Genomic DNA, 115343 nt, shown 5'->3' on the forward strand with positions numbered 1-115343 from the left:
TTCATTTTTTTTCTCTTTTGAGATTGCCATGATGTTTCTCCTTTTTATTTGGCTTCATCCGAGTGACAGGTTGGCATGCCTGCAACCAAGAAGAAGTTATTTGTCTTTACGACAGTTCTTATTCTACCAAGAAGCAGGGACTTTGTCAACTGATTTACTGTTTAAAACCGTGAATTACTCTACTGATTTCAGGGCTTCGAGCATATCTACTTTTCTCAAGTGGTGATTGACAAAGACGCCCAGTAAAGCCAAAATCACAGTCACTGCGACGATTGGAAGAGCATAGACTTCCCAGCTGACCTGAGGATAAAAGAGTATGGTGGCTGGTGAAATCATTTGAATCAAAAATTGATGCAAATAGTGGCCAGCTACCAAACCGAGAGCAATCCCCACAAGGGACAGCACCATAGTCTCACGGTAGATATAGAGGGTCACTTCTTTATTGTGGAAACCGAGAACCTTGATAGTGGAAAGTTCACGGATACGTTCTGCCACATTGATATTGGTGAGATTGTAGAGAATGACAATGGCTAGTAAAACGGAAACAAGGACAAGGATTGCCATGGTTTTATTGAGCGAGCTAGCCACAGATTCAAAGAGATGGATGGCTGTCGCATTTTGGACGACCCCAGAAACAGCAGCTTTTCCCATGAAAGTAGCTGCTTCTTTCTCCGTATTGGAAGGTGTTGGATCTTTTAATTTTACTAGGTAGGTATTGTCTTGTGGACTGGTGCCGTAGACTTGTTCGTAAGTTTCTCGGTTGAGATAAACAAAGTGTCCAACATAGTTTTCAGAAATAGCCGCGACCCTGATTTCCTTCCCATCAAGCTCCAACTTATCCCCAACCGTAACACCTGCTAGTTGAGCTAGTTTTTGACTCACAACCGCTCCATCAGTGATCTGCACCTCTCGCCCATTTTCCTCTAATGTGATAAAGGGCTTGAAGTCTTCTCTACTTGTGACTATTATGGTGATAGTCTGAAGTCCTACTTTTCCTTTAAAATCTTTTTCAATGGATTTTGAGTAAATCTTTTGGTAAGTATGGATAGATTCAGCTTGCAAGGCACTTTCTAGATCTGCTTTTTCTTGCTCCGTCACACTTCTCTTTTCCGCTACAATCATCTGGTATTGCTGGATTTGTTCAAATTGACGCTCCACAACTCCTCCCACAGAAGACTGAATGCCAAGTCCTGCAAATAGGAGAGCAACCGAACCCGCAACTCCAAAAATGGTCATCAACATTCGTTGCTTATAACGGAAAATATTTCGCGCCGTAACCTTATGAGTAAAACTCAGACGTCTCCAAATAAAGCTCAAACGCTCCATCAAAATCTTTGATCCTTTAACGGGAGGTTTGGGAAGCAAAAGTTGAGCTGTTTCATCGTGTAATTCCCTCCGCGCCACCAGATAAGCGGGCAAGACACTGGATACCCAACTTAAGGCTAGGGCAAGGAGGCTATAAGACCAATAGAAATACTCGTGACTTTTCCCAACGACCATCCCAGCTGTTATAACATCCGAAATCACGCCTGCAAGGAGATAATGTCCAAGAAGCGTTCCTAAAATGGTTCCCACAGTTCCTGCAAGAAAACCATAGAGGACAAACTTGGCAACAATATCTTGATTTCGGTAACCTAGAGCCTTAAAAATACCGGCATTGGTACGCTCTTCATCCACAAAGCGAGTCATAGTTGTAAAGGTCACCATTGCAGCGACCATATAAAGTACCACGGGGAAGATATTCCCGACAGAACGAATGCTTGCTGAAGCGTTACTGTACATGAGATAGCCTTGACCACCTGGCATGGTTTGACGGTTGTAAACATGGTAAGTCGGCTCTGCCAGTTCATCAAGCTCTTTCTGACGCTGTTTTAGCTTCTCTTTTTCCTTAGTTAGATCACTCTCTGTCTGAGCCAGTTTTTCTTTTTTAGCCGTCAGTTCTTCCTTAGCTTTTGTCAATTGCTCCTTGGCTTGACTCTTTTGAGGCTCTGGCAAAGCGGTAGCTTGTTCTTCTTGCATTTTCAAGCGAATTTCAGCCTGCTCTAACTGACTCTTGCCATTTTGAAGGTTACCTTCTGCTGTTTGGAGCTGCTCTTTCCCATCTTCCAAGCTCTTTTGTCCATTTGATTTGATGCTGGTCAATCGTTTTTGACCATTATCAGCTAGCAAGTCTTGCAAGTCTTCCTGATGTTGATCTCGTTTGCTCCTATAGTCTGATGAAAAAGCATCCAGATTTTTTAGATCATCATAGCGCACACGCGCAATACTATAAACATCTGAATCAAACTGGCTGGGTAAAATCACTCCATAGCCAGCCAAGCTTCCATTTCCACTGCTAGCACTCCCTAAGTCTTTTTGAGAAAGCATCTCACCCGACTGAACAAATCCAGTAATGGTGAAAGATTGGGATTTTAGGACGGACTTTTCTTCTTTCTTGCTAAAGGTGATAGTCTGCCCAATCTGATAGCGGTCTTTCCAGAAATCAGCCAAGGCAATTTCCTCATCAGCTTCTGGCAGTCGACCTTCTGTCACTTGGAAGGTTGAAATACCCTCTGGCTTGGAATAAAGTCGAACCGCATCTTCGCTATGTTCAACTGTTAGGTCTGCCATATAGCCAAACTCAACATTTGCTCCTTGAAGGGTCTTTAGTTCTTCCTGGTCTTCTTTATCCAAACCATAATCAGCTATCACTGCCAGATCCAAGGTATTGGCTTTACGGAGATACTCTTCTGCCGTACGTTCCATGTTTGGACTGGCCACTTTGAGGCCAACTAGAGCTAAAGAACCCAGCATCATCAAGGTCAAGATAGAAACAAAGCGTCCTTTTGAAGTCGTCACTGACTGGAGCAAGTCTTTTCGGTATGTTTTTTTCATGCTAATACTCCAATGTATCGATATCCTGCGGATGCTCATTGATCGTCATACTCTTAACCGTGGCATCGCGCATGTGAATCACCCGATCTGCAATAGGGGCTAGCGCGCCATTGTGGGTCACGATAATCACCGTCGCTCCTTTTTGACGAGACATGTCTTGGAGAATCTTCAAGACTTGCTTCCCCGTCTGATAATCCAAGGCACCTGTCGGTTCATCACAAAGGAGAATTTTAGGATTCTTGGCTACTGCGCGTGCGATGGAAACTCGTTGTTGCTCCCCTCCAGAAAGCTGGGCTGGAAAGTTATTGAGCCGATGAGCCAGACCTACGTCTTTGAGCACTTGCTCTGGATCCAAGGCATCTGTCACGATTTCTGAGGCCAACTCCACGTTTTCCTTGGCTGTCAGATTGGAGACTAGATTGTAAAACTGAAAAACAAAGCCCACATCTTCACGACGATAGTTTGTTCGTTGGTGCGAACTATAGTTGGCAATATTGGCACCATCAATCCAAATCTCCCCCTCATCATTGGTATCCATACCTCCTAAAAGATTGAGAACGGTTGATTTTCCAGCACCTGAAGCACCAAGTATGATAACCAGCTCCCCCTTTTCAATTTCAAAATTCACATCACGATTAGCCACAATCTCCGTATCCCCAACCTGGTAACGCTTGTAGCTGTGTTTCATTTCAATATAAGCCATCGTCCTTCTCTCTTTCTTACAATTAAGTCACTCTTTACTATCATTATAACGCTTTTTCAACTAGTTGGAAACTGGAAGCAAAAACAAAAAAGCCTAGTAATCTAGGCTTTCTGTTTATAGATTATTTTCCAAGGTAATATTCTTTTACGACATTCAATTTTTCGTCAAATTCGAATACCAATGGTGGGAAGTTAGGGATTTCCACATCCATGATTTCGTCGTCTGACAAGCGTTTGATGTGTTTTACAAGGGCACGGATTGAGTTACCGTGAGCTCCTACGAATACGTTTTTACCATCTTTAAGTGCTGGAGCGATTTTGTCTTCCCAGAATGGAAGGGCACGTTCCAAAGTCACTTTCAAGTTTTCAGCATCTGGGATAACTGAGTCGTCAAGTGAAGCGTAACGACGGTCAGTGTGAGCTGAGTGCTCATCATCACGATCCATGTTTGGAGGCAATACATCGTATGAACGACGCCAGATGTGAACTTGCTCATCACCAAATTGTTCAGCAGCTTCAGCCTTGTTTTTACCAGTCAAACCACCGTAGTGACGTTCGTTCAAGCGCCATGATTTTTCAACTGGAACCCACAATTGGTCAGCAGCTTCAAGAGCCAAGTTTGTTGTTTTGATCGCACGTTTCAATACTGAAGTGTAAGCTTGGTCAAATTCGATACCAGCTTCTTTGATCAATTTACCAGCGTCAATCGCTTGTTGTGTTCCTTTTTCAGACAAATCAACATCAGCCCAACCAGTGAAAAGGTTAGCTTTGTTCCATTCAGACTCACCGTGGCGAGCAAAAACCAATTTTACCATTAGATGGATTCTCCTTTTATTTTTCGAGGTTGTCCTCGTTTATCTATTCCATTTTACACAATTTTTCACAAAAAAGCTAGTGAAAATCAACGAAAAAGAGAAGAGCTTCTCAGCCTTCTCTTTATTATATTATCATAATTGTTCTCAACAGAAAATGAAGCAGTCTCTCCTAAATAATTAAAAAACTACTACTCTTCAATTACAAATTTTTTCAATGTTCCAAAGTAGAGTGAACCACCAATAATGGTTAGAATTCCACCTACCCATCCCAAAAGTGGAATCAAACCGACCGCACCACCTACAATGAGCAAAACAGAAGGTGCATTCGTAACACGTTCATCATCTTTATAATAAACTATAGCCACAATTCCCAATACTAAAACAGCAATTTTAACCAATGACAAAATAATTGAGAGCCCTGTCAATGTTCCAAGTGTTACATCTGCGTCTTCAGTCGCTGCAGCAGCTCCAACAGCCATCATAAACATGATGACTGGCGCTAAAAGTAATACAATTCCTGAAATAAGACCCAAAATAGCATTGACACGAGCAAGTGTATTTGTTTTCATAATAATCTCCTTAAAATTTTTATAGGTATTATTCAATCATAATTTATCTAAAAATTAAACAATCTTATAAAATTTTATAATAAATATTGATTCTCAAAAAATAATTTTAAGTTCTATAGTCTCTTTATAATTAGTAGAAATATAAAATTATGAGAAAACTGAATAGTTGATTAGGTTAATTATCTACACGGACAGGCTAGAAAGAACTTCATTTGAGGAAATGGACTAGTAAATTTTCCCATGATAAAACGCATAATATCAAAGCACTTGAACTCTTGATATTATGCGTTTTTATGATTTTAGCGACCTTTCTCAGTCTCTTTCTGATTATTTCGTTTCAAATCCTTCTGCGACTGCATCTGCAAAGTTTTCTTCTACGATGCTTGCACAGTGGTCACAGATAACTGCATGGTAACTGCGTTCAGCAGTAGTTGGATCGATACGACGGCAACGGTCACATACTTCACCTGCAGCGCGTTCAACAGTGAAGGCTACATCTTCGAAGCTAACAGCGTCTTCTGGGGCTGCACCTTCTGCGATGGTCAATTCTGACACGATCAAAAGCTGAGCTACATTGCTATCCACTGCTCCAAGCAGAGTTTTCACCACTTCATTTGGATAAACTGTCAAGTGAGCTTCGAGTGATTTACCGATTACTTTTGCATTACGAGCTTCTTCCAAGGCTTTTTGAGCTTGTCCACGGAAGTCCATGAAGGCTGCCCATGTATCCAAGATTTCTTCTTGGTTGGCACAGGTTTGAGCTTCTGGTAGTTCTGATAATTGAACGAAGTCTTCAGCTTCAAATTCAAGATATGACCAGATTTCTTCCGCAGTGTGAGGAAGGATTGGTGTCAAGAGTTTTGTGATTTTCACAAGAATGTCATAAAAGACAGTTTGCATTTGACGGCGTTCGAGTGATTTTGCACCTTCAATGTAGACAACATCTTTGGCAAAGTCAAGGTAGAAGGCTGACAAGTCGACGTTGATAAAGTTCACCAAGGCCTTGTAGATTGTCAAGAATGCAAAGTCAGCGTAAGCATCACGAATGGTCTTAACAAGCTGGTTAAAGCGAATGGTCATGTACTTGTCAACAGAACGAAGCTCATCGTAAGCCACTGCGTCTTGAGCTGGGTTAAAGTCAGATGTATTGGCAATCAAGAAGCGAAGAGTGTTACGGATCTTACGGTAAGTTTCAGAGACTTGGCTCAAGATATCCATAGAGATACGCACGTCGTTGCTTGAGTCAACACTTGTTACCCAGAGACGCAAGATTTCCGCACCAAATTGTTTTTCAACATCACTTGGAGCAATGGTATTTCCAAGAGATTTAGACATCTTCTCACCTTTACCATCAAGCGCAAATCCTTGTGACAAGATTTGTTTGTAAGGAGCAACGCCATGGTTAGCAACAGATGTGATAAGTGATGAGTTGAACCAACCACGGTACTGGTCAGAACCTTCAAGGTAAAGGTCTGCTGGATATTTGAGTTCTGGACGGTTGACCACTACTCCATTCCATGATGAACCTGAGTCAAACCATACGTCCATGATATCTGTTTCTTTCTTGAACTCGCCATTTGGTGAACCTGGATGAGTAAATCCTTCTGGTAAGAGGTCCTTAGCATCACGTTCCCACCAGATGATAGAACCGTGTTCCTCAAAGAGTTGAGCTACATGTTCAATAGTCTCAGCAGTCATGATTGGCGTTCCGTCTTCAGCATAGAAGATAGGAAGGGGAACTCCCCAAGCACGTTGACGAGAGATAACCCAGTCGCCACGGTCACGAATCATATTGTAAAGACGAACTTTACCCCATTCTGAGTGGAACTTCACTTTTTCAATTTCATCCAAGATTTCTTGGCGGAATTTAGATACAGAAGCAAACCACTGTGGCACCGCACGCCAGATGATTGGTTTTTTCGTACGCCAGTCAAATGGGTATGAGTGGGAGATTTCTTCTTGAGCAAGGAGCAAATCACCCAGTTTTTCGATAACAGTTGGTACCACCTTGTCATAGAATTGACCTTCAAAGTCAGAGCCAGCATTGGCCATCATAATACCGCGTTCGTTAACTGTTACAGCAACTTCAAGACCGTTGGCAACACCGACATTGTAGTCGTCCTCACCAAAACCAGGGGCTGTATGGACGATACCAGTACCAGAGTCAGTGGTAACGTGGTCACCAAGGATCACCAACTCATCTACAGCCGTATCCCATGGGTGAGCTGTCACGATTTGGTTCAATTCTTGACCACGGTAGGTCGCCAAGACTTGAACATCAGCCCAGCCAAATTTCTCAGACAGACTAGTCAACAATTCTGAAGCAACCACAAACTTACGATCTTCACCAGCTGGTTGAACGACCACGTAATCAATATCAGCTCCAACAGTCAAACCACGAGAAGCAGTGATGGTGAATGGAGTTGTTGTCCAAACAACAATATACGTATCTGTATCTAACACACCTTTTCCATCTTTGACGCGGTTAGCATAGTAAAGGGAAGTTGAAACCAAGTCATGGTATTCAATTTCAGCTTCTGCAAGGGCTGACTCAGATGACCATGACCAGTAAACTGGCTTGGCACCACGGTAGATATAACCTTTGTTTGCCATTTCACCAAAGACACGGATTTGAGCCGCTTCATAGTCTGGAGTCAAAGTCACATAAGGATTTTCCCAGTCACCAGAAACACCTAAACGTTTAAAGTCTTCGCGTTGTTTATCTACTTGAGAAAGAGCATAATCACGGCAAAGTTTCAAGTACTCAACCAAGTCCATTTCTTTGCGTTTGACACCTTGTTTTGCCAAAACTTGCTCGATTGGCAGACCATGTGTATCCCAACCTGGAATATAAGGCGCATAAAAGCCTGACATGGATTTTGAACGAACAATAATATCTTTAGAAATCTTGTTCATGGCGTGCCCAACGTGGATATTTCCGTTGGCATAGGGAGGTCCATCATGCAAGGTGAAATGAGGTTTTCCTTGGTTCAATTCTTGACGACGTTGGTAAAGTTTCGCTTCGTCCCACTCTTTTTGCCATAGTGGTTCTTTAGTAGGAAGTCCAGCACGCATTGGAAATTCAGTTTTTCCAAGATTTAGGGTATCTTTGAGTTTCATTATATCTCCTTTATTATATAGACAAATTAAAAACCACGAATCGCTAAAAAGGACGAAAATCGTGGTACCACCTTTGTTCGGAAAAAGACTTTGTCTTTTCCCCTCTTGTCCCGTAACGTGGGAAACGTCCAGCCTTACTGCTTTCAGACTGGATTGCTTGAGAGGATAATCTGACCACTAGGGATTGCAGGACTCACACCGTCTCCTACTCGCTGGAAATATAGTTGGTCAAATCTTGTTCTCACATTTATTTCTTATAATATTGTAACGGATTCTTGTTGTGCTTCATGTCTAGTAGTTGAAGAAGCACTTCCAGTTGCTGATGGCGATACTGAGAAATACTCTGTCACGATTTCTGAATCCTCATGTTGTGGCTCAACTGAATGAGACTGTATCTCTTCTACAAGCATATCGATGTCTAACACATGATTTTCCGCTTGACTGTTAGCCTGCTGAGCTTCAAACTCAGCTAATTCTTTGTTACCTGCTTCGATGCGGGCTTGTAACTCAGCCATTTCTTCAGGTGAAAATTGGCGAGTCACATCGATCGGCTCTTCTTCTGGTTGCGAAGGAACAGCTTCTCCCAAGACCTCTCCTACAACTTCCTTAAAGGCTTCATCACTTGTTTGGAGATAAGTCGCAGTCGGACGAAGAATGTCTTCCCAATCTGAAGATTCGACAATTGCCAACTGGCTCTCAATCGTAGATTTGAGACGTTGATGAAATACACGGCTTTTGTTTTTCAATTCCTCTGTCTCAACAGCTACTTTCTTAGCATTATCTGTTGCCTGACGTAGGATTTCATTAGCCTTGTATTTTGCCTCTTCAAGGAGGCGCTGGGCATCTTGCTCAGCCTGTTGAATAATATTGTTTGAGCGCTCTTGAGCAGCTTGCTTTACACGTTCAGCCGTATCTTGAGCAATCAAAACAGACTGGCTCAACGAATCCTTCATCTCATCAAAGTAAGACAAGCGCTCTTCTAAACTTCTAATGTGTCTTTCCATTTCGTGATTATTGCGAACTAAGTCCTCGTAATCACGAACAACAATATCAAGAAATTCATCTACTTCTTCTGGATCAAACCCTCTGAATTTCGTAGAAAAGGTTTTATCTTTAATTTCTAATGATGTAATTGGCATACTTTTCCTCACTTACTTAATAATAATTGGATAGTCAGTTTTATCTTATCCCTTTTAGTTTGCCCATTTTCTTTGACAATCTTCAGACGACCAAACTTTCTCACACTAATCAAATCCCCTACAGCTACTAGATAATCTAATTTTTCAATGGGGTGGTAGTTTACCTGAACAGATTTTTTCTCTATAAGTTGACTAGCCTGCTTTCTGGATAATTTCAAGGCACTTGATAAGAGGGCATCCAAACGAAAACTGGAAATCAAAATCTCTTGTTCTTGATAATTGATCTCAGATATGATTTTATCGGTAAAAGGACATTCCTCCAACGACACAGGTAGTCTGGCAATCTTTTGTATCCCGTCCTGAAACAGAGAGATAAAATCACGATTGACAAAAATCTGTGCTCTCTTTTCATCTACCAAGATATCACCAAAGAGCTTACGATCAATTCCTAGTTGATTGATGATTGTCCCCAAAATCTTTGCATGTGTTAGCTGTTCAAATCTACTTGGATAACGGATCTCTAGCAATGCCATTTCAAAATCTGACAGTGTTGGACTGAAATAGTCCGGATACAGAAGGACACGGACAAATTCCGTATGGATATATTCTCCGCTACTCACACAGCCCAGTCCATAGGTCCCAGCCAAAACCCTCAATATATGTTCCTGATGCGGGTTTACAAAAGCAGTGAGGACAGGAGTATAAGTATCTTCCACCCGCTTGATCCACTCTAATCCCTTATCAATAAAGGGAGCATCAGCAAGAGAAAAGTGCTGGTAAATCGCTTTATTTGTCATCATATTATCAACAAGAAACGAATCAAGCTGTCACCCAAAAAACGGACGATTAAGATTGCCAGCCAAATGGATAAATCCAAACCTCCAAATTGTAAAGGTAAACGGCGAAGTGGATCAACAATCGGTCTAATCAGTTTTTCCAGTAAACGTTCTAGTGAACTACCGTAAGAATTTGGAAACCAAGAGAGGAGTGCATAGATTAACAAAAGCAGGGAATAGATATTCACTGCATTTTGGATCAGACGAATTAGAAAAATCATTATTTCGCTCTACTTCGTTTAATATCAAAACCAAATTCTGCACTTTGAGAATCATCAGGCAACTTGATATCTTCAATATTCACAACCACATTGACTGGTGTCAACAAATACATTGTACTCGCAACTTTTTTCAGATTACCTGCCAAAACATGACGGGCACCGTCCAGATAATCTAGACAACGACGAGCCTGAACCTCTGTCATGTACTGGAAGTCAATCAAGATACTTTCATTTCCAGCCAATAAATCCACAATCTCTGTTGCATCCTCATATTTTCTAGGATAACGAACATCAATCGTTACTTTTTCATCTGTACGATGACTTTGCATAGCCAATTCTTGTTGACGAGCATGTAAGCGAGTAATGTTGGCATCTTTTGAAGTGGTTGATTGAAACTGTGCTGGCAGTTCTTTAGAAGCTGAACTACTCGATGAAGCAATCATCTGTTCATCCTGAGGTTGATAAGTCGCAGTTGTTTCTTCCCCATCTTCTGTAAAATAATCTATAAATTTATCAAATCTATCTTTTAAAGACATAGATCTCTCCTATTTAAAAAATGCTGTGCCAATTCGAACAAAAGTCGAACCAAATTGAATCGCTTCCTTATAGTCACGACTCATGCCCATACTTAACTCTGTCATCGGCATATTAGGAATTTGTTTTTCCCTAATTTCTGCTTGCAGTTCCTGAGTTTTCTTGAAAATTTGTTTCAATTCATCAGAATCTGCCTCAAAAGGAGCCATGGTCATCAAACCAACATACTCAATCTGATCTAGCTGAGCCAAGTTCGGCAAAAGTTCTAGTAATTCTTCTTTTGAAAAACCGTGTTTGCTTTCTTCTCCTGAAATATTGACCTGTAGGAAACACTTGATAACATGATCTGTTCTCTTTTGAATCTCCTGTGCTAATTTTAAGGAATCTAAAGCATGAAAGTAATCCACAAAAGGGATTACTTCTTTGACCTTCCGTCTTTGTAGCGTTCCAATCAAATGCCAAGTGACAGGGAATTCTTTTAACGTCTGATATTTTTCTAAAAATTTATCAACACGATTTTCACCAATATGATGAACACCCATGGGAAGCAAGGCTTCTGCTGTTTTTACGTCCACATATTTCGTCACTGCAATAATTGAAACAGAAGCTGGATCACGATTGGCTTCTCGGCTAGCTTCAGCGACCTGCTGAAAAACGAATTCTGTATTTTTTTTCAAATCCATTGATTAACGATTCTTGAAGAATGGAGGTGTGTCCAACTCATCTTCGTCCTGATAAGTCGGTGCTTCGAAACGTTCTACAGGTGATACGACTGAATCAGTTTGACGAACGATTGATTCACGACGCAAGTCCCAATCACCAAAAGCAGAAGATTGACTTGTTTCAAAACGTCGTTGGCTTTGTTTTGGTAATTCTGCTGTATCTTCTAGGTCAAAATGACGATCAAAATTTTGAGGATGCGGTTGTCTTGAAGCTTCACGACGAGCCGCTTGTTTTACTGGAGAACCAACAACTTTTTCTACACGTTCTTGACGAACACCCGTAGCTACAACTGTTACACGGATTTCATCTTTCATGCTTTCGTCGATTGATGTTCCAAGCCAGATATTCACTCCTTGACCAGCTGCTTGGTTGACGATTTCTGAAGCTTCTTCCGCTTCAATCAAGGTCAAATCAAGACCACCAGTAACGTTGACAATGACATCTTCAGCACCGTCAATGGTTGTTTCAAGAAGTGGTGAGTAAATCGCTTTACGAGCTGCTTCAACGACACGCTCCTCTCCACTGCCAATACCGATACCCATGAGGGCATTCCCTTTGTTTGCCATAACCGTTTTCACGTCAGCAAAGTCAAGGTTGATCAAACCTGGGTTGGTAATCAAGTCTGTAATCCCTTGAACACCTTGGCGAAGGACGTTATCTGCCTCGCTAAGAGCTTCAAGAAGCGGTGTCTTCTTATCAACAATTTCAAGCAAGTTGTTGTTTGAAATAATCAATAGTGTATCTACATGTTCACGAAGTTCGTTGATTCCTTCTACAGCGTACTGACCACGTTTGCTTCCTTCAAAGCCAAAAGGACGTGTCACAACACCAACTGTAAGGGCACCAAGATCTTTAGCAATACGCGCTATCACTGGGGCAGCACCTGTACCAGATCCTCCCCCCATACCAGCAGTAATGAAGACCATATCTGCACCGCTGATTGCTTCAGTCAGAGCTTCTTCGCTTTCTTCTGCAGCCTTACGTCCAACTTCTGGACGACCCCCAGCACCCAAACCACGAGTCAATTTTGGACCAAGTTGGATAACTGTTTCAGCTTTTGTACTGCTTAAGGCTTGTAAGTCTGTGTTCGCTGCGATGAATTCTACGCCTGAAACACCTTCGTCGATCATGCGGTTAATAGCATTACCTCCGCCTCCACCAACACCAATTACTTTAATAACTGCACCTTGAGCAGCTGCTGTATCAAATGAAAATATCATAATTTCTTTTCCTCTTTTATTCATCAAACATGCTTCCGATCAAGCTGCGGAAACGGTCTGTTAATTTCGGTTTATCTTGAGAACTTGCTTGGAATTCGTCTCTTGGAGCAAGGCCACTGTCAGGTGTGATGTCAGTTGCTGCAGTAGCTGGTTGCACTGGAGTTGATTGTATAATCGGTGTCACACTTTGATTTGAAACACCAAAATTAATTGGTTTTTGACGAAGGAATTCATCTCCTCTGACTGCCTTTTGAGCCAGAAGATTCACTTCTGTCAATTTACCTGCAAACTCAGACAAGCTGATCACATGTGCAAAAGCAGGGTTGCGAATTCCCACTTGATTTGGCACATAGAGTTTCACTCGAACACCGAACACTTCTTGCGCCAATTCGACAACTCCTGGTAAAATCGCATTTCCGCCGATCAGAACGATACCACCTGGTAGATCCAACAAGTGTCTTCTGTCTAACTCCTGTTTAATTTGATCAAAAATATGTTTGATACGTGCTGAAATAATTTCTGCCAAGTAGCTTTCTGTCACTTCAACAGGCTCTACTTCACCAATGACTTCTACTTGGAAAGTCTCGTTACTTGCTAGTGGAACATAAGCTTCACCATAGTTTAGTTTCAAACTTTCTGCGATTTTTTGGGAAGTTTTTAAGACTTTGGAAATGTCTTTAGTGACATATTCTCCACCCTCTTGGTAAATGTTTGTAAATTGCAATTCTTGATTGCGAATAGTTGCAACTGTAGTCTGTCCACCACCCATATCAATCACTGTCGCGCCAAACTCACGTTCTCCCTCATTAAGAACTGAATTGACAATCGCTAGTGGTGAGATGATGACGTTGTCAACATGGATTCCCACACGCTCCACGGTTTTACGAAGGTTATGAAGAATGGTACGAGGTCCTGTGTAAAGTAAACCACGCATTTCCAAACGCACCCCCATCATGCCACGAGGGTCACGAATGCCTTGGAAGCCATCTACGATAAATTCTTCTGGAATGAACGTAATCACTTCACGATCAGGCGTCATGCTCTTTGTCAAAGCCGATTTGACAACATTCTCTACGTCTTGATCTGTAATTTCTTTTGTATCTGATGTTACAGGAATCATTCCTTGAGTTGGTTCAACCTGCAAGAGGTTTGCTGGTAAACCAACATTGACAGACTTGATTGAAATTCCTGCCTTCTCTTCTGCCTGGGAAATTGCGGATTTAATTGCTGAAGCAGCAGCCTCAATATCAACGATAATCCCGTCTTTGACACCTTTACTCTTGGCATTGCTAACGCCAATTACATTTACTTCACCATCTCTATGTTCGGCAACCAGCACTTTGATGGAGCTAGTTCCGATATCTAAGCCTGTAAAAAAACCATCTCTAGTCATTACATTGCATCCTCTCTGTCTTCCAAGTTTCTCACTTCTATTTTCAATAACTGTGACGAGACACAGCTATTCACAAAATATTATAACACAAAAAATCCAATCGTGCTTAGTTTTTCATAAATTTCCTCTAGGTTTTTTGTAAAAATCTTTTGAACGATTTTTCTCAGGAGCAATCATTATTTTTATATCCTTACAGCTATATTTTGCATATTTAATCAAAAAAAGAGAAGGCCTTCTTAGGCTTTCTCTTGAATCATTTTTTCTGCTCTTTGTTGCAAAAAGACCTCTACTACTTTTGCAGTCAAGCTGATTGCTGCTACCAACACACTGGACACGATGAGGTAGTTCGCCAATAGTCCATGATTTCCCACTAGTGGTGGTTTATTTAAAAATCCATAATCTCCACCTACAACCAAGTTGACAACTCCTATCAAGGCATTTAGAGAAAATGTAATCACTGTCACATTTTTCAAATTGAGCAGGGAAGCTTCATAATTCTTAAACAAGTATAGGAGCGCATTCCCCAAAAGTGCCACGTGCCCGATGATAAAGGACAGGATGGTCACGTGCGGAAACGGATAAGGGTCAAAGAGTGGATAAGCCAGAGCTGCAGTTGCTCCAAAGGTTCCTAGAAGGGCAAAGTATTGCTTGTACTTGGAAGTCCCTGGAATCAAGAGCATAACAAACATGGCGATACGACAATGATAGAAGGGCAAACTTTCTGATAAGGGCATTTGATTCCCCCAATACCAGCTATACAGAACAATCAATTGAACAGACTGAAGGATCTGAATAAAGCGCTGGTAAGGCACCTTGTCGCGAAAGCGATAAGAAGCATAGAAAGTAAGAGCCAATAAACATAACAAACCAATATACCAGTGGAGTTCAAACTGGGGCGGTTCTGATATCTGTGTGGTAAATAATTGTTCCCACAAATTCATATTCTATTCCTCGTTCATCTAGCCGGAGCAGTAGAAAAGTCACTGCTCGACTTTTTTAATTTTTTTGAAAAAGCTTGATTCTATACTATGCATAGAATACTTGCGACTTAAATTCGCAACCTATTATATCATTTGTGTCGCAGAAATGCACCTTGCAGACATCCTTTTTTGATTTGCAGACTTCTCTAGCATAACCTAATCAATATATTGCTCTCTTTGTCCCTGATAAACCTGCCAAAGAATCTCCATCTGCTCCTTGGTAATGCGTTTTCAGATAAGACTGGCAGTTGGTTGATGGCAAAAAATTGAAGGTCGGCAATTTCTTGATTCTCTTGAAATTGTCCGTCAAAAAGTTGGCATTCAAACACAAACTTTGCATATTGTTTGCTCTGTAGTTGGAAACGATTGGTATCAAAAACTGCAAGTAACCTTTCAGTTTTTGCTGTAAAACCGGTTTCTTCTTCAATTTCCTTGAAAATATCTTCAGTTGGAGAATAGCCAACCTCACCAAAGCCACCTGGCAAAGCCCAACTATCCTCTCCTTTTCCTCTAACTAAACAGACTTTTCATCCTCAACAATCCAAGCACGGACGTCCATCAGAGGAGTCGCGTAAGCGGAAGTTGGTTTCAAGACTTCTGCCACTTCTTCTGCATCGAGGTCTGATACCTGACTCAACATTTCGCTAAACAGACTTCGCAAGTCCTCGTAGCGCTCACGGTCAAAAGGATCTTTTGTAAAGGTTAATCCAGTATCCGTAATGTCTAGCATTCTTTGCAGATACTGGGTAAAATCACTTGCATTCGTTTTCTAAACGTTCTACCAACTTGGCTAGATTCATAGAGTTCGAACCTTTGAGTAGGATTTGGTCATTGGCACCGAGGCTTTCCTTAACCCGCTTGACCATGGCTTCAAACTGGTCTTCGTCGCCTATTTTCTTGAAGTAGTATACATGACCGATTGGGAACATTTGACTGGCCAGCTGGCTTAATTCGGCAATGTCTTCTCCATAGAAAATAACCATATCAAGCACATCTGGCGATAGACTCAGAATCATCTGGTTATGGAGTTGGATAGATTGGTCACCGAGTTCCTTCATATCCGCCAAAACTGCTATTTTCTTGCCCCCTTCATTGGCTGGAATAGCAGAGAAAGTCTCTAAAATTAGCTTCATGGCTGTTGGATTGGCATTGTAAACATCTGACAGAATATCTGCTCCGTTGGCAGCTTTCTTCCACTCGGTACGGTTACGAGTCAATTCAAGATTTTGGAAAGCCTGACGAATCTGCTCCTCTGAAACTCCTTCTTGTAGAGCCACATAAGTAGCAATCATAGCATTGGTGGCATTGTACTTACCAGTTACCGGCAAGTCAAGAGCTTGCTCCAAGAAATTAGCCTTAAAGGTCAGACTATCTTTGCGCTCAACCAAGTCTGTTATTTCTAGCTCTGCTCCTTGACCAAAACGAACCACCTTATTATCAGTAGGCAAGTAGTCCTCGACAATAGGATCAGCTGGTGCTAAGAGAACGGAACCCGGAGCCATACCGTCTGCAATTTGCATTTTTCCTTTGGCAATTTCCGAACGGTCTTTAAAAAAGGCCAAATGGGCTTCTCCAACCAAGGTCACGATGGCTGTTTTTGGATGAGCCAATTCAGACAAAAGATGAATATCTCCCAAGTGATCCTGCCCCATCTCCAAGACCAACTTTTCTGTCCCTTCAGGCATGTGGAGAACTGTGTAAGGAAGGCCAATCTCGTTATTGTAATTGCCTTGAGTTTTGTAGGTCTTGTAGGTTGTTGACAGTAAATGCGCCAGCATATCCTTGGTCGTTGTCTTGCCATTTGAACCTGTAACAGCAAAGACATCAACACCCATTTTTTCAAGATAGTAGGCAGCTAGCCTTTGAAAAGCAGTCAACACATCATCTACTAGAATGTAGGGATGATTTGCAATCTCTTTCTCAGACAAGGTTACTGCTGCACCATTTTCAAAAGCTGTTTCGATAAAGTCATGACCGTCACGCGCTCCCTTGAGCGGAACAAACAAATCTCCATCAGTAATCAAACGACTATCAAACTCAGCTTTTTCTAACTGGGTGTCCTCAAAAATGCTGACATCATTTTTAGCTCCAACAGCTTGCGCAACTTCGTGGATTGTTAATTTCATTTCTACTCCTTTAAAAAGGGTTGAAGTCCACGAACTCTACTCACCTAGCAGTGACAGTTCTGGCTCCTACCCCTCTCTTTCATTTTTATAGCAAATGCGCTTCGCGCTTGTCAAAGCTTTCCCTGGCAAGGTCAACCAAACGCTCAATTAGTTCTGGGTAGCTGATTCCCATATTGTCCCATAGCAGTGGATACATAGACCACTGGGTAAAACCTGGCATGGTATTAAGCTCGTTTAGGAAAATCTCGCCCTTATCTGTATAGAAGAAATCACAACGAGATAGACCTAGTCCACCAATCGCACGGAAGGCAGTTTCTGCATTTTGACGCATGACAGCTACCACATCATCACTAATCTTGGCTGGGATGTCCATGGTAATCTTGTTATCGATATATTTGGCATCATAGTCATAAAAGGCAACATCCTTGACCACTTCACCTGGCAAAGTGCTCTTGACATCGTAGTTACCCAAGAGACCAATCTCGATTTCACGGGCATTTACTCCTTGCTCAACCAAGACACGGCTGTCATATTGGAAGGCAAGTTTCAATGCTTGACGGAGTTCCTCTTGATTTTCAGACTTAGAAATACCGACACTGGAACCCATGTTTGACGGCTTTGTGAAGACTGGATAAGTCAATTTTTCTTCAACTTCAGCGATTTTAGCAGTCATATCATCCCCTTCGACGATGGCTACATAAGGAACTTGAGCAATCCCAGCAGACTCCAAGACACGCTTGGTCGTGATTTTGTCCATAGCAAGGCTGGATGACAAGATGTTGCAACCAACGTAAGGCATTTTCAAGACTTCCAAGAATCCTTGAACTGAACCATCTTCTCCCATTGGACCGTGAAGAACTGGAAAGACCACAGCACCTTCTTCGTAGATGGCACTTGGCGCGATTTTCTTGTCCCAGTCAATGGTCGCATTGGTCATGAGACGATCTTCTTGCCCCGGAGTCTGGCTAAATTCTTGCGTTTTGATAAAGTCACCTGACTGACTGATAAAGAAAGTCTTGACTGTGAAACGGTCGTAGTTGACCGCACGCATGACACTCTCAGCTGATAGTACAGAGACCTCACGCTCTGCACTACGTCCACCGTATAAAAGAATAATCGTTTGTTTCATATTGCTTGTCCTAATTCTAATAGAATACTCGTTCTTTAGTATATCATATTTGCTTCTTTTTTGAAACTTGAACATGGTACTGGTAGTAAAGAAATATAAAAAGAGACCGATAACGACAAACTCGGTCTCCCCGTTCTTGTATAAATGAATTGAGTTCGTAAATTTGTTTACTCCTACAACTCTGTCCGATTTTCAATAGCTCGTAAGAGTGTGACTTCATCCGCGTACTCGATATCTGCTCCCACGGCTAGACCTCGTGCTAGACGAGTGACCTTTATACCAGCTGGTTTGAGCAAACGAGAGAGATACATAGATGTTGCTTCCCCATCAGCCGTCGCATTGGTTGCCACGATCACCTCTGAAACCTCACTATCCATGAGACGAGTCATAAGGCTCTTGAGATTGATATCGTCTGGGCTGATACCATTCATAGGAGAAATGAGGCCGTGCAAAACATGATAGAGCCCGTGGTATTCTTGGATATTTTCCATAGCTGCCACATCGCGACTATCCTCTAGCACCAAGATGGTTGTCTGGTCTCGAGTTGGATCTGTACAGATAGAGCAGGGATCATCGTCGGTCAAGCGACCACAGATGGAACAATAGGTCAATTCCCGCTTAGCAGACAGTAGGTTTTTGGCAAATTCATTGACATCGTCATCAGACATTCCAATGGTATAGAAGGCTAGGCGGGTAGCCGTTTTAATCCCGATACCTGGTAACTTTGAATAGCTATCAATCAGCTTGGCAATAGGTGTTGGATACAGCATAAGTTCCTTTCTAATTCATTGGATGGTGTTGGTTATAGAGGTTGATAATATCACGCGCAATTGAAGGTCCGACACCATTTGTTAGGTTGGTGTTATGAGGAAAGACGACTGCGACCGCGATTTGGGGATTTTCGGTCGGTGCATAGGCGACCGCGTTGGTATTATTGGCTTTTTGACCACCATTAACGTAACTTTCGGCAGTACCCGTTTTCCCGCTGATGGATACGGCTGCACCATTTGAAAAGGCACGACCAGTTGTCAGTGCACTCGTTCCATGCGAAACTTGATAGAAACCTTGCTGCAAGATAGCCATATCTGATTCTGAGATATTGACCTTGTTCAGTTCCTTGGTGGATGTTTCTTGAACCAGACTACCTAAGCCACCTTGGTCATTGTTTCCATAAACCCCTTCAACGATGTGAGGAGCCAAACGTACGCCATTGTTTGCAATGGTTGCGACATACTGGGCTAACTGCATCGGAGTATAGTTATCAAACTGACCAAAAGCATTATTTAGATAGTTGGCTAAATCAAATTCTTTTGGTATAAATCCTGTGGATTCATCTGGGAGGTCAATCCCTGTTGAAGCTCCGAGTCCATATTCCCCAAAGGTTGACCGCAATTTGCCCATAGCTGTATCTAATCGACTCGTTGCTACCATCATATTGGGTTTATAGGTCTGTCCCATTATTCCCAGAGCTGTTTGCACCATGTAGGTATTGGATGAGTATTCCAAGGCTTCAACCGCTGTGATAGGAAAAGAACCGTAGGACAAGGTATACCATGAATTGATAGGAGCTGAACCTTGGAAAACAATCGGCTGGTCTGTCAAGGTTTGATTGCCTGACAAAACTCCATTTTCCCAGCCAGAGCTGATGGTTGCCGCCTTGACAACAGAACCTGGCACAAAGACGTTAGTGACTGTGCCTAGAGAGTCTGAGCTCAGTTTACCTGATTCAACATCATGCTTGATACCAGACATGGCTAGAACTGCACCTGTTTTAGGATTGAGAGCGACTGCGTAGACTCCTTCCGAATATTTGGCGCCACCATTACTCAACTCGGAGTTGAAGTAGCTCTTAAGCAGGTCATCCACTCCATTTTGGAAAACTAGGTCAATCGTTAGTTTGATATTGTTTCCTTTGCTTCCTTCCTCGACATTTTCCACACTTTCCATATTTCCATGTTTGTCGAGATGCACTTCTTTGACGGAGCGTTTGCCTTGGAGGACATCTTCATATTGCTTTTCAAGATAAGAAGTTCCCACTCGGTCATTGAGAGAGTAGCCTTTCTTGAGATAAGCGTCAACTTCCTCAGCTGGAAGACCTGACTTTTCACTTGAAACACTACCGACGATAGACGATAGAGAAGTGTCTAGTACTTTTCGGTCCCATGAAGTTGAAATGCTGATCCCTGGTAATTCCTTGGATGCTGATGCGACGAGAGCGACCTGAGTATCATCCAAGGCATCCGTAGAAATGATTCCTGTCGCAAAATTTTCAACAGCATTGAGCTGGCTAAAGAGATAGATTTCCTTTTTCTGGTCATCCGTATAGTTAAGCTGACTCACATCGATACTTTCAACTGCATTATTGTAGAGAGTCGCTTCTGATAAGCGATTCCCATCTGAATCTAGGCGTTTGTCACTTGGAAGAGCCTCGACTGTTTTTTTGTAAATGTCCTGATCAGCCAAATAATAGTCTGCAATCTGACGATCTGTCAGATCAGGGGAGGTTACATTTACATATGTGAGAAGTTTCTTGGCTGTTTCCTTCAATTCAGCTGCCGTCATCTTATTGTTTCGCGTGAAAGAAACAACCTGCTTAACAGTATTTTCTACCAAGGGTTTTCCTGCTGCATCATAGATTTGCCCTCGAGCCGAACTGGTTGTCACCCTAGTCTGGCTGGCTGATGCCAATTTTGTTTCATAGAAATCTTTATTCAGTACCTGCATATATAACAATCGACCAATAATGGCCATAAACAGCAGGATAACAATCGCAAATAGTAAATTAAGCCGAATCGGAATCGAATGGCTATTGAATTTTCTCATACAACTAAGACTCTTTTCTAGAAAAATTTCCGATTTTCACCTTCATTTTTAGCTAAAATAATAGAGCAAACGGGTGAAGCTCAGTACTTTTCATTGTATCATATTTTACGGAGAAACTCTTGGAAAAGTCGAAGCATTTTTTAACTTTTAACTGAAAATGCCTTTTTATTTAGTTATCCTGTCTTCTATGATATAATGATGTTAATAAGCAGGCAATCGTCAACTTTTAAGAGTTTGACTCATGAAAAGGAGCTCCATGAAAAAGCAGGATATCGCAACTATTATTGATCTTCATTTTGAAGAATTAACAGAGTTAGAGCAGGAAATAGCTCGTTATTTCTTGCAGGTAGATACGATTGTGGATGATCTATCATCGCAACAGGTTACTCAAAAACTGCATGTTTCCCAAGCTGCCCTTACCCGTTTTGCAAAAAAATGTGGCTTTACTGGCTATCGAGAATTCGTCTTTCAATACCAGCACCAGGCTAGTAAACCGGAAACTCATTCCTACAAACATAGTCCTTTGACCAAACGTGTTTTGCGAAGTTACAGTATCATGCGTGAACAAACACAGGATTTAATTGACGAAGAACAACTGGAACGAGTTGCCCAATTAATCGACGATGCAGAACGAGTTTACTTTTTTGGGACGGGAAGTTCTGGTCTGATTGCCCGTGAGATGAAACTGCGTTTTATGCGACTAGGTGTTGTCTGTGAAGCTTTGACCGATCAGGATGGCTTTGCATGGACGACTAGCATCATGGATGAAAACTGTTTGGTACTTGGTTTTTCCCTATCAGGCACTACCCAATCCGTCCTCGATAGTTTGTTGGATGCCATGGAAATGGGCGCCAAGACCATCCTCTTTACCAGCGCACCAAACAAAAATAGTCAGGCCTACACCGAAACAGTTCTTGTGGCAAGCCATAGTCAATCTTCTTACATCCAGCGTATTTCCGCTCAACTCCCTATGCTCATTTTAATAGATTTGATTTATGCCTACTTTTTGGAAATCAATCGCGAGAGCAAGGAAAAAATCTTTAATAGTTATTGGGAAAATAAAAAACTCAACGGCTATCGTAGACAAAAACGCGTTAGAAAATCCTAGTTTGGTTCAACCAAACTAGGATTGTTTTGTTTTAATACTCTTCAAAAATCTCTTCAAACCACGTCAGCTTCACCTTGCCGTACGTATAGGTAACTGACTTCGTCAGTCTTATCTACAACCTCAAAGCTGTGCTTTGAGCAACCTATGGCTCGCTCCCTACTTTGCTCTTTGGTTTTCATTGAGTATAAAATGATAATAGGCACCCAACATCCCTGCGGTATTTTGGGTATGGGAAATTCTAATCGTAAAATAAAATGAGCTATTCTTCAGAAGTACGTTCTAAAATATCATAGTTTAATGCAGAGTGTAGCGATGTAGTCATTTCCATAACGTGATAATCGATGTCTTTTGTCACACGATTCATAAAAATCAATCATAGCGAGACCATTTTTAAGTTGTCCTCTGATCTGAGTTTCTAAGGTATGGCTAAATTCATATCCATATTCTGGATTGATGGTGATTTTGCCTTCCTCTTCAAGCTCTTTTGAATTAAAAGGTATTGAAAACTTTAAAAGTAATTCCTCATTGGGTTTGTCCCATACAGTATCAGCATCATACATGTATATCCAAGGGTTCATAAATCCGACCATTAACAAACCGCCCTTTTTCAATACTCGAGAGGCTTCTTTATACATGTTTTCTAAATCTTCTATGTATACATTTGAAACCGGATTAAAAACAATATCAAAAGTTTCATCTTCAAACGGAAATGGTTTGGTCATATCGCCTTGAACTGTATTGATTTTTAAGCCTTCTCTTTTAGCAACCATCTCATCTCTTTGTAATTGTGATGTGGAAAAATCCATGATGGTGACATCATAACCTTTTAGAGCAAAAACTGGACCCTGTTGTCCACCACCACAAGCTAACCCTAATATCTTTTTTCCCTTGGCTTTTTCAAACCATTCTGTCGGAACTTGTTTCCCAACAGTTAAGGCAACAGAAATTGGATACTTTCTAACTTCTTCTAATTCTTCATGTGTCAATGGCTCAGTATAGTCATTTTTTACATTATTCCACCTATCTTCATTTAATTTTATATAATTATTCATCTTACCATCTCCTCGTAATTTTATAGTATTTTGATTTAAGGTGAATAGGTTGCCATTGCATTTTTCTCACCTTTACAAATTCTAATTTGTCAATTTCTCGTCCATCTCATTATATCATTTTTCCACATTTTCTCATTTACTCAAGCTAAATATCAATTAAATTGATGATAGAATTGCTCTCGCTTTGTAGTTCATCATCTCGGCTTAACTTCTCATGCAAGGCGGTTATTTTCTCCTAGTTTCTCACGATTACCTCCTTTCGCTCAAATTTTTCAATAAAAAAAGAATTAAGCAAAACATTTTTCACTCAAGTAGTGATTAAAAGTTCTTCTTAATTCTATAGTTCCAAACTAGGATTGTTTTGTTTTGAAATGATAATAGGCTCCCAACATCCCTGCTGTATTTTGGTGATGGGCAAATTCTAATCGTGTTTTTTCAGCTAGACTTGGTACCAAGGCCGCCTTCAAGGCTGTACGGATCTTCGGTTTGAGGATAGCCTCTTGCCCCATGATACCACCACCGAGAATGACCACTTCTGGATTGGCAACGTAGCAAATATTTGCCAGACCTTTCCCAAGGTAATCTACCATGCGGTCAATGCCAGCCATACAGATCTTGTTTCCTTCGGTAGCTTCCTTAAAAATGCGCCGGCCATTCCACTGGTCGACTGAGTCACCATGAGCTGCTGCCACATATTCTACCAAGGCTGTCGTAGAAGCCAAATCTTGGAAAGCTCCATCCTGCATATGCATATAACCGACTTCGCAAGCTGAGTTGCTAAATCCATGGAAGACTTTCCCATCTATAATCAAGCAACCACCGATACCTGTTCCAATGGTCAAGCAAAGAGTGACACTCGCTCCCTTACCTGAGCCAGAAACCGCCTCAGCAAGACCTGCACAGTTGACATCATTTTCAATTTCACAAGGAATATTAAAGCTAGTCTCGATTTCCTTTTTGAACTGGGTTCCTGCGTAGTTAGGAATTTGCGGGCCGGCATAGAAAATCTCACCCTTATCAGGATCCACCATTCCCGCTGAAGAAATGGCAACACCTGCTAATGGGCCTTTTTCTAAATAGCTAGAAACGATATCTTTTGTCTTTTGTAAGATATGGGGTCCACCCTTTTGCGCCTCAGTTGGCATTTCATGCGATTCAACAAGTTGGCCTTCTTGGTTAATCAAACCATATTTGATGTTGGTTCCACCAATATCAATTGCAACGTAGTGTGTCATAAATACCTCCTTATGGATTAGAGGAAGCGCTCCTTGGTTTCACGAATCAATTGAGCAGCTACTTCTACAACTGGGCGATCTTCTTCGGTTACTGGCGTCAATGGTGAACGAACTGAACCAATGTTCAAACCTTCATTGATTTTCAAGACTTCTTTGATCACACCGTACATATTTCCATGTGCAGCAGTGAGTTTGCCAATGATTGCATTGATAGCGTATTGCAATTCACGCGCTGTTTCCAAGTCTTTCTCAGCAATCAACTGATTGAGTTTCAAGAAGAGTTCTGGCATAGCACCATATGTACCACCGATACCAGCTTTAGCACCCATGAGGCGTCCGCCTAGGAACTGCTCATCTGGACCGTTAAAGACGATATGGTCTTCTCCCCCAAGGCTCACAAAGGTTTGGATATCTTGAACTGGCATAGAAGAGTTCTTAACACCGATAACACGTGGATTCTTCAACATTTCAGTGTAGAGACTTGGAGTCAAAGCAACACCTGCTAATTGAGGAATGTTGTAGATAACATAGTCTGTGTTTGGTGCTGCAGAACTAATGTCATTCCAATATTTGGCAACTGAGTACTCAGGCAAGCGGAAGTAAATCGGCGGAATCGTTGCAATGGCATCTACACCCAAACTTTCTGCGTGGCGAGCAAGTTCCATACTGTCTTTGGTATTGTTACAAGCTACGTGAGCGATAATGGTCAATTTTCCTTTGGCAACTTCCATGACTTCTTCCAAAATCAATTTACGGTCTGCCACACTTTGGTAGATACATTCACCAGAAGAACCATTGACATAGAGACCTTGAACTCCCTTATCAATGAAGTATTGAACCAAGGCACGCGTACGCTCTGGACTGACTTCTCCTTGATCATCATAACATGCGTAGAAGGCTGGAATGACACCTTCATATTTTTTCAAATCTGACATAGATTTTCTCCTAAGATTTCTTTTTTTCTGCTGAGAGCAGTTCTATTTTTTACAAGTTTAGTATACACCTTGTGAAAATCGCTTTCAATATCTTGTATACACTTAGATTTTAGTTTCTACTTGTATTTTAGAAACTGTAACGATTGAAAGTAGTTTCAGAAACAAACCATCCTACTGGTATTTGGCGAAGATTTTCTCCATCAAACCTGCTTGGAGAAAGACTAGCAAACCAAAACCAAAGAAGATAAAAGCTGACCCACCCAAAAGAAGAGTGAAGGCGGATAGATAAAGAACCATCACAATAAGAAAGAGAATAGCTAACATGAGGAAGAACCAAGGAAAGTTAAAACTTGCCAAGATAAGTCCTTTTTGCAGCACTTCTTTCCAAGTTAAATCATAGCGTGCAGCGATGGGATAGCTAGCCAACATCACGATAGTGAGGAAGATAAGAACGCCTAGACAGATAGCTTTAACCATTTGGAAAGGCATAGCTGTCTGACCCCAGAAGAGATAGAGATCTAGAAAGCTTAATGAAACAATGCCCAACTCAAGCAGACCTAACTGAAGACCTAGCTTCAGATTTTGCTTGAAAGCTCTTAGATAGATTCTAAAGACAGGCACACGTCTGCTCTTCTTAATCTCAAACATAGTCTCGTAGAGGCTAATTTTAGCCACTCCAATCGTCACAATGGGCAAACAAGAGACGACAAAAAGAAGATTGGCTGTCACGATATCCAAGACCTTCTCACTAAAACGCATGAGAAAGTTGTCTATATCAAATGCTGCCTTGATAAGGCTTACTCCTTTTTGTGACATGTTTGCTCCTCCTGATTTTTTAATCAATCAAAATTTTAAAGAGATATTTGCGAACCTTCTGTTCCATACCTGCATAGCCATTTGGCTGGTGTGGTTCTCCTGGAAAGAAAATCGCAAAATTGTGATAACCCAACAAGAGTGGGTATTTTTCATGACAATGCACAAAGCCAATGTCACTCGCTTCGTCGAATGCTACTGCCTCGTCTTTGATACGTGAACCGTAGCTCGAATATTCATGTCCTTCTACCAGCAAATGCAAATCTGCATAGTTCTTATGATGCTCAAATTGATCATTTTCAGCTTGATTGAGGACATTTTCCTGAACAACTAGAAAGACCTTGTCCCCGTCAATCTCATACTTACCGAGTTCGAAAGAATCCTTACGGTGCTGATAGAGATAGTCGATAGCCTTGTCTAGATTGGGATGAATCCCTTTGTAAAAGGTGATATTTTTTAAATCGTCAAAAATCATACTGTTTCCTTCGTTTCTGATAGTTAACTTGAATCATAGATTAAGTTTATAAGTGTCTGACAAAATCTCTATGGCAGACAAATACCTAACATTTTGTAGACACTTATAACTCTATATTTCCATAGCATGTCAAGACTACTTCCGCAGCCTTGATATACTAGTTTACTTTTCTTATCCCTTAACAGCTCCCATAGTAATCCCTTGAGTGAAGGATTTTTGGAAGACTAGGAAGACGGTTACGATTGGCACTGCTGCAAGAGCTGCACCCGCCATGATCAAACCATAGTTAGTTGCCATTTCGGCCTGCATGGTCGCAACCCCGAGTGAGATAGTCAAGTTTTGACGTGAAGTCAACATAACCAACTGCATGAAGTAGTCGTTCCAAGTATTGATGAAGGTAAAGATTGCAAGGGCTGCAAATCCTGGTTTCACAATAGGAAAGGCTACGCTCCAGAAGGTACGAATCTCACCACATCCGTCGATTTTCGCTGATTCAAGCAATTCTGTAGGGATGTTTTCGCTGAATTGTTTCATGAGGAAGACCCCAAATGGCCATCCAATCAAAGGCAGGATAACTGCCCAAAGGGTATCATGGATTCCCATGAAGTTGACGATACGTACCAATGGTACAAGGACAACTTGTTTTGGAAGAGCCATGGCAGCGATAAAGACTGCAAAGAGGATGCGTTGACCATAGAAACGTTTTTTAGCCAATACATAACCTGCTAGAGAAGAGGTTGCACAAACTAAGAACATAGTTACTAGCGAGATAAATACAGAGTTCCACATCCACTGCATAGCAGGGTTTTGCACCATGAGTTGTTGGAAGTTCTCCATTGTTGGAGCTTTAGGGAACCATTGTGGTGGAATCATAATGGTATCCGGTTGTGATTTGAAGGCCCCTGTCAAAATCCAGTAGAATGGAAAGATGAACAGCACGGTCAACAAGAGCAAGATAATCGTTGAAATAACAGTGAAAGCTGTTAAGGGTTTCTTTTGTGTAGATTGCATAGCTGTCTCCTTTCTTTAGTATTCTACGTCGTTTCCAAGTACTTTAAATTGAACGAAACTTACGATCGCAATCATAATTGCCAAGAATACACCGATAGTGTTTGCATAGCCGTATTCTGTCAATTGGAAGGCTTTTTCGTAAAGGTAGTACATGAGTGTACTTGTTGAGTAGTTTGGACCACCAGATGTCAACAATTGAATCAAGGCGAAACATTGGAAAGAGTTGATAGTCGTAATGATCGCGATGTAAAGAGTTGTTGGAAGAAGGCTAGGCCATTTGATCTTCCAGAACACTTGGAACTCAGTCGCACCATCAACCCGCGCTGCTTCAACTAGTGAGTTATCAATATTCCCCATAGCAGCGATATAAAGGATAATCGGTTGACCAACAGATGTTGTCAAAAGGATAATCATAATCGCTAGCAAAGCCCAGTTTTTGTCACCCAGCCAAGAAATGTTTTGGCTAATGATATGACTTGACTTGAGGACAAAGTTCAGAATCCCTGATAGGGGATCGTAAATCCATTTCCATACAACCGTTACGGCAACGCTACCTGTAACTACAGGAAGGAAGAAGACGAAACGATAGAAAGATCGAGCAATCGCATTTTGATGATAGGTTTGAGATGCTACAAAGAGCGAGAAGAGAACCACAATCGGAACTGATCCAATAACCAGAATAACGGTATTGATCAAAGACTTGGTAAAGACAGGATCTTTAAACATGCGAACGTAGTTGTCTAAGCCCACAAACTCAAAGCTGGTCATGGAGTAGTTAAAGAAGCTTGTAATGAATCCCATAATCATAGGAGCCAAGACAAAGATCACAAAGAAGAATAATACTGGTGCTAAGAAAGCATAGGAAATCACTGTTTCCCGCATGCGAATTTTATTGACTTTCACAGTCGGCACCTCTCTTTCGAATAGAATATTTTTTGATTTTCTTGAACTGTTTTAAAATCAAAATGAAATTTTTTAAGATTCGCTTATGTAAGAACTTCATTTTAATTTCGTGACAGTTCCTTACATTTCAAACAAAAGTCCCCCTTTTCTTACACCTTAGTGCACAGGGAAAAGGGGGAATCAATCTGACTTAGTGCTTATTGTTTTGTAGCTTTTTTGATTGTTTCGTTAGCTTTTTCAGTGAAGGCTTTCAAAGCATCCGCTGGTTTTTCGTCACCATTTGATACAGATTGTAACATTGGGAACCAAAGTGTTCTCATTTCAGCAAATCCGTTGATTGTGTTGTAGTATGGTGAGTAGTATTTAGTCCAGCTGCTGATTGTTTCCATACGTTTGTCATCATAAAGTTTGCCAAATGAAGTACGAACTGGGAAGGCACCTGTACGAACTACGTCTTTAGGACCCCATTCTTTGTCATCTGCGATGAATTGAACGAATTTCTTAGCAGCTGCGATTTTCTTATCGTCTTTGTTGTTAAATACTGCAAATCCGTTTACAAGATATTCAAGAGATGGTTTACCAGAGTCTGATGGGAATGGTACTTCTACCACTTCTACCTTACTTGCTTCCAAGAGTTTCGCTTGGATACCGTTTTGAGCTGGAGCCCAAAGGATTGTGTATGAAGTTTGACCGTTAGCAAAGTTTTGGATGTCTGCTCCACCGTCAAATTGTGAACCGTTGTTCAATAGACCATCCTTGATCCAGCTAGCAGCTTTTTCAAGACCTTTGACGAATTTAGGATCGTCAGTTGTATATTTCGTTACGTCTTTGTCTGTTACAGAACCGCCATAAAGGTTTGCAATGAAGGCACGTGTTCCTTGGTCTCCCCCTTGACCAGAACTGAACAATGAACCTGGAGTGTAGCCTTTATCTTTAAGCGCTTTCAAAACTTTTTCAAAGTCATCAGTTGTCCAACCTTCTTTAACGAGGTTTGCAACTCCAGCATCTTCCAACATTTTCTTGTTCATTGCCATGTAGAATGGTGCTGAACTGATTGGATACATGTAAGCTTTGTCGCCAGCCTTACTTGCTTGTACGATGTTTTCGTTGTTAACATCTTTGACGAATTCGTCTGTGAAGAGGTCATTCAACTCAGCCAATTTACCATTTTTACCATATTGGATGATACGTCCTGGTGCGTCAAAGAGTACGTCTGGCGCTGTTCCTGCTTCTATAGCTGTTGTGATCTTTTCAGGACCTGACTTGAAGTCAATGGTTTCCAATTTCACTTTTACATCTGGATTTGCTTTTTCAAAAGCTTCGATGATTGATTTTTCATAAGTTCCAACACCGTCACCAGTTTTTTCTTGTGTGAAGACTGGGAATGCCCACCAAGTGATTTCTGTTTTTCCGCTATCGCTTCCTGATTTTCCAGCATCTTTACTTCCACCAGAATTCCCACAAGCAGCAAGGCCAAGAATCGCAGCACCTGCAAGTACTGTACAAGCTAGTTTTCTAAATTTCATTTGTATTCTCCTAATTGATAAGCGTGTCCATATTGGATAGTGAGTAAGCTTCTATTTGTATACGTTTTCATTTTATCCGACGCATCGACCACTCTCCTCTGTTTTGAGATTATGTTATTTAAGACCAGCAACAAAGCGTTCCGTGATCTCTTTTGGTCTAGTAATAGCTCCACCGACAACAATGCCTCGTACCCCATATTCAAGGATTTGTTTGGCTTGTTCTGGTGTATGAATTTTTCCTTCAGCTATGACATCCACACCGGCATCGCAGAGTTTTTTGATTAGTTCAAAGTCTGGACCATCTACTTTCGGACTATAAGAAGTATAACCTGATAGGGTTGTTCCAACAAAATCAATCCCTGCTTCGACCGCTGCTATTCCTTCTTCAAAAGTACTAGTATCAGCCATTAAGAGTTGATGTGGATACTTTTCTTTGACTTTTCGGATGAAGTCCTGAATTTCCAAACCGTCGTAACGTTCACGTTTGGTACAATCCAGAGCAATGACCTCAATATCTAGTTCAGCCAACTCATCAACTTCTTTCATAGTAGCTGTAATGAATGGCTCCTGTGGCGGATAGTCACGTTTGATAATCCCGATAATCGGGAGTTTCGTAACCTCCTTAATCTCCTTGATATCGCGAACACTGTTTGCTCGGATACCGACTGCTCCACCTTGCTCAGCCGCTTTGACTAGCAAGGGGATAACCCCTCCCGCTTCTGTATAAAGCGGTTCGTGAGGAAGTGCCTGGCAAGAGACAATGATTCCATCTTTGATTTGTTCAATCAAGGCTTCTTTGCTAATCTGTGGCATCCTCTTTCCTCCCTTTCTTTCTTCTATGGGCTTATTATATATTATTTGTTAAGCGCTTTCAATAGTTTATGGTAGAATAGATTTCAGTTTCAAAACTATTTTATAGAACAGACTATCCTGAAAGTAGTTTCAGACATCTTAGAATTTCTTATTAGCACACCTTGAGCCGAAAGAAAAAGATAGCAGGCTGAAAAACCTACTATCTCCTTCTATTTTTACAAAGCCAAATGATTAAAATTATTCTCTTATTCTTCTTTCTTTTTCCCCATTGCAAACAAGCCAAGGAAGAAAGCTGTGAGTCCTAGTGAGGCAAGGATTCCACTCTCCTTGTTCCCTGTATTAGGAAGTGTCTGCTGAGCAAGAGGAGCTTTGTAAGTATAATCTTCTGTAGCAAGAGGCACAAGCGAATTAGCTCCCTTATATTCTGCGAGTTCATGTACAGTTGCATCGGCTGCATTCACGCCACCTTTGTACTCAGGGGCTTCATGGACTGCTGCTTCAACAGCATTCACACCGCCTGTAAACTCTGGCTTCTCAACTGTTGAAGTTACCTCTTCACCCGCTGTACCTAATGAGTCTGTATACTCTGGTACTTCATGAACTGCGGCCTCAACAGCATTAACTCCGCCTGTAAATTCTGGCTTCTCGACTGTTGGAGCTGCCTCTTCGCCCGCTGTACCTAGTGGGCCTGTGTACTCTGGAAGTTCATGGACTGCTGCTTCAACAGCATTCACACCGCCTGTAAATTCTGGCTTCTCGACTGTTGGAGCTGCCTCTTCGCCCGCTGTGCCTAATGAACCTGTATATTCTGGAAGTTTATGGACTGCGGCCTCAACAGCATTAACTCCACCTGTAAATTCTGACTTCTCGACTGTTGGAGCTAGCTCTCCACCCGCTGTCCCTAGTGGGTCTGTATATTCTGGCTTCTCGACTGTTGGGGCTGGCTCTTCGCCAGCTGTCCCTAATGGACCTGTATATTCTGGCTTCTCGACTGTTGGAGCTGGCTCTTCGCCGGATGTCCCTAATGGGCCTGTGTACTCCGGCTTCTCTACTGTCGGTGCTGGCTCTTCACCCGCTGTCCCTAGTGGGCCTGTGTATTCAGGCTTCTCGACTGTCGGTGCTGGCTCTTCACCCGCTGTCCCTAATGGGCCTGTGTACTCTGGCTTATCTACTGTCGGTGCTGGCTCTTCGCCGGATGGCCCTAATGAGCCTGTGTACTCCGGCTTATCTACTGTCGGAGCTGCCTCTTCGCCAGCTGTCCCTAGTGGGCCTGTATATTCTGGCTTCTCTACTGTCGGGGCTGGCTCTTCACCGGATGTCCCTAATGGGCCTGTGTACTCCGGCACTTCATGAACAGCAGCTTCACTTCCGTTCATTCCATTCGAAAGCTTAGCTCCTGCCACAGAGACTGATAAATTATGCATACTTTCAATTGCACCTTCTGCCAGACCTGTAACTTTTTGACCCATATCCTCTGAATCCACTGTAAATAGGAGGGTTTTCGTATCATACTGGGTCATGAAGCGTGCTGTTTTACCATTTGCCAATTGAAGGGTTGGAGCCTTGTTGACCAATACTTCCGAATCAAATTCCATCGCAAGAATACCTGGCCATTTTTCAATCGCGTATTTCACTTTTGCTTCTTTAGGAGAAATCCAATCCTTGGTCAAGAAATCCCAGTTGAATTTCTTGAAGGATAGTGTATATGGAACACCTCCAGGCGCATGGTGTTCATATAAAAGTCCAAATTCATCTGGCCCAATTTGTTGAAGTGAGTTATAAGCATACTCGCCTTCTTGAATCAAATGGTGGTGTAACCAAGTCAACTGTCCATCTTCTTCTACACGAGCCACTCGAATATAGCCATTTTTACGACCTGGACCATTCGCATTTGCCAAGAGAATATACTCTTTACCATTTTGAACCGTATGAGTCGCAGCCATTTGAACATAAACATCTGGTACATCGTAGCGATCAACGTGATTGTCCCAAGTTAGACCACCGTCATGACTGGTTGCAACCTGTAGATCTCCTGTCAATCCACGCATAAAGAGTTTGAGATCCCCATTGTTTAACTGAACAACTGAAGCCTCGGTATTTTGAGCATAATAATTGTTCATGGTGCTTGAATCAACCACGGTACCATCATAAAGTTTACGATTATCATTGACACCACCACCCATATGCCATGTTTTACCATGGTCGTCAGAGTAGATGATTCGAGATGATTGGGAACCATTGAGGTGGTTGGTACGATTAGTCGTATAGACAGGAACGACAATCCGACCTTTATGTGGTCCAGTACGAAGGGTAATCCCCACTCCAGGACCTACACCCAAGAATTTCATCCAATCGGCTTTGACCATCGGAGTGATATCTTGAGGCGCTGACCATGTCTTCCCGTCGTCATCACTGTAGGACATCCATAGGTAACTATCCTTCGCAATTCTAAATGGAGAAGTTTTATTTGTGGTGAAGTAGATATTGCCTAGTAGTTGGTCACCCTTGTATAGATCACCCTTGTCGCTGTAGGCTGGTTTAACAGGATCTACAACAACACGGTAGTCCGTCGCCTTGCCATCTGGTGTATAGACCGTACCATTTTCTCTAATGGTATAGGCTCCCTTTTCTCCTTCACGGTAGAGGATTTGATAGGTTTTACCATCGATTTCTTTGTAGGCTTCTTCTTTTTGCGAAGACATTCCAAAGATTCCCTTCCCTTCTGGGAACATGTCATAAATGGCAAAGATGCGTTTGGTTTCAGGGTCTTGAGTCAAGGTCATATCGATATTCACTGGTGAACCGATCGATGGGTCAGAAGCCTTTGGATTGTCACGTAAGTTGGTAATGGTTACTCGGTCTCCCCAAGTTTTACCATTGTCTTCACTACGTCTGATGACCATACCGATATCTCCCCAGTCACTTGAATGGAGACGGCGTTCATCCGCACCTGCGATCAAAGTTCCTTTATCTGTCTTGAGAAGAGCTGGAATACGATAACTCTTGATTCCATCTTTATTTGGTTTGTTGTTCATTCCCCCTTCAAAGACGTCTTCTTTCTCTGAGATTTTCGCACCTTCTGGAAGTTTCTTCTCCAAATCACCTCTTTCAAATAGTTGACTTCTAGTCTGAACTTCTTCTGGACTTAAGGCACGATCATAGACGGTTAGGTTTCGAACTTGTAGATTGCTTCCCCAAACTGTATTGCTGGCACGCTTGGTTGCTCCGATTTGAGCATGCGTTACATCTGGCATATCTTTGATGAAGTTACCAGATTTTAGACTTGTTCGAGATAATACTCCGTTCACATAGAGACGCACTCGACCATGAGGTAACTCTGCTGTCGGTTTTTCAACTGTAAAGGTCACTGAGTTCCACTGGCCAGGACGTACTTGCAAAGGGGCATCCGTATACTTATCATAGAACTGTTCCCCTTTAGCACCGCGTCCTTCAACCAAGGCTACTTGATTGTAGACCGCCATAGTAAAGTACTCATCTTTTTTGGTAGCACTCGACACAGAAAAGAGATTATAGAATGCTGGAGCTTTGGCATCGGGCTTAAACTCCATGTGAACTGTTGCGTTTTCAAGTTTCTTTAGCTTTTCTAATTCGCTTGAAAGATCAACTAATTGACCATTTGCCGCATTGGTTTCAACATCTTCTTTTTCTAGGACAGGATTGGCATTTTGTAGATCCCTTGAATAATAATCACGAGGAATAGCATTCTCATCTGCTGATTCTTCCTCTTCTTTTAAAGTTGTTTCCGTTGCATTTCCTGTCTTTTCTTCTACCTGCTTCTTGAACTTATCTTGATCAAGTTCAGTCCCAGCTATATTCTTATCAGCATCAGATGCATTTGCTACTACAGCTTCTTTGGGCACCTCTTCTGATGATTGGTCTTTGCCTTTTTCCACATTTTCAGTACTTGGCGCTACTACATTTCCCTGTTCTTGGGCTAAAACTGGCGAAACTCCAAATACAACTGTACCAATTAGTACAGAAGCTGTTCCAACTGCAAATTTTCTAATGCCATATCGTCGTTTTCGATCAAAATCCCTATACTTCATATTTTACCTTTCATATTCTCTATAAATAAAGCGCTTTCTTTTTTTCTTAAAATTTTTAGTGCCTCCAGCTAAACAAGTAAAAAGAAAGTAACCGACTGAATGAGACCTCCCATTCTTCAAACGTCCACTGCTCTTACTCTCTGACCAAACAGCGGAAAGTTTCCTCCTTTCGCACAATGTCTTTCCCTTATTATACAATAAACTTTGAACTTTATAGCTAAATTGATATAGAATAGATTTTACTTTTAAGAATATTTTAATATTTTAAATTTTCTAAAAGTACTTTCAGGGATTTCGATATAAAAAAGAGAGCTAGTGCCCTCTCAAAGTTATTATTTTACATAGGAAAAAGGAATCTCACTGCCGCAGAGCCAATTGTAGACTTGGTCATTGACAAAGACATTCATGGCTTCGTGAGCATACTCAGGCATGATGCGATAGGACTTGTCACAGGTCAGACGGTTGTAAATCGCGAACTGAGTAATAGGATAGCAAACATCGTCATCCAAGCCCGTAATCATCTTGACCTCTCCTTTGATACGATGGGCAAGATTCTTCACATCAATATAGGCAAGTGTCGCCATGATTTCCTCCTCTGTTTCATGGAAGGGATCGTGGAACTTGAAATAACGGAAGAGTTCGTCATAGGCTTCACTGGTATTGCCAATCTCAAGCACTCGTCTAAAGTCAGACAAGAATGGATAGATGGCAACTGTTCGCTGAATCCGAGGATTGAGCGCTGCTGCAACTAGGGCTAAAGCACCTCCTTGTGAGGCACCATAGCTAGAAAGTCTTTCCTCATCTACCTTTGGCAGACTAGCTACAATTTCGACTAACTGGTAAATATCCAGATAGACATCCTTATAAAAGAGCTGGTCTCGACCTTCAACAGCACCACGGATGATATGTCCCTTGACCGTATTTCCTAGTGGAGAATGCAAGCCATCTTGCGAATAGCCCGACTGGCCTCGAACGTCCATAGAAACAACACCGTACCCAGCCACAGTATAGGCCAGCATGTCAGTCCAATCCCAACCACGTCCCATATAGCCGTGAAAATGGAAAATTAGGGGAACTTTCTCCTCACTTTTTGGAAGGACGACCCGTGCATAGACCTTACCTGCATTCGTTCCTTCAAAAGTGAGCTCATAGCACTTGACTTGGGGAATATGGAAATCTCTTTCCTCCAGCTGGTAGGCAGGAAGAGATGAAACTTTTTTGAGTTCCTCATCCCAGAAAGCATCAAAGTCTTCTGGAACCTCATCCCGTCCTAGATAGGTCTTGATTTCTTCTAATAAAGCTGGATTTTTCATAGCATGCTCCTTTTGTTTTGTAATCGCTATCATAACTCTAGCATATCTAGGAAAGCAATGCAAGAAAGAACGGTAAACAGAAAGTGAATTTAGATTCTCTTTCCTCAAACCTATCGTCTGAAAGTAGTTTTAAAAATAAAGAGAGCGTTTCCACTCTCTGTATATCAATAGGTGCTAGCTCCTTTCTCTAGTTTGATGGTTTGGAATTTCTTTTGGTAGGTCACTTTAATAGTCATAGGAGAGTCCTCGTTTCTTTTTGATGACTCTAGTATAAGACCCAAACCTAAAAGCTAGCTTATAAATTTCTTAGAAAAGGCTTAATCCAGATGTTCTCTTTTTTCTAGGTGGAGAGCGATCATACGCCATTCTGGATCCTCTTTCCAACCTTCCATAGAACTAATATAGCTGGCAACCTTCCTCGCTTCTTCTAAAATCGGAAAATCTTCGATAATATCCGCCACTTGAAACTCTGGAAGGCCTGACTGTCTGGTTCCAAAAATCTCACCAGAGCCGCGCATTTTCAAATCTTCCTCCGCAAGGACAAAACCATTAGTCGTTTCTGTCATGATGCGCATACGGTCTTTCCCTGACTCAGTCTTGGGATTAGCCACAAGAACAGCATAGGACTGCTTGTCTCCCCGACCGACACGACCTCTGAGCTGGTGAAGCTGGCTGAGACCGAACCGATCGGCATCCATGATAATCATGACGGTCGCATTGGGAACATTGACCCCAACCTCGATAACAGTTGTAGATACTAGAATATCCGTTTTTCTCTCTTTGAAATCCTGCATGATCTGGTCTTTTTCGTCACTCTTCATCTTGCCATGTAGAAGAGCTACTTCAGCCTTGCCGGCAAAATGAGCTGTCAACTCCTCAGATAAGGCAATGGCATTTTTCAGATCCAGAGCTTCTGATTCTTCAATCAAGGGAGAGATGACGTAGGCTTGAGAACCTTTTTGAATTTCTCCTTCTAACCAAGTCAGCACCTGAGGCAGTTGCTCATGCTTAATCCAACGCGTCACAATAGGCTTCCGCCCTGCTGGCATCTGGTCGATAATGGAAACATCCATATCACCAAAGGCTGTGATAGCTAGCGTTCTTGGTATCGGCGTCGCCGTCATCATGAGAACGTCAGGATTATCCCCTTTTTCCCGTAGAACACGCCTTTGCCCTACGCCAAAACGGTGCTGCTCATCGATGATAATCAAACCAAGACGAGCATAATCCACCCCATCTTGTATCAGAGCATGGGTTCCGATGATCAAATCAGCCTCACCCTTTGCTATGGTCTCCAAGACTTCTCTTTTTTCTGCAGCTTTCAAGGATCCTGTCAAGAGAGTGAGTTTCAAGTCTGGAAAAAGGTTCTGTAGACTTTCATAGTGTTGCTCAGCAAGGATTTCGGTCGGTACCATGAGGGCCGCTTGGTAGCCAGCCGTCACTGCAGCAAACATAGCCAAGCCAGCGACCACCGTTTTTCCGCTCCCCACATCTCCTTGCAGGAGACGATTCATGTGGTGGTCGGACTTCATGTCGGCCAAAATTTCCTGCAAACTCTTTTCCTGAGCTGAGGTCAGAGCGAAAGGTAGACATTCCTTAACAGCCGTTACTTTTTCCTGAGACCAGTTCAGAACCAGACCACTTCCCTGAACTCTATTTTCAGACTTGAGCGTCTGCAACTGCATTTGGAAGTAAAAGAGTTCCTCAAACTTGATACGACGAAGGGCCTGCTTGTATTCTGCCAAATCCTTAGGGAAATGCATAGCGCGAACAGCCTGGCAACGGGACATGAGTTTGTATTTGTCCAGCAAAGACTGGGGAAGATTTTCCTCTATCAAGAGGTCCAACCCCTGATCAAAGGCTGTCTTAATGACCTTGACCAGCCCTGACTGACTGATTCCCTGAGCCAGACGATAGACTGGCTGGAGGTCATCTTCCACCTGAGCTAGAACCTTCATCCCAGTCAGACTAGCCTTGGCGCGGTCCCATTTTCCAAAGACAGCAAGGGTTGCTCCTAACTCTATCTTATCAGCTAGATAGGGTTGGTTAAAGAAATTCACCGCAAAAACGACTTCTCCCTGCTTGAGGCTAAAGCGCAGACGATTGCGCTTAAAACCATAATACTGGACACTGGCAGGAGTCACGACTTGACCAGACAGGACAGCCTTTTCGTCATCTTCCAGCTCTAGGACCTGCTTGGTCTTGAAATCTTCATAACGGAAAGGAAAGTAGAGCAAGAGGTCTTGCAAATTTTCAATTCCTAGTTTGGCGTATTTCTCTGCTGACTTTGGCCCCACACCAGGCAAGACATGCAAGGGTTGTTGTAGATTCATGCTCCCCCTCCTTTCTTAGTTTTAATAATACTCTCTCGGAATACGATCACTGAGGAGGCAAACCACCTCATAGTTAATAGTCCCACGGTAGGTCGCTACCTGAGTAGCTGTGATTTCCTTGTCACCGTTTGTGCCGATCAGGGTTACTTTTGTTCCTAGCGGGTAAACCTTAGGCAGACGAATGGTAATTTGGTCCATAGATACTCGTCCGACGATTGGGCAAGCTTGACCATCTACCAAGACAGAGAAATTCTGCATATCACGTGTCCAACCATCCGCATAGCCGATTGGCACCGTCGCTATGACTTGCTCACCATCCGCCTGATAGGTCGCTCCATAGCCCATGCAAGCTCCAGCTGGAACTGTCTTGACATGAACTAGAGCAGATTCCAAGGTCAAGGCTGGAGTCAAGGCATAAGGCAAGTCCAAAACCTCTCCACTTGGATTGAGACCATACATGGAATCTCCCATACGAACCGCATTGAAAATAGTCTCTGCATGCCAGAGGGTCGTTGCCGAGTTGCTGGCATGAACCAGCTCTGGAACTTCCTTCATACTTGCCAAAATAGCTTTAAAGCATTCTAACTGCTGATTAAAGTAGGTATCTGATTCCTCATCTGCAGTCGCAAAGTGGGTAAAAATTCCTTCAACGCGAGCACCGTGTTGCTTGAGCAAGTCTTGAGCCAGATCAGCTTCACTGGCCTCTCTAAAACCAATCCGTCCCATTCCTGAGTCAATCTTGAGGTGGACAGTCAAGCCAGTTAAATCTGCTTCCTTGTCTAACAGCGCTTGAATCCACTCCAATCCTGCCACTGTCAAGGTGATATCGTATTCTTTAGCAAGAGAAACAGCTTCGATTTCAGAAACTCCTAAAATGAGAATTCGCTTGCTGAGTCCAGCCTGACGAAGTTCGATGGCTTCATCAATATTAGAAACGCAAAAGCCGTCTACATCATCTTGAATCACCTTGGCAACAGCTACCGCCCCATGTCCATAGGCATTGGCCTTGACCACTGCCCACTTGAGCGTTCCTTCAGGAATATGAGCCCCCATTTGCTGAATATTTTGTCGAATAGCTCCCAGATGAATCAGAGCCTTGGTCGGTCTATGTGGACTAGCTTTCATGATTTTCCTCCAAAATGACACTGGCTGTCACAAACTGATCTGTATGGCTGATTGACAGCCAAATTTTTCCTAAAAATGGTGCCTGACTAAAATAAGGCGCGCCTCGTTCATTGTTCAAGACTTCCAAATCCTGAAAGGTCAGTTTGCCAATACCAGTTCCCATAGCCTTGGAAAAGGCCTCCTTAGCGGACCAGCGACCTGCCAAGTATTCGATCTGTCTGCGCCCTTTGAGACTGGTAAAACGCTCCATTTCTTTAGGGGTCAGCACCCGCTTGGCAAAGCCCTCACGTCGTGTAACTGCTTTTTCTATCGAAGCCAATTCTTCGATGTCAATTCCGTGTCCAACTATCATACTCATAAAAGGAGCTGAGATTCCCCCAACTCCATCCTTTTCACTTATTTTGTTAAGGTAGTATAAATTTCTTCTACCAAGGCTACTGTATTTTCCCAACCTAGACAAGGATCGGTTATGGAGCAACCAAAGACCTCTGGTTGATTTTGGCGACCATCTGCTAGGTAAGATTCGATCATAAAGCCTCGAACCGTCTTTTTAATCTTTTCATTCCAATCACGATTCAGCAAGGCTTGGCGAACAATGCGAATTTGTTCCATATACTGCTTGCCTGAATTGTCATGATTGGTATCAATGATAATGAAGGGATTTTCAAGTCCCATGGTCTCATAACGATTGATGGCATTTAAGAGGGTTTCATAGTAGAAATTGGGTTCATTTTTACCATATTCGTTCATGGCACCACGAAGGATAACGTGGGCCAAGGGATTTCCTGAAGTTTCCACTTCTTGACCGTGGTAGAGGAAGGTTTGCTTGTTTTGAGCCGCATAGATAGCATTAAACATAACTCCAAGGTTCCCAGATGTCGGATTTTTCATCCCAACTGGAGCATCAATCCCAGACGCTACAAAGCGGTGTTCTTGGTCTTCCACTGAACGAGCCCCTACAGCATGGTAGCTGACCAGATCATCGACCAAAACGAGGTTTGACGGATAGAGCATCTCATCAGCTGTTGTCAAGCCCGTTTCGGTAATCACACGGTAGTGGAGCTGACGAACAGCCTGCAAACCATTTATGAGACTAGGCGCTTCGCTGGTATTTGGTTGATGAATCATACCCTTATAGCCATCTCCATTGGTACGAGGTTTAGCCGTATAAACACGCATCACGATAAAGATTTTATCCGCAACTTTTTTCTGCAAGTCTGCTAAGCGATGAGCATATTCAAGCACAGCTTCTTCATTGTCTGAAGAGCACGGCCCCATCACCAAAAGGATTCGGTCATCCTCACCCGAGATGATGGCTGCCAACTCTCTGTCACGGGCTTCTTTTTTTCGCAAGGCTTCAGGTGACAACTGGGTCGCAGCCTTGATTGCTTCAATATCAATTTCTTGACCTTTTTCGATAAATGTCATCTTACTCTCCTAGCGTTTGGTAAATTTCGCGAACAAGTGCTTCTGTGTTGTCCCATCCGAGACACGGATCTGTAATGGACTTGCCAAAAACTTCTGGCTCATTTTGACGTCCATCTTCTAGATAGGACTCAATCATAAAACCACGAACATATTTCTTGATTTTCTCATTCCAGTCACGGTTGATCAAGGTCTGGCGTACGATACGGATTTGATCCATATATTGCTTGCCTGAATTGTCATGATTGGTATCGATTATGATAAAAGGATTTTCCAAGCCCATCTTTTCATACTGGGCAATGGTATCCATCAAATTGTCATAGTAGTAGTTAGGAATATTTTTCCCATATTCATTCAAGGCACCGCGAAGAATGGCGTGGGACAATGGATTCCCCGTTGTTTCCACCTCTTTACCGAGGAAAAGGAAACTCTGTTTATTTTGCGCTGCATAAATCCCGTTAAACATAACATTGAGATTTCCAGATGTTGGATTTTTAAAACCTGTCGAAAACCCTGCTCCACTCGCTACAAAACGGTGTTGCTGATCCTCTACAGAACGTGCTCCAACAGCCATATAAGAAATCAAATCATCCACTAGCGGAAGATTTTCAGGATAAAGCATCTCATCAGCTGTTGTCATGCCTGTCTCCGTAATCACACGGTAGTGTAGCTGGCGAACAGCCTTAATCCCATTGATCAAGCTAGGAGCTTCTGTCGCATTTGGTTGATGAATCAAGCCCTTATAGCCATCTCCATTGGTACGAGGTTTAGCCGTATAGACACGCATGACCATAAAAATACGGTCTTTGACCTCTTCTTGCAAAGCAGACAGACGCTTGGCATACTCGAGAACCGCCTCTTCATTATCAGATGAACACGGTCCAATCACCAAGAGAATACGCTGGTCTTCCCCACGGATGATGGCTTCCAATTCCTGATCACGTTGATTTTTTCTCGCAAGAGCCGCTCCCTCTAATTTAGACAAGGCGCGAACTTCTTCAATGTTAATTTTAGGACTTTTAGCTGTAAATACCATGATTCATCTCCTTATAAAGCAAACGGACACCAAGTAAAAATGTATTTTCACCAGGTATCCGCCTGTATCTTATCTCATATTATTGTCTCTTACCATGACAGTTCTTGAATTTCTTACCTGATCCACATGGACATTGGTCGTTTCGTCCGATTTGGCTCAAGTCCACATCTTTTGGAAGCTGAGTCTGCTGCGCTGCGATATTACGAGTCGCAGTTGTACTGATATTGTGTTCAGTTTGAGGACGTTCCTGTTCGTGGATTTGTGCTTTCATCATCAAGCGGGTCACATCGAACTCAATCGATCCGATCATGTCGTTAAACATGCGGAAACCTTCTGCTTGATATTCTACAACCGGGTTGTTTTGGGCATATCCACGAAGACCAACAGCATTTCGCAACTGATCAAGAGCATCAATATGGTCTGTCCACTTGTTGTCTACAACACGTAGAATCAAGACTTTTTGGAATTCTTTCACTGCATCTTCATCACGAAGTTTAGCAACTTGGCTATCATAAACCTTCAATGCACGTTGATACAGCTCATCTTTGATGGCTTGATCTGACAGACCTGCAAGATCTGAGCGGCTGATTGAATCTTCTGGAAGTAGGTTGTACTTAGCAAAGTTCAAGATTGCTTCCAATTTTTCATCTTCTTTTGAACGAGCATGTGCATCTACGATTCGTCCAATGGTACGGCGGATCATAGCATGAATCTCAGGTGCCAAGTCACGGTCGGCAGTAATGACATCATAACGTTGTGCATAGATAATCTCACGTTGTTCACGCATAACGTCGTCGTATTGAAGAACCTGTTTACGTGTATCATAGTTGTTTCCTTCGACACGTTTTTGAGCTGCTTCAACCTGACGCGTTAACATACGAGATTCGATGGCTTCATCAGACATATTGAGACGTTCAAAGATACCTTTCAAACGTTCTGAACCGAAACGTTTCATCAAATCATCTTCAAGAGACAAGTAGAATTGTGACTCACCTGGGTCTCCTTGACGTCCTGAACGTCCACGAAGCTGATTATCAATACGGCGACTTTCGTGGCGTTCTGTACCAATGACGCAAAGTCCACCAAGTTCACGAACCCCTTCACCAAGCTTGATGTCAGTACCACGACCGGCCATATTGGTAGCGATGGTAACTGCACCACGTTGACCAGCATTCATGATGATTTGCGCTTCTCTGTAGTGGTTTTTCGCATTCAAGACTTCGTGAGGAACACCTGCTTCGACCAATTTCTTAGAAAGAAAATCACTGGTTTCAACGGCAACCGTACCTACCAAGACTGGCTGACCTTTTTGATAACGTGCCTTCACATCTTCAACTACAGCCTTGAATTTTGCATCAAGACTTGCATAGAGAAGGTCTGAGTGGTCAATACGTTGGATTGGACGGTTGGTTGGGATTGGGATGACACGAATGTTGTAGATTTCGCGGAATTCTTCTTCTTCTGTTTTACCAGTACCCGTCATACCTGCCAATTTCTTATACATACGGAAGAGGTTTTGGTAGGTAATAGAAGCTGAAGTCTTGGTTTCATCTTGGATTGGCACACCTTCCTTGGCTTCAATCGCTTGGTGCAAGCCGTCAGAGTAACGACGACCTTCCATGGTACGACCTGTAAATTGATCGACAATCAGGATTTCCTGCTCTTCGCTAACCACATAGTCAATATCGAGAATCATAATGTAGTTGGCACGGAGGGCATTGTCGATAAAGTGAGTAAGAGCCACATTTTCAATATCGTAGAGATTTTCCAGTTTGAAGTAGGCTTCAGCCTTGTCAATCCCTGAATCAGACAAACCAATAGTCTTAGACTGGATGTCAATGATATAGTCATCTTTGTCCAAAGATTTGACAAAGTGATCCGCCATATGATACAGCTGACTAGTTTCCACAGCATTGGCCCCTGAAACGATTAAAGGAGTACGAGCCTCATCAATCAAGATCGAGTCAACCTCATCGACCAAGGCATAGTTGAGCGGACGCTGTACCATGTTCTCTGCCCGAACAACCATGTTGTCACGAAGGTAGTCGAAACCAATTTCTGAGTTAGTCGAATAGGTAATATCACAGAGATAGGCTTCTTTCTTCTCCATTGGTGACTTCGCAGCCAAGTTAATCCCTACTGATAAACCAAGCCATGAGTACAATTCACCCATCTCAGTCGCATCACGTTCGGTTAGATACTCGTTGACCGTTACTACGTGAACCCCTTCACCTGCAAGGGCATTGAGGTATACAGGCATGGTCGCAGTCAAGGTTTTCCCTTCACCAGTACGCATTTCTGGCACATCTCCATGGTGGAGGACAATCCCACCCATGACCTGCACTTTATATGGGAAAAGTCCAAGAACACGCTTGGCAGCTTCACGTACTACCGCAAAAGCCTCATAGAGCAATGAATCCAGCGATTCACCCTTGTTGTAACGTTCCTTAAATTCATCTGTTTTTGCTTTTAGCTGGTCATCCGTCAAGGCTGCCATCTGATCTTCATATTTGAGAACCTTGTCTGCCATCTTTTCCAGACGACGAAGTTCTCCTTTATCATTTTCGATAATCGTTTTTAAAATATTAGCCATTATTTTCCTTACTTTAGATTCTGAATATTTTAGAATGTTCTTTTAATTCTAGCACATTTGCTCTTAATTTTCAAGAAAGAATCCGCGTTTCAACAGGGAAAAGAGGCTAACTTCTAGGTCAGTCTCTTAGCTTTTTATGGACTACATTTCACACAAATATTTAATTGCCAAGCAGAGCTGGCAAAATTCCAAAAATCAGGAAAAGATTGATCCAGAAGGCCATACAAAAGATCACTCCAAAGAGGAAGAGACTCATCCTTTTAGTCAGCGCCGAGAAAAGGATTGCCAATACACCAAGGAAAACAAAGAGCTTTTTCATGATGAAGAAATAAACCGAAACTCCTCCTATTTGCAAATCCCATGGAAGACACAAGACCAGCAGCCACAACAAGCAAATCGTAAGAATGTAGGTTTTATAGTATTGATGAATGAACTGCTTTATTTTGAACATTGGAACCTCCTCTAAACTTTATCTATTGATGGATGTCCTCGTTTTGTTCTCTTGTTTCAGCTTGAACATTCTCTTTAGACAGGCATATATTTTCCAGTCATTCACAAGAGACAAAAAAACTAAAAGGAACCATATCCCCCAAATTGTTAAATCAGCAGGATTTTTCAAGACAATATTGAAAATTAAGAATGAAAAAATTGTAAAAGCGATACTGAACAAAGCCCACAAAGGGAGATAAATCCAGTAAAAGTAATAGAAAAACACGAAATATTTACTATTTTTGTCCGCCTTCTCAATCCAATGAAAAAAATAAAAGTAGGGTGATAAAAGCAATAATATAAAAAATTTCTCCATCACACACCTCTTTTTGATAACGTTTTCTTTGACTTCATTCTATCAAAAAGATCTGGAAATGTCTTCCCAGATCTTGCTTGTTTATTTCCGCTTTCTCGCGATCAAGTGAATCGGTGTTCCCTCAAAAACAAAGGCCTTGCGGATTTGATTTTCCAAGAAACGCAGGTAAGAGAAGTGCATGAGTTCTTCTTCATTGACAAAGATGACAAAGGTTGGTGGTTTGGTTGCCACTTGGGTTGCGTAGAAAATCTTGAGGCGTTTCCCTTTGTCTGTCGGTGTTGGATTGATGGCAATGGCATCCATAATCACATCGTTCAAGACTGCTGATGGAATCCGAGTGTTTTGACTCTCGCTAATTTGCTTGATCATCTCAGGCAGTTTATGGAGACGTTGCTTGGTCAAAGCTGATACAAAGACAATCGGTGCGTAAGGCAGATATTGGAACTGCTCACGGATATCCTCTTCCCATTTTTTCATGGTGTGGTTGTCTTTCTCAAGAGTATCCCACTTATTGACCACGATGATCATCCCTTTACCGGCTTCATGGGCAAAACCTGCGATACGTTTGTCGTACTCACGGATACCTTCTTCGGCATTGAGGACCATCAAGACCACGTCAGAACGGTCAATGGCACGCATGGCACGCATGACAGAATATTTCTCCGTATTTTCATAAACTTTACCAGACTTACGCATACCAGCTGTATCAATCATGGTAAACTCTTGACCATCCGTATCTGTAAAATGGGTATCAATGGCATCACGCGTTGTTCCAGCTACTGGACTAGCAATCACGCGGTCTTCTCCCAAAATAGCGTTGATCAAACTTGATTTTCCAACGTTAGGACGGCCAATCAAGCTAAATTTAATGACATCTGGATTTTCTTCTTCGACTTCATGTGGTAGATTATCCACGATGGCATCCAGCACATCACCCGTACCAATACCGTGAACAGACGAAATTGGCAACGGTTCACCCAAACCTAGCGCATAGAAATCAAAAATATCATTTCGCATTTCTGGGTTGTCAACCTTGTTAACGGCAAGGATAACAGGTTTATGGGTTTTATAGAGTTTACGGGCTACGTATTCATCCGCATCTGTAATCCCTTCTTTCCCAGAAACTACAAAGACGATGACATCAGCTTCTTCCATAGCGATTTCTGCCTGGTGCTTGATTTGTTCCATGAAGGGAGCATCGACATCGTCAATCCCTCCCGTATCAATCATACTAAAGGAACGATTGAGCCACTCACCCGTTGCATAGATACGGTCACGTGTCACACCCTCGACATCTTCTACGATTGAGATCCGCTCACCAGCGATCCGATTAAATAGGGTTGATTTCCCAACATTGGGACGTCCCACAATGGCAATAGTTGGTAAGGCCATGTTTTCTCACTTTCTACAATAACTTTTTCTGTTCTAGATTCTTCCGAGTTGAACTAGGTTCGGCTTGACCAAACTGCTCTGCCAAACGTTGACTCCAAGAGGTCGTCGCACGCGCACCAGCATAGTCTGCCTGTACTTTGTCATAGTCCAAAATCGCCGCTACTGGCTGTTCTTGGTATTCTTCTTCAAATACCACTTGGTTCAAAGGCAGTCTTGGTTTGACCTCATGTTGTTGATTTGGCACACCGAGGGCAATCCCAAAAACGGGGTAGGTATAGTCAGGCAAATTAAAAAGCTCTGCCACTTCTTCCGACTTGTAACGGACCAAACCGATAATCACACCACCATATCCCAGACTCTCAGCCGCAAGCAAGGTATTTTGCCCAGCAAGCGCAGCGTCCACAGACGTGATGAGGAGACCTTCCACTCCTTGAGGTTGGAAACTGTCCGTATGAAGGCTTGCTCCCTTTTCCGCTCGGTTTAAGTCACCAACAAAGAGCAAAAAGGCTGCAGACTGGCGAATGGCTTCCTGAGGAACCAATTCATATAAGGCATCTTTCTTCTCTTGGCTGCGTACAAGAATCACAGAGTAGGATTGGAAATTTTTCCAAGATGACGCCATTTGTCCAGCAGTCAAAATCTCTTCCAAGTCTGCCTGAGGAATCTCTTGCTCCTTAAAGCGACGAACTGAAGTATGAGCTTTCATCAGTTTAATGGTTTCTGTCATCGGCGATTTTCTCCTTCTAGTCTCGTTTCCTCAGCCAAATAACGAATTCGTTCCATGACCCGTCTAGCTTCCCAAGTCTCGTCATTTCCATTCTTTCCTTTGGCAAAATGTTTTTCCAAATCTTGGAAATTAAAGTTGGAAGTAAAGAAGGTCGGCAAATCTTCCTGCATGCGATACTGGAGAATAACTTGGAGAATCTCATCACGCACCCAAGGGGTAGACTGTTCTGCACCAATATCATCCAAGACCAAGACCTCTGCTAACTTGATGTCATCCACCAAGGTCTTCACAGATCCTTCACCGATGGCATTTTTCACATCAATGACAAAACTTGGATAGTGGAGAATGGTTGTAGAAGCACCACGTTTTTCAGATAGGTCATGTGCAAGGGCCGCCATCATGAAACTCTTACCAACACCAAAATCTCCATAAAGATAGAGACCTTTTCGGATACTAGGGTAAAGATCAACAAAGGCATAGAGTCTCTCAAAAATCGGCAAACGACCTAGATCATCCAGGTCAATCTGAGCCAATTTCGCTTTCTTGAGACTTGCTGGTAGATTGATCAACTTGAGACGATTCTTGATTGCCGCCTCTTTTTCAGCCGCGATTAGTTCTGGTGTTTCCTCATAAGATACATCTGCATAGCCGTGATTCATGACCAAGATAGGCTTGTAGCCACGCGCTATATAGTCAGCATCCCCACGAAGAAACTTATCCCGTTCTGTGATATATTGGTTGAACTTGGAGATGCTACGATTTAACTCCTCTTGGCTGAGGGATTCTTTCTGGATAAAAGTCGCTACATCGGGGTCCTTCATGATCTGCTGGACTAGGTCCTGATACTGAAAACGACTTGTCTGACGTTTGATAACGTCACCCACACTTTCCATCTAGTCTCCTCCTTCTTCTAATCGGGCTAACATTTCTTGTTTTTTGCGTTCTAGTTCCAGACGAGTTTCCTCACTGGTTTGATTTTTATATTCTGGATTACTCCACTTGGGAACATTTGTCTTAGTCGAGTTCGTTTTCGATTTTTGGTCTTCTTGCCCTTTTTGCTGGTGTTCTCGAATCCGAAGCACGGCTTCCTCTGCTGTCCGAATCTTGCGATAGGCATAGTCGTTTGCGACTTTCATAGCATATTTTTCATTGACATTGGCCGAATCAACCTTGTTAAAGGTTAGAAGCAAGACGATATTGATGACTTCATCCAACAAACCTAAAGACGCCATCTGGTGAAGGAGTTCTCGCTCACTCTGGGTGATGTTTCCCTTACGTGTTTGCTTGATTTCCGCTAAAAATTGTAGAGGAGTTTTATTTTTGGCTTCCCTGATAATGGTCATTTCTTTGGGGCTAAAGTCAGAAGGAACCTGCTTTTGCGCAAGCTTTTCACGCATGCGTTTGACTGAAATAACCTGAGCCACCGCTGTCGCCTTGGCTAATTGATAGGTTTCAAACCAGGTCCATTTTTTTTCATCTGCGATGGCAAATAATTCTAAAACATCCGCCTGCTCGTCTTCAAAACGCAAGCCATCTCGAGCCATCAGGTGCTGGAAATGTTCCAAATCAAAATCATTTTTTAACTTGCTTTTAGACTCGCTTGGGGTCACTTCTTCAGTCAGGGTTGGAAAGACTTGACTCAAGGAAACCGAGAGTGCTTCTCCCTCACTTGGAGCTTGCTTCATAGCAGAAACAGCTACATCCCCAATCTTTTTCTCTAATAATCTGCTGTAGACTGAATGACTTAGAAAATCCTGACTGGAGAGGGGAGACTGAAGCTGCAATTCATAAGTTTCCCCCTTCTGATAAAGGGTCAACAAATCCAAAGCAGATAAGATTTTGAGGGATTGGAGCAAGGTCGGCATGCCAAAGTTTAAGTGGTTGAGGATATGGGAAAAGAGGTGCTCCTTTTGTCCACCATCCCAGAAAGTAATAGCATATAGATAGAGGCTCAGTGCCTCCTGACCGATAATCGGGAGGTAGCACTGTACCAGAGAAGAGGTATCTTGCGACACCCGATTATTCTTTAGAAAAGAAAAACGGTCATTTGGTTTCATCTATTTTTCCTTTTTCTTTTTTGAGGACTGGGTGATCTGCTGGAGCAGACTCTCCAACTCACTCACATCCTTAAAGCTACGGTATACACTGGCAAAACGAACATAGGTAATCTCATCAAGCTCTGCCAATTCTTCCATGACTAAAGACCCAATATATTCACTTTGGATCTCATTCTCACTGCGACTACGGAGTTTTTGCTCGATGCGATTGACCACCATGCCGATTTCATCACTCGAAACAGGACGTTTCTGTGCTGAGCGAATAATCCCATTAAAGATTTTATCTCTCGAGAACTGTTCTCGCGTACCGTCTTTTTTGACGACAACCAGCGTTCTTTCTTCTACTCGTTCATAGGTTGTAAAACGATGCTGACACTCGTCGCACTCACGTCTTCGACGGATGGTATTTCCTTCTTCGGCTTGTCGACTATCAACAACACTAGACTTGGTAGCCCCACATTTTGGACAACGCATGCATTTCCCTCCTTGTCGTTTTCTTTTCATTATACCATTTTTTGAGCAATTCCCAAAACAATTCTTATTTTTACTTGACAAGTTTTTTGTTTTATTGTATTATTTGATTAGAACAACGAAGACAAAGAAAGGAGACTATGATGTCCTGGTCATTTGATAATACAAAACCGATTTATTTACAGATTATGGAAAAAATCAAATTACAGATTGTTTCCCATGAACTGGAACCTAACCAACAGCTCCCAACCGTGAGAGATTTGGCGAGTGAGGCTGGGGTTAATCCCAATACCATTCAGCGCGCCTTGTCTGACCTCGAGCGTGAAGGATTTGTATACAGCAAGCGGACAACTGGTCGTTTTGTCACCGAGGATTTGGACCTCATCCGTCAGTCCCGAAAACAACTTTCCGAGGAGCAACTGCAACAATTCGTCTCTTGCATGCTTCAATTTGGCTACAAAAAAGAAGAACTGCCAAATGTATTAAGCGACTATATTAAAGGAGTTTAAGACTATGACACTACTAGCACTTGAAAATGTAACAAAATCATATGGAGCAACCGCGGCACTTGACAATATCTCACTAGAGATCTCAGCCGGAAAGATTGTCGGGCTCCTTGGACCAAACGGATCCGGAAAAACAACCTTGATCAAACTGATCAATGGTCTCCTTCAACCAAATAAAGGACGTGTCCTCATTAACGGACAGGATCCAAGTCCTGCTACCAAGGCGATCGTCTCCTACCTACCAGATACAACCTACCTCAATGAAGAGATGAAGGTTAAGGATGCTATAACCTATTTTAAAACCTTCTACCAGGATTTCAATCTCGAAAAAGCCCAACACCTTTTAGCCGATCTCGGTATTGATGAAAACAGTCGCCTCAAGAAACTATCAAAAGGGAACAAGGAAAAGGTCCAACTCATCCTAGTTATGAGCCGTGAAGCCCGCCTCTACGTTCTGGACGAACCAATCGGAGGTGTGGATCCGGCGGCCCGTGATTATATCCTCAATACCATCATCAATAACTACTCACCAACCTCTACGGTACTGATTTCAACCCACTTGATTTCAGATATTGAGCCAATCTTGGATGAGATCATCTTCCTCAAAGACGGAAAAGTCGTCCGCCAAGGAAATGTTGATGATATTCGTTACGAGTCAGGTGAATCAATTGACCAACTCTTCCGCCAGGAATTTAAAGCCTAAGCAAAGGAGATTATTATGTTTTGGAATCTAGTTCGTTATGAATTTAAAAATGTCAATAAATGGTATCTGGCACTCTACGGTGCTGTGCTTGCAATTTCAGTTTTGATTGGAGCTTTTATTAGCAGTCTTAGCCAGAGTTACAATCCTAACAATGCTGCTTATTTCATCTTCTTTTTAGTACTAGTCTTTGGAGGACTTAGCGTCACTCTTTGGATTGCAACAATCTTTTTAATCATCCGAAGATTCAAGGGGAGTGTTTATGACCGCCAAGGTTACTTGACCTTGACCTTGCCTGTCTCTGAGCACCAAATCATCATCGCAAAACTTTTAGGTGGTCTTGTCTGGTCCATCTTAAGCTATATCGTCTTTATCTTAAGTATATTGATTATCATCTTCTTAACACCAATTGAAAAAGACTTCACTGCCCTCTATAACTTCATTTCCCCTTATCTCAGCTACGGCTGGCTGTATGCCCTATCACTATTTGTCGGGTCAATCACATGGATTTTATCCATTTACCTCTCCATCTCTATCGGACAACTCTTTAACGAATATCGAACAGCTATGGGAATTTTAGCCTATATCGTCATTGCCATCGTTATTGGTTATATCACCTTCTTCTTACGAATCGAAAACGACTTTCATACGATGATTGGAGTAGAAATCCTTCGTGATCTCGTTCTAGCGACGATCTATTACCTCGGAACCTACTACATCTTGAAAAACAAGGTTAACTTGCAATAAGTTAAAGGTCTAGCGACTCTGAATCGCTAGATCTTTTCTTTTAGATATTTTGTATGAAAATGTGGATAAAAAGGAGTATAATAACTTTAAGACTGATTACTGTATATTGATTAGGAGGTCTACTCTTTATGCTAAGAACCTATGTCACAAAGAAACACTTAACACTTTACTTCTTTTCGATTGCAATCACATGGCTGGAAGCGATTATTACGCCAGCGCTCATTCAGAGTATCGTTGCTAGTTTTACCAATCAAGAACTGGAACTTCTTTGGAAAGTTTTGATTTTGGGGATTCTTGGAAACCTCATCCTCTTACTGGGGCTAGCTGGAAAACGCTATTACTACGCTCGTTTGATTACTGATTTCAAATATGGAATTAAAAGCGCTATTTTCAAGCGATTCCTCAGCAGTTATGATATTGCTGAAAAGGATATTTTGTCTGATTTAGAAAACGACGTCAGCCAGTTAGAAAAAAGCTATATTGAGCCGACCGTTATCATTATTTCTTCTCTTGGTTTCACAACCGTCTCCATCCTCTATGCCCTGTGGACTAATTTTTACCTAGGCTTGATTTTTATTCTCTTCTACTCCTTTCCCGTCCTTTGCAGTGCTATCGGTTCAAAACGCTTAGACTCACTTTCTGAAGAGCGGTCAAAAATCAATCAAAGCTACCTAACTAGCCTCACAAACTTTATCAAGGGAAACCAGCAGATTCGTCATTATCAGGGACAGGACTTCTTTTTTGCTCGCTACCAAAATCAGTTACAGGCTAGTCTGGATGCGGAAATAAGATATGAGAAACAACGTACCCTAAACAGTCTCTTTATCAATAGCATCGATGCCTTTTGCTCCGTTGCCCCTATCGTCATCGGCGGTTTTATGACCTATTATGGTTATTTAAACGCAGCTAGTTTTGTAGCCATTTATCTCGTTTCCCACAATATTGGCTATCAATTCCAAGAATTAGCCTACTTTACTAACACCCGAAAAGCAACTCAATACCTCTGTGAAAAGTACCAAGTACTTTTGACCAATTCTCGCCCCATTTCTGCTAGAACCTTCCAAAACATTTATCCCATCCAACTAGAGAATATCTCTCTAGAAAAAGAGGGACAGGTTCTTTTATCCCCTCTTTCCATGCACATCAAGCAAGGAGAAAAAATAGCCATTATCGGAGAAAGTGGCTCTGGAAAAACGACCTTACTCAATATCATTCATGGAGAGGTGGCTCCGACCAGTGGACGGATTGCATTTGCTGGCAAAAGCCTTTCACGTCAAGAAATCACGAGCGTTAGCTCCTATATCCTCCAAGATAGCCATTACTTTGATACACTGTCTCTGGAAGACAATATCCTTCTAGGAATGACTAAAAAACGAGAAAGGCTGAATCATATCCTCAAGACAACTGGTTTAGAACATTTGAAAAATCGAACTCTCAGCAATGAAAGTCTATCCGGTGGCGAAAAACAACATTTAGAAATTGCTCGCGCGCTCTATCACGACAGTCAACTCATCTTGGCTGATGAGATTAAGGCCAACCTTGACTTAGAGAATAGCAGAAAGATTAGCGACCTCCTCTTCTCCCTACCTCAGACGGTGATTGAAGTCATTCACCACTACACAGAAGAAGACTTAAAACGCTACGACCAAGTCATTCATTTAAGCAAAGAAAAATAAATCTCTACAAAGTAAAATTGGAAAAAGCAAGGAAGTCTGCTTCCTTGCTTTTTATACTCAATGAAAATCAAAGAGCAAACTAGGAAACTAGCCGCAGGCTGTACTTGAGTACGGCAAGGCGACGTTGACGCGGTTTGAATTTGATTTTCGAAGAGTATTAACTCAATATTAAACTGGCTACAATAGGACTAACAAAGACATAAAGAATACCGGTGACACCGATAGCCAAGCCACCCATGGCTCCTGCTACAGAGCCGTATCGAAAGGCCGTCCCCGTTCCGACAGCGTGTCCCGTTCCTCCAAGGGAAAGGCCTACAGCCACTGGATCATCAATCTTCAACCACTTCAAAAGAGTTGGTCCAATCACACTGGTCAAAATCCCAGTTGCTACTACGACGACCAAGGTTACAGTTGTTAATCCTTGCAATTTTTCTGTGATCCCCACTGCCATGGCGGTTGTCACTGACTTGGGAAAGAGAGAAATAGCTAGGAAAAAATCCATACCAAATATTATCGCTACTATGGCAGTAAAGCAAGTATTGACAACTACTGCTAACAGACTACCAAAGAGAATACTCCGAGCATGGTGCTTCATCAAGTGAAAACTCTTATAAAGCGGAATCCCTAGAGCCACGGTCGATGGAACAATCAAGTTGTTCAGATAAACCCCACCTTGGTAATAATCTTGATAAGAAATACCCGTCACCTTGAGAAAAATAATGATAAAAACAGCTGACAAAAGCAAGGGCGTTGTCAAAGGATGGGGAAAACGTCTGTAAATCAACATCCCTACTAGATAAGCTAGGATAGATAATGCAATCCCAAATAGAGGATTGGATACAAATTCGCTCATTTGGCATCTCCTTTCTCATAATCTCCCTCAAATCGTCTCTTGATAAACTGAACCACTAGTGCGATGAGGATAATGTTGATGACAGCCGCAAAAAAGACAATCAAGACGATAGGCAAAAGATAAGGAGCAATCACATCAAACTTTTCCATGATACCCACTGCTGGCGGCAAAAAGAGAATGGTCATATTGGCCAACAAGAAATTCCCGACCATGTTGACATGTCTGGTCCTTAGCCACCTGAACTGTAAGGCTAGAAAGAGAATAATCAAACCGATAATACTGCCTGGGATGGGCAGATGAAAGAAACTGGAAATCCCCTCTCCGATTAGAGAAATCACAAAGAGAATCATTAATTGAACATATAATTTCATCCTAAACTCCACGAAATAGACTTCTTGCATACCAGTTTACTCTTTTTTCAGAAAATTTCAAGGAAATATCGCAATTCTTATCTCTTGCAAGGATTAGTTAAAAGTAGTATAATCATTGCATGCGCAATCATCTTGTGTTGTAGAGACAGTCAGTAATGACTTTGTGATTTTACTTTGAAAAGAAAGGAGAAAGCAATGACCTATTTGGAAAAGTGGTTTGACTACAACCGCCGTCAAAAGGAAATGGAAGCCTTGTTGGAAGAAACTATTGCCCAGCAGAGTGAACAAAGGTTGACCTTGAAAGAGTTTTACCTACTCTACTATCTGGATCTAGCTGATGAAAAATCCTTACGACAGATTGATTTACCCGATAAACTCCATCTCAGCCCGAGCGCTGTTTCTCGAATGGTGGCTCGCCTAGAAGAGAAAAACTGTGGTCTGCTTAGTCGCCGGTGTTGCGATCAGGATAGACGGGCTAGCTTTATCTGCCTGACTGACGAGGGACAGACAACTCTAGCTTACCTGCAAAAGGCTGTCGAAGAAAGACTGGAAACGAGTCTTGATTTCATTTCATAAGCAGATTTTTTAAAAAAGTTGCGTGCGCAATCATTTTTCTTGACATTCCTCTTTTCAAGGAGTAAAATAAAGTCAAGATCGAACAACAAAGGAGTTTTATATGATCGAAATTACCTATCTAGACGCCAGCAAGCAAGAGAGAACCATGACTTTCGAGTCTTACCAAGACTTTGAACGTTCTCAACACGCCTGCCTTATCGGTGTCGCAGATTATTACCCAGTTCAAAAATTGACCTATAATGGTCATGATTTGGACTACCATGGGACTTATGGAGATGTCTTCTTCTATCTCATGAAACAAGATTTAAGCCAATATAACTAAAAAAGGAGAAATACAATGGCAAAAGCAATTACAGATGCAACATTTGAACAAGAAACAAAAGACGGTTTGGTCTTGGTAGACTTCTGGGCAACTTGGTGTGGTCCATGTCGTATGCAAGGTCCAATCTTGGACAAATTGTCTGAAGAACTTTCAGAAGATGTCTTGAAAATCGTTAAAATGGACGTAGATGAAAATCCAAACACAGCTCGTGCCTTTGGAATCATGTCTATCCCAACCCTTCTCTTCAAAAAAGACGGCCAAGTGGTGAAACAAGTTGCTGGAGTACACACAGCAGAACAAATCAAGGCCATCGTTGCTGAATTGAGCTAATCACACGAGAGACCAAGTGCTTTATTTGGTCTCTTTTTTCTTGCCCTTTGCCATTTTTCAAAAAATATGCTAAACTGTAGGTAGAATATTACGATGTTTGGGACATGCCATCGCTAAAAAAAACCTCTACTTGGTATTTTTTAGCTCCCCTCAAGGGAGCTTTTTGCGTGCTCGGAACATTTCTCATTTTAGAAGGAGTACTATGAAACGTCATTCAGCCTTGGTCGTCTTTAGCGGCGGTCAAGATTCCACAACCTGCCTCTTTTGGGCTAAAGAACACTATGAAACAATCGAAGCCGTCACCTTTGCCTACGGCCAACGCCATCATCTTGAAATTCAAGTTGCTGAAGAAATCGCTAAGGAACAAGGTATTCGTCATCACATCCTAGATATGTCTCTGCTGGGACAAATCACTGAAAATGCCCTGACCTCTGATATGGAAATCGAGCAAAAAGAGGGAGAGCTTCCCAATACCTTTGTTGACGGCCGCAACCACCTCTTTCTATCCTTTGCAGCAGTTCTTGCCAAGCAACGTGGGATTAAAGATATCGTGACAGGTGTCTGCGAGACAGACTTCTCAGGCTACCCTGACTGTCGAGATGTCTTTGTCAAATCTCTCAATGTCACTCTCAACCTTGCCATGGATTACGACTTTGTTATCCAAACGCCTCTCATGTGGCTAGACAAGGCTGAAACTTGGGAATTAGCAGACCAACTCGGTGCCTTTGACTACGTTCGTGAGAAGACCTTGACCTGCTACAATGGGATTATCGGAAGTGGCTGTGGGGATTGTCCAGCCTGTCACTTACGTCAGCATGGTTTAGATGTTTATCTTTCACAGAAAGGAGAGGGCTAATGTTTTTTGCTCCCAAAGAAATCAGACAGGAAACTGGGGAGTCTCTTGTCTACAATCCTCACAGAACCTTAGTTTCAAAAGAGTTTACCTTCGATGCTGCCCACCACCTCTTTCACTATGATGGAAAATGCAAGTCCCTGCACGGCCACACTTATCATCTGCAGATTGCTGTCAGTGGATTTTTAGATGAACGGGGCATGACCTACGACTTTGGAGATATCAAAGCTATCTACAAGGACTATTTAGAACCCCATTTGGATCATCGCTATCTCAATGAAACCCTGCCTTATATGAACACGACTGCTGAAAATATGGTTTACTGGATTTTCCAAACCATGAGTCAAGAGTTACCAGATGAGCGCAGTCTCCGTTTGGAATACGTTCGCCTCTATGAAACTCCGACTGCCTTTGCAGAGTTTAGACGGGAGTGGTTAGATGACTAGGGAACGTGTCCTCAAACTACCTGTTCTGGAAATTTTTGGCCCTACCTTTCAAGGCGAAGGCCGTGCTATCGGGCAGAAAACCATGTTTGTCCGAACTGCTGGTTGCGACTACCATTGCGACTGGTGCGACTCTGCCTTTACTTGGGATGGTTCTGAGAAGCCTACTCGCATGACAGCTGACGAGGTTATTGCTGCCTTGGATAAATTAGGAACCTACGACTATGTAACCCTATCTGGCGGAAATCCCGCAATCTTAGCAGCTAACATGGCTCAACTCGTCACCAAGCTCAAAGAACGTGGTGTCACTCTGGCAGTTGAGACTCAAGGTTCTCGCTGGCAAAATTGGTTAAAAGATATCGACCAAGTCACTCTGAGTCCTAAACCTCCTTCATCAAAGATGGAAGTCAACTTTGAGACCTTGGACTTTATCGTTTCCCAACTAGATCCAGACAAGGTCACCTTTAAAATCCCTGTATTTGACGATAACGATTTGGCCTTTGCCAAAGGGATTCAAGAGCGCTACCAACCAGATGTCCTCTTTTTATCGGCTGGAAATCCTGAGCCCAAGGCTACAGGCAATATTGTCCAAGACCAACTGGACCGCCTCAAAGAACTCTGGGAACGCATCGCCACTGATGATAGCTGGGGCAATGTCCGCGTCCTCCCTCAACTGCACACCCTCCTCTACGATAACCAACGTGGTGTTTAAATTAGAAAGAAAAAATCATGTCACAACAAGAAGAAATGAAAAACCTAAGCCTACTAGGCAACAAAGAAACCAACTACATTTTTGACTATCAACCAGAAGTCCTCGAATCTTTTGACAATCGTCATGTGGAAAATGACTATTTCATCAAATTCAACTGTCCTGAATTTACCTCGCTGTGCCCTATCACTGCTCAACCAGACTTTGCGACCATTTATATTTCCTACATTCCTGACAAGCTCTGTGTCGAGTCAAAATCCCTCAAACTCTACCTCTTTAGCTATCGAAACCATGGGGATTTTCACGAAAACTGTATCAACACTATCGGGAAAGATTTGGTCAATCTACTAGACCCTCGCTATTTGGAGGTATGGGGAAAATTCACTCCACGCGGTGGCATCTCAATCGACCCTTACTACAACTACGGTAGACCTGGAACTAAGTATGAAGGCTTAGCAGAACAACGCCTCTTCCAACACGACCTTTATCCAGAGAAAATTGACAACCGCTAATACTCTTTCGAAAATCTCTTCAAACCGCGTCAACGTCTCCTTGCCGTATGCATGGTTACTGACTTCGTCAGTTTCATCTACAACCTCAAAACCATGTTTTTAGCTGACTTCGTCAGTTCTATCTACAACCTCAAAGCAGTGCTTTGAGCAACCTGCAGCTAGTTTCCTAGTTTACTCTTTGATTTTCATTGAGTATAAACAGATACGAAAAAGCCCTGTTCCTCAAGATGAGGAGCAAGGCTTTTTGAGTTTCAATTATTCTTCTGTTCCAAGGAAGTTTTTCGCAACAAGAGCTGCAAGAACACCACCAACGATTGGGGCAAGGATGAAAATCCATACTTGTTGAAGGGCTGCGCCACCTACCAAGACAGCAGGTGCCAAGCTACGAGCTGGGTTAACTGAGAGTCCAGTAATGTTCAATCCCACAAGGATCAAAGCTGTCAATGACAAACCAATGACCAAACCAGCAATCGCACCATTGCCCTTGCTTGCTGATGTTACAGTCATGATAACCAAAACAAACAAGAAAGTTGCGATAACTTCAAATAAGAAACCACCAAAGACAGTAACCCCGTTTGCCAAGGCATTTTCACCAAGACTAGCAGTTGACATGCCTGAGTTAGACAAGAGGAAGAATACTGCAGCTGACGCAAGGAAAGCTCCAACTACTTGTCCAAGGATGTAGTTTACAAGCTCTGAAGATGACAAACGTTTGTTTACAAACATAGCGATCGAAACAGCTGGATTCAAGTGAGCACCTGAAACAGTTCCGATTGAGAAAGCTGCAACTACGATGGCCAAACCAAAGGCAAAAGCAATTCCAAGGTGTCCAAGACCTTCAACACCATTTCCAAAAACAACAGCTCCTGTTCCGATGAACACAAGCATAAATGTACCGATTAATTCAGCAACAAATTTTTTCATGATAAATCTCCTTTTTTCAAACTATGTATTAGTCTATCAGAAGAAGGAAAGGGTTTCAAGAAAATTGATTGGAAAGTTTTTTGAAAATCATAAAATGACCAGCTAATCTCTAGTATTGAAAAGATTGAATAGCTTCTTTCAACTCATCTTGTAAAAAGTTTTTCTGATCAAGTTTAACATAGACTTCCAACAGACAGGATCTGAAGTTGGAAAATTTATGGAAATCATTTGCTTCTTTCAGGGGAAATTCGACTGTTTGCAGCCAAGCAGTGAGGAGAGACGTTTCGATTTTCCCTCGTAAGATTGGTTCATAAAACGCTCTGGCTAACCGCCAATCTTCATCATTTGTAAAACGAATCTCAACACGTTTAAAGATTTTCCCAATGATTTCAAATGCTTCGGCTATATCTGACTTTGGAAAGCTAGGATGGCATATAACTTCCGTCAAAAGATCAGCCCCATGCGCAAAAGCGTGAACCCAACCATACTGATGAGAGTAGCCCGTCGTCTCTTTTTCCTTTGTAAGATAGTACAATCCTTGATTTAGCATGGTAGCCCTGATAGGAGAAGACAACTGCTGGTAATAAAGTGATTCCTTAGTACCATCGCAGGACAGTAGATTGGCATAAATAAGCGCCCTAAAAGAACGTTTAAGAGCCGAAACTCCTCTACTATCAATCTCCTTGTATAGTCCTTCATCAGAGGAGACCTCTTCTGAGATAAACTGAAACTGCTCAAGGGAAAACAACTCTTCTTGAATCCCTCTAGCCAAACTCGTAAAAACAAGTTCGTCTCGAATTTTTGGAGAGGCATCTCCCAAGTGCTCAAGCAACCACTGAATTTCTTCTCGGCTATAGCTTGGTTTTTCTTCTATCACTTTTCTTTGTAATTCTTGATACATGGTCAATACCTCTACATTTCTAGTAATTTAATATAATCCAGACCCCAGTTTTCGACAGCATCTAAAACAACTCTGAATTCCTGCCCCATTTCGGTTAAGCTGTACTCAACTCGTGGGGGAACTTCGGCATAGACCTTTCGTTGAACAATCTTATCCTTTTCTAATTGACGGAGATGACGGGTCAAAATAGTTTGAGTAATCCCAGGCAATAATCTCTGCAATTCTTTAAATCGTTTGGTACCCGTACTCAACTGATAAATGATTACCAGTGCCCATTTCCCTGTTAAAACCCTTTGCGTTGTCGCAAATGGACAAATACCATACTCACTCACTTTATTTGGCATAAAATATCTTCTTTCTATTTTTTTAAAAAAATTTATCTTTTAGTATCAACAATAGTACTACTTTTGATACTAGCTATCGAAAAAGTGTCTACTTGTTTTTTTGATTGTAACTGTTACAATTATATCATAAAAAAGAAATGGAGAATATATATGTCAACAAACTTAGAAATTTTCAACGCTTATAACCAAGCTTTAATTGCTGGTGACTTTCCTGGTGTCTTTGAAACTATGGCAGACGATATTGTCTGGCATCAACCTGGTAATCATAGTATATCTGGTACAGTTGTTGGTAAGGACCTACTAGGATCTCACCTAGCTACATTTGCTGAGAAGACTAATGGAACCTTTAAGGTGATAACAAATTGGGTTTCTGACAATAAGGATTTAATCGCAGCTAATGTTACTTTTCTCGGAACACGTGCTGATGGTACTGAACTCAATATGAACGGGATTGACCTCTTCCGTATTGAAGACGGAAAAATCAAAGAAGTTTGGCTCTTCTCTTCAGATCAAGCTGAAGAAGATAGCTTTTGGGGATAATTTAAGAGGCCGGGACAAAAAATTTTGATTTTAGGAATTCTTTATTATAAATTTCTAAAATCGATAGATTAGAAAAAAAGCAAACAAAACAGTATTCTGAGTGTCAGATAACTCGTTTTGTTCGCTTTTTATATTTAAGGTTAGACTTTTGTCCCAGACTCTTTTAATTTACTCTCCCAACTCAGCACTGTAGGCGATAATCTGGTCAACTGTATCAGACAAGAACTGGATGGTATCACGGAGTGGTTTGTCTGTTGAGATATCCGCTCCGATAATCATGGCTGACTCAAGTGGTGTCTTACTGCCACCTGATTTGAGGAGATTGAGCCAGTCTTCAGCTCCAGTTTCTGAATGTTTCAGATGAAGGTAACCAGCTGTCGAGATGACTAGTCCAGCAGAGTAAGTGTAACTATATAAGCCCATGTAATAGTGAGCTTGGCGCATCCAAGTCAGAGCCGCATCGTCGTCGATTTCAATGGCATCTCCCCAGAATTCAGTCAAGACTTCCTTCATGATGCTGTTGAGTTTGCTTGCTCCGAAGGTTTCTCCTTCTTCAATCAATGTATAAACCTTGCGCTGGAAGGCTGCTTCCAAGAGGTGGGTAATAAAGTTATGGAAGTAGGTGTCTGTCAAACGGTGAGCAAGGGCAAAGCGTTTTTGACGCGGATCATCAGACTGATGTTCCAAATGATCACTTAAAAGCAATTCATTGAAGGTTGACGGTGCTTCGACATAGTAGGTCGACATATGAGCGTTGAAGTAACTTTGGTGATTGTCAGAAAAGATAAATTGACCAGAATGCCCGATTTCATGAATCAAAGTATAGACATCGCTCAAACGGCCTGTCCAGCTCATTAGAACATAAGGGTGCACGCGATATGGATCCGCCGCATAACCACCAGAATCCTTGCCACTATTGGCAGCAAAGTCAACCCAGCGCTCTTCTTGATAGCGAGCAACTTCCTGACAATATTCTTGTCCCAAAGGTTCTACTGACTTCATGACCAAATCATAGGCGTCATCAATAGTCACTTCAGGATTGAGGGCGCTGTCCAAATCCAATTTCCAGTCTGCAAAGGTCATCTTTTCAAGACCATTTACCTTGGCAACATGCTTGAGATATCTCTGAGCAACTGGCGCAAAATCCTTCATGATGAGGTCAATCTGGCGGTCAAACATGGCACGGTCCACTTCTTGCTCAGCCAGAAGATAGTCAAAAACTGAGTCGTAGCCCTTCATATCTGCTAATAGTTTTTCAGACTTAACCTGAGCTAGATAGGCTGCGGCTGCTGTATTTTGGTGCTTACGGAGTCCTTCTGAGAAGGAACGGAAGGATTTCTCACGAATTTCAGCATCTTCATGGTTTTGGTAGAAATTCTCATAAGTCACAAAGCTGTTTTTATAAGTCTTGCCATGGGCTTCAAAGTCAGCCATTTCAAAGTCCCCAGCTCGCATCTTGGTGTAAATATCCTGTGGACTGTAGAAAACTTCACCGAGATTAGTCAAAGCTTTCTCCACATCCGCCCCTAGATAGTGGGCTTTTTTGATTTTTGCCTGACGAATGGCAGCTGTTAAATGTGGCAATTCACCCAAACGATCCAAGACTTCCTCATCTGCTGCCACCAAGGCGTCATCAAAGAAGGTCAAGGCTACACTGGCATCTGTTTCAAATTCCATCCCAGATTGGGCGATATTAGCAAAATCCTCATTGCTATAGTCCGTCGTCTGAGGCATAAAGGCATAATTGCCGATATGACTCATCTGGATATAGATTTGCTCCAATTCTGCAAAGGCCTTCTCGAAATCCTCAAAAGTGTGAAGATTGCCCTTGTAATCACGGCTAAATTGGTTAATATCTTCGCGTGTTTTCTCGATTGCACGCAAGAAATCCTCACGGTCTTGGTAAAGGGCGGTTAAATCCCAAAGTTCCTTCTCTGGGAATTCTGAACGGTGTTTTTGTTCCATATTCTTCCTCTTATTTCTCTAATTCTAATAAAACACTAAGGGCTGATAAAGCGTAAAGTGGTGCTGTTTCTGCTCGCAAAATGCGAGGGCCAAGTCCTGCTAAGACTGATCCCTTAGCTTCGAAACTCTCAATTTCTGCAGGTGAGAGACCGCCTTCTGGACCAAAGATAAAGAGCAATTTGTCTCCTTTCTCGAGTCCAGTAACCGCTTGTAAAAGCGCAGCGCTTTCTCCTTCTTTGGCCGACTCTTCATAAGCCACTACGATGCGGTCAAATTGGTCAAGTTGGGCTAGAAAGTCTGCTTTTTTCTCAAAAAGCTTGATACTTGGAACAACATTACGCTTACTTTGCTCTGCTGCTCCAAGGGCGATTTTTTCTAGTTTTTCGACTTTCTTGCCCAATTTCTTACCATCCCACTTGGCGACCGACCAATCGGCAGGAAAGGCCCAGATTTGGCTAGCACCCAGTTCTGTCACTTTTTGAGTGATGAATTCCAGCTTATCTCCCTTGGGAAAGCCTGATGCGATAGTTACTTGAACTGGCAGTTCCACATTGTCAACTAATTCTTCTACCAACTCAAACTGACGCGCTTCCACATCTATCACGCGCGCCAAACGCTTGATACCATCATTGAAGACCAAGATTACTTCATCATCTTCTTTCAGCCGCATGACCTGAAACATATGCTTGCTGGTTTCCTTGTCCTCGATAGTGACAGGAGATATTGCACTGCCTTTGACAAAATACTGCTGCATGCTAGCCTCCAATCACACCTGAAATATCCTTTGTTTTCTTAAAGACACAGGCATTCCATTCCCCTTGAATCATATGGGTTTCAAGGAAAAATCCAGCTGACTCAGCCGACTCGCGTACCATGTCCCACTTGTCCTTGATAATGCCACTCATGATGAGGTAGCCTTCATCCTTGACCAAGCGATAAGCATCCTCTGTCAGATGAATGAGAATATCCGCCAAGATATTAGCTACAATCACATCTGTCTCAATCTCTACACCCTTGAGCAAATCTCCTGGGGCTACATGGATGTTTTCCATACCAGGGTTGAGCCCAATATTTTCCTGAGCCACACGAACCGCCACATCATCCAAGTCATAGGCAAAAATCTCCTTAGCACCAAGAAGCGAGCTGGCAATGGAAAGAACTCCTGATCCAGTCCCCACATCCAGCACCGTTTCGCCACCACGAAGAACCTGCTCCAGGGCAAAGAGGCTCATCTTGGTGGTTGGATGCGTTCCAGTCCCAAAGGCCATGCCTGGATCTAGCTTGATAATCTTCTCTCCAGCAGTCGCCTCATAGTCTGTCCAAGACGGCACGATGGTCAAATCATGAGTGATACGAGCTGGCTCATAGTATTTCTTCCAGTTGTCAGCCCAGTCTTCCTCAGCCAAGGCAGTCGTGCCCATCTTGACTTCTCCCAAGTCTATAAAATCCGTCAAGTCTGCTAAGCGAGCCTGCAAGTCAGCCTCAACCACTGCCACATCAACCGTTTCTGGATAGTAGGCTGTCACTACGATTTCTTCCTGTTGCTCGACCTCTGGGAAAATCTCACCGAAGCGATCCACATTTCCCACATAGTCCATGCTGTCTTCAATCGCAACGCCTTGCGCTCCCAGCTCAATCAAGAGATTAGAAACCAACTCCTCTCCCTCACGCTTAACTGTAACTTTTAACTCTTGCCATGTTTCCATTTTATTCTCCTTAACAACCCATCATTTCTTCTAATTCTTTTAAGGTCTTACCGTTTTTATCTTTCCAGTCCATTCGTCCATTGGTATTCATTCCTATCACAAAAGCTGCTGCATAAGAAGGACTAGAGAAAAGTTGTTTCTCCTGTAAAATGCCATCTTTGATTACATTTGTATCAATTAATTCTTTACGAAGTTTTTGTAGACTAGATGGGATTACGTTGGAATCTATCAACTCTATTTGACTGCCCTCCAAAACTACAAAACCTTCCGAAGTACGTTCACAACGTGCTTCTATTACTTTATTAGATTTCTTAGATTTTCGTTTTAAGTATAAATAAGTTAACTGATCATTAGATAAGTCTTTCTCCGATATCTTTGTCATAGGAACGAACACTCGATATCCTAAGGTTCCTACAATCATCAAGGTGTTTTCAACAACCTCGTCCAACTCTGATTGCTTCTCTTCCGTTACATTCCCAGAATTTGGCTCATTCCCGTTTTTCACAATATATCGCCCAAATTCTTTAGCTAGTTGAGTAAATTTATTTTCCAAATAGCTAATTTCTGTTGGACCGAAAGAATTATTTTGAGTTGTTAGAATTATGACATCATTAAAATAATCAGCATGAGTATCACGAGTATGCTCTTGAATTCGCAACAATACCCCTTCACCATTTTTCCGAGTTGTCGCCTGACCAATATAGGTCACATCTTTCTGTTTATCTTCATCTCGACCAAATAAGAAATAAATACCACTTTGTTTCATTTCATCACGCGACTTCAAATCTCCCAACTGAATACGAGGTATTTTGTAAATCACTCCCGTCCAATTTGACAAAGTACATTTGATTTTTCCAGTCACTTCACCATCCATGAGAAACATATTGATATTTTTGCTACGCTTCGCCATTTATCGAACTTCCTCCAAATAATCCCTCAATCTATCCTGCAACTGAGGGACAACTTGACTGGAACTAAGAAATTCCTCAACATTCATCAGCTGATAGCCCTGTCCTTCATCTCCAAATACGATACTGTCAAACTGAGCCTGTGTCAACTGACCGACTAGAAATACAGATTGTTTATCCGCAAAAAGCATACTTGGATAAACCTTACTCCAAAGCAGACAATCCTCAGTCAGATAAATTCCCAGTTCTTCATAAACTTCACGCGCCACGCACTCAAAAGGACTTTCATCACCTTCACGTCCACCGCCTGGAAGTTCCCACATATTGGGCCAGGGAATGCTTGCCTTATCATCGCGTAAGATGGTCAGGAGCCTATCCCCACAAAACAAAGCAATCTTACAGCCTGTGAAATCAGAAATCTCTATTTCCATATTAGACTCCTTCGGTTAATTCCTTTTCCAGCTCAGCTAACCAGTTTTGATAATAGCTTTTCTCATCCCGTAACATCCGACTGCTATTCATTTTCTGTCTAGCAATCTTCATAGCCTTGTGAGTTTGAACTACATCTTTCTTTACCTTAAATTGATACCAAGCTTGAATGACCTGCATATCTGCTGTTTTTAGAGATAAAAAGGATTTGACTCCTCGAATACTTGCATATTCTTCCGCCTTCTTATTATCTCCTTCCATCAGAGCAACTTGAAGAAGGTATAATTGAGAACTAGTTTTAGACATTGGATTGTCTGTTTTATCTAACACAGACTGAAACTGTTGCTTTGCAAGTTCTATATTATCATCCAATATGAATACCAACCCCTGAAGAGTCTGAACACTTTCTGCAAAACTCCCTCTCACCTCCTCATCAACAGGCATGATAAAGTCTTTTAAATCATATTCTTGAGGAGCTAGCAAGGTCTGGGCAGAATGCCTCAACATCAGGTAGGCGTATTTCGTATTTTCAGGGTGTTGTAGCAATTCCCAAATTTTTGCTCCATCGGTGATGCCGACTGGCAAAATGTTATTTAGGAAGAAAGACAAATTAAGAAAAATCCAAGTCCCTGCAAAATACCAGCTTCTTGTCAAAAATCCAAACACTATCGCCAATAATATCAAGCTGAGATGAACCATCAAGCCTCCTGAAAGCATCAGGATGATTCTTTGATCACTTTCATCCTCTTTTAAACCAATGTATTGAGCACCAACATTTTTCAGAATGGCTGTTCTACTAAGATGAAACCTGCCTAACTTTTTGGTCAAAATAAAATGTCCTAACCCAAAAGCCACCAGACGATAGCCTGTCAGATAACCACAAAATGCATGACCAAGCTCATGAAGAATCAAGATTACATACATGCTTAGAAAAGCAAAAGCATAACCAAAACTAAAAACTAATAATGCAGAATAGCCCAACTCTGCAAATGCGATGGTTCCACAAGCAAAAGCTAGCATAATAAAGACAACAGCTAGCACATAAACCAAATAAATCCCAATTTTCTTCATAAAATCTCCAACCAACTCCTAATATCTCGGATAAGGATAAAATTCTCCCTCTTCCAAGCCAACTTTTCCTTCTTCAAAGACTTCTTGGTTCCATTCCATGACGAATTCTTCTGCTTCTGGGTCTTCCAAAAAGTCCATGAGGGCATCTAGTCCAACCTCGGCAGTGTCTTTAAGGAATAGAGCAAAATAAGCTAAAAATTCACGAGAAAAACCTTTTTTAGGTAGGTAAGGAATAACCGTCAAATAGTCTTCCTCATTGACTGTTGATTTGGCAGGATTGTAAAAAAGCACTGCTTCCTCAAAGAGAATGTCATCTGACGAAACCTCTCCGTCTTCATCTACCATCTCCACACCTGCAGCGTTTTGCGCTTCCAATAGAAAACTCACTTCAACCGCGTGGTTACGCTTGTCCCAACTAATCTCAAAGTCAAAGGGAAAATTCTTCTCCAACTCTTCCTCTAAAACATCTAAAAATCCGTATGTTGCCATTTTGTCCTCTTTCTATGCGACTCTTTAATCGCCCCGATTGCTCGGAAATATGCTAAAATAGATACTACCATCTTACCACATATACATCAGAAAATCCACGTTAGAAAGGACTGCTATGCCAGACAATCTCGCACTTCGCATGCGCCCTAAAACCATCGATCAGGTCATCGGTCAGGAACATCTGGTCGGACAAGGAAAAATCATCCGTCGCATGGTGGAAGCCAACCGCCTGTCCTCCATGATTCTATATGGACCTCCTGGAATCGGCAAGACCAGTATTGCTTCAGCCATCGCTGGGACTACTAAGTATGCCTTTCGAACTTTCAATGCGACAGTTGATAGTAAAAAGCGACTGCAAGAAATTGCGGAAGAGGCTAAATTTTCAGGTGGACTTGTACTACTCCTTGACGAGATTCATAGACTAGATAAAACCAAGCAAGACTTCCTCTTGCCTCTCTTGGAAAGTGGACTGGTCATCATGATTGGCGCTACAACTGAAAATCCCTTCTTTTCTGTCACTCCTGCCATTCGCAGTCGCGTTCAAATTTTTGAGTTGGAACCTCTGTCTAACCAAGAAGTCAAAGAGGCTCTACAGATAGCTCTAAGTAACCCTGAGCGTGGTTTTGATTTTCCAGTAGAACTAGATGAGGATGCGCTGGACTTCATCGCAACCTCTACAAACGGAGACCTGCGCTCTGCCTTTAACTCACTGGATTTGGCTGTTCTTTCTACCCCTGAGAATGATAAGGGCATTCGCCATATCACTCTAGACATCATGGAAAATAGTCTTCAGAGAAGCTACATCACTATGGACAAGGATGGAGACGGTCACTATGATGTTCTATCTGCCCTGCAAAAGTCTATCCGTGGCTCAGATGTTGATGCCAGTCTTCACTATGCTGCCCGCTTGATTGAGGCTGGGGATCTGCCAAGTCTCGCTCGTCGCTTGACCGTTATCGCCTATGAAGATATCGGTTTGGCCAACCCTGAAGCCCAGATTCATACCGTGACTGCTCTGGATGCTGCCCAGAAGATTGGGTTCCCAGAAGCCCGCATTCTCATTGCCAATGTCGTGATTGATTTGGCCCTTTCTCCAAAATCCAACTCAGCCTATGTAGCTATGGATAAGGCACTTGCTGACCTCAAAACATCAGGGCACTTGCCTATTCCGCGACACCTGCGTGATGGACACTACAGCGGAAGCAAGGAACTAGGGAATGCCCAAGACTATCTCTATCCACACAACTATCCTGGAAATTGGGTCAAGCAAGACTATCTACCAGAAAAAATTCGTAATCATCACTATTTCCAAGCAGAAGATACTGGTAAATATGAACGGGCTTTGGCTCAAAGAAAGGAAGCTATCGACCGTTTGCGAAAAATCTGAAATCCTTTTCAAAAAATTGCACTTTCCTCTTGATTTTTTTTGAAAAAGTGGTATTATATAAACATAGAAACGCTGTGGTGTACGACTTCACACTTAAGTGTTGACCGACTATTTTTTGTATTATTAGGGAAACAAAAGTCTTCTAACAGCATGTAGGCCGTCTCACACGGAAACAGCTTCAGTTAGAGCGAGTTGCCCACCTGCTTAATTGCGCGGGTTCAATACAAACCGTGAAGTTTCGGCACCAATACAGCTTTTTTCTTTGCCTCCTTAGCTCAGCTGGCAGAGCAGCGGACTCTTAATCCGTGGGTCACAGGTTCGATCCCTGTAGGGGGCATCTAAATACAACAGGAAAAAGCCTTGTAAATCAAGGCTTTTTTTGCTTGTCTATAACTGATTTACCCCATCATTTCTCCCACATTTTAAATCTATCTTTTCTTTTTGAATCAAATTACATCTTTACAAATAGTGTAAAGCCAGTTACTTTTGCTTTGATGCCATACAATATTTTCATGTAGAGAAGACAAATTTTATCTTCTCTTTTTATTTTCAAAATAATAAAAACTGATTTTCTTTTCATAAATCAGACTGAAACTTCCAAATTTTCCATTTTGTTTATTGATATTTCCTCTAAAAAGGTGTATAATATTTTTATTATCAAACTATACTATACTATATAGGGGGTATTGAAATGAAATTTTCTAATCGTTTATCGCTATTCCTTGCAGGAGTTGTTTTTGTCCTTTTAGGACTTTTCCTATTTACAAACCCAGTAGCTAATCTTGTTGCTTACAGCTGGTGGATTGCATTTGGTTTACTGGTTTCTTCTATAGCAGCTATTTTAGGCTATTTCTCTGTACCAAAAGAGCTTCGCTCACCAGCTCATCTTTTCCAAGGGATTGTTAATCTTCTCTTAGCTCTTTACCTCGTTGCCTATGGCTTTGTGACGCTGCCAGTTGTCATTCCAACTATTTTAGGAATTTGGTTAATTGTAGAAGCCATTATAGTTTTCTTTAAAGGCAATCGTCTGGGATTGATTTTCCCTATTATTGGCAACCATATCATGTGGATAGCGTTGCTTGCATTTTTACTAGGTCTAGTGATTTTGTTCAATCCAGTAGCTACAAGTGTCTTTGTCGTTTATGTCGTTGCCTTTGCATTTTTAATTGTTGGTTTCACCTATATCCTTGATGCCTTTCGTAAATAATCTAGCTGCCATTTTGGGCATATTAAAATAGCTGGGAAGTTACATTCTCAGCTTTTTCTGTTGCCTCCTTAGCTCAGTTGGTAGAGCAGTAGACTCTTAAGCTATGGGGCGCAGGTTCGAGCCCTGCAGGGGGCACATCTAAATCAACAGAAATAAGCCTTGAAACCAAGGCTTTTTTTAACGTCTAATAGCTTTTTGTAGAAAAGTATTTAAAAATAAAAGAGAAGAGAATCTCTCACTCTCTTCTCAGTATATCTTATTAAATTTAGTTTTTCTTAATCTAGCTGATTTTCCTTTGCAACGACAAATTCCTTAACCAATCGATAGATAACAGCAAATATCGGTGTAAAGAATATCATCCCAAGTAAGCCAAAGAGATTGCCTCCAATACTAGCAGCCGCAAGCGTGAAAATAGCTGGCAAACCAATAGATTGACCTACAACTCTAGGATAAATAAGGTTTCCTTCAATCAGCTGTATAACTTGATATAGAAGAAGAGAAAGTAAGGCTTGAGTAGGACTCACTGTGAAGATAAAAATCGCTCCCACAACACAAGCAATCATAGGCCCTACATAAGGAATGAACGATAGCACTCCTGCAAATATACCTGTCATTACCCCATAAGGTAGTCCAAACAGGCTGTAGCCAACCGCTATCATAACTCCTATGATGACTGCTTCAATCAGCTGACTCATCAAAAATTGGTCATAAGTCTCTAGTGCTACTTGTCCAATGTAAGTTAACTTTGTCACCACTTTCTCTGGAAATATAACTTTTAGAAGTCTACTCGTCATCGCTGCCAGATGTTCCTTACTGGATAAAAATAAAAAGGTAAATACTATAATCAGAAAGGCATTCATTATACTTGAAAAAATATTTCCTATATTACTAGTCAGACCGGATAAGAAGGTTATCAAAGCTTGACTAATAGAGCTAGACTGTCCCTGAATTCCTGATACGATAGTTGACAGCATGTCTTTGGTTACAAATTCCGAGCTGTCTAGCAATTTCCCAAGTTGAGTCAGGACTGTTGAAAGGACTGCTCCCAGCTGACTAATAGTCTGAGCAAGGGTTGGAAGCACCAAAACCAAAAGACAGATCACGATTAAGATAAGAGATAGGAAAACAAGCACCATAGCAATCGGACGGCGCAACCCTGCCTTTACCTTCATTTTAACTAGGAATTCTTCAATTTTTTTCATGGGAACATTGAGCACAAAAGCAATGACAGCACCATAAATCAAGGTAGAAGTTACTTCAAAGAGAGATACTGCCCCTGATATAAAGCTTGATGCATTCAGAATTACAAGAGTAACCAGCCCTATAAAAAGTATTAATGGGGTGTATTTTTTTACTAAATTCATAAATTCTCCTTAATAAACATGTTTAGATACGACTATACTATTTGGTTTTTCAAACTCTCGGTCAAGGTAAGCTTGGTAAGTTCCTGGTGCGATAAATCCTTTGGGTGAGAGGATATCGGTGCCAGCCTGACCGACTATGGTATCAGCCAAGAGCACACAGTTTGTAGATAAGACAAAGTAGGATTTAAACTTAGATTTGATAAATTTATAAAGTTCCCCATCTGTCTCATGTCTGATTTTATAAGCGTAGGTGTAGTCTTCCTTACCATCACCTGTCATGATTTTATCTGCACTTGGCTCCCATGGAATCGTCAGTTGTTTCAATTCAGCCAACTTTTTCTGAACTGCTTTTTCCATTTCAGGCGTCAAATCTATCCCATAACCAAAAAGCGTTTTTTGACTCTCACGTTTACATAGGTCAATGTACTTGTCACGATCACAGAAATATAAGACACCATCTCCTACCATGCCAAATAAGGTCTCAGAAGACGGATCATAGTTGCCATAAGAAATAACACGGCCTTGATAGCAGATATCCACATGACCAATTGCCGAAAACAGAGAGGTCTCAGCTGTATGAACAAAAATTTCAAGCTCCGCTGTCTTACCAGACTTCACCATTCCAAGATGGATATCCTCTCTCTCATCAGCATTTTCCTGCATGAATTTGTTGATTTTTGCTAAAGTTCTTGCAGGGATGAGAGCGGCTAGGACAATAGGTAAGCTAATTCTAATACGACGTTTGAGATGGTTTTTCCCAATTTCCCCTTCAAATAAGAAACCGTCACGGATATTGGACAGACCATAAAGGAAAAAATAAGCCCCTAATACAAAGAGTTGAAAGACAGAATTTCCTGTAGAGGACAAAAGACTAGTCCCACCAAGAAAAACTAGTACGAGTCCATCTAGTAAGAGACGAAAACGAGGTCGAATTTTGTTTTTGCGGTAGAGAACATAGGTGACAAGGTTAATACTAGCATGAAAAATCTGATAAACTCCAATCACAAGAGCCAAAATATAAATCGGCACATCCGTCGCAAGATTGGAGCCAAGCAAATATCCCAGCACTAACAATTTAACCAGTGCAACTCCCAAGGTGTCCGTTGACTGACTTTTTTTGAAAATACGTAATACTAAATCTAAGACCGTTGCTATCCAAGCTAAAAACAGAACCAGTCGAATAACCTTTACTGGCAACCAAGTCCCCGTGACCATCAAGATGAGACCTAGCAGAACAAACAAGAACCCCTGAGCAAGTAATTTCTTACCTGTCAGACCTAAAGATAGAATTTTCGCCATATAAAAACCTTTCAACAATAAAAATTAAACACTCCGATTAAACTGACTAGTAAATAGCCAACACTACAAACAGCCTGTGCCAGCAACATATGGTGACTAGAAATGACTGTAGTAATGTCACCATCTTGTCTTATGCACTTCTAAAATTTGTTATATTGATTAGAAGCCAGAGCTTATAAAAACTAGCTAAACTCGAGAGATAGACACAATTGCGACGAAAAAATGTATAACCAATTCAACTTGTTAAGGTAAGAAAGCATTATTTCCAATCTATTAATTATTCATCTATTACCTATTATGACACAATATTCCCTATAGTTCAACTTTTTACTTGTTTTTATATTACACGGACTAAAAAGTTTTCAACAGTTGATTGCATGTGTTTTAATAAGTTTTAACCTTTCTTGGTTAGATAAAAAAAGAACCATACAGTTTAGAATCTGTATGGTTTTTGCCCCACTTTTGTCCCATTTTTAAATCATGACATTGAAAATACCTAAAATCACTTATATTTCAATATTTTTAATTGCTCTCAATATGAAAGTCCTTTCCAAATCCCTGTAGGGGGCATCTAAATACAACAGGAAAAAGCCTTGATTTACAAGGCATTTTTGTGTAGTCTTAGCACTAAAAAACGATAGAAAAAACACCCCTTCTGAACTGCACCCCAAAAGTTAGACAGAAAAAACCTAACTTTTGTGGCGCAGTTCATTCGCGTCACATGAAGTTATTTAAGCATCTCCCTTTCTCTCATTACCATTTTCTGTTATAATAAATTGTACTTCTAAAATAGAAAGGACTTAAGATGACAACTCTTATTAAACATAAACGTGTAAATTATTCAGAACTTTTTTATGATCTAGTTTTTGTTTTTGCGATTTCAAAAGTAACTGCTTTAATTCACCATCTTCATAACGGTATTTTGACTTGGAATTCTTTGCTTGATTTTTTCATGTCTGTCTTGCTTCTCATCGATTCCTGGATGATTCAAACCGATTATACCAATCGCTATGGAAAGAACTCTTTATTTAACATAGTAATCATGTTTATCAAAATGGGACTTTTACTCTTTATAGCCAATATGATTGGACCTGATTGGCAACAATATTTTCATTATCTCTGTTGGGCTATTGGTACATTAACCCTTACCTTATTTTTTCAATATTTGGTTGAGTTTTTTAAAAAATCAACCGATAATGTTCATAGGGAAAGTATCAAAGGTTTTCTATGGATAACAGGTCTACGAAGTTTAGAAATCTATCTAGCAGCTCTTCTTCCTATTTACATTGGAGTCTATATCCTTTATGCTAGTATTCTGCTAACATTTATTACGCCAATTACCTCGATTAGTAAAGATAAGCATTACCAGGTAAATCTCCCCCATTTAATCGAGCGCATCTCCCTTCTTGTCATTATTACGTTTGGAGAGATGATTACGAATCTAGCTAACTTCTTTACAATCGAGAATTTCTCGATTTATTCGGTTCTTTATTTCATTATTATGATTTCTCTGTTCTTGTTTTATTTTGGTCAATTCGACCATGCTATTGATGAAAAATCTAATCAAAAGGGACTATTTCTAATTTACAGTCACTATCCTATTTTCATTGGACTTATGATGCTGACTGTATCGATGAGTTTTCTTCAGAATCCTGAAGCTAATCGTCTCTTTGCAACCAGCTTCTCTTATATCGGATTTGGCCTCTTTCAAGCTGCTGTCCTAGTAAATGGGCCCTATAACAAACACTATCTTCGCTATTCGAAAAGTTACTACTGTGTCCAAGCGACACTCTATCTGGCTGCCTTTATTCTCTCTTTAATCTTTGCTTCTAATCCTATAATAGTAGTGAGTATTACAACCATTTTAGCTCTAGCTATAGCTATTCATTCTATTTATTTTTATATGACACAGACTAAAAAACATTCCACACCTTACTGGGAGTTGTTTTAATGAGTTTATAACATAAAAAAAGCTTTGGAAACCAAGGCTTTTTTTCATTAATTTGTTTTTCCATTTTATCCTCCGATTTGAACTCGCACTGACATTTATTTATAACAACACTATATATCTAGTATGGCCCAATCATTAGGTATTATAGGTTTTCAAACCAAATGTGAGTTATTCGTTTTTGCCCCATTTTTAAATCCTGACATTGAAAATACCTAAAAGTATTTCCCTAAAATCAGCTATATTTCAACATTTTTGTTTATTTTCAATATGAAAAGTTCTTACAAATTCATGTAGGGGGCATCTACATACAACAGGAAAAGCCTTGGAATCAAGGTTTTTTTCGTATCTTCTACAAAAAAAGCAAGAGTTTTAGAGGACTATGACTCTAGATGTACATTTTACTTAAATGACTGAAGGTCTTTTCTTAATAAAAACACCCCAAAAATTAGATTTTTTCTGTCTAACTTTTGAGGTACAGTTCAAAACGCGAAATAGCATTTTTTATTTTAGGTTACTAATCTAATCGAATAAACATCATAGCATTTAACAAAGATATGAGTGAGACCGTGTTTATATTATTTGAATAGATCAGTCTCTTATTTTCAATCGGAGGAATAATAAAATTAGAAATGATGATATCATAAGGCGATTCTTCTAAAGATTCCTTTGATAATTCTAATTCAGTCCAAACTTCAAGTTCAAAATTGTTGCTGCAATAATAAGAAAGTGTTTCCGCTACTGATTTTGCATGATACTGATCAAAATTGCTCATAACCAGAACCTTCAGCTTTGGCTGATTTTGTAGTAGATTAAGCACCAAATGTTTGGTATGAGTGATGAATGTATAAGATAGATGATTTACCATCATTGAACTAGAACAAACTTCAAGAGTCTCTAAATAATGAGAAAGCTCTTTTTTTACATCTGAAACAAATTTAGGGAAAATATTTTGAAAATTCCTGATTGTATTCCCTTTTTGATCAAATAAAATAAACTCAGTGGACAACTCTTGACGATACAGATGTGCGGTATTATGCAGATGCCAAATCAGATTATCCCTATTTTCAATCTCAATCTGATACTTGACTGAAATCTGATCAATAAAATCACTCAATAGATGGTAAGATTTTTCAACATAGCTATCCTTTTTTACACATTTCATAAAGAGACTTTCATCTATGAAAAACATTTTTTGAAAGTAAGACACAAATAATTGGCAAACCACTTCTTCATCTAAAGAGATATTGTATTCTGATTCAAAACTCTGAGCAACACCTTCTATTCCTTCTGCCTGCATTAAAAAATCCAAACTTTGGTCGTTAAAAGAATCTTTCTCTATTGCCATAAGATGACCAAACTTTATTCGATATAGATTAATAACCAGGAGCAGCTTTAGCATTCTATGCGTTGACAAATTCATTGGAAAGCTTGTTTCCTTATAAACCAATTCTAACAATTGAGATAGGGGCTCTGATGAAAAATTTTCAAATGGCCATTCTAGGAAATAATATTTTTCTGAAAAATATTGTGCAAAAAAGTAACGAATGTCTCTCTCATTTCCAATGATTTGAACAGGGGTCAGACTGATTTCAAATTGAAATTGCCTTTTAATCACTTTATTGATTTGGCTAATAATACGATAGAGCGAAGATGAACTGATATAGAATTCTTTACAAATACTTTCAGCTTGACAACCCTCATTAAAGAAGATAAATTCTAAAATCGAAAAATGAGTTGAATGCTTAAAGAAATGATGGTAAACCATTTCAATATCACTATCATCGGTATTAATAATGCGTATACCATTAGTAGAAGAATGAAAAATCAAGTCAGGAAAAGCAGATTTAACATGGGATAGATCATCTTTGACTGCACGTTCTGTACAATTTAATAACTCTGCTAGTTCAGAACGATGAAACCAACGTTTATGTTCAAATAATAATTCTAATAATTCTAATTGCCTATGACTTTTTTTAGATAATAAATCTCTCATGAATGTCTTTCTCTTTTTATAAATTATCGGATTAAACCTCTTGCAATTATACCACAAAGAATAGGTATAGCATGATATAACGACTTTTCCTAAAATCTTTTATTTCGTATAATAACACTACGGAGGCAATATATAAACAATTTTCTTATTTTACCGTCTATTGAGGGCGTAAATACAGAATCAAATTCAAGTCGAAAGATTATATTTTTAATTTTAAAAATTATATAATAGCAACAATCAAAGAATTTGATTTTTTTATATTAAAATTATATAATAATCAAAATAATTGATTATTTTATATCAAAATTATATAATAGCAATAATCAAAGGAATTGATTTATTTTTTGATATTAAAATAAAAAAGGAGGGTAAGCAATATTGTGGTCAATCATTGCTGGAGGTCTTATTGGACTTGTAGCAGGTAGAATCACTAAAAAAGGTAGTTCTATGGGAATCGTCGCAAATGTATTCGCTGGTTTAGTCGGGTCATCTGTAGGACAATCCCTTTTAGGTAGTTGGGGCCTATCCATCGCTGGAATGGCTTTGATCCCATCTATTGCAGGAGCAGCAATTGTTGTTACTGTAGTATCATTCTTTACAGGTGAAAAAATAATTACTTGTAGAATAAACTATTTTTAAATAGATTAGACGGGTAAAAATAGTTTAATGTTAAATCGAAAGGATTGTATATGTCAAAAACAAAGAAAATATGTTTCATTATTTTCTGTATTTTAATCTTGACAATTTTCCTTCCTGTTTTGATAGATTATCATCAAGTTAGTGATTTAGGCATTCAGCTATTTAGCTGGAGACAGAATCATTTCGTTGAATTTTATCTCTCTAGATATATATTCTGGGGGATAGTGGCTCTATCAACTTTAGTTTTGTTATCGATGTTAGTTGTGTTGTTTTATCCTAAACGTTATTTGGAAATTCAACTTGAAACTAAAAACGATACATTAAAATTAAAGAATTCTGCAATCGAAGGTTTTGTTAGAAGTTTGGTGAGTGATCATGGATTGATCAAGAACCCAACTGTTCATGTAAATTTACGAAAAAATAAATGTTTCGTTCATGTAGAAGGTAAAATTCTTCCTTCGGACAACATCGCTGACAGATGCCAACTAATTCAAAATGAAATAACTAATGGATTGAAGCAGTTTTTTGGTATTGAGCGTCAGGTTAAACTAGAAGTTCTAGTAAAAGACTACCAGCCTAAACCAAAACCTCAAAACAAAAAGACTGTTAGTCGTGTGAAGTAAGGAAGTAAAAAATGGAATGGCTTAAACAATATCGATATCCAATTATCACTGGTCTCATAGGCGTATTTCTCGCTTGTTTGATTATCTCCTTTGGCTTCTTCAAAACAATATTTGTATTGATTTTAGGAGCACTGGGAGTTGCAGCTGGGTTATATATCGAAAAAAACTATATAGATAAATAAAAAATAAAAATTACTAATTTAATTAAAGGAGTTTCATATGTCAAACGAAAAAAACACAAACACTAACGTAGAAAAGAAAGATGCTACTGCTGTAGCTCACGAAATCAAAGGGGAACTTACTTACGAAGATAAAGTTATCCAAAAAATCATTGGTCTGTCACTAGAAAACGTTTCAGGTCTTTTGGGAATCGACGGTGGTTTCTTCTCAAATCTTAAAGAAAAAATCGTTAACAGCGATGACGTAACAAGTGGTGTTAACGTAGAAGTTGGTAAAACACAAGTTGCAGTTGACTTAAACATTATTGCTGAGTACCAAAAAAATGTTCCAGCTTTATATTCAGAAATCAGAGAAATCGTATCTTCAGAAGTTGCTAAAATGACTGACTTGGAAGTTGTTGAAATCAACGTAAACGTTGTCGACATCAAAACTAAAGAACAACATGAAGCAGACTCAGTAAGCCTTCAAGATCGCGTATCTGACGTTGCTGAATCAACAGGAGAATTCGCTTCAGAACAATTCGAAAAAGCTAAATCTGGTCTTGGATCTGGTTTCTCAACTGTTCAAGAAAAAGTTAGCGAAGGCGTAGAAGCTGTTAAAGGTGCAGCAAATGGTGTAGTATCTCACGAAAGAACTCGTGTAAACTAAGATAAAATAAATATAACAGGAGAAATTATCATGTCAGTAGAAGAAAAATTAAATCAAGCTAAAGGTTCTATTAAAGAAGGTGTTGGTAAAGCCATCGGTGATGAAAAAATGGAAAAAGAAGGAACAGCTGAAAAAGTTGTTTCTAAAGTAAAAGAAGTTGCTGAAGATGCCAAAGACGCTGTAGAAGGCGCTATCGAAGGTGTTAAAAACATGTTGAGTGGCGACAATAAATAAGGCTAAAAGTTACTTTATCTTTTTAGTAACATTAGTCAAAAGAGTTTGAGTCAAGATGATTCTCAGAAAACAAAAAGCTAGAGATTTCCAATTGCGGAACTCTAGCTTTTTAATTTTGCCTCTTTCTCTTATTATATTTCAGCAGGTTGTTGACCATGAGTACGAATCCCATGTCAATCTCACTTTACGCTTACCTTTCAGATGACATCTCTTATAACCAAACAAACCTTTATCTGCCCAAAGACAGATTTCATATCAATCTTACGTTTAGCGAAAATTTATCTACCCTTGGAAGATAAAAGTGCCTGATATTCTTTAATTTTTAAACACTGGTAACGTTCATTCATACACAGTCCCTTTTGAGGGGCTGATTCAGGTTCATCATCGCAGTCAACATTGATTTCAAGGATTTTTACTTTCTATCTACTCTTTTCCATGATGTATTTTCGTACAGGTTCTTCAACTATTTGAACGATTTCAAATCCTTCTTTTTGGTAAAGATTATAAGCTGCTTGATTTGCTTCGAAGACATTTAAAGAAATACTATCTATGTCTCCATTTTTAAACATCAATTGAATAAAATCCTTAAATGCCTGGCTACCTAAGCCTTGTCCCTGTTTCTGGGGGTTGATAAAAAATCTTCCAATATGAAGATTACTGTCTTCTCGCCTAATTTTCTGGATAAGCCCCACAAACTCTTGTCCATCAAAGATTGAAAAGATTCCTTCCAAATCTTGCAAGACTTGAATTGTCAAGGGAAAAGGAATCATTGTTCCCATCCATTGTTCTTGAAAGGATTTGCCAAGGGAGTTGGACCATTGGCATACGAATTGAGCGTTTTCTATACTTACCTTTTCTTCAAAACGAATTGTCATCTTTTTCCTCACCATCTTATCTATGTTTCTCCATTATACCACTTCTCCTATTTTTTCCGAATAGATAAGTATGATTGATTTTTATTTTTTTCTTGTCGGGAGCATTCTCGCTTCCTTTCTCGGTTTGGTCATTGACCGTTTTCCAGAGCAATCCATTATCAGTCCAACTAGTCACTGCGATTCCTGTCAGACTCGCTTACGTCCGTTAGATTTGATTCCGATCCTCTCGCAGGCGCTCAATCGCTTTCGCTGTCGCTACTGCAAGGCTCCTTATCCTGTCTGGTATGCCCTCTTTGAACTAGGCTTAGGGCTCATCTTTCTGGTTTACTCTTGGGGATTGCTTACCTTTGGGCAAGTCATCCTGATCACTACTGGCTTGACCTTAGGCATCTAGGACTTTCGCCATCAGGAATATCCCTTACTAGTCTGGCTGACTTTCCATCTACTCCTCATGGCTTTCTCTGGCTGGAATCTGGTCATGATTTTCTTCCTTATCCTTGGAATTTTTGCTCATTTTATTGATATTAGCATGGGCGCAGGGGATTTTCTCTTTTTAGCTTCCTGCTCTCTCGTCTTTATCGTAACGGAGTTACTGATCTTGATTCAGTTTGCTTCTGCAACAGGAATTCTAGCCTTTCTCCTACAAAAGAAAGAGGAAAGACTTCCTTTTGTGCCTTTCCTCTTACTCGCTGCTTGTGTGATTATTTTTGGTAAGCTACTGCTTGTTTGATAAAGTCCTGAATCGGCTCTCCTTGGTGGAGAGCTTTTACAATTTTCGAGCCGACGATAACACCATCTGACACCGCATTGAAGCGTTCTACATCAGCTTGACTAGATACGCCAAAGCCTGTCAAAACTGGGATATCGGCTACTTGATGCAGTTGAGCCAAGTGCTTGTCCAAATCTGCGCGGTAATTTCCTGATTTCCCTGTCACCCCGTTTATGGCAACTGCATAGACAAAGCCTTCCGCCCCTTTAATTAATTCTTTCTGACGCTCCAGTCCTGTTGTCAAACTAACTAGAGGAATCAAGGCGATATCCGTATCTGCCAAAAATGGCTCTACAAAGTTAGCATGTTCATGAGGCAGGTCTGGGATAATCAAGCCCTTAACAGCTGTATCTGCCAAATCTTTGACAAAGTTCTCCACACCGTACTGAAAGAGGGGGTTGAAGTAGGTCATAATGACCAGTGGTACCTCTGTTTCAATGGTTTTCAAGGTTTCAACCAAAGCTTGTGTCGAAGTACCATGAGCTAGACTGCGCAAACCAGCTTCTTCGATAACAGGTCCATCTGCGACAGGGTCTGAAAAGGGAATGCCCACTTCAATGGCAGAGACACCAAAATCTTCTAAAAAGTGGATTGTTTCTCCTAGTCCATCCAAACCTTTCTCATGGTCTCCAGCCATGATATAAGGAACGAAAATTCCTTTTCCAGCTGCTTTTATAGCCTTTAGTTTTTCTGTTAGTGTCTTAGGCATGAGCTTCTCCCTTCTTTGCTACATCTGCTTCCAAGCGATCTTTGACTTGAACCACATCCTTGTCACCACGTCCAGATAAGCAGACAATCATGGATTTGTCTGGTCCAAGTTCTTTGGCCAATTTCACCGCAAAGGCGATAGCATGGCTAGATTCCAAGGCTGGGATAATCCCTTCCACACGAGATAAGAGCTGGAATCCTTCCAAGGCTTCCTCGTCTGTCACAGGAACATAGCTTGCACGCTTGATATCGTGGTAATGAGAATGCTCTGGACCGATACCAGGATAGTCCAATCCTGCTGAGATAGAGAAGGCTTCAAGAATTTGTCCATGGGCATCTTGGAGCACATCCATGAGAGAACCGTGAAGGACACCTGGTCGACCCTTGGTCAAGGTAGCTGCATGGTGCTCTGTATCCACACCAAGCCCTGCTGCTTCAGCCCCATACATAGCAACTGACTCATCTTCTACAAAGGGATGGAAGAGACCGATAGCATTTGAACCACCACCAACACAGGCTACTAGGGCATCTGGCAGATTTTGACCTGTCAAATCACGATACTGTTGCTTAGCTTCTCGTCCAATGACACTTTGGAAGTCACGAACGATTTCTGGGAAAGGATGAGGCCCCAAGGCAGAACCAAGGATATAGTGGGTATCATCGATATTAGCCACCCATGAACGAAGGGCTGCATTGACCGCATCCTTGAGCACGCGCGAACCATCTGTCACTGCCTCTACCTTGGCTCCCAAAAGCTCCATACGGAAAACATTGAGGGCTTGGCGTTTGACATCTTCCTCACCCATATAGATGGTACATTCCATGTTAAAGAGGGCTGCAGCTGTTGCAGTTGCCACACCATGCTGACCAGCACCCGTCTCAGCGATAATTTTCTTTTTACCCATACGTTTAGCCAGAAGAACTTGTCCCAAGGCATTATTAATCTTGTGGGCCCCTGTATGATTGAGGTCTTCACGCTTGAGGTAAATCTTGGATCCACCGATATGCTGGGTCAAGTTTTTTGCGTAGTAAAGGGGAGTTTCACGACCAACGTACTGACGTAAGAGTTGGTTTAATTCTTCTTGGAAACTTGGATCTGCCTGACTTTCACGGTAGGCCTTTTCCAACTCCAAAACTGCTGTCATCAATGTTTCTGGGACAAAACGTCCGCCGAATTTTCCATAAAATCCATCTTTATTTGGTTCCTGATATGCCATGCTTTACCCTCTCTATAAATCTTCTAATCTTTTCATGATCTTTTTGTCCATCTGTCTCCACTCCACTTGATACATCTACTACATAGGGAGTAAAGTGTTGAATTGCTTTTACTACATTATCTTCATTAAGCCCACCTGCGATAAAGAAGGGCTGAGCGAGTCCTTCCGTATCCAGTTGGCCCCAGTCAAAGGTCTGGCCACTCCCAGCTTCAGGAGCATCAAAGAGTAGATAGTCTGCACGAGAATTGGGTACATGACCCTCTCCATCCACCTGCACAGCCTGAATGCTGGCACAAGGCAATTCCTCAAACAAATCATCTGCTACCTGACCATGAACTTGTACCAAGTCCAAGCCAACTTTGTCAATCGCTTTTAGCAGTTCTGCTCGACTTGGTGAAACAAATACGCCAACCTTTTTTACGTCTGAAGGAATGAGCTTTGCCAACTCAGCAGCCTGATCCAAGGTCACCTGTCTTTTACTAGGTGCAAAGACAAAACCAATGTAGTCCGATCCTGCTGAAACAGCTGTCTCCACCGCTTCCTTGGTCGATAATCCGCAAATTTTAACCTTTGTCAATCTGTAACTCCTTGATTCTCTTGGCTACATCTTCTGCCTGCATGAGAGCTGTCCCTACTAAAATTCCGTTAAAGTATGGTGCTACTCGTTTCGCATCCTGCCCTGTGAAAATAGCCGATTCAGAAATATAATAGCGACCTTCCTTAAAGTGTTTAGCCAAGTCTACACTGGTCTGCAAGTCGACTTCAAAAGTGGTCAAATTGCGGTTATTAACCCCAATAATCTCAGCACCAAGTCTGTGGGCCACTTCCAGCTCAGCTAGATTATGAGTCTCCACCAAGACTTCCAGACCAAGCTCTGTCGCATAGTCATACAGTTCCTTGAGGCGTTCTTCTGACAAGGCCGCGACGATGAGCAAGATAACTGTCGCACCTGCATTGCGAGCGCGGATGATTTGCTTTTTTTCGATGATAAAGTCCTTGTTGAGCGTCGGAATCTCTACCTGACTGGAAATCTCCCGTAGATAATCCAAGTGCCCTTTAAAGAAAACCTCATCTGTCAAAACCGAAATCATCACTGCGCCGTTCGCTTCATAAGTCTGGGCCTGTTGCACAATATCCACATCGAGATTGATATCTCCCAGACTAGGGCTGGCTTTCTTTACCTCAGCGATTACCTGCAAGCGGTCTTGATGATGCTTCAAAAATTCACCCAAGCGATAGGTTTGGCGCAAGGGCTGGATTTGCTCCAGCTCCATCTGCTCAACCTCACGCGCCTTCTGCTCCAAAATTCGTGCTAAAATTTCCTGACTCATTTTTGGTACTCCTGTAATAGTCTGAGTTTTTCAAGGGCCTTGCCACTAGCAATCACTTGACGGGCCAAGGTAACTCCTTCCTTAATGCTAGCTGCCTTACCATTAGCATAGAAACCAAGACCAGCATTTAGGACTGTAGTTTCCAAGAATGGACTTGGTTGGTTCTTGAGAACACTGAGCAAAATTTCTGCATTTTCCTGAGCATTTCCTCCACGAATGTCCTCAATGGCAATGCGTTCCATCCCCAACTCCTCTGGGGTAAAGCTTGATAAGGTGATTTCGCCATTTTCAAGAAGAGCAATGTTGGTTGTTCCATTTAGACCAGCTTCATCCAGTCCTTCTGGCCCAGCAACCACAATGGCACGTTTGCGACCCATATTTTTCAAAACCTGAGCTGTACTTTCTAGAAGTTCTGGACGACTAATTCCAAGAAGCTGTGTTTCCAAGGCCATTGGGTGAATCAGGGGACCAGTCAAGTTCATAATCGTTGGAATTCCCAATTCCAAACGAGCTGGCATGATATATTTCATAGCTGGGTGCATATTTTTGGCGAAGAGAAAGACGATTCCAGTTTTATCAAAGACCTTACCTAGTTCAGCTGGTTTGAGGTCTAGGTTGATTCCCAAGGCTTGAAGGACATCTGCCGAACCAGATTTAGAAGAAATCGAGCGGTTACCGTGTTTAGCCATGTGAATACCACCACCAGCCAATACAAAGGCTGCCGTCGTAGAGATGTTAAAACTGAAGGACTTGTCCCCACCTGTACCACAGTTATCCATAGCATCATGAATTTCAGTTGGAATGTGTTGGGCATGTCCTCTCATGACTTGAGCAATAGCTGTGCGTTCTTCAGGTGTTTCTCCCTTCATCTTAAGGGCCAAGAGAAGAGAAGCAATCTGCGCTTCGGTTACACGCCCAGTTACGATACGCTCAATGACATCCGTCATTTCCACACCTGTCAAATTTTCAAATTTTGCTAGTTTTTCAATAATCTCTTTCATCCTAGTTTCCTCACTTTACAACCTTCTCGATAAAATTCCGAATAGAAGACAAGCCATCTGGTGTTCCGATACTCTCTGGATGGTACTGGAAGCCATAAATTGGAAGGCTTTTGTGTTGAATTCCCATAATGGCTTGGTCGTCGGTCGAACGAGCTGTCACTTCAAAGTCTTCTGGCATTTCTTCAATCAAAATACTGTGGTAACGCATGACCGGACGCCCATCTTCGATTCCTTGATACAAAACAGATGGCGCTTCAAAGCTGATATTGCTCTGTTTCCCATGCATGACTTTGGGAGCCAAACCTAGCTTACCACCAAAGACTTCTGCGATGGCTTGGTGCCCCAAACAAATCCCAAGAATCGGTTTCTTACCAGCAAAGTCACGAATCATGTCTTCCATCTTGCCAGCATCAACTGGCCAACCGGGACCAGGAGAAAAGACCAGACCATCTGCTTTTTCAGCTTCTTCATATAGCTTGGGATCATCATTTCTCAAGACCTGTACCTCTGCAAAATTCCCAATGTATTGGGCCAAGTTATAGGTAAAAGAATCATAGTTGTCAATCAATAAAATCATGGTCTTAGTTCTCCAATTCTAGTCATAGATTTTGCTTTGTTAATGGTTTCTTGGTATTCATTTTGAGCAATAGAGTCGTAGACAATCCCTGCCCCAGCCTGCACATAGGCTGTTTGATTTTTGAGAATCATCGTTCGGATGGCAATGGCAAAATCCATATCACCCGTCGCAGACAAGTAGCCGATTGCTCCTGCGTATACGCCCCGTTTTTCCGTTTCCAGTTCATAGATACGTCTCATGGCTCGCATCTTTGGTGCTCCTGAAACTGTTCCAGCAGGAAGTGTAGCTTTCAAGGCATCCATAGCAGTGAGTTCTGGAAGCAAACGCCCCTTGACCACACTGGTCAAATGCATGACATAGCGGAAAAGCTCCACTTCCATATACTTGGTGACTTGGACACTTGCTGTTTCAGAGATGCGGCCAACATCGTTACGACCCAAGTCTACCAACATCCGATGTTCTGCTGTTTCCTTCTCATCCGAAAGCAAGTCTGTCGCCAAGGCCTTGTCTTCTTCATCCGTAGCTCCTCTTGGTCGTGTACCGGCAATCGGATTGGTTGTCACGATGCCATTTTTGACAGAAACCAAACTTTCAGGACTAGCACCGATGATTTGATAATCACCAAAGTCATAGAAATAGAGGTAATTAGATGGATTGGTCACGCGAAGATTTCTGTAGAAGTCAAATGAATTTCCAGTAACTTCTGCTGAGAAGCGCTGACTGAGCACGCATTGGAACATATCGCCATTTCGAATCAAGTCACGAGCTGTTTCTACCATTTCCTCAAATTTCTGAGGAGCGATATGGGGTTTGAAGTCAAGCGGAGATAAATCCAAGTCTTCAAATTCATTTGCTGCAGGAATGCGTAATTCCTCAAGTACTTGGTTCAAAGCTTTTTCCAAGTCTTCTTGAACACGCTCGCTGTAAAGAGCATCCTCGATGACATGGATTTTTTCCTTCTTGTGGTCAAAGACCATGTAGCTCTCATAGACAAAGAAATGCATGTCTGGCGTCCCAATGGTATCCTCAGGGATTTGACCAATTTCTTCATAAAGCGAAATCATATCGTAACCCACAAAGCCAATGGCTCCCCCACCAAAAGGTAGGTCTGAATGATGTTGGCTCTTATGAGTAACTTCATAAAGGAAATCCAAGGGATCACGATCAATCACTTGCCCATTTTGATAAAGAACTCCATTTTCAAACTTAATCTCAAAAACTGGATTATAGGCTAGGATAGAAAAACGAGCTGTTTCCTTGTCTCTCGGAATACTTTCTAAAATAACCTTGTGTTGCCCCTTTAGGCGCATATAAGCCAAGATTGGCGATAAGACATCTCCATGAATGATTCGTTCCATTGTAATTTCCCTTTCAATTCTAGTTCGTGGTGACTATATGAAAAATCCCCACGCAAAATAACTTGCGTGAGGACGAAATTCGCGGTGCCACCTCAATTATAGGATTTTTCCTATCTCTCATTCCTGTCTCAGATACCTCTTGTAACAGGCTGTGCGATAAAGGGCACTCCCTTGAGAATTATGTTTTCTTCTCTCATTTCAGATGGACCCAACCTTACAGCTTTCTCTGCTTGTTTCCAGCAACCACAAGCTCTCTGGGAAAGAAAGTACTGTAATTTTTCCATCTTTTTAATTAGAAACTTAGATGATAATTTCATCTTTCCTTTGTTTCAGTATATGATTTTTTCATACAGCCGATGCGATAATATGAAAAAGCCCACACACAGAATCTACTTCCGTGTGAGGGCGTTGGTAACGCGGTGCCACCTCAATTATAAAGGGACTATTCCCCTTTACATCTCTGCCTTGTCTAACAACAAGTTGCACTGTAAGGTGTGCGCACCGAATTTTCATTGTTTCAAATTCATTTTTTAAATCAGCCCACTTTCACTATTTTCAACCACCTGTTCACAATCACCACAGGCTCCCTGAAGATCAAAAATAGTTACTTTTCTGATTTGTTGAGAATATTATATGCTATTGTCCGATTTTTGTCAAGATTTTTTTATGATTTTTTTCCAGAACCGAGGATTTCTTCGGAAATTCTCACCAAAGTCTGAACGATGTAATCAACTTCTTCATCGCTTAATTTTGTATGAAGAGGGAGCGTAATTTCATTTTCAAAGAAGGCATAGGCTCTTGGATAATCTGCCATATCAAAACCAAGATTCTTATAGGCTGCCAAGAGAGGAAGCGGTTTATAGTGTACATTACTTGCAATTCCTGCTTTGGCCAATTCTTGGATGATGAGGTTGCGTTCTTCTAAACTTGCTCCTTCTACATGGGTGATGTAGAGGTGGCGTGAAGATTCGACAGTATCAGTCTTGTGTGCCAGTGGGTGAATACGAGTACCCGCAAAACCACGATCATAGCGGTCCACGATGTCCTTACGACGTTGTAGCAAACCAGGGTAACGATCCAATTGTACCAAACCAATCGAAGCCATGATATCCGTCATGTTACACTTGTAGGCTGGCGTTACGATATCGTACTCCCATGAACCCAATTGCATCTTAGCAAGAGCATCCTTAGTTTGACCATGAAGGGAAAGGATTTGGAACTCCTTGTACATCTCTTCATCGTCAATCGCTGGATTGGCTTTCCAAGTCGCACTTCCTCCCTCAGCAGTTGTAAAGTTCTTAACGGCATGGAATGAGAAGGAAGTAAAGTCAGCGATAGAACCAGCTGGTTGCCCTTTATAAGTAGATCCCAAAGCATGGGCACTATCAGAGACAATCACAATACGGTTAAAGGCCTTTTGCCACTTGCTTGAAGCTGTAAAGAGATCACGTTTTTTCTCCACAACTTGGAACAAACGGTCATAGTCACAAACAATCCCTGCAAGCTCAACCGGAATAATCACCTTAGTCTTTTCAGTAATGGCTTGCTCAAGAAGGTCATAGTCCATCTCAAACGTATCTGCTTGGATATCCACCATGACAGGTGTTGCTCCCACGTGAGTGATGACACTACATGAAGCTGTATAGGTCATGGCTGGAACGATGACTTCATCACCAGGTCCCACTTCCAAGACACGTAAAATCAACTCAAGAGCGGCAGTCGCAGAGTTGAGGCAGACAGTCTTAGGTGTCTGTGTGTATTGAGACAAGCGACGCTCCAGTTCTTTTGTCTTAGGACCTGTTGTGATCCAGCCAGAACGTAGGGTATCCGCTACTTCAGCAATTTCAGCTTCTGTAATATCGGGTGGTGAAAATGGAATATTGTAATTTGGCATTTATTTGCTCCTTTTATCTGTACTCATTTTCTCATGACTATTTATTTTAGTACTTCAAACACGGTTTGAAACATGATTTTGATGTCTCCAAGGAAACTAAACTCTCGGAGATAGGCGAGATTATAGCGCATCTTTTCAGGAAGAACATGTTCGACATAGGCTTGGTCAACTGACAGGCCTTTTTCGGTCATTTGACTGATGATAGTGTCCTCATCCTTGTAGTTGATGCTGGCTGGAGAGGTAATCCCTGCGGGTAAGAGCAAGGTCGCCATCATTTCAGGACTATACTGCTCTGTATAGCGTGGCACTTCAGGTCTTGTACCGACAAAAGACATCTCTCCTTTAAGGACATTGACCAACTGAGGCAGTTCGTCCAAACGGATACGGCGGATGAAATTCCCAACTTTGGTAATGCGGCTATCGTTAGCAGAAGTCACCAGACTTCCTTTTTTATCCGCATCCGTCACCATGGTACGGAACTTCCAAATCTTGAACCGACGGTTGTACTGGGTCACGCGCTCTTGCTTGTAAATGACAGGTCCCTTGCTATCCAACTTGATCCAAATGCTCAAGATAAGAAAGATTGGGGAAGTCAAAATCAGTAAAACCAAGGCCAGAATCCAATCCAGACAACGCTTGAAAACCAGCGAACCTTTCCTTTTAGAGACAAGCTGGTAGTAAGACTCAACCTCGCTTGATTGCATTTCCACGGGCAAGTCTTCCCATTTCAGCATGCTGTTTCTCCTTTGTTTTTATTATACTATTTGTCAACATTTTTCATTATACCACAAAATGGAAAAGGCGGTGCAAGAAAGCTGTAATTTGGAGGAATTCTTATTAGGACATGGCCCCTGCCTGCAAGCTATACATCTTATGATAGGTTCCTCCCAAGGCCAAGAGTTCCTCATGGGTTCCACTCTCGATGATTCGCCCCTTGTCCAAAACATAGATACAGTTGGCATCTTGTATAGTTGAAAGGCGATGAGCGATGGCAATGGTCGTCCGCCCCTGTCTCATCTTAGCTAGGGAATCTTGAACCAAACTTTCTGTTTCAGAGTCAATATTGGCTGTCGCTTCATCCAAAATTAAGATTTTAGGCTGACTGGCGACTGTTCTGGCAAAGGCAAGGAGCTGACGCTGTCCAGTAGAAAAGCTCGAACCACGCTCAGAAACAGGAGAGTCGTAACCCTGAGGAAGGTCCTGAATAAAGGAATCTGCATCTACAAAGGTAGCTGCGTCCTTTACTTGATCATCACTGATATCTTGGTACATGGCGATATTGGACTTGATAGTCCCGTGATAGAGGAAGGGATCCTGCAAGACCAGACCGATGTTCTTTCTCAGCTCTTCCTGACTGTAGTTCCTGATATCCACATCATCCAAGAGAACTAGCCCTGACTGAAATTCATAAAAACGCATGAGGACATTAATAATCGAAGATTTCCCCGAACCTGTATGACCTACAAAGGCAATAGTTTCCCCCTTCTTAACTGAAAAGGAAATATCATCCAGGATTTGGTGTTTGCCATCATATGAGAAATACACATGTTCAAAACGAATATTGCCTTCTTTGATTTTGGCTTGCTCATTTTCTTGAAGAGGCTCATAGTTCGTCTCGTCAATCAAGGCAAAAACACGACCTGCAGACACCATGGACGTTTGAAGGGTTGAAAAGTTTTGCGTCACCTCAATCAAGGGATCAAAGAGACGGTTGATATACTGGATAAAGGCATACATGGTTCCGGCCGTTATCCCGATAGAAAGTCCACGGTAGCCAAAGTAGGCCATCAAGACTGTGTAGCCTAGGAGTTTCAGTAAACTCATGGCAGGACGTAAAAAGAGGGCATCCAAAGCCACAGAACGGTTAGCATAGACCAAGTGTTCTTGGTTGATTTCATCAAATTCTGCCTGCAGGCGCTTCTCTTGATTAAAGGCCTGGATAATTCTGATTCCTTCGATATTTTCTGCCAGCTTACTATTGATATCTGATAAGAGACTTCTGGTTTTCTCGATGATTTTCACTGACCTTTTCCGATAGAGATTGACCAAAAGGACAATCAAAGGAAGAAAGAGCAAGACTAAAGCTGTCAAACGAAAATCCAACACCAACATGGTATAAAGAGTTGTCAGAAAGATAAAAACTGCTGAAATAAAGCTGGATAAAATCCCCGAAAACATATCACTGATGGTCTCGGTATCATTTGTCAAACGAGAGACGATGGAACCTGCTGGCGTCTTGTCAAAATAAGACATGCTCAGTTTTTCCATATTGGCAAAGGCATCCCGACGAATATCCCTTACAATACTGTAGGACACCCGCGCAAAGAGAAGATTTCCAACATACTGGACCAGAGTTTGCAGGAGATAAAGACCATAGTAGGCCAGCAAAACGGTAATGGCCAGTTGGTTAAGATTGCTAAGATACTGGTCGATAAAGTGGGAAGCCACAAGGGGAATGACACTTTTAATGACCGTAGTCGCTAGGAGAAAGCTTAGTGCCAAAAAGGTCAGGAATCCATAGGGCTTGAGATAGGACATCAAGCGCTTCAATACAGCCCATTGTTCTTGCTTATTTTGCATCTTCTTCTCCTTTCATTTCTAACTGCTGAGACTGGTAGGTTTGGGCATACCAGCCATCCATGGCTAGCAAGTCTTCGTGCGTGCCCCGTTCGATAATTTGACCATTTTGCAGAACCAAGATCAGATCTGCATGGACAACTGCACTGAGGCGATGGGCCGTTATGATAGTTGTCTTATCCTTCCGCGTCTCCTTGAGATTGTCAATAATAGCATACTCTGTCTTGGCATCCACAGCTGACAAGGAATCATCTAAAATCAAGATATCAGGGTCTAAAACCATCGCCCGACTCATAGCTAGACGTTGCTTTTGACCACCTGAGAGACTGACCCCCTTTTCACCGATCAGCGTATCAAATCCCTGAGGCATGGCTACAATATCTTGGTAAACTTGGGCTAGCTTAGTCGCTTCCTCGACCGTTGAAAGGGGCAAATTAGGATTGCCAAAGCGGATATTGTCTAAGATAGAGGTCGCAAAGAGGAACTGATCCTGAGGGACATAGCCCATGAGGCTGCGAAGGTCTGTCAAACGGTAGTCACGAATATCGTGACCGTTTAGGTAAATGGCTCCCTTGTCAACATCATACTCACGCAAGAGTAGTTTGATCAAGGATGTTTTCCCAGAGCCTGTCTGCCCGACCAAGCCTAGGGTTTGCCCTTTTTCCAAACTAAAGTGAATATCCGTCAGTGTTTCTTCATCTTCAAAGGCAAAGCTGTCAATGGCATATTCCAAGCGCCCATTTTCAATACTATCCAGAGGACATTCAGGGTCTTGCACAGGTGATTCCTGAGATAAAAGATCCTCAATTCGTTGATAAGATACCTTTCCCCTCTGAGTGATATTAAAGAGGAAGCCAATGGCCATAAGAGGCCAGACCAGCATATCCAAGTAGCTGATAAAGGTGACCAGATTTCCAACTGTAATCTGCCCTTCCTGAACCATCAAGGAGCCGACCAAAAGAGTTAAGACATAGGAGGAACCAACAAACAAGAGAACCATGGGATCAAAGAGGCTATCGTATTTCATGGTTTGGAGGTTCTTTTGGAAGGTCAATTCATTGACTGCCTGAAAAGACTCTAGCTCGTCCGCCTGATAACCGAAAGACTTGGTCACTTTGATACCTGATACAGACTCCTGCACCTTGTTATTGAGTTCAGAAAAGGCTGCCTGTGACTCGCCAAAGGCCTTGTGGGTCTTTCTCCCTAGACGACTGGTCGCATAAGCCATGAAAGGCAGGGGTAGAATGGCAACTAGCGTCATCTGCCACGAAATGCTAAAGAGCATGGCCAGCAAGGTCACTAGAGCCGTGATAGAGGCATCCACTGCTGACATGACACCACCACCTGCGAGACGAGTTAAGGCATTGATATCATTGGTGGCGTGTGCCATCAAGTCCCCCGTCCGATAGGTCTGATAAAAGGCTGGCGACATTTTAGTAAAATGCTCAAACAAGCGAGACCGCATAATCTGCCCTAGACGATAGGAAGTTCCAAGGATATACATGCGCCACACATAGCGCAGATAGTACATCCCAAAGGCTGCAAGTAGCAAATAAAATAGATTAAGAAGGAGGTCCTGCTGGGTTAATTTCCCCGATGTGATGGCGTCAATCACCCGTCCCATGACCATGGGGGGAATGAGATTAAGGACGGAAACCAAGACCAAGGCCACAATTCCGACTAAATAACGGCGCTTTTCTAACTTGAAAAACCACCAGAGTTTTTTAATAATGGACATAAAATCCCTTTCTGATTGCAAATGGAAACCTGAGGCAGAGACCTCAGGTTTTTCTTATTCATAGGTTACAACTGTGACGGCACCCTTGTCATACTCAGCGATAAAGATATTGGCCACATTGTCATGCCCTTGTTTGCTGAGATTATCAAGCAACCACTCTTCGCTACGGCCAATATATTCCAAAACATCGACTTGGATCACACCGTCAGTCACAACTGGATACTTAGGATTTTCATCTCCCATTTGGATCACGATGAGTTGGCCATTTTGCTCCTGCACAGCTCGTTTGACCTGTTTCATCTGGAAAATTCCTTGGCTACGAAGTTTGAGAGCAACTTCTGCTGCAGACAATCCAACTGAACGACAGGCTTCTGGGTCAATCTGCCCATTTTTGATAAGGAGAGTTGGTTTTCCATCAATCAAGCGTTTGACAAAACGAACATTGTTATTGAGCCACTTGAGGGTCAAGACCAAAATCGTCCACATCATCAAAATCACTGCGTACTGCAGAATGCTGATTGAACTATTGTAAATCACCCCACCGATGATACCACCAAGAACATAGTTCTGAATTTGGTCTGTAGCAGAGTTAGGTGCTAGATTCCCCTTTCCTGTCACATTAATAACAAAAACAAGAGAGAAAAGACCCAAGGCCAGTTTGATTAAAATTTCCATATAATTGAGTGTCATTTGTTTACCTCCACCAATTCAATAGCGTCTGTTTGATTCAATTCTAATTTCTCTAAAAGATACTTGTCTGGTTGGCTCCCGTTCATGGCGCGGTAGAAATTTGGACCTACCTTGACAAGCGCTCCATCAGTGGCTGCAGAAGTATTGACATAAACTTCTGATTTATCCACTCCCAAGTCTTTGGAAACAACCTCTATGAAATGAAGGGAGGTTTGAAATTGGTTGTTAGAGGCTTGATTGGTCTGGTATTTTGAGATTGTCACCAAAAGCATGGCCACCAAGGTCAAGGCCAAAATCATGACCAATTCCCGAAACTTAGTCCCCTTTTTATCTCGATACGCTTTAAAAGCAAAAAATCCTGTGATAGCTAGGAGAACAATTCCAAAGCCAATCATGATGCCATTTTGCTGACTGATTTGGCTAAGTACATAGTCATATGAGTAAAATTTCATTTATTTTCACTCCCTTTCATAAAATCATTCTTAATTATAAACGAAAGAGAGTGATTTTTCAAGCCATACGTTGGGGAAATGGACCTTTTTTTGGTATAATAAAATCTATAATCTGAATGAAAAAGGTAACTTTATGAAACTCATCTCATGGAATATTGATTCCCTCAATGCTGCCCTAACTAGTGACTCAACTCGTGCCAAATTGTCCCAAGAAGTACTACAAACCTTGGTCGCTGAAAATGCTGATATCATCGCTATCCAAGAAACCAAGCTTTCTGCCAAGGGTCCTACTAAAAAACACTTGGAAATTTTAGCTGAACTCTTTCCAAACTACGAAAACACGTGGCGTTCTTCTCAAGAACCTGCCCGCAAAGGCTATGCTGGAACCATGTTCCTTTATAAGAAAGAACTCACACCCACTGTCACTTTTCCAGAAATCGGTGCCCCTTCTACCATGGACTTAGAAGGTCGCATCATCACTCTAGAATTTGATGAATTTTTCGTGACCCAAGTTTACACTCCAAACGCTGGCGACGGCCTCAAACGTTTGGAAGAACGCCAAGTCTGGGATGTCAAATATGCTGAATACTTGGCTGAACTAGACAAAGAAAAACCAGTCCTTGCAACCGGTGACTACAACGTGGCCCACAATGAGATCGACCTTGCAAATCCTGCTAGCAACCGCCGTTCACCAGGATTTACCGACGAGGAACGTGCTGGATTTACCAACCTTTTAGCAACTGGATTTACTGATACCTTCCGCCACATTCACGGCGATGTTCCAGAACGCTACACTTGGTGGGCACAACGCAGCAAGACTTCTAAAATCAACAATACAGGCTGGAGAATCGACTACTGGCTGACAAGCAACCGCGTGGCTGACAAGGTGACCAAGTCTGATATGATTGACTCCGGTGCGCGTCAAGACCATACGCCGATTGTATTGGAAATTGAACTCTAAGGAGAAAGCTAATGGACTATCAAGCTGTCATTCCTGAATTTGTAATATCTGACCTCGAAAAGTCACGCCACTTCTACTGCGACTTGCTGGGATTTTCTGTCGAATACGAGCGTCCAGAGGAGAAATTTCTCTTCCTCTCGCTTGAAGACTGCCAACTTATGCTAGAAGAAGGCAGCACAGAAGATTTAGCCCAACTAACCTATCCTTTCGGGCGCGGTGTCAATATTTCCTTTGGCATTGAAGATGTCCCTCAGCTCCACCAAAAACTGCTGGAGGCCAACTATCCTATTTATCGTCCTTTGACTAAGAGAACATTTCGTGTTGGGGATCACTACATCTATCCTCACGAATTTGCAGTCTTGGATCCAGATGGCTATTTTTTAAGATTTAGCGAATAGAAGAACAAAAGGCTACAATACTATCTAGCATTGCAGCCTTTTGTTCGTTCGCTTTTATGATCTATTTACTAACAAAATATTTGATTTATAAAGCTAATTGGTGTAAAATAAAAACATTGGCAGTAGCCTATTTAAAATTGAATATCATTTTACTTGTTTATGTCGTGAATTGGCACGACGTTTCTACAAGGTGCCGGAACACCTAACAATGAGTATGTCAGCTGAAGGTATGGTTTTGGCCATGCCTATTTTGGGGACTTACTTAGGGGATTAAGTAGGTCCTTTTAAATATTTTTATTAAAGCACGCCTTTAAGTGTAAACTAAATATTTTTAATATTTCCCTTAATTAGTGCGGACGGGAGCAACTTCCTTCGGAATTTCATCCCTAATTTTTGAGCCAAAAGTCTCAAAAATCCCGTCATAGACAATAACAAGATTATTGTCTATGATACCACTACGGCGGGAAATATTTGATAAAACTCGCTTCGCTCGTACTAGTTTTATCATTTTATCAAATATATAGCACTAGCAAACTGGATCACTATAGAAACATTTAAACAACAAGTAATTTGACTTTTAGACTTTAGGAGGTCTTATGAAATTATTAGAAGAGCGCATCCTTGAGGATGGGCATATCTTGGGTGACAACATCCTCAAGGTGGATTCCTTTTTAACCCACCAAGTTGACTTTAGCTTGATGCGAGAGATTGGTAAGGTATTTGCGGAAAAATTCGCTTCTGCTGGCATTACCAAGGTCGTGACCATTGAAGCTTCAGGCATTGCCCCAGCTGTTTTTACAGCTGAAGCCTTAGATGTCCCTATGATTTTCGCCAAAAAAGCTAAAAACATCACCATGAACGAAGGCATCTTAACTGCCGAAGTCTACTCCTTTACCAAGCAGGTGACCAGCACCGTTTCTATTGCTGGAAAATTCCTCTCACCAGAGGACAAGGTCGTGATTATCGATGATTTCCTAGCAAATGGACAAGCTGCCAAAGGCTTGATCCAAATCATCGAACAAGCCGGTGCAAGAGTCGAAGCCATCGGTATCGTGATTGAAAAATCCTTCCAAGATGGTCGTGATTTACTTGAAAAAGCAGGCTACCCAGTCCTATCACTCGCTCGTTTGGAACGTTTTGAAAACGGTCAGGTCGTATTTAAGGAGGCAGATCTCTAATGCAAAAACAAGAAAAACACTCGCAAGCAGCCGTTCTTGGCTTACAGCACTTACTAGCCATGTACTCAGGTTCTATCCTGGTTCCTATCATGATTGCGACAGCTCTTGGCTATTCAGCTGAGCAGTTGACCTACCTGATTTCTACAGATATATTCATGTGTGGGGTGGCCACCTTCCTCCAACTCCAACTCAACAAACACTTTGGTGTTGGACTACCAGTCGTTCTTGGAGTTGCCTTCCAGTCAGTTGCTCCTTTGATTATGATTGGGCAGAGTCACGGTAGCGGTGCTATGTTTGGTGCCCTTATCGTTTCAGGGATTTATGTAGTTCTGATTTCAGGCATTTTCTCAAAAGTTGCTAATCTTTTCCCATCTATCGTAACGGGCTCTGTCATTACCACGATTGGATTGACCTTGATTCCTGTTGCTATTGGAAATATGGGAAATAATGTTCCAGAGCCAACTGGTCAAAGTCTCTTACTTGCTGCTATCACTGTTCTGATTATCCTCTTGATCAACATCTTTACCAAAGGATTTATCAAGTCTATCTCCATTTTGATTGGTCTCGTAGTCGGAACCGCCATTGCTGCTACCATGGGCTTGGTTGACTTTTCTCCTGTGGCTGCAGCACCGCTTGTCCATGTCCCAACTCCCCTCTACTTTGGTGTACCGACTTTTGAAATCTCATCCATCGTCATGATGTGTATCATTGCAACGGTGTCTATGGTTGAGTCCACTGGTGTTTACCTGGCCTTGTCTGATATTACCAATGACCCAATCGACAGCACGCGCCTTCGCAACGGTTACCGCGCAGAAGGTTTGGCTGTACTTCTCGGAGGAATCTTTAACACCTTCCCTTACACAGGATTTTCACAAAACGTTGGCTTGGTTAAATTGTCAGGTATCAAGACCCGTCTGCCAATCTACTACGCAGCTGGTTTCCTAGTCCTCCTTGGACTCCTTCCTAAGTTTGGCGCCCTTGCCCAAATCATTCCGAGTCCTGTCCTCGGTGGTGCCATGCTAGTGATGTTTGGTTTTGTCTCGATTCAAGGGATGCAAATCCTCGCCCGCGTTGACTTTGCTAACAATGAACATAACTTCCTTATCGCAGCTGTATCAATCGCCGCTGGTGTGGGACTCAACAATAGTAATCTCTTTGTCAGCATGCCAACAGCCTTCCAAATGTTCTTCTCAAATGGAATCGTCGTAGCAAGCCTACTTGCCATTGTCCTCAATGCAGTATTAAACCGGAAAAAGAAATAAGAAAAAGAGGTGTGAGCCTCCAGATTGAAGAAAAGTTCATTTTGGACGATTTCTTCAATCTTTTTCTTTCGGTCCAAATTAAGACTACCCTTGAAAAAATTGGAATAATAGCCCTTCTGAAAAAATATACGTTAAATCAGAAATTAAATTATTTCCAAAATAATTGTAAGAGTATCCACTTTCTAATAGGTCGCTCAAAAAGTTTTAAAAATCATAAAAACGCATAATATCAGGCATTCAAAAACCTTGATATTATGCGTTTTATCAGGGAAAAATTTGCTAGATTTTCTCCTCAAATTGAGTCATTACCCAGCCTCTTCTATTATCTTCTTTTACCCTTTTTTACAGGCATGAGCGTAATGTCTCTCAAGCTAAAGTAGGCTAGGGCCAGCATGGCGATTGTGACAAAGAATTCTGTCGGTAATTGGAAGATTTGCAAGATGGACAACATCAGCAAGATCAAGAGCGCAACAACTACAAAGACCAAGATAACGATGTTGACTGTTCCTTTAATGCTTTGTGGTGTCGCAAATACATAGAGTAGTAATAAGAGTATCCCTATGATTAAATAGACCATCTTTATCTCTTTCTAGCTCTTATTCAGCTGATTTTTTCTTTTTGTTAGCTTTCTCGCGCTCTGCCTTGTTAAGGATTTGCTTGCGCAAACGGATAGACTCAGGCGTTACTTCCATGTACTCATCGTCGTTCAAGAACTCGAGTGACTCTTCAAGGGTCAAGATACGAGGTGTCTTGATAACAGCTGTTTGGTCCTTGGTAGCTGAACGGACGTTGGTCATTTGTTTAGCCTTGGTGATATTCACTGTCAAGTCATTCTCACGAGAATTTTCACCAATGATCATTCCTTCGTAAACCTCAGTACCTGGGTTGACAAAGATCGTACCACGCTCTTCGATAGACATGATTGAGTAAGTTGTAGCCTTACCAGCATCGATGGAAACAAGGGCACCACGGTGACGTCCCCCAATTTCACCCGGAATCAATGGCAAGTATTGGTCAAAGGTATGGTTCATAATACCATAACCACGAGTCATTGACAAGAACTCAGTTGAGTATCCGATCAAACCACGCGCTGGAACAAGGAAGACCAAACGAGTTTGACCATTACCAGTTGAAATCATATCCAACATTTCACCCTTACGTTCAGAAAGGCTTTGGATAACAGATCCTTGGTATTCTTCTGGAGTATCGATTTGAACACGTTCAAATGGCTCACATTTAACACCATCAATCTCTTTTACGATAACCTCTGGACGAGATACTTGAAGTTCATAACCCTCACGACGCATAGTTTCGATAAGGATTGACAAGTGCAATTCTCCACGTCCTGAGACAGTCCATTTATCTGGTGAATCCGTTGGGTCAACACGAAGGGAAACGTCTGTTTGCAATTCTGCTTGCAAGCGTTCTTCCACCTTACGAGAAGTCACCCATTTACCTTCCTTACCAGCAAATGGTGAGTTGTTGACCAAGAAAGTCATTTGAAGAGTTGGCTCATCGATGTGTAGGATTGGAAGAGCTTCAACTGCGTCTGTCGGAGTAATGGTTTCACCGACAAAGATGTCTTCCATACCAGAAACGGCAATCAAGTCACCTGCTTTAGCTTCTTGGATTTCACGACGTTCCAAACCAAAGAAACCGAAAAGTTTTGTAACACGGAAGTTCTTCGTTGTACCATCTAGTTTAGAAAGGGTAACTTGGTCTCCAACTTTCACACTACCACGGAAGACACGTCCGATACCGATACGACCTACGAAGTCATTGTAGTCCAAAAGTGACACTTGGAACTGCAAAGGCTCATCTGAATTGTCGACTGGAGCTGGAATATGGTCAATGATGGTATCAAAGATTGGTGCCATTGTTTTTTCTTGATCAGCAGGATCGTCAGAAAGTGAAGAAGTTCCGTTGATAGCTGAAGCATAAACAACTGGGAAATCAAGCTGATCATCATCTGCACCAAGCTCGATGAAGAGTTCCAAAACTTCATCCACTACTTCTGCTGGACGAGCTGATGGTTTGTCGATTTTGTTGACAACCACGATTGGGACAAGGTCTTGTTCCAAGGCTTTTTTCAATACGAAACGAGTTTGTGGCATGGTTCCTTCGTAGGCATCTACGACCAAAACAACACCGTCAACCATTTTCATGATACGCTCAACTTCTCCACCGAAGTCCGCGTGTCCCGGTGTGTCCATGATATTGATACGAGTTCCGTTGTAAGCAACAGCTGTATTTTTAGCAAGGATGGTAATCCCACGCTCTTTTTCGATATCGTTTGAGTCCATAGCACGCTCTGCCAACTCTGTACGTGCATCAAGAGTTTCAGATTGTTTCAATAATTCGTCAACGAGGGTTGTTTTACCGTGGTCAACGTGGGCGATAATCGCAATGTTACGGATATCTTCTCTTAATTTTGTCATGATTTCCTCTAATATTTAAATTTTTATTTCTAACTGAACAATTATACCACAGTCTCATTCAAAAATCACAGTTCAGCTAAGTGTAAATGTTTTCACTCTGCTTTTCTAGTCAAGGCAACTCTTTTCAAAGTCAGAGACTTATGATAAGATAAGCTGGTATGCGTTTAGATAGATTATTAGCCCAAGAAAAGGTCAGTCGCAAGGCTATGAAACAGGCACTTCTAAAAAAAGAAATCCTAGTGGACGATTGTCCAGCCAGCTCCCTCGCTCAAAATGTCGACACTGGATTACAGAAATTAGTTTTTCAAGGACGGCAGATTCAAGGATACGAGCACAACTACCTCATGCTTCATAAGCCAAACGGAGTCGTTACAGCTAGCAAGGATAAGAAACTTCCGACCGTCATGGACCTACTCTCCAAAAATATCCAGTCAGACCAACTCTACGCGATAGGCAGGCTAGACCGCGATACGACAGGACTGCTCCTTTTGACAGACAATGGACCTCTTGGCTTTCAACTCCTCCATCCTCAATATCATGTGGATAAAACTTACCAAGTTGAAGTCAATGGACTGCTCACACCAGACCATATCCAAAAGTTCACAGATGGGATTGTCTTTTTAGATGGCACCGTCTGCAAACCTGCCAAACTAGAAATTCTGTTTTCAAGCCCATCAGTGAGCCATGCAGCCATCACCATCTCAGAAGGAAAGTTCCATCAAGTCAAAAAAATGTTTCTTTCTGTTGGTGTCAAGGTGACCTCTCTCAAACGAGTTCAGTTCGGTGATTTTACGTTAGATTCAGAACTTGCAGAAGGGCAATACCGTCCCTTGAATCCAGAGGAATCGGAAATCATTAAAAACTATTTAGAGATTAGTCAATAAAACAAAAAAGCTTTAAATTTAAAGCTTTTTTTGTTTTTGCTTATCTAAAAACTATTGCGATTGCTAAAATCCAATTTAGTACAGAAACTACAAGTCCTACGATGTTGAGAATTTTTTCTGTTTTATAGTCTAGTCCAGATTCTTTTTGGTATGAAAAAGCCAAGACCAATCCTATGATCCCCAAAATCAGACCTACTATTGGAGATAGCAAACCAAGAACGATAGATAAGATACCTAAAACAAGTGAAGGTTTTTTCTTTTGTTGTGAATTCATATTACAAAATCTCCTTAAATTTAATATAAATGATGATACCTTAAGATACTAGCTTTATCTATCATTCGATAGTTTTTTACAGAATGTTAACTATTCTTCACTTTCCCTTTCCAAGAATCCAACCCATAAGAAAGGATATAAATCTCAGAGAAACCTTGTTTTTTCAAATAGAGTGCAGCGTTGGTCACTCGTTGTCCGCGTTGGTTTTCATAGAGAAGGACAGGTTTATCCTTGCGAAGGGCTGCAAGGCTTGACTTCAACTGATTTGAAGGAATATTGCGGGCTCCGAGGATATGTTTTCTGTGAAATTCTGCTGGTTCACGGACATCAATCAACTGCCCTTTCCGAATTAAAGCTTCAAATTCTGCATTGTCTACAATCTTAGCCGCACGACGAATACGAAGGTAGTTATATCCCATCCATGCCGCCATCGCTAGTACGATTCCCCACAAAATCCAAATTGTCATAAGTTCTTATCTCCATTTTTCTCTATGTAGTCTAATTCTATCTTGTGCTCTCTACGAAGAACAGCTTCCGCCTCTAGATAGTCTAGCTTGTCCATCAGACCTGCATCATAGATCCGAGAGAGTTCGAGCTTCATCAGTTCAATATCATACAAACGCTTCCCCATGTAAACAATAATGCCAAACTGTTTGAGAAATTGCTGCACATCATAGAATGTTTTCATAGCTTCCATTTTAGCAAATTCTAGACTTTTTTTCAATACTGGACAGGCTCTTTCCCCCTATTTTCTTCGTCTTCATTACCCATTCTTCCGCAAGTATGGTACAATAAAAACATGAGAATTCAACAACTACACTATATTATCAAAATCGTCGAAACTGGCTCTATGAATGAGGCAGCCAAGCAGCTCTTTATCACCCAACCCAGTCTCTCTAATGCTGTTCGAGACTTGGAAAATGAAATGGGCATTGAAATCTTTATCCGCAATCCCAAGGGCATTACCTTGACCCGTGATGGGATGGAGTTTCTCTCCTATGCCCGCCAAGTTGTCGAGCAAACTCAGCTTCTGGAGGAACGCTATAAAAATCCTGTCGCCCACCGCGAACTCTTTAGCGTGTCGTCTCAACACTATGCTTTTGTGGTCAATGCCTTTGTCTCTCTGCTCAAGAAAAGTGATATGGAAAAATACGAGCTTTTTCTACGTGAAACTCGGACCTGGGAGATTATCGACGACGTCAAGAACTTCCGTAGTGAGGTTGGTGTCCTCTTTTTGAACAGTTACAACCGTGATGTTTTAACGAAAATGCTGGATGACAACCACCTGCTAGCTCACCACCTCTTTACCGCTCAACCCCATATCTTTGTCAGCAAGACCAACCCTCTAGCTAAAAAAGACAAGGTCAAACTGGCTGATTTGGAAGACTTCCCTTATCTCAGTTATGACCAAGGGACGCACAACTCCTTCTACTTTTCAGAAGAGATTCTTTCACAAGAACACCACAAGAAATCCATCGTGGTCAGTGACCGTGCCACTCTCTTTAATCTCTTGATTGGTTTGGATGGTTACACCATTGCAACAGGGATTTTGAACAGTAACCTCAACGGCGACAATATCGTTTCCATCCCGCTGGACATTGACGACCCGATTGAACTAGTCTATATCCAGCATGAAAAAACTAGCCTATCTAAGATGGGCGAACGCTTTATCGAATACTTACTAGAAGAAGTTCAGTTTGATAATTGATAAACTGCCAGACATATCTTATAATATTTCTTAGAAAAAAATGATTGGAGAATATCGTTGAAAAAGTTTATATTGGCAAGTGCTGTTATCCTTTCAATAGCAGAATTGGCACAAGCACCTATCCATGCGGAAGAAAACAATGCTAATCCTCCTGCTACCACCGAGCTAAGCAACTCTAAGGAAGATAAGAAAGATCTTTCAATTAAAAATGAAGAGGAGACTACAACACTTCCAAAAGACAAGGCAAAAGAAGAAGCCCCTAAAAAAGAAGGGTGGCAGGAAGAAAACAAACAGTGGCGTTTCTATGAAAACAATCAGCCTGTCCTCAAATGGAAAAAAATTCAAGATAAGTGGTACTATTTTGACCAAGAGGGAAATCGACTCAGTGATACCATCTTTGATGGCTATGTTCTCAATAAAGACGGGGTCATGGTAGAAAATGGCTGGGTAGCTCTTGAGGGTAAATGGTACTACGCCAGTGAATCTGGAAAAATCATCCAACAAACATGGAAAAAAATCGGAGGAATTTGGTACTACTTTGACAAAGATGGTGTCATGCTCAGTCAGACAATCGTTGATGGTTATCTCCTTACCAAAAGCGGAGCCATGGCTGAGAATGGCTGGGTGAAGTTTGACCAAAATTGGTATTATGTCACACCATCTGGCAGAATCTCGCAAGACAAATGGGAAAAAGTAAACGGTTCTTGGTATTATTTTGACAAAAGCGGCGTGATGCTCAGCAAAACGACCGTTGGTGCTTACCTGCTCGGCAGTAGCGGGGCTATGGCGGAAAACTCTTGGGTGAAGATTGATCAAAATTGGTATTACGCTAATGAATATGGGAAATACAGCCAAGATAAATGGGAGAAAATAAAAGGAACTTGGTACGCCTTTGAACAAAATGGAGTTATGCTTTCCAATAAATGGAAAGGAAGCTACTACCTCAAATCTAGTGGAGCCATGGCTGAAAAAGAGTGGATCTTTGACAAGGCCTACAACAGTTGGTTCTATCTAAAAGCGAATGGAACCTATGCGGCTCGTGAATGGATTGGAGCCTACTATCTCAAGTCTGGTGGCTATATGGCCAAGAATGAGTGGATTTACGACGACTATTACAAGGCTCGTTACTATTTGGACGATAGTGGCCATTATGTTTCAGGAACCTACAAGATAGACGGAAAGGAACATTTGTTCCAAAAATACGGCCAATGGATTTCTGAAGTTTCAACAGAAGGTGGATTTGTAAAAGGTCAATACAGCAATACCATTTTCCTAGATCCTGGGCATGGTGGTCGAGATTCAGGTGCCTTTTACTACAATGTAGCTGAAAAAGATCTCAACATGCAAATCTATCGCAAACTGCGTAAGAAATTAGAAGAATTAGGTTATACTGTCCTCACATCACGTGACAGTGATATCGATGTTGATTTTAAGACTGAGCGTTCAAAAATGGTAAATAAAACCAACTCTGATATCTTTATCAGTATCCATTTCAATGCTACTGGAAACATTCACTCAAAAGCAAGCGGTATTCAAACCTACTCCTATAGCGATGAACCTGATTATCCAAGTAAGATTAATAAATACTGGCACAACCATCCTGATCGTATGAGTGAAAGCAAGCGCCTCGCTGCTGCTATCCACTCCTCTCTCCTTGCAGAAACAGGTGCCAAGGATGCTGGCTTATTGGAAAGTAGCTTCGCCGTACTACGCGAAACTGCCAAACCAGCCGTCCTCCTAGAACTTGGTTATATGGATAATTTCACCGAAAATCAACGTATTCGTGATGATCGATACCAAGATAGACTAGTCGCAGGCATCGTAAAAGGTATCCAAGCATATTACGCTGGTAAATAAAAACAAAGTCTCGAGGTTTCTCGAGACTTTTCTACTTGCCTTCTTTTTTATTTTTATCAGGAAAGAGGTAGCCAAGTCCTACACAAGCTAGCACTCCTGCACCAATCACCAAACCACTTGATATTGGCAAAAGATCCAAAATAGCATTTGCAATGATAAAGGCAATGATTAGGCACATAAGACTAGCCTTATAGTCTTTTTTCAAAAAATTTTCTAAAGTGAAATAGAGGAACAATCCCACTGGAATGAGTGACCAGAGGTTGACATCCAAACTTGGCCATCCAACATAGCCAAAATACAATACTAGCGCTGCCGCTGCTAAGAATACAAGTCCCAATAATTTTTTCATTTTTTGTCTCCATTTTCTTTTTTTATTGATTTGAGTTGTCTGATACTGACCGCTCACGTCCCTTACATGAACCATTATAGCAGAGGTTTTTTTCAAGAACAAGGCCTTTTGCCTATCTGGTCTATATCTCGGTCTAAGTAGTTGAATATTTCTGGCAAAAGAAAAGAAGCCCTAATGGACTTCTTGATTCTGCCGATTGCAGGGATCGAACCTGTGACCTACGCGTTACGAGTGCGTTGCTCTACCGACTGAGCTAAATCGGCGATTACCCTTATAGTATAGCACTCTGAGAATAGATGTCAAGAAATTTTCATCTCCATTAAAAAAAGCCTGTCCTGAGACAAGGCTTTGATATTCTATTATTTACGATCCCGCACTTTCGTAGGCATCTAAGCCCTTGTCCCATAGTTTCAAAGAAATGACAAAGAAGACAAGGGAAAGCAAAATCAAACCACCGATATTAAAGAAGACATCCTTGTCCTGTAAGAAATAGCTGGCAGGATAGTAGGCCGTAAAAGCGAAAGGCACGATAAAGCTAATCAACCAACGAAGAAGCGAATTGTAAATGGAAATCGGGTACTTGGCAAAATCATTAAACATATAAAAAATGTAAATCATAGCGCCTGACTGCTTGGTCCAAAAAGCAATACTGGCTGTCGCGATTTTCAAAGAAGTATAAATCAAGGTCGCAAAGGGAATACAGACTAGGAAAATCAGGAATTTTGGAAGGGTCCAAGCAATACTTGATACTGTTGTCGCTAGCAAGATTCCACCGACCAAAAGTTCGCCCAAGGCATCAATCTGAAAGGTCTCAACTAGGATGTGAAAGAGAGGATTGATAGGACGAGTCAGATACTTGTCAAACTCTCCCTTTCGCACCAAGCGTTGCCCCAGTGCCCAGAGATTGTCAAAAAAGAGATGGTCCAGACCCTTGGGAATCAAGGAAAAACCATAAATAAAAGCTATCTCTTGAAAAGTCCAGCCTTCTAGGGATGGAATATGTTGAAAGATGACATTGAGAAACAAGAGGTTCAAGCCTTGGGTCAGGAAAACACCTAAAACACCAACCACAAAATCAACCTTGTATTCCATGATTTGTTTGATGTATTGTCTGATAAAAATCAGATGCATGCGTTGATATTTTTTCATACTAACCTCCTTGAATGGTGATGAATGACTGGACTCGTTTCCAAATCAACTGAGACAAGCCCACCATCACTAAGAGCCAGAAAAACTGTAGCAAAAGCGCCTGAAGAATCTGACTGGCATCGTATTTCCCAACTATGATCATAACTGGAGTGTAAATCAAGGATGAAAAAGGCAAGAAGGACAGGATATCTGAAACGACCTTAGGAAAGAAAGCCAAGGGAATTAGACTTCCAGACATAAAGGCAACTATGGAAGTCTTGAGTAGATTGGAACCCCATAGATTTTTAAATACAAAGGCTGAAAATCCAAAGCAGATATTAAAGAAAAAGTTAATCAGGTAGGCGAGCGTCAAGCTAAATAGATAAAGGGTAGTTAGTCCCAGCACTTCTAAAATGCCTTGCCCTGATAAAATTTTCATCAACACAATGACACTTAAAAATGGAAGTCCGACAGAGATAAAAATTAACCACTTGGAACCAAGTTCGGTAAAGAGATAAGAGGCCGCAAAATGCACTGGTCTCAACAAGCGCATGATAATAGAGCCATCCTTGACCTCCTCACCAATCATAAAAGAAGAATCCGACCTAGTCAAAAGATTGGTCACAAAACTCATGATGATGTAGAGGGTGATATCTGCCATACTGAAGCCTTGAATCAAAGACTCTTGCGACGAATCAAAGACTGCCTTCCAGAGATAAAAGGCCACAAAAGCCCCCATGACATCGCCAATCCGATAGAGAATAAAGTTGACTCGATAAGTAATCAACTCCTGAATCCCTGCATTGATAAAAGGTTTATAACGTCTCCACAATTTGACCATCTTAGAGCTCCTTTCGGTAGAAGCGACGGATAATATCCTCAATATCCGTATCCATCATCTTCAAATCGCGAATCTCAAAATCAGACAAGGTTTGCTTGATAATATCAGCAGACTGGTAGCGGGAACTATCAAATTCAATATTGAGGCTGTTTCCTTGTCTATCAATGGTCATATCCGAAAAGCCTTCATAGTGAGAAACGAGATGACTTTGACCTGCTAGCAGTTCAAAGGAAAGAGTCTTCATCTTACCGAAGGTTCCCTTGAGCTGGCTAACAGTTCCATCAAAAATCTCCTGCCCCTTATCAATCATAAAAATCCGATCACAAAGTTGCTCAATATCACTCAGGTCGTGAGTGGTCAAGAGAATGGTTGTTTTTTCCTCCTGATTGATCTGAGTAATTGCCCGACGAATGTTATCCTTGACCGAAACATCCAAACCAATGGTCGGCTCATCTAAAAAGAGAACCTTGGGATTGTGAAGCAAGGAAGCCGCAATGTCCGCCCGCATCCGTTGTCCCAATGAAAGAGTTCGCACAGGGTCTTTGATAAATTCCTTCAAATCCAAGACTTCATTCAAAAAGTCCATGCGTTTATGAAAGAGCGAGTCTGGCACATCGTAAATCTCTTTCAAGACCGTGTAGGTTTCTTGCAGTGCCAGATCCCACCATAGCTGGGTGCGTTGTCCAAAGACCACCCCAATATCCTTGACATAATCCTGACGATTGTCCTGCGGAATCTTGCCATTAATCCGACAAAAACCAGATGTCGGCTTTAAAATCCCTGTCAGCATTTTGATGGTTGTCGACTTCCCAGCACCATTTGCCCCAATAAATCCTAAAATCTGCCCTTTTGGAATCTCAAAAGTCAAATCCTTGACCGCTTCAAAGGTCTGCTTTTCGGGATGAATAAAAGAGCGCAAAGCCCCTTTCAATCCCGGTTCCTTGACTGTCTTCACAAAATTTTTCTGAAGATGTTCCACTTCTATCATTGCCATAAATCTCTCCCTATAGCAAGGAATAGCAACATTGTATTTTTAACTACAAATATCTAAATCCTTACTTTCTACAACTTCTACATTTTATTACTACAGAAGGCTTTATACCAACCTATTATAGCCCAATAAAAAACGGAATGCAAGCGTTTGCCTGAAGATTATGAAATTAGAGATTTTACTCTTAAAATAATAGTTTTAATCAAAAATTCTGATTTAATAGTTTCCTTAAGACACCAAAAAACCTGCCCAGAAGGGCAGGTTGTATTAAAAGTGATTTATCTCAAATATTTAATTTAATCAACACATTCTCCATTTTCATTAACTCTATACCCGTCTATGGTAGTATTAACTGCGAGTTCTCCTGAAGAATATGAATAATACCATGTTTCGCCAATTTGGTACCAACCAGTTACCATTGATCCGTCTACTTTTAAATAATACCATTTTCCTGAATCTTGAATCCAACCTGTCGCCATAGCTCCATTATCTTTCAAGTAATACCAGGCATCATTATATTTAAACCAACCTGTTACTAGGGCGCCATCATCACTTAGATAGTACCAATGTTCATTATCTTGAATCCACCCCTTTGCTAAAGAACCACTATTATTTAGATAGTACCAAGCACCATTATTTTGATTCCATCCTGATTCCGATGAGTCTTGAACATCATTTATTACTTGGACAGCCTCAATAATTTCCTTCAATTCAACTCGTTTTCTATCTTTTATGACAGATTTAACTTTTTCCTCAACAAACTCTTTCGCATAAGTTCGACTATTTTCTTTCCTTTGGAACATATCCTTCAGTAAACTTTCTAATTGTTCATTAAAGACATCTTCTTGGATTTTATTAAACTCTTTCTGAGATAGCGAAATAACCATCACAATATCAATAAACTCTTCTTTTAATTGAGCAAACATTTCCACACGATCATCTTCTATGAATTGATCCGCAATTGCTTTTGCTCCTATTCCTCCTGCAATTCCTCCTACAATCGCTCCTGCAAATGCTCCTATTGGTCCAGCAATTGCATCAAATTTAATCGAGGTCAAATTACCTCCTTTGGATATCAATTTTGCCCCCTATAAATAATTCTGTGAATACATTTGAAATAAAAAAGAATGCTGATAAATCAACATTCTTTTTACGTAAACATAGAAAAAAATAGTCTTTTTTGTTTCTTTAGCTACCAGAAAGCTACCATGAACTTAACTAAATTAAGATTCTTATATTTAAAAAATTAATTTTGTGCTTTATCTATATTTTTTATACATTCATTATAGCTTTCTATATAATAATACGAACTATAAAACTTTGAAAATTTCAAATATTGAATAGCTAAATCATACTCCTTTTGTACTCTTAGTTCCTCACCGTAGAGAACTAAAAATTCAATGGGAAGTACCTTTTGGTTGTCAAACAATATAACATCTTTCAAATTGTTTTCAATAAAATTTGTTATTGTAAGTTTTTTATTTTCTTTTTTCTGCATTTTATATTCAAGTGATAGTATCAATAATCGATAATCTTCATATTCTCTTTCTCTTTTTTCTTCGATTAGACGTAATAATTTTTCAAAACTATCTTTCATGCCAAGTTCTGTTCTTATTATCAATTGACCAAGTAATTTTATTTCATCTATTTCAGATATTGTACCAATTAAAAATTCATTTGGTAAATATTTTTGCTCTAAAATATCCATTGAATTATCAAAATACAGATAATAATTAATTTCATCTTTTTTTACCACTGTCAGTATTTCATCGTATAAACTAAACAATCTATCAACTGCGAAGTATATTGCAAATAATACTGTAAAAACACTTGTCATATCCTTTATTTGTTCACTAGAATACAACACGGTGACAAAAACTAAAATGTAGACAACAGCTTTAATTAGAGTTTCTATACGCGGATTGTTTGTTTGAAATTGTATACCGAATCTCATTATTAAAACAATTACTAATAAAAAACAGATTGCAAATGGAAGGTTAAACAAGATAGAAAATATAAAGGGAATCACAAAACATGAAAAAACCTGGACAAAATTTTTTATCGTATCTATGATTGTGTCTGAGTGTTCATTATCTTGCGAAACTGTGAATGGTCTTACATATAGAAGTAAATTACATAAAAACCTATATATATTCCCCTTTCCAAATTGTGTTAATGTGATTGCAATAATAAGCACCCCAATAGATATTGTAAATTTGTATTCCCCGAAAAGAATTACTGAAGAAATAATCATTAAAATACTGCTAATAATCTGGTCCCTAAAACTTTCTCGATTAAACAACTTACCAGAAATCCAAAGTGGAATAAGAGAAATAAGTAATCTGACAAGTAATTCTCTCAAAATATTCCCTAAATCTGAAAAACTCTTAAATTTAAAATCAATAAATCCATCAATAACAATCCAAGAGCACTTACCTAAAAAATAATTTAGAATAGATTCCGCATTTCTAGCTAGCACAAGAATATTCGAAATAAAAAATTTAATAATATCTCCCAAAAATATTTCCCAAAGAAAATTTATAGTACCACCCATATAGGCAATTATAGTTAATATCATTAATCCCGATATTAAATCTTGTTTTACAATATTACCATCACTCATTCTTAGTATTCTATTTCTTATTATTTGAAACCAGTTATTTTTTTCAAAATCCATATTCTTCTCCTAATGTAACTTTTCCCAATCATCACTTATTTTATAATTAGACTGTTTCCATGAAGCTTCAATGTCAAATATTTTATATTCTATATACTTATCATTTGTATCAAAATAAGATAATCTAACTTCATCAAAATCATGAAAGTCTATGTCTCTCCCTTTTAAAATGAATTCTAAGTCATATCTTTTTATTTCTCCCGCATCAACTAAAAATGAATATGAACCGTTATCTGCCAAAACAGTTTCCCCAGAATGCGTTGACTGTTTTGTTTTAGAAACAAATTTTCCAGCCGAATATAAAGATAAATTTAGATTTCTCACTATCTGTCTAGTTCCTTTTGTATTATGAATTTCAATCCATAGTGGTAGGTCAAAATATAGTTCATTATTTTCTTCGTAAAACCCCCAAGGATTTAATGTAGTTTTATTGTAAACAGTTTTATAGTAAATATTGGTTTCCCCTTGTTCCATCAAATGCTTCTTAATATATGCTTGTATAAGCAGAGTAATCGATGAAGATATTATTGAAATAAATGCACCTAATAACGTCGAATTATTCAAAAAGTAACTTAAGAACTCACTCATAGTTTTCTCTCTTCCCATCATAATAAATTTTATCTAACAATGTTTCATTTACTGTTTGTAGTTCCTCACTACTAATATGTTTCACATCAATATCTAGTTGGTCTAGTTCACCAAACATCGATTCTAAATCTAGCAATATGTCTATCAACTTTATTTTCACATTACTTAAGATATTCTCTAAACTAGCTTTATTTACTACTTGTTCTAATGTATAACACTGAATACCACATTTACTTGTACTATAAACCATTGGGGCAAATTCAATTAGGTCATAGCACATTTCAATTGATAAATTACGTTCAATCGTACCTATCCCATTAGTAATTTGCCGTTCTCTTAAAACTTTTTTTATTTCATCTGTAAAAAATGATTCTGACAGTGGTGCTGACTTAACTGTAAAATTTCCATTTATCCCTGAGTATCTTATATTATACGCAATACCTTTCCTATACTGAGGAATTTCATCATCTATCTTATATCCTCTTAACTCATTTTCAATCCATTTTTGCAGTTCAGAATTTTTTAATGAATATGTAATTACTCTTAATCTTATTAGTGCGCTTTCTAAGCTAATAGATTCTTCAGCAATATCCCTAATTAATTTACTTTTTGTCATTCCCACTCTCCTTATCCGAACTAACTGTTTCAAGCAATTGGAAATCAATTTGGTTAATAAAAATCCATACGATCAAGCAAAAATAGCAACTGAACAAGAAGTTAACAAGATTTTTATCATTGTTCAAAAACCTTAGAAAATCGAGTAAACAGTTTTCTAAATTTTCATTCTTAAATTCTATTTTGTTAATCATAGGAAAGAATTCTTTATTTGAGTTTTCAATGATAGATAATAAATTTCCATTAGATAGAAATAAAAATAGCAATATGACTTTATTATCTTTTAAAAACTTGATAAATCGTGATTTATAAATTTTATAATGAGTATTTTTAAAAAATGAAAAATTAAATTGGGTATTTACTCCTGCCTCTTCTTGTTGTTTTTTACTTTGTTTTATATATTTAAAACACATACAACAAGAAGCAAAAAATGCATCAAAAAAAATAAAATTAGTATATTCCCAACCAGTAGCTGTGAGGACTAGAATATCAAATAGCAGTTTAGTCAATGCAATAATTAAAAATTTTATAATCGGACACACAAATTTATCATAAACACTATTCATATTTTCTCTCCTTAAGATATTGCTCTACCATATTATATATTTCGTTTTTATCTTCATCTGTCAAATCATATTCTCTAAGCAATCTCACAATTACTTCAATTCCGTCATATCTTCCATTTAATGCTTCCGTTGTGGTATTAAAAATATCAGCTAGTTTTTGGATTGTTTCGTACTTAGGATTTCTTCCCCCATTTTCCCACCTGGCATATTGAGCTTGTGATACCCCTAATCTTTCTGCAACTTGAGCTTGAGTTAACCCATTTTTAAGCCTTTCTTTTTTCAAATTATCTTTTAACATATTTAAATTTTCCTTTACTTTTTCATTAACTTATAACCAAAAGGATAGTATTACATTTATAATCAAATGGTAATACTTTTCGTATACTTAATAGTATAATTGCAAGCTAATAAAGCTCTACTAAGCTATTTTGAAGCTTTATTATAAAATCACATTAATTATACCAAAATGGTTATATAAAGTCTATGATAATCAATGTTTAGCTTATGATAAAGCTTTCGTTAATTACTGTCAAAGCTAGGAGACAAGGACGAGGGAGATCGCCGGAGGCAAATCTCTCGAAGGCTGCAGCTCTACTAGCTTTGACAGTAATCTGGCGATTCTAACAGCCATCAAAAAGATACACCAAGAGCTAAAGCCAGAATAATGAGTCTCGAGCAAAATTTGGTCCTGACTAAAGGCAACTAACAAATTTAATAATAAAGGAGGTGTATATTGTGCAATATAAAATTCAAACTTTATGCAAGTATCAGAGTGAATCAGATTTATCAAATCTAGACAAATCAATTTATATCAATATAAACCGTTTAATAGTATTACTTGCTACTGATAAGCAGAGTCTAAGAAAAATATATAGAGAATTAAGACATTCGCTTAATACTGTTATTCAAGCAATAAAAAATACTGAAAAAAACTCACGGTATTATCTTTCATCTCTAACCTCAACCCCAATAATTCTAATATACTAAAACTAGCTATCTAGTAACTTTTTAAAGTCCCAATTTGTAAAATTAAGCTAGACAGAAAAAGCCATCTATGTTAGGCTCAGATAAACTACCACATTTGTCTGAAAGGAACTAACATAAACGACCTATACACATCTTACCACAAACGAGCTTGTAATGATAGAAGCTTACTACAAAGAAGGTATAAAAGTTACAGATATTATAAAAGCTCTTGGAAGATCAAAATAGACCGTCTATAATGTTATCAACTTTATCAAAGACGGACTTTCTGCCTATGACTATTATGAACACTATAAAGCCAATAAGAAACGCTGTGGTCGGAGGAAAACAAGTCTTTCGCAAGCAGAAAAAGACTTTATTCAAACTCATTTGGAACAAAATTGGGGCCTTGATGTCATTAAGGGAGCTTATCCAGATAGGATTTCTTGTTCTATGAGAACTCTCTATCGACTAACAGACCGTGGTATTTTCAAGAAAGAGGACCTCCCTTGGAAAGGCAAAAGAAAACCAAATGGTCATAGCGAAAGACGAGGAAAACAAGCGTTCCGCAGAGATTTGCGTGAGAGAGCAGCCATTTTTCCTAATTTTAAGACAGAATTTGGTCATCTAGAAGGGGATACCATTGTTGGTGAGAAACA

113 protein-coding genes, 3 tRNA genes, 4 pseudogenes, 1 riboswitch and 1 other annotated feature (2 of these 122 cut by a window edge) are annotated in these 115343 nt (G+C 41.0%); of the genes and pseudogenes, 32 read left to right on the plus strand and 88 right to left on the minus strand.

Annotated elements, in window-relative coordinates:
• The 19 genes and pseudogenes from rpsO to pbp2b form a co-directional block, all read right to left on the minus strand.
• Positions 1–30 carry the 5' portion of a 30S ribosomal protein S15 gene (gene rpsO / locus HF881_RS02890; RefSeq protein WP_001018251.1) on the minus strand. 240 nt of this gene lie to the left of the window's left edge, so only the first 30 of its 270 coding nucleotides appear in the window; its start codon is at positions 28–30; its stop codon lies beyond the left edge, outside the window.
• A 144-nt stretch (positions 31–174) separates the two neighbouring features.
• The gene (locus HF881_RS02895) at positions 175–2874 is read right to left on the minus strand and encodes an ABC transporter permease (RefSeq protein WP_206283160.1); all 2700 of its coding nucleotides are present in this window, start codon (positions 2872–2874) and stop codon (positions 175–177) included.
• 1 nt (position 2875) lies between these two features.
• A complete protein-coding gene (locus HF881_RS02900; protein ID WP_169446370.1) occupies positions 2876–3577 on the minus strand; it encodes an ABC transporter ATP-binding protein in 702 nt (233 codons plus the stop codon).
• 121 nt (positions 3578–3698) lie between these two features.
• On the minus strand, positions 3699–4391 hold the full coding sequence (locus HF881_RS02905) for a phosphoglycerate mutase (protein WP_169446372.1): 693 nt from the start codon (positions 4389–4391) through the stop codon (positions 3699–3701).
• Between the two features lie 188 nt (positions 4392–4579).
• A complete protein-coding gene (locus tag HF881_RS02910; protein ID WP_169446374.1) occupies positions 4580–4960 on the minus strand; it encodes a hypothetical protein in 381 nt (126 codons plus the stop codon).
• Positions 4961–5287: 327 nt separating this feature from the next.
• A complete protein-coding gene (gene ileS, locus HF881_RS02915; RefSeq protein ID WP_169446375.1) occupies positions 5288–8080 on the minus strand; it encodes an isoleucine--tRNA ligase in 2793 nt (930 codons plus the stop codon).
• 254 nt (positions 8081–8334) lie between these two features.
• On the minus strand, positions 8335–9219 hold the full coding sequence (locus HF881_RS02920) for a DivIVA domain-containing protein (RefSeq protein ID WP_240956777.1): 885 nt from the start codon (positions 9217–9219) through the stop codon (positions 8335–8337).
• Between the two features lie 8 nt (positions 9220–9227).
• Positions 9228–10019, minus strand: a complete 792-nt coding sequence (locus HF881_RS02925) for an RNA-binding protein (RefSeq protein ID WP_169446377.1) — start codon at positions 10017–10019, stop codon at positions 9228–9230.
• Entirely contained in the window at positions 10016–10276 is a 261-nt protein-coding gene (locus HF881_RS02930; RefSeq protein WP_125424590.1) for a YggT family protein, read from the minus strand. Before HF881_RS02930 ends, HF881_RS02925 begins: the two co-directional genes overlap by 4 nt.
• A complete protein-coding gene (locus tag HF881_RS02935) occupies positions 10276–10812 on the minus strand; it encodes a cell division protein SepF (protein WP_061417185.1) in 537 nt (178 codons plus the stop codon). The genes HF881_RS02930 and HF881_RS02935 overlap by 1 nt, the downstream gene beginning before the upstream one ends.
• Before the next feature lie 9 nt (positions 10813–10821).
• Positions 10822–11493 carry a YggS family pyridoxal phosphate-dependent enzyme gene (locus tag HF881_RS02940; RefSeq protein WP_169446378.1) on the minus strand — a complete coding sequence of 224 codons (672 nt, stop codon included), beginning with the start codon at positions 11491–11493 and terminating at the stop codon, positions 10822–10824.
• 3 nt (positions 11494–11496) lie between these two features.
• On the minus strand, positions 11497–12753 hold the full coding sequence (gene ftsZ / locus HF881_RS02945) for a cell division protein FtsZ (RefSeq protein WP_169446380.1): 1257 nt from the start codon (positions 12751–12753) through the stop codon (positions 11497–11499).
• 16 nt (positions 12754–12769) lie between these two features.
• Positions 12770–14146, minus strand: coding sequence for a cell division protein FtsA (gene ftsA / locus HF881_RS02950; RefSeq protein WP_169446381.1), 1377 nt, complete (start codon positions 14144–14146; stop codon positions 12770–12772).
• Between the two features lie 236 nt (positions 14147–14382).
• Positions 14383–15087 carry a TIGR02206 family membrane protein gene (locus tag HF881_RS02955; protein ID WP_169446383.1) on the minus strand — a complete coding sequence of 235 codons (705 nt, stop codon included), beginning with the start codon at positions 15085–15087 and terminating at the stop codon, positions 14383–14385.
• A gap of 195 nt (positions 15088–15282) precedes the next feature.
• Positions 15283–15856, minus strand: a pseudogene (locus tag HF881_RS02960) (NUDIX hydrolase).
• 22 nt (positions 15857–15878) lie between these two features.
• A complete protein-coding gene (murF, locus tag HF881_RS02965; RefSeq protein WP_169446384.1) occupies positions 15879–17252 on the minus strand; it encodes a UDP-N-acetylmuramoyl-tripeptide--D-alanyl-D-alanine ligase in 1374 nt (457 codons plus the stop codon).
• Positions 17253–17337: 85 nt separating this feature from the next.
• Positions 17338–18381, minus strand: a complete 1044-nt coding sequence (locus HF881_RS02970) for a D-alanine--D-alanine ligase (RefSeq protein WP_169446386.1) — start codon at positions 18379–18381, stop codon at positions 17338–17340.
• A gap of 173 nt (positions 18382–18554) precedes the next feature.
• Entirely contained in the window at positions 18555–19151 is a 597-nt protein-coding gene (gene recR / locus HF881_RS02975; protein WP_000966754.1) for a recombination mediator RecR, read from the minus strand.
• A 10-nt stretch (positions 19152–19161) separates the two neighbouring features.
• Positions 19162–21204: a penicillin-binding protein PBP2B gene (pbp2b, locus tag HF881_RS02980; RefSeq protein ID WP_169446388.1), complete on the minus strand. Its 2043-nt coding sequence runs from the start codon at positions 21202–21204 to the stop codon at positions 19162–19164.
• Between the two features lie 256 nt (positions 21205–21460).
• Here pbp2b and HF881_RS02985 point away from each other — a divergent pair, with 256 nt between their 5' ends.
• Positions 21461–22312: a MurR/RpiR family transcriptional regulator gene (locus HF881_RS02985; RefSeq protein WP_169446390.1), complete on the plus strand. Its 852-nt coding sequence runs from the start codon at positions 21461–21463 to the stop codon at positions 22310–22312.
• Between the two features lie 287 nt (positions 22313–22599).
• Here HF881_RS02985 and HF881_RS02990 read toward each other — a convergent pair whose 3' ends face one another.
• From HF881_RS02990 to nrdR, 24 genes are all read right to left on the minus strand, one after another.
• Entirely contained in the window at positions 22600–23364 is a 765-nt protein-coding gene (locus HF881_RS02990; protein ID WP_169446392.1) for a class I SAM-dependent methyltransferase, read from the minus strand.
• Positions 23365–23714: 350 nt separating this feature from the next.
• Positions 23715–24599 (minus strand): ROK family protein, encoded by an 885-nt coding sequence (locus tag HF881_RS02995; protein ID WP_169446394.1) that lies wholly within the window; start codon positions 24597–24599, stop codon positions 23715–23717.
• A gap of 17 nt (positions 24600–24616) precedes the next feature.
• Positions 24617–25534, minus strand: coding sequence for a dihydrodipicolinate synthase family protein (locus HF881_RS03000; protein ID WP_169446395.1), 918 nt, complete (start codon positions 25532–25534; stop codon positions 24617–24619).
• A 171-nt stretch (positions 25535–25705) separates the two neighbouring features.
• Positions 25706–26350 carry a DUF624 domain-containing protein gene (locus HF881_RS03005; protein ID WP_169446397.1) on the minus strand — a complete coding sequence of 215 codons (645 nt, stop codon included), beginning with the start codon at positions 26348–26350 and terminating at the stop codon, positions 25706–25708.
• 19 nt (positions 26351–26369) lie between these two features.
• Entirely contained in the window at positions 26370–26822 is a 453-nt protein-coding gene (locus HF881_RS03010) for a YhcH/YjgK/YiaL family protein (protein ID WP_045611139.1), read from the minus strand.
• 171 nt (positions 26823–26993) lie between these two features.
• Positions 26994–27833 carry a carbohydrate ABC transporter permease gene (locus HF881_RS03015; RefSeq protein WP_001192118.1) on the minus strand — a complete coding sequence of 280 codons (840 nt, stop codon included), beginning with the start codon at positions 27831–27833 and terminating at the stop codon, positions 26994–26996.
• 15 nt (positions 27834–27848) lie between these two features.
• On the minus strand, positions 27849–28715 hold the full coding sequence (locus tag HF881_RS03020) for a sugar ABC transporter permease (protein ID WP_169446610.1): 867 nt from the start codon (positions 28713–28715) through the stop codon (positions 27849–27851).
• A 218-nt stretch (positions 28716–28933) separates the two neighbouring features.
• Positions 28934–30262, minus strand: coding sequence for an ABC transporter substrate-binding protein (locus tag HF881_RS03025; RefSeq protein WP_169446399.1), 1329 nt, complete (start codon positions 30260–30262; stop codon positions 28934–28936).
• A gap of 114 nt (positions 30263–30376) precedes the next feature.
• On the minus strand, positions 30377–31075 hold the full coding sequence (locus HF881_RS03030; protein WP_169446401.1) for an N-acetylmannosamine-6-phosphate 2-epimerase: 699 nt from the start codon (positions 31073–31075) through the stop codon (positions 30377–30379).
• Positions 31076–31320: 245 nt separating this feature from the next.
• Entirely contained in the window at positions 31321–35142 is a 3822-nt protein-coding gene (locus HF881_RS03035) for an SIALI-17 repeat-containing surface protein (RefSeq protein ID WP_169446402.1), read from the minus strand.
• A 332-nt stretch (positions 35143–35474) separates the two neighbouring features.
• Entirely contained in the window at positions 35475–36455 is a 981-nt protein-coding gene (locus tag HF881_RS03040) for an acetylxylan esterase (RefSeq protein ID WP_169446611.1), read from the minus strand.
• 317 nt (positions 36456–36772) lie between these two features.
• A complete protein-coding gene (recG, locus tag HF881_RS03045; RefSeq protein WP_169446404.1) occupies positions 36773–38788 on the minus strand; it encodes an ATP-dependent DNA helicase RecG in 2016 nt (671 codons plus the stop codon).
• 21 nt (positions 38789–38809) lie between these two features.
• Positions 38810–39913 (minus strand): alanine racemase, encoded by a 1104-nt coding sequence (alr, locus tag HF881_RS03050; RefSeq protein ID WP_169446406.1) that lies wholly within the window; start codon positions 39911–39913, stop codon positions 38810–38812.
• Positions 39903–40265 carry a holo-ACP synthase gene (gene acpS / locus HF881_RS03055; protein WP_169446612.1) on the minus strand — a complete coding sequence of 121 codons (363 nt, stop codon included), beginning with the start codon at positions 40263–40265 and terminating at the stop codon, positions 39903–39905. The genes alr and acpS overlap by 11 nt, the downstream gene beginning before the upstream one ends.
• 44 nt (positions 40266–40309) lie before the next feature.
• On the minus strand, positions 40310–41341 hold the full coding sequence (locus HF881_RS03060) for a 3-deoxy-7-phosphoheptulonate synthase (RefSeq protein ID WP_169446408.1): 1032 nt from the start codon (positions 41339–41341) through the stop codon (positions 40310–40312).
• Between the two features lies 1 nt (position 41342).
• Complete coding sequence (locus HF881_RS03065) at positions 41343–42374, minus strand: 3-deoxy-7-phosphoheptulonate synthase (protein ID WP_169446410.1); 1032 nt, start codon at positions 42372–42374, stop codon at positions 41343–41345.
• A 79-nt stretch (positions 42375–42453) separates the two neighbouring features.
• Positions 42454–44967, minus strand: a complete 2514-nt coding sequence (secA, locus tag HF881_RS03070; RefSeq protein WP_169446412.1) for a preprotein translocase subunit SecA — start codon at positions 44965–44967, stop codon at positions 42454–42456.
• Positions 44968–45127: 160 nt separating this feature from the next.
• Positions 45128–45418 (minus strand): hypothetical protein, encoded by a 291-nt coding sequence (locus HF881_RS10635; protein WP_125399246.1) that lies wholly within the window; start codon positions 45416–45418, stop codon positions 45128–45130.
• 18 nt (positions 45419–45436) lie between these two features.
• Positions 45437–45772, minus strand: coding sequence for a hypothetical protein (locus tag HF881_RS10470; protein ID WP_240956778.1), 336 nt, complete (start codon positions 45770–45772; stop codon positions 45437–45439).
• A gap of 81 nt (positions 45773–45853) precedes the next feature.
• Entirely contained in the window at positions 45854–47164 is a 1311-nt protein-coding gene (gene der, locus HF881_RS03080) for a ribosome biogenesis GTPase Der (RefSeq protein WP_001207682.1), read from the minus strand.
• 13 nt (positions 47165–47177) lie between these two features.
• Positions 47178–47891 (minus strand): NADPH-dependent oxidoreductase, encoded by a 714-nt coding sequence (locus tag HF881_RS03085; RefSeq protein WP_169446414.1) that lies wholly within the window; start codon positions 47889–47891, stop codon positions 47178–47180.
• Positions 47888–48784, minus strand: a complete 897-nt coding sequence (gene dnaI, locus HF881_RS03090) for a primosomal protein DnaI (protein WP_169446416.1) — start codon at positions 48782–48784, stop codon at positions 47888–47890. Before dnaI ends, HF881_RS03085 begins: the two co-directional genes overlap by 4 nt.
• Entirely contained in the window at positions 48785–49948 is a 1164-nt protein-coding gene (locus HF881_RS03095; RefSeq protein ID WP_169446417.1) for a DnaD domain protein, read from the minus strand.
• Positions 49949–50422: a transcriptional regulator NrdR gene (gene nrdR / locus HF881_RS03100; RefSeq protein ID WP_001203676.1), complete on the minus strand. Its 474-nt coding sequence runs from the start codon at positions 50420–50422 to the stop codon at positions 49949–49951. It abuts the gene before it with no gap.
• Positions 50423–50562: 140 nt separating this feature from the next.
• Here nrdR and HF881_RS03105 point away from each other — a divergent pair, with 140 nt between their 5' ends.
• The 4 genes from HF881_RS03105 to HF881_RS03120 all read left to right on the plus strand — a co-directional run bounded on the left by HF881_RS03105 (position 50563) and on the right by HF881_RS03120 (position 54048).
• Positions 50563–50928 (plus strand): GntR family transcriptional regulator, encoded by a 366-nt coding sequence (locus tag HF881_RS03105; RefSeq protein WP_169446418.1) that lies wholly within the window; start codon positions 50563–50565, stop codon positions 50926–50928.
• 4 nt (positions 50929–50932) lie between these two features.
• Complete coding sequence (locus HF881_RS03110) at positions 50933–51628, plus strand: ABC transporter ATP-binding protein (protein WP_169446420.1); 696 nt, start codon at positions 50933–50935, stop codon at positions 51626–51628.
• A 15-nt stretch (positions 51629–51643) separates the two neighbouring features.
• On the plus strand, positions 51644–52372 hold the full coding sequence (locus HF881_RS03115) for a hypothetical protein (RefSeq protein ID WP_169446421.1): 729 nt from the start codon (positions 51644–51646) through the stop codon (positions 52370–52372).
• Positions 52373–52500: 128 nt separating this feature from the next.
• Complete coding sequence (locus HF881_RS03120; protein WP_169446422.1) at positions 52501–54048, plus strand: ABC transporter ATP-binding protein; 1548 nt, start codon at positions 52501–52503, stop codon at positions 54046–54048.
• Between the two features lie 157 nt (positions 54049–54205).
• Here HF881_RS03120 and HF881_RS03125 read toward each other — a convergent pair whose 3' ends face one another.
• On the minus strand, positions 54206–54901 hold the full coding sequence (locus HF881_RS03125; protein WP_169446424.1) for an LrgB family protein: 696 nt from the start codon (positions 54899–54901) through the stop codon (positions 54206–54208).
• The gene (locus tag HF881_RS03130) at positions 54898–55272 is read right to left on the minus strand and encodes a CidA/LrgA family protein (RefSeq protein WP_169446425.1); all 375 of its coding nucleotides are present in this window, start codon (positions 55270–55272) and stop codon (positions 54898–54900) included. The genes HF881_RS03125 and HF881_RS03130 overlap by 4 nt, the downstream gene beginning before the upstream one ends.
• Before the next feature lie 195 nt (positions 55273–55467).
• On the opposite strand from HF881_RS03130, the gene HF881_RS03135 reads away from it, so the two are divergent.
• The 7 genes from HF881_RS03135 (at position 55468) to queF (ending at position 59017) form a co-directional block, all read left to right on the plus strand.
• Positions 55468–55848, plus strand: a complete 381-nt coding sequence (locus tag HF881_RS03135; RefSeq protein ID WP_042768552.1) for a MarR family transcriptional regulator — start codon at positions 55468–55470, stop codon at positions 55846–55848.
• A gap of 100 nt (positions 55849–55948) precedes the next feature.
• Complete coding sequence (locus HF881_RS03140; protein ID WP_000570262.1) at positions 55949–56170, plus strand: DUF4649 family protein; 222 nt, start codon at positions 55949–55951, stop codon at positions 56168–56170.
• 15 nt (positions 56171–56185) lie between these two features.
• The gene (gene trxA / locus HF881_RS03145; protein ID WP_001029581.1) at positions 56186–56500 is read left to right on the plus strand and encodes a thioredoxin; all 315 of its coding nucleotides are present in this window, start codon (positions 56186–56188) and stop codon (positions 56498–56500) included.
• Positions 56501–56702: 202 nt separating this feature from the next.
• Positions 56703–57356 (plus strand): 7-cyano-7-deazaguanine synthase QueC, encoded by a 654-nt coding sequence (gene queC / locus HF881_RS03150; protein ID WP_169446427.1) that lies wholly within the window; start codon positions 56703–56705, stop codon positions 57354–57356.
• Positions 57356–57799, plus strand: coding sequence for a 6-carboxytetrahydropterin synthase QueD (gene queD, locus HF881_RS03155; protein ID WP_169446429.1), 444 nt, complete (start codon positions 57356–57358; stop codon positions 57797–57799). Before queC ends, queD begins: the two co-directional genes overlap by 1 nt.
• Positions 57792–58508: a 7-carboxy-7-deazaguanine synthase QueE gene (gene queE, locus HF881_RS03160; RefSeq protein WP_084944125.1), complete on the plus strand. Its 717-nt coding sequence runs from the start codon at positions 57792–57794 to the stop codon at positions 58506–58508. Before queD ends, queE begins: the two co-directional genes overlap by 8 nt.
• 17 nt (positions 58509–58525) lie before the next feature.
• Positions 58526–59017 (plus strand): preQ(1) synthase, encoded by a 492-nt coding sequence (gene queF / locus HF881_RS03165; RefSeq protein WP_000082582.1) that lies wholly within the window; start codon positions 58526–58528, stop codon positions 59015–59017.
• 255 nt (positions 59018–59272) lie between these two features.
• On the opposite strand, the gene HF881_RS03170 is transcribed toward queF, so the two are convergent.
• The 3 genes from HF881_RS03170 to HF881_RS03180 form a co-directional block, all read right to left on the minus strand.
• Positions 59273–59941 (minus strand): aquaporin, encoded by a 669-nt coding sequence (locus tag HF881_RS03170; protein ID WP_000714830.1) that lies wholly within the window; start codon positions 59939–59941, stop codon positions 59273–59275.
• 109 nt (positions 59942–60050) lie between these two features.
• The gene (locus tag HF881_RS03175; protein ID WP_169446430.1) at positions 60051–60842 is read right to left on the minus strand and encodes a DUF2785 domain-containing protein; all 792 of its coding nucleotides are present in this window, start codon (positions 60840–60842) and stop codon (positions 60051–60053) included.
• A gap of 11 nt (positions 60843–60853) precedes the next feature.
• Entirely contained in the window at positions 60854–61186 is a 333-nt protein-coding gene (locus HF881_RS03180) for a helix-turn-helix domain-containing protein (RefSeq protein WP_169446431.1), read from the minus strand.
• A gap of 150 nt (positions 61187–61336) precedes the next feature.
• Here HF881_RS03180 and HF881_RS03185 point away from each other — a divergent pair, with 150 nt between their 5' ends.
• Positions 61337–61726 carry a nuclear transport factor 2 family protein gene (locus HF881_RS03185; protein ID WP_169446433.1) on the plus strand — a complete coding sequence of 130 codons (390 nt, stop codon included), beginning with the start codon at positions 61337–61339 and terminating at the stop codon, positions 61724–61726.
• A 168-nt stretch (positions 61727–61894) separates the two neighbouring features.
• Here HF881_RS03185 and pepF read toward each other — a convergent pair whose 3' ends face one another.
• Genes pepF through HF881_RS03220 form a run of 7 tightly spaced genes read right to left on the minus strand, consistent with a single transcriptional unit; the run spans position 61895 to position 68294 of the window.
• Positions 61895–63691 carry an oligoendopeptidase F gene (pepF, locus tag HF881_RS03190; protein WP_169446435.1) on the minus strand — a complete coding sequence of 599 codons (1797 nt, stop codon included), beginning with the start codon at positions 63689–63691 and terminating at the stop codon, positions 61895–61897.
• Positions 63692–63701: 10 nt separating this feature from the next.
• Entirely contained in the window at positions 63702–64445 is a 744-nt protein-coding gene (locus HF881_RS03195; protein WP_169446436.1) for a 16S rRNA (uracil(1498)-N(3))-methyltransferase, read from the minus strand.
• 1 nt (position 64446) lies between these two features.
• Positions 64447–65397 (minus strand): 50S ribosomal protein L11 methyltransferase, encoded by a 951-nt coding sequence (gene prmA / locus HF881_RS03200; RefSeq protein ID WP_169446437.1) that lies wholly within the window; start codon positions 65395–65397, stop codon positions 64447–64449.
• Between the two features lie 10 nt (positions 65398–65407).
• Positions 65408–66307: a GIY-YIG nuclease family protein gene (locus HF881_RS03205; RefSeq protein ID WP_169446439.1), complete on the minus strand. Its 900-nt coding sequence runs from the start codon at positions 66305–66307 to the stop codon at positions 65408–65410.
• A complete protein-coding gene (locus HF881_RS03210; protein ID WP_169446441.1) occupies positions 66308–66736 on the minus strand; it encodes an NUDIX hydrolase in 429 nt (142 codons plus the stop codon).
• Position 66737: 1 nt separating this feature from the next.
• Positions 66738–67805, minus strand: coding sequence for a M50 family metallopeptidase (locus HF881_RS03215; protein ID WP_024057540.1), 1068 nt, complete (start codon positions 67803–67805; stop codon positions 66738–66740).
• Positions 67806–67823: 18 nt separating this feature from the next.
• A complete protein-coding gene (locus tag HF881_RS03220; RefSeq protein WP_000257122.1) occupies positions 67824–68294 on the minus strand; it encodes a DUF3013 family protein in 471 nt (156 codons plus the stop codon).
• Positions 68295–68409: 115 nt separating this feature from the next.
• Between HF881_RS03220 and HF881_RS03225 the strand changes: the two genes are divergently transcribed.
• The 4 genes from HF881_RS03225 (at position 68410) to HF881_RS03240 (ending at position 71023) form a co-directional block, all read left to right on the plus strand.
• Complete coding sequence (locus HF881_RS03225; protein WP_001113233.1) at positions 68410–69681, plus strand: replication-associated recombination protein A; 1272 nt, start codon at positions 68410–68412, stop codon at positions 69679–69681.
• A gap of 264 nt (positions 69682–69945) precedes the next feature.
• Positions 69946–70018: transfer RNA gene (locus HF881_RS03230), tRNA-Lys, on the plus strand.
• A 354-nt stretch (positions 70019–70372) separates the two neighbouring features.
• The gene (locus HF881_RS03235; protein ID WP_000672744.1) at positions 70373–70888 is read left to right on the plus strand and encodes a DUF308 domain-containing protein; all 516 of its coding nucleotides are present in this window, start codon (positions 70373–70375) and stop codon (positions 70886–70888) included.
• Between the two features lie 62 nt (positions 70889–70950).
• Positions 70951–71023: transfer RNA gene (locus HF881_RS03240), tRNA-Lys, on the plus strand.
• Between the two features lie 140 nt (positions 71024–71163).
• Here the strand turns inward: HF881_RS03240 and HF881_RS03245 are convergent.
• Positions 71164–72252: an AI-2E family transporter gene (locus tag HF881_RS03245; RefSeq protein ID WP_001055024.1), complete on the minus strand. Its 1089-nt coding sequence runs from the start codon at positions 72250–72252 to the stop codon at positions 71164–71166.
• Between the two features lie 9 nt (positions 72253–72261).
• On the minus strand, positions 72262–73551 hold the full coding sequence (locus HF881_RS03250) for a membrane protein (protein ID WP_001062781.1): 1290 nt from the start codon (positions 73549–73551) through the stop codon (positions 72262–72264).
• 805 nt (positions 73552–74356) lie between these two features.
• Between HF881_RS03250 and HF881_RS03255 the strand changes: the two genes are divergently transcribed.
• Positions 74357–75502 carry a low temperature requirement protein A gene (locus HF881_RS03255; protein ID WP_169446442.1) on the plus strand — a complete coding sequence of 382 codons (1146 nt, stop codon included), beginning with the start codon at positions 74357–74359 and terminating at the stop codon, positions 75500–75502.
• A gap of 514 nt (positions 75503–76016) precedes the next feature.
• Here the strand turns inward: HF881_RS03255 and mgaSpn are convergent.
• A complete protein-coding gene (mgaSpn, locus tag HF881_RS03260; RefSeq protein ID WP_115903999.1) occupies positions 76017–77495 on the minus strand; it encodes a virulence factor transcriptional regulator MgaSpn in 1479 nt (492 codons plus the stop codon).
• Between the two features lie 375 nt (positions 77496–77870).
• Here mgaSpn and HF881_RS03265 point away from each other — a divergent pair, with 375 nt between their 5' ends.
• From HF881_RS03265 to HF881_RS03285, 5 genes are read left to right on the plus strand one after another with little or no spacing between them, the layout of a single operon-like run.
• Positions 77871–78134, plus strand: a complete 264-nt coding sequence (locus HF881_RS03265) for a GlsB/YeaQ/YmgE family stress response membrane protein (protein WP_169446613.1) — start codon at positions 77871–77873, stop codon at positions 78132–78134.
• Positions 78135–78184: 50 nt separating this feature from the next.
• A complete protein-coding gene (amaP, locus tag HF881_RS03270) occupies positions 78185–78757 on the plus strand; it encodes an alkaline shock response membrane anchor protein AmaP (protein WP_169446444.1) in 573 nt (190 codons plus the stop codon).
• Positions 78758–78768: 11 nt separating this feature from the next.
• Positions 78769–78939: a DUF2273 domain-containing protein gene (locus HF881_RS03275; RefSeq protein WP_000455069.1), complete on the plus strand. Its 171-nt coding sequence runs from the start codon at positions 78769–78771 to the stop codon at positions 78937–78939.
• A 37-nt stretch (positions 78940–78976) separates the two neighbouring features.
• Positions 78977–79585 carry an Asp23/Gls24 family envelope stress response protein gene (locus tag HF881_RS03280; RefSeq protein ID WP_084861710.1) on the plus strand — a complete coding sequence of 203 codons (609 nt, stop codon included), beginning with the start codon at positions 78977–78979 and terminating at the stop codon, positions 79583–79585.
• Positions 79586–79615: 30 nt separating this feature from the next.
• The gene (locus HF881_RS03285) at positions 79616–79819 is read left to right on the plus strand and encodes a CsbD family protein (RefSeq protein ID WP_000109960.1); all 204 of its coding nucleotides are present in this window, start codon (positions 79616–79618) and stop codon (positions 79817–79819) included.
• Between the two features lie 419 nt (positions 79820–80238).
• Here the strand turns inward: HF881_RS03285 and HF881_RS03290 are convergent, their stop codons facing one another.
• Complete coding sequence (locus HF881_RS03290) at positions 80239–80694, minus strand: GNAT family N-acetyltransferase (RefSeq protein WP_169446446.1); 456 nt, start codon at positions 80692–80694, stop codon at positions 80239–80241.
• Between the two features lie 70 nt (positions 80695–80764).
• Between HF881_RS03290 and HF881_RS03295 the strand changes: the two are divergent.
• A pseudogene (locus HF881_RS03295) lies at positions 80765–81424 on the plus strand (prepilin peptidase).
• On the opposite strand, the gene trpA reads toward HF881_RS03295, so the two are convergent.
• From trpA to HF881_RS03360, 13 genes are all read right to left on the minus strand, one after another.
• Positions 81396–82172: a tryptophan synthase subunit alpha gene (gene trpA, locus HF881_RS03300; RefSeq protein WP_169446447.1), complete on the minus strand. Its 777-nt coding sequence runs from the start codon at positions 82170–82172 to the stop codon at positions 81396–81398. The pseudogene HF881_RS03295 and the gene trpA overlap by 29 nt on opposite strands.
• A complete protein-coding gene (trpB, locus tag HF881_RS03305; RefSeq protein WP_169446449.1) occupies positions 82165–83388 on the minus strand; it encodes a tryptophan synthase subunit beta in 1224 nt (407 codons plus the stop codon). The genes trpA and trpB overlap by 8 nt, the downstream gene beginning before the upstream one ends.
• On the minus strand, positions 83366–83965 hold the full coding sequence (locus HF881_RS03310; RefSeq protein ID WP_169446450.1) for a phosphoribosylanthranilate isomerase: 600 nt from the start codon (positions 83963–83965) through the stop codon (positions 83366–83368). Before HF881_RS03310 ends, trpB begins: the two co-directional genes overlap by 23 nt.
• The gene (trpC, locus tag HF881_RS03315) at positions 83952–84719 is read right to left on the minus strand and encodes an indole-3-glycerol phosphate synthase TrpC (protein ID WP_169446452.1); all 768 of its coding nucleotides are present in this window, start codon (positions 84717–84719) and stop codon (positions 83952–83954) included. The genes HF881_RS03310 and trpC overlap by 14 nt, the downstream gene beginning before the upstream one ends.
• The gene (gene trpD, locus HF881_RS03320; protein ID WP_169446454.1) at positions 84716–85720 is read right to left on the minus strand and encodes an anthranilate phosphoribosyltransferase; all 1005 of its coding nucleotides are present in this window, start codon (positions 85718–85720) and stop codon (positions 84716–84718) included. Before trpD ends, trpC begins: the two co-directional genes overlap by 4 nt.
• Before the next feature lie 10 nt (positions 85721–85730).
• Positions 85731–86297 (minus strand): aminodeoxychorismate/anthranilate synthase component II, encoded by a 567-nt coding sequence (locus HF881_RS03325; protein ID WP_049505612.1) that lies wholly within the window; start codon positions 86295–86297, stop codon positions 85731–85733.
• On the minus strand, positions 86294–87655 hold the full coding sequence (gene trpE, locus HF881_RS03330) for an anthranilate synthase component I (protein WP_169446456.1): 1362 nt from the start codon (positions 87653–87655) through the stop codon (positions 86294–86296). Before trpE ends, HF881_RS03325 begins: the two co-directional genes overlap by 4 nt.
• A gap of 65 nt (positions 87656–87720) precedes the next feature.
• Positions 87721–87953, minus strand: a binding site (T-box leader).
• 366 nt (positions 87954–88319) lie between these two features.
• Positions 88320–89549, minus strand: coding sequence for a DegT/DnrJ/EryC1/StrS aminotransferase family protein (locus HF881_RS03335; protein WP_169446458.1), 1230 nt, complete (start codon positions 89547–89549; stop codon positions 88320–88322).
• A gap of 41 nt (positions 89550–89590) precedes the next feature.
• Positions 89591–90283, minus strand: coding sequence for a sugar transferase (locus tag HF881_RS03340; RefSeq protein ID WP_169446459.1), 693 nt, complete (start codon positions 90281–90283; stop codon positions 89591–89593).
• Positions 90284–90386: 103 nt separating this feature from the next.
• A complete protein-coding gene (locus HF881_RS03345) occupies positions 90387–92129 on the minus strand; it encodes an ABC transporter ATP-binding protein (protein WP_084925135.1) in 1743 nt (580 codons plus the stop codon).
• On the minus strand, positions 92119–93864 hold the full coding sequence (locus HF881_RS03350; RefSeq protein ID WP_169446461.1) for an ABC transporter transmembrane domain-containing protein: 1746 nt from the start codon (positions 93862–93864) through the stop codon (positions 92119–92121). The genes HF881_RS03345 and HF881_RS03350 overlap by 11 nt, the downstream gene beginning before the upstream one ends.
• A gap of 54 nt (positions 93865–93918) precedes the next feature.
• A complete protein-coding gene (locus tag HF881_RS03355; protein WP_070568193.1) occupies positions 93919–94554 on the minus strand; it encodes a DUF421 domain-containing protein in 636 nt (211 codons plus the stop codon).
• The gene (locus tag HF881_RS03360; protein ID WP_000675332.1) at positions 94551–95006 is read right to left on the minus strand and encodes a DUF3290 family protein; all 456 of its coding nucleotides are present in this window, start codon (positions 95004–95006) and stop codon (positions 94551–94553) included. Before HF881_RS03360 ends, HF881_RS03355 begins: the two co-directional genes overlap by 4 nt.
• Positions 95007–95139: 133 nt before the next feature.
• Here HF881_RS03360 and HF881_RS03365 point away from each other — a divergent pair, with 133 nt between their 5' ends.
• The 4 genes from HF881_RS03365 to HF881_RS03380 all read left to right on the plus strand — a co-directional run bounded on the left by HF881_RS03365 (position 95140) and on the right by HF881_RS03380 (position 98805).
• Positions 95140–95967, plus strand: coding sequence for an exodeoxyribonuclease III (locus HF881_RS03365; RefSeq protein WP_033606285.1), 828 nt, complete (start codon positions 95140–95142; stop codon positions 95965–95967).
• Positions 95968–95978: 11 nt separating this feature from the next.
• Complete coding sequence (locus tag HF881_RS03370) at positions 95979–96365, plus strand: VOC family protein (RefSeq protein ID WP_169446463.1); 387 nt, start codon at positions 95979–95981, stop codon at positions 96363–96365.
• 133 nt (positions 96366–96498) lie between these two features.
• Positions 96499–96594: riboswitch (purine riboswitch) on the plus strand.
• A gap of 367 nt (positions 96595–96961) precedes the next feature.
• Positions 96962–97543: a xanthine phosphoribosyltransferase gene (locus HF881_RS03375; RefSeq protein WP_169446464.1), complete on the plus strand. Its 582-nt coding sequence runs from the start codon at positions 96962–96964 to the stop codon at positions 97541–97543.
• Positions 97543–98805: a nucleobase:cation symporter-2 family protein gene (locus HF881_RS03380; protein ID WP_169446465.1), complete on the plus strand. Its 1263-nt coding sequence runs from the start codon at positions 97543–97545 to the stop codon at positions 98803–98805. Before HF881_RS03375 ends, HF881_RS03380 begins: the two co-directional genes overlap by 1 nt.
• A gap of 322 nt (positions 98806–99127) precedes the next feature.
• On the opposite strand, the gene HF881_RS03385 is transcribed toward HF881_RS03380, so the two are convergent.
• Positions 99128–99382 carry a DUF3165 family protein gene (locus HF881_RS03385; protein ID WP_000262659.1) on the minus strand — a complete coding sequence of 85 codons (255 nt, stop codon included), beginning with the start codon at positions 99380–99382 and terminating at the stop codon, positions 99128–99130.
• 19 nt (positions 99383–99401) lie between these two features.
• Positions 99402–101243 (minus strand): translational GTPase TypA, encoded by a 1842-nt coding sequence (typA, locus tag HF881_RS03390; protein ID WP_000164117.1) that lies wholly within the window; start codon positions 101241–101243, stop codon positions 99402–99404.
• 158 nt (positions 101244–101401) lie between these two features.
• On the opposite strand from typA, the gene HF881_RS03395 reads away from it, so the two are divergent.
• The gene (locus HF881_RS03395) at positions 101402–102127 is read left to right on the plus strand and encodes a pseudouridine synthase (protein WP_169446466.1); all 726 of its coding nucleotides are present in this window, start codon (positions 101402–101404) and stop codon (positions 102125–102127) included.
• A 40-nt stretch (positions 102128–102167) separates the two neighbouring features.
• Here the strand turns inward: HF881_RS03395 and HF881_RS03400 are convergent, their stop codons facing one another.
• The 3 genes from HF881_RS03400 to HF881_RS03410 all read right to left on the minus strand — a co-directional run bounded on the left by HF881_RS03400 (position 102168) and on the right by HF881_RS03410 (position 103098).
• Positions 102168–102401 carry a DUF4190 domain-containing protein gene (locus HF881_RS03400; RefSeq protein ID WP_169446467.1) on the minus strand — a complete coding sequence of 78 codons (234 nt, stop codon included), beginning with the start codon at positions 102399–102401 and terminating at the stop codon, positions 102168–102170.
• 86 nt (positions 102402–102487) lie between these two features.
• On the minus strand, positions 102488–102868 hold the full coding sequence (locus tag HF881_RS03405; protein ID WP_169446468.1) for a rhodanese-like domain-containing protein: 381 nt from the start codon (positions 102866–102868) through the stop codon (positions 102488–102490).
• Positions 102865–103098, minus strand: a complete 234-nt coding sequence (locus HF881_RS03410) for a YqgQ family protein (protein WP_044135604.1) — start codon at positions 103096–103098, stop codon at positions 102865–102867. Before HF881_RS03410 ends, HF881_RS03405 begins: the two co-directional genes overlap by 4 nt.
• Positions 103099–103200: 102 nt before the next feature.
• On the opposite strand from HF881_RS03410, the gene HF881_RS03415 reads away from it, so the two are divergent.
• Together HF881_RS03415 and HF881_RS03420 are read left to right on the plus strand one after the other, a co-directional pair.
• Complete coding sequence (locus HF881_RS03415) at positions 103201–104109, plus strand: LysR family transcriptional regulator (RefSeq protein ID WP_001222584.1); 909 nt, start codon at positions 103201–103203, stop codon at positions 104107–104109.
• 57 nt (positions 104110–104166) lie between these two features.
• Positions 104167–105966 carry an N-acetylmuramoyl-L-alanine amidase gene (locus HF881_RS03420; RefSeq protein ID WP_169446469.1) on the plus strand — a complete coding sequence of 600 codons (1800 nt, stop codon included), beginning with the start codon at positions 104167–104169 and terminating at the stop codon, positions 105964–105966.
• A gap of 31 nt (positions 105967–105997) precedes the next feature.
• Here the strand turns inward: HF881_RS03420 and HF881_RS03425 are convergent, their stop codons facing one another.
• The 11 genes and pseudogenes from HF881_RS03425 to HF881_RS03475 all read right to left on the minus strand — a co-directional run bounded on the left by HF881_RS03425 (position 105998) and on the right by HF881_RS03475 (position 114019).
• Positions 105998–106315, minus strand: a complete 318-nt coding sequence (locus HF881_RS03425; protein WP_169446470.1) for a hypothetical protein — start codon at positions 106313–106315, stop codon at positions 105998–106000.
• A 190-nt stretch (positions 106316–106505) separates the two neighbouring features.
• Positions 106506–106578, minus strand: a tRNA-Thr gene (locus HF881_RS03430).
• Between the two features lie 100 nt (positions 106579–106678).
• Positions 106679–107464: an ABC transporter permease gene (locus tag HF881_RS03435; protein ID WP_169446471.1), complete on the minus strand. Its 786-nt coding sequence runs from the start codon at positions 107462–107464 to the stop codon at positions 106679–106681.
• A 1-nt stretch (position 107465) separates the two neighbouring features.
• Positions 107466–108284 carry an ABC-2 family transporter protein gene (locus HF881_RS03440; RefSeq protein ID WP_169446473.1) on the minus strand — a complete coding sequence of 273 codons (819 nt, stop codon included), beginning with the start codon at positions 108282–108284 and terminating at the stop codon, positions 107466–107468.
• Between the two features lies 1 nt (position 108285).
• A complete protein-coding gene (locus tag HF881_RS03445) occupies positions 108286–109278 on the minus strand; it encodes an ATP-binding cassette domain-containing protein (RefSeq protein ID WP_169446474.1) in 993 nt (330 codons plus the stop codon).
• A gap of 293 nt (positions 109279–109571) precedes the next feature.
• A pseudogene (locus tag HF881_RS10475) lies at positions 109572–109928 on the minus strand (N-acetylmuramoyl-L-alanine amidase family protein); the annotation flags it as partial.
• Between the two features lie 593 nt (positions 109929–110521).
• Complete coding sequence (locus HF881_RS03455) at positions 110522–111952, minus strand: beta-carotene 15,15'-monooxygenase (protein ID WP_169446476.1); 1431 nt, start codon at positions 111950–111952, stop codon at positions 110522–110524.
• Between the two features lie 9 nt (positions 111953–111961).
• Positions 111962–112540 (minus strand): hypothetical protein, encoded by a 579-nt coding sequence (locus HF881_RS03460; protein WP_169446477.1) that lies wholly within the window; start codon positions 112538–112540, stop codon positions 111962–111964.
• On the minus strand, positions 112533–113156 hold the full coding sequence (locus HF881_RS03465) for a hypothetical protein (protein ID WP_169446478.1): 624 nt from the start codon (positions 113154–113156) through the stop codon (positions 112533–112535). The genes HF881_RS03460 and HF881_RS03465 overlap by 8 nt, the downstream gene beginning before the upstream one ends.
• Positions 113143–113721: a hypothetical protein gene (locus HF881_RS03470; RefSeq protein WP_169446480.1), complete on the minus strand. Its 579-nt coding sequence runs from the start codon at positions 113719–113721 to the stop codon at positions 113143–113145. The genes HF881_RS03465 and HF881_RS03470 overlap by 14 nt, the downstream gene beginning before the upstream one ends.
• On the minus strand, positions 113714–114019 hold the full coding sequence (locus HF881_RS03475; RefSeq protein WP_169446481.1) for a helix-turn-helix transcriptional regulator: 306 nt from the start codon (positions 114017–114019) through the stop codon (positions 113714–113716). Before HF881_RS03475 ends, HF881_RS03470 begins: the two co-directional genes overlap by 8 nt.
• 842 nt (positions 114020–114861) lie before the next feature.
• Here HF881_RS03475 and HF881_RS03480 point away from each other — a divergent pair.
• Positions 114862–115343, plus strand: a pseudogene (locus HF881_RS03480) (IS30 family transposase) (it continues 427 nt past the right edge of the window).

The organism is Streptococcus sp. WB01_FAA12 (genome assembly GCF_012843315.1).
GTDB lineage: Bacteria > Bacillota > Bacilli > Lactobacillales > Streptococcaceae > Streptococcus.

Coding starts and splice junctions, on each gene's coding strand:
- trpB (WP_169446449.1), bottom strand. CDS start 83,388: ATGGCATATCAGGAACCAAATAAAGATGGATTTTATGGAAAATTCGGC.
- murF (WP_169446384.1), bottom strand. CDS start 17,252: ATGAAATTAACAATCCACGAAGTTGCGCAAGCTGTTGGAGCTAAAAAT.
- queD (WP_169446429.1), top strand. CDS start 57,356: ATGTTTTTTGCTCCCAAAGAAATCAGACAGGAAACTGGGGAGTCTCTT.
- HF881_RS03350 (WP_169446461.1), bottom strand. CDS start 93,864: ATGTCCATTATTAAAAAACTCTGGTGGTTTTTCAAGTTAGAAAAGCGC.
- HF881_RS02895 (WP_206283160.1), bottom strand. CDS start 2,874: ATGAAAAAAACATACCGAAAAGACTTGCTCCAGTCAGTGACGACTTCA.
- HF881_RS03140 (WP_000570262.1), top strand. CDS start 55,949: ATGATCGAAATTACCTATCTAGACGCCAGCAAGCAAGAGAGAACCATG.
- HF881_RS03455 (WP_169446476.1), bottom strand. CDS start 111,952: ATGGATTTTGAAAAAAATAACTGGTTTCAAATAATAAGAAATAGAATA.
- HF881_RS03435 (WP_169446471.1), bottom strand. CDS start 107,464: ATGAAAAAATATCAACGCATGCATCTGATTTTTATCAGACAATACATC.
- HF881_RS03325 (WP_049505612.1), bottom strand. CDS start 86,297: ATGATTTTATTGATTGACAACTATGATTCTTTTACCTATAACTTGGCC.
- HF881_RS03405 (WP_169446468.1), bottom strand. CDS start 102,868: ATGACAATTTGGATTTTGTGGGGAATCGTACTAGCGATGGCGGCATGG.
- pbp2b (WP_169446388.1), bottom strand. CDS start 21,204: ATGAGAAAATTCAATAGCCATTCGATTCCGATTCGGCTTAATTTACTA.
- HF881_RS02910 (WP_169446374.1), bottom strand. CDS start 4,960: ATGAAAACAAATACACTTGCTCGTGTCAATGCTATTTTGGGTCTTATT.
- HF881_RS02930 (WP_125424590.1), bottom strand. CDS start 10,276: ATGATTTTTCTAATTCGTCTGATCCAAAATGCAGTGAATATCTATTCC.
- HF881_RS03170 (WP_000714830.1), bottom strand. CDS start 59,941: ATGAAAAAATTTGTTGCTGAATTAATCGGTACATTTATGCTTGTGTTC.
- amaP (WP_169446444.1), top strand. CDS start 78,185: ATGTCAAAAACAAAGAAAATATGTTTCATTATTTTCTGTATTTTAATC.
- HF881_RS02985 (WP_169446390.1), top strand. CDS start 21,461: ATGAAAAAGCAGGATATCGCAACTATTATTGATCTTCATTTTGAAGAA.
- HF881_RS03035 (WP_169446402.1), bottom strand. CDS start 35,142: ATGAAGTATAGGGATTTTGATCGAAAACGACGATATGGCATTAGAAAA.
- HF881_RS03415 (WP_001222584.1), top strand. CDS start 103,201: ATGAGAATTCAACAACTACACTATATTATCAAAATCGTCGAAACTGGC.
- mgaSpn (WP_115903999.1), bottom strand. CDS start 77,495: ATGAGAGATTTATTATCTAAAAAAAGTCATAGGCAATTAGAATTATTA.
- HF881_RS03135 (WP_042768552.1), top strand. CDS start 55,468: ATGACCTATTTGGAAAAGTGGTTTGACTACAACCGCCGTCAAAAGGAA.
- HF881_RS02925 (WP_169446377.1), bottom strand. CDS start 10,019: ATGATGACAAATAAAGCGATTTACCAGCACTTTTCTCTTGCTGATGCT.
- HF881_RS03250 (WP_001062781.1), bottom strand. CDS start 73,551: ATGGCGAAAATTCTATCTTTAGGTCTGACAGGTAAGAAATTACTTGCT.
- HF881_RS03385 (WP_000262659.1), bottom strand. CDS start 99,382: ATGGTCTATTTAATCATAGGGATACTCTTATTACTACTCTATGTATTT.
- HF881_RS03065 (WP_169446410.1), bottom strand. CDS start 42,374: ATGGTATTTACAGCTAAAAGTCCTAAAATTAACATTGAAGAAGTTCGC.
- HF881_RS03275 (WP_000455069.1), top strand. CDS start 78,769: ATGGAATGGCTTAAACAATATCGATATCCAATTATCACTGGTCTCATA.
- secA (WP_169446412.1), bottom strand. CDS start 44,967: ATGGCTAATATTTTAAAAACGATTATCGAAAATGATAAAGGAGAACTT.
- trxA (WP_001029581.1), top strand. CDS start 56,186: ATGGCAAAAGCAATTACAGATGCAACATTTGAACAAGAAACAAAAGAC.
- HF881_RS03255 (WP_169446442.1), top strand. CDS start 74,357: ATGACAACTCTTATTAAACATAAACGTGTAAATTATTCAGAACTTTTT.
- typA (WP_000164117.1), bottom strand. CDS start 101,243: ATGACAAAATTAAGAGAAGATATCCGTAACATTGCGATTATCGCCCAC.
- HF881_RS03115 (WP_169446421.1), top strand. CDS start 51,644: ATGTTTTGGAATCTAGTTCGTTATGAATTTAAAAATGTCAATAAATGG.
- HF881_RS03210 (WP_169446441.1), bottom strand. CDS start 66,736: ATGGAAATAGAGATTTCTGATTTCACAGGCTGTAAGATTGCTTTGTTT.
- HF881_RS03470 (WP_169446480.1), bottom strand. CDS start 113,721: ATGAATAGTGTTTATGATAAATTTGTGTGTCCGATTATAAAATTTTTA.
- HF881_RS03215 (WP_024057540.1), bottom strand. CDS start 67,805: ATGAAGAAAATTGGGATTTATTTGGTTTATGTGCTAGCTGTTGTCTTT.
- HF881_RS10635 (WP_125399246.1), bottom strand. CDS start 45,418: ATGTTCAAAATAAAGCAGTTCATTCATCAATACTATAAAACCTACATT.
- HF881_RS03335 (WP_169446458.1), bottom strand. CDS start 89,549: ATGCCAAATTACAATATTCCATTTTCACCACCCGATATTACAGAAGCT.
- HF881_RS03360 (WP_000675332.1), bottom strand. CDS start 95,006: ATGAAATTTTACTCATATGACTATGTACTTAGCCAAATCAGTCAGCAA.
- HF881_RS03040 (WP_169446611.1), bottom strand. CDS start 36,455: ATGAAAAATCCAGCTTTATTAGAAGAAATCAAGACCTATCTAGGACGG.
- HF881_RS03220 (WP_000257122.1), bottom strand. CDS start 68,294: ATGGCAACATACGGATTTTTAGATGTTTTAGAGGAAGAGTTGGAGAAG.
- acpS (WP_169446612.1), bottom strand. CDS start 40,265: ATGATAGTTGGACACGGAATTGACATCGAAGAATTGGCTTCGATAGAA.
- HF881_RS02900 (WP_169446370.1), bottom strand. CDS start 3,577: ATGGCTTATATTGAAATGAAACACAGCTACAAGCGTTACCAGGTTGGG.
- HF881_RS02905 (WP_169446372.1), bottom strand. CDS start 4,391: ATGGTAAAATTGGTTTTTGCTCGCCACGGTGAGTCTGAATGGAACAAA.
- HF881_RS03225 (WP_001113233.1), top strand. CDS start 68,410: ATGCCAGACAATCTCGCACTTCGCATGCGCCCTAAAACCATCGATCAG.
- HF881_RS02990 (WP_169446392.1), bottom strand. CDS start 23,364: ATGAATAATTATATAAAATTAAATGAAGATAGGTGGAATAATGTAAAA.
- ftsZ (WP_169446380.1), bottom strand. CDS start 12,753: ATGATATTTTCATTTGATACAGCAGCTGCTCAAGGTGCAGTTATTAAA.
- queE (WP_084944125.1), top strand. CDS start 57,792: ATGACTAGGGAACGTGTCCTCAAACTACCTGTTCTGGAAATTTTTGGC.
- HF881_RS03375 (WP_169446464.1), top strand. CDS start 96,962: ATGAAATTATTAGAAGAGCGCATCCTTGAGGATGGGCATATCTTGGGT.
- trpA (WP_169446447.1), bottom strand. CDS start 82,172: ATGCCTAAGACACTAACAGAAAAACTAAAGGCTATAAAAGCAGCTGGA.
- HF881_RS03380 (WP_169446465.1), top strand. CDS start 97,543: ATGCAAAAACAAGAAAAACACTCGCAAGCAGCCGTTCTTGGCTTACAG.
- HF881_RS10470 (WP_240956778.1), bottom strand. CDS start 45,772: ATGGAGAAATTTTTTATATTATTGCTTTTATCACCCTACTTTTATTTT.
- HF881_RS03000 (WP_169446395.1), bottom strand. CDS start 25,534: ATGTCAGATTTGAAAAAATATGAAGGTGTCATTCCAGCCTTCTACGCA.
- HF881_RS03445 (WP_169446474.1), bottom strand. CDS start 109,278: ATGGCAATGATAGAAGTGGAACATCTTCAGAAAAATTTTGTGAAGACA.
- HF881_RS03095 (WP_169446417.1), bottom strand. CDS start 49,948: ATGAAACCAAATGACCGTTTTTCTTTTCTAAAGAATAATCGGGTGTCG.
- dnaI (WP_169446416.1), bottom strand. CDS start 48,784: ATGGAAAGTGTGGGTGACGTTATCAAACGTCAGACAAGTCGTTTTCAG.
- HF881_RS03030 (WP_169446401.1), bottom strand. CDS start 31,075: ATGCCACAGATTAGCAAAGAAGCCTTGATTGAACAAATCAAAGATGGA.
- der (WP_001207682.1), bottom strand. CDS start 47,164: ATGGCCTTACCAACTATTGCCATTGTGGGACGTCCCAATGTTGGGAAA.
- ftsA (WP_169446381.1), bottom strand. CDS start 14,146: ATGACTAGAGATGGTTTTTTTACAGGCTTAGATATCGGAACTAGCTCC.
- queF (WP_000082582.1), top strand. CDS start 58,526: ATGTCACAACAAGAAGAAATGAAAAACCTAAGCCTACTAGGCAACAAA.
- HF881_RS03290 (WP_169446446.1), bottom strand. CDS start 80,694: ATGACAATTCGTTTTGAAGAAAAGGTAAGTATAGAAAACGCTCAATTC.
- HF881_RS03130 (WP_169446425.1), bottom strand. CDS start 55,272: ATGAAATTATATGTTCAATTAATGATTCTCTTTGTGATTTCTCTAATC.
- recG (WP_169446404.1), bottom strand. CDS start 38,788: ATGAATCTACAACAACCCTTGCATGTCTTGCCTGGTGTGGGGCCAAAG.
- HF881_RS03355 (WP_070568193.1), bottom strand. CDS start 94,554: ATGACACTCAATTATATGGAAATTTTAATCAAACTGGCCTTGGGTCTT.
- HF881_RS03195 (WP_169446436.1), bottom strand. CDS start 64,445: ATGCAGCAGTATTTTGTCAAAGGCAGTGCAATATCTCCTGTCACTATC.
- HF881_RS03440 (WP_169446473.1), bottom strand. CDS start 108,284: ATGGTCAAATTGTGGAGACGTTATAAACCTTTTATCAATGCAGGGATT.
- HF881_RS02935 (WP_061417185.1), bottom strand. CDS start 10,812: ATGTCTTTAAAAGATAGATTTGATAAATTTATAGATTATTTTACAGAA.
- HF881_RS03465 (WP_169446478.1), bottom strand. CDS start 113,156: ATGACAAAAAGTAAATTAATTAGGGATATTGCTGAAGAATCTATTAGC.
- HF881_RS03245 (WP_001055024.1), bottom strand. CDS start 72,252: ATGAATTTAGTAAAAAAATACACCCCATTAATACTTTTTATAGGGCTG.
- HF881_RS03015 (WP_001192118.1), bottom strand. CDS start 27,833: ATGCAATCTACACAAAAGAAACCCTTAACAGCTTTCACTGTTATTTCA.
- pepF (WP_169446435.1), bottom strand. CDS start 63,691: ATGGAACAAAAACACCGTTCAGAATTCCCAGAGAAGGAACTTTGGGAT.
- trpE (WP_169446456.1), bottom strand. CDS start 87,655: ATGGAACGAATCATTCATGGAGATGTCTTATCGCCAATCTTGGCTTAT.
- HF881_RS03105 (WP_169446418.1), top strand. CDS start 50,563: ATGTCCTGGTCATTTGATAATACAAAACCGATTTATTTACAGATTATG.
- recR (WP_000966754.1), bottom strand. CDS start 19,151: ATGCTGTATCCAACACCTATTGCCAAGCTGATTGATAGCTATTCAAAG.
- HF881_RS03110 (WP_169446420.1), top strand. CDS start 50,933: ATGACACTACTAGCACTTGAAAATGTAACAAAATCATATGGAGCAACC.
- HF881_RS03410 (WP_044135604.1), bottom strand. CDS start 103,098: ATGGAAGCTATGAAAACATTCTATGATGTGCAGCAATTTCTCAAACAG.
- HF881_RS03280 (WP_084861710.1), top strand. CDS start 78,977: ATGTCAAACGAAAAAAACACAAACACTAACGTAGAAAAGAAAGATGCT.
- ileS (WP_169446375.1), bottom strand. CDS start 8,080: ATGAAACTCAAAGATACCCTAAATCTTGGAAAAACTGAATTTCCAATG.
- nrdR (WP_001203676.1), bottom strand. CDS start 50,422: ATGCGTTGTCCAAAATGTGGGGCTACCAAGTCTAGTGTTGTTGATAGT.
- HF881_RS03340 (WP_169446459.1), bottom strand. CDS start 90,283: ATGCTGAAATGGGAAGACTTGCCCGTGGAAATGCAATCAAGCGAGGTT.
- HF881_RS03400 (WP_169446467.1), bottom strand. CDS start 102,401: ATGAATTCACAACAAAAGAAAAAACCTTCACTTGTTTTAGGTATCTTA.
- prmA (WP_169446437.1), bottom strand. CDS start 65,397: ATGGAAACATGGCAAGAGTTAAAAGTTACAGTTAAGCGTGAGGGAGAG.
- HF881_RS02940 (WP_169446378.1), bottom strand. CDS start 11,493: ATGGATTTGAAAAAAAATACAGAATTCGTTTTTCAGCAGGTCGCTGAA.
- HF881_RS03475 (WP_169446481.1), bottom strand. CDS start 114,019: ATGTTAAAAGATAATTTGAAAAAAGAAAGGCTTAAAAATGGGTTAACT.
- HF881_RS03120 (WP_169446422.1), top strand. CDS start 52,501: ATGCTAAGAACCTATGTCACAAAGAAACACTTAACACTTTACTTCTTT.
- HF881_RS03205 (WP_169446439.1), bottom strand. CDS start 66,307: ATGGCGAAGCGTAGCAAAAATATCAATATGTTTCTCATGGATGGTGAA.
- HF881_RS03395 (WP_169446466.1), top strand. CDS start 101,402: ATGCGTTTAGATAGATTATTAGCCCAAGAAAAGGTCAGTCGCAAGGCT.
- HF881_RS03235 (WP_000672744.1), top strand. CDS start 70,373: ATGAAATTTTCTAATCGTTTATCGCTATTCCTTGCAGGAGTTGTTTTT.
- HF881_RS03185 (WP_169446433.1), top strand. CDS start 61,337: ATGTCAACAAACTTAGAAATTTTCAACGCTTATAACCAAGCTTTAATT.
- HF881_RS03180 (WP_169446431.1), bottom strand. CDS start 61,186: ATGCCAAATAAAGTGAGTGAGTATGGTATTTGTCCATTTGCGACAACG.
- trpD (WP_169446454.1), bottom strand. CDS start 85,720: ATGAAAGAGATTATTGAAAAACTAGCAAAATTTGAAAATTTGACAGGT.
- HF881_RS02955 (WP_169446383.1), bottom strand. CDS start 15,087: ATGAATTTGTGGGAACAATTATTTACCACACAGATATCAGAACCGCCC.
- HF881_RS03460 (WP_169446477.1), bottom strand. CDS start 112,540: ATGAGTGAGTTCTTAAGTTACTTTTTGAATAATTCGACGTTATTAGGT.
- HF881_RS03085 (WP_169446414.1), bottom strand. CDS start 47,891: ATGACAGAAACCATTAAACTGATGAAAGCTCATACTTCAGTTCGTCGC.
- HF881_RS03025 (WP_169446399.1), bottom strand. CDS start 30,262: ATGAAATTTAGAAAACTAGCTTGTACAGTACTTGCAGGTGCTGCGATT.
- HF881_RS03005 (WP_169446397.1), bottom strand. CDS start 26,350: ATGTCACAAAAAGGAGTAAGCCTTATCAAGGCAGCATTTGATATAGAC.
- HF881_RS03020 (WP_169446610.1), bottom strand. CDS start 28,715: ATGCGGGAAACAGTGATTTCCTATGCTTTCTTAGCACCAGTATTATTC.
- HF881_RS03175 (WP_169446430.1), bottom strand. CDS start 60,842: ATGTATCAAGAATTACAAAGAAAAGTGATAGAAGAAAAACCAAGCTAT.
- HF881_RS03060 (WP_169446408.1), bottom strand. CDS start 41,341: ATGACATTTATCGAAAAAGGTCAAGAAATTGATATTGAAGCAATCAAG.
- HF881_RS03285 (WP_000109960.1), top strand. CDS start 79,616: ATGTCAGTAGAAGAAAAATTAAATCAAGCTAAAGGTTCTATTAAAGAA.
- HF881_RS02970 (WP_169446386.1), bottom strand. CDS start 18,381: ATGAAACAAACGATTATTCTTTTATACGGTGGACGTAGTGCAGAGCGT.
- trpC (WP_169446452.1), bottom strand. CDS start 84,719: ATGAGTCAGGAAATTTTAGCACGAATTTTGGAGCAGAAGGCGCGTGAG.
- HF881_RS03010 (WP_045611139.1), bottom strand. CDS start 26,822: ATGATTTTTGACGATTTAAAAAATATCACCTTTTACAAAGGGATTCAT.
- HF881_RS03365 (WP_033606285.1), top strand. CDS start 95,140: ATGAAACTCATCTCATGGAATATTGATTCCCTCAATGCTGCCCTAACT.
- queC (WP_169446427.1), top strand. CDS start 56,703: ATGAAACGTCATTCAGCCTTGGTCGTCTTTAGCGGCGGTCAAGATTCC.
- HF881_RS02920 (WP_240956777.1), bottom strand. CDS start 9,219: ATGCCAATTACATCATTAGAAATTAAAGATAAAACCTTTTCTACGAAA.
- HF881_RS03345 (WP_084925135.1), bottom strand. CDS start 92,129: ATGCAAAATAAGCAAGAACAATGGGCTGTATTGAAGCGCTTGATGTCC.
- HF881_RS03425 (WP_169446470.1), bottom strand. CDS start 106,315: ATGAAAAAATTATTGGGACTTGTATTCTTAGCAGCGGCAGCGCTAGTA.
- alr (WP_169446406.1), bottom strand. CDS start 39,913: ATGAAAGCTAGTCCACATAGACCGACCAAGGCTCTGATTCATCTGGGA.
- HF881_RS03370 (WP_169446463.1), top strand. CDS start 95,979: ATGGACTATCAAGCTGTCATTCCTGAATTTGTAATATCTGACCTCGAA.
- HF881_RS03125 (WP_169446424.1), bottom strand. CDS start 54,901: ATGAGCGAATTTGTATCCAATCCTCTATTTGGGATTGCATTATCTATC.
- HF881_RS02995 (WP_169446394.1), bottom strand. CDS start 24,599: ATGACACACTACGTTGCAATTGATATTGGTGGAACCAACATCAAATAT.